This is a genomic window from Streptomyces sp. MUSC 14 (assembly GCF_001866675.1).
GTDB lineage: Bacteria > Actinomycetota > Actinomycetes > Streptomycetales > Streptomycetaceae > Streptomyces.
Genome location: NZ_MLYN01000019.1, coordinates 1 through 115,343, shown reverse-complemented (window position 1 = coordinate 115,343; position 115,343 = coordinate 1). Strand labels below are relative to the sequence as shown.

The following is a 115,343-nucleotide window of genomic DNA, read 5'->3' as shown; positions in this document are numbered from 1 at the left end:
CTGCTCAGCCGCCCCGCCGCCCAGCGGCAGTAGTCGTCGTACTCGACCCGCAGGGGATAGAAGTTCTCGCGGATGTAGAACGGGTACAGCCTGCCCTTCTCCTTCAGGTAGTTGAGGAAGGAGTACGGCGAGGTCGGGTCGGCGAGGGTGACCAGGTCCGACATGAACGGCGTCTGGAGGTGGGCGCCGTCCAGGAACATCCCGGAGTGCCACTCGAAGTCCGGCTTGGACTCCAGGAAGACGCCGTCCAGTTCGGCGATCGGCTCGGTCAGAGCGGCCAGACCGAGGTTGAAGGGGCCGAGCCCGACACCGACGAAGTCATGGATGCGGCGGGCTTCAGGAAGCGCGGTCAAGGGACTCTCCCAGGTACTGCTCGGCGTGGCCGGCGATCAGGTCGAGGACGGCGGCGATGTCGGCCGTGGTCGTCTCGGGGTTGAGCAGGGTGAACTTCAGGTAGTGGCGGCCGCCCACCTTGGTGCCCGCGACGACGGCGTCACCGGAGGCGAACAGGGCCTTGCGGGCGTAGAGGTTGGCGCGGTCGATCTCGGCCGGGTCGGTGACGGCGGCCGGGACGTAGCGGAAGACGAGGGTGGAGAGCGCGGGCGCGACGACGACGTCGAAACGGGGGTCGGCGGCCAGCAGCTCCCAGCCCTGCTCCGCCAGGTCGCAGACCTCGTCGAAGAGTTCGCCGATGCCGTCGGCGCCCATCACCCGCAGCGTCATCCACAGCTTGAGCGCGTCGAAACGGCGGGTGGTCTGCAGGGACTTGTCCACCTGGTTGGGTATGCGCTCCTGCACCATGCGGCGCGGGTTGAGGTACTCCGCGTGGTAGGTGGCGTGGCGCAGGGTGGCCGCGTCCCGCACCAGGAGGGCGGACGAACTCACCGGCTGGAAGAAGGACTTGTGGTAGTCCACGGTGACGGAGTCGGCACGCTCGATGCCGTCGATGCGGTCCCGGTGCTTGCGGGAGGCGAGCAGTCCGCAGCCGTAGGCCGCGTCGACGTGCAGCCAGGTGCCGAACTGCGCGCACAGCTCGGCTGTTTGGGGCAGCGGGTCGATGGAGCCGAAGTCGGTGGTGCCGGCGGTGGCGACGACGGCCATGGGGACGAGGCCGTCCCGCACGCAGCGCTCCAGCTCGCGGGCGAGGGCCACGGTCTGCATCCGCTTGTCGTGGTCGACGGGTATGGAGACCACCGCGTCCGGGCCGAGGCCCAGCAGTTTCGCGGACTTCTGCACGCTGAAGTGGCTGACCTCGGAGGCGAAGATCCGCAGCGTGGAGGCGGAGCCGGTCTTGGCCTCCTCGCGTGCCAGCAGCAGCGCCTGGAGGTTGGACTGGGTGCCGCCGGAGGTGAACACGCCGTCGGCGGCGGGGCCGAGGCCGATCCGCCGGGCCGTCCAGTCGATGAGCCTGCGCTCGATCAGGGTGCCGCCGGCCGACTGGTCCCAGGTGTCGAGGGAGGAGTTGACGGCGGAGAGCACGGCCTCGCCGAGCACCGCCGGGATGACGACCGGGCAGTTGAGGTGGGCGAGGTAGCGGGGGTGGTGGAAGTACACCGCGTCGCGCAGGTACACCTCCTCCAGCTCGTCCAGGACGGCGGTGGCGCTGCCGAGCGGGCGGTCCAGGTCGATGGCGTCGACGCGGGGGGCGAGGGCGTCCGCGGTGACGCCGGTGAACGGCCGGTCGGTGGTGGCGAGTTTGGCCGCCACCCGCTCGACTCCTTCGGTCACGGAGCTGCGGTAGTGCTCCGCGGTGAGGCCATTGAGCAGGTGCGAGCGCATGTGGGGGTCCTCCGAGGGGTGATCGAACTTAGGTAAGGCTAACCTAACTTCTTGAAATCGGGGCATGCCTCACCCGTGATCACTGTCACGGGCGGTGCGGGGTGGCGCGGTGCCTACTCGGCGGCCCGCAACTGCTCTTCGGTCATCCCCTGCCGCCAGTACCCGACGAAGGTCACCCGCCGCCGGTCGACCCCGCCCTCCCCGACGAAGTACCGCCGCAGCGCCTTGACATGACCGGACTCGCCCGCGAGCCACACGTACGTCCGCTCGCCGCAGGGGAGGGCCGCGGCCCGTACGGCGTCGACGGCCATGGGGGTCCCGTCGTGCCGTACGAGCCACGTGATCTCCGCGTCCGCCTCGGTGCGCACGTCCTGGATGTCACCGGCGTCCGGCACCTCCAGCCAGGCCCGGACGCGGGTGCCGGCCGGGAGGGATTCGAGGATCGCGGTCGCGGCGGGTACGGCGGTCCCGTCGCCCCACAGCACGACGAGGTCGGTGTCGGCGGGCGGCCGGAAGCGGATCGCGCGGTTGTCGGCGAGGACCGGGCCGAGCACCAGGGCCCGGTCGCCGGCGCGGGCGCGGGCGGCCCAGCGGGAGGCGGGGCCCGCCGGGGTGTGCAGGGCGAAGTCGATGTCGATCTCGTCGGGGTCCCGGCGCAGGGCCCGCAGGGTGTACGAGCGCATCACGGCCCGTACGTCGTCCGGCAGTTCACGCCAGGCCTGCCACCAGCTGTCCCCCAGATCCAGGGGTACGACGGGCTCCGGCTGGCCGGGATGCGGCAGGAAGAGGGAGAGGGACTGGTCCCGCCCCTCGGAGTGGAAAGCGTGCAGATCGCTCCCGCCGAAGGTGACACGGACGAGCGACGGCCCGAGCCGCCGGGTCCGTACGACGTGCAGGGCGAAGAAACGGAACGGGGCGGCTACGGCCGTCGTCATAAGGGGCTCCTCAGCTGACCTTCTTGGCCTTCTCCAGTGCCTCGGCGAGCGTGGTGAGCAGCGGCACGCACTTGTCGTAGGACAGGATCGGCTCGGGGGAACGGGAGATGACCTGGCCCGCCTTCACCGCGGGCAGCTTCTTCCAGGTCGGCTTGGTGATGGCGGCCGGCTGGAGCGCCGAGGAGCGGTCGTCCATCATGATGATGTCGGCCTGGTACTTGTCGACGTTCTCCCAGCTCAGCGACTCGAACCAGCCGCCGGTCGCCTTCTTCGCGCTCTCCGGCGGCTCGACGAAGTTCACGCCCAGGGTCTTGAAGTACTCCAGGTCGACGGAGAGGTGGGTGCCGGAGACGTAGAAGAGCGGGTCGCTCGCGGAGCCGGCCAGCACCTTGATGTCGGGCCTGGCCTTGGCGGCGGAGCGCAGCCGGGTCGCGGCGGCCTCGAACCGCTTCCTGGCGTCGGTCACCGTGGCGGCCTTCATGTCACCGCCGAGCGACGCGGCCAACTCCCACATGCGCTCGAGGGACTTGGTCAGCTGGCGGTCGTAGACGGAGACGGCGACGCTGGGGGCCAGCTGGGCGATCTTCTTCTTGGACTCCTCGGGGACGTACCAGAGGGTGCCGGCGCTGTCGAACGTCGTGGAGATCAGCACGTCGGGTGCGAGCGAGGCGTACTTCTCGATGTTGAACTGGCCCCAGGCGTTGCCGAGGACGGTCACCTTGCTGACGTCCATGTCGCCGGCCTGGACGTCGGCCTTGCCGTCCTTGGCCGTGGTCGGTCCGAAGACGCCCTTGACCTGGACGCCGTAGTCGTGGAGCGCGGCGCCGACGCCGGTGAACGCGACGATGTCCGCGGGGACCTTGTCCAGCTTCACGGTCGTGCCGCGGTCGTCCTTGAACGACCAGGGCCCGGACCTGCCTGCGGCCGTTCCCTTGCCGGAGCCACTGTCTTTCCCCTTGTCGCCCCCGCAGGCGGTGAGCGCGGCACCGAGTCCGATGGCGCCGCCCACGGCGAGGATTCCGCGGCGGGTGAGGTGGGTGGCACGGGCAAGGGGCATGGATACGACTGCTTTCGAACGGGGCGAGGCGCCCGCCGGACAGGTTCGAAGATAGGTTAGCCTAACCTCACTCGACGTCCAGGGGGTGGGGGCGCCTCGGCGGTGCGTCAGCAGCGGGATCGTTCGGTACGGCACTGCGGCGCGGGAAGGGTCCGGCCGTGGGGCCCCGCCTGTCCGTCACGGGGAGAAACGGACGGGCGGGCAGTTCGGCCGACGACGCCGGGCGCATCCTTCTTCAACGTCGGCGCGACAACGACATGTGGGCGCTTCCTGGAGGTGCGATGCACATCGGGGAGTCGTTGCCGGACTGCGCGATCCGGGAGACCCGCGAGGAGACCGGGTTCGACGTCGAAACCGTCGGCATCGTAGGCACGTACACCAACCCGCACCACGTCTTTGCCTACGACGACGGCGAGGTACGGCAGGCCCCGCGAAGTCGGCGCGCTCCCGATGGTCTCCGGCATCCGAAAGCGCGTGAACGACTGGTGCGACGGCAACATGCCCGCTGCCCGTTGGGCGTGCGGCGCGACACGACGGTTCTGCGTGGGCGGCTTCGGTCTCACTCGTGCCCTCAACCGGGCCCAGGGTGATGCGCGACGTCGGCCTTCAACGCCACCAGCACGTTCTGAAAGCCGACGCCGCGCGACGTCTCAGCTCACCTTGATGGTGACCTTCCACGGCGTGACGGCACGGGGGCACGTGTGCCCGGGGCCGGCGTGGCACTGCCGCACGGCGGTGATGGTGCTGGTGCCCGGGCCGTCCGCGTGGACGACCGCGTATGCGTCACCGGCCGGTGTCGTGCCGCTGACAGTCCGAGTCAGGCCGTGGGCGTCGCGGGTGCTCGGCATGCTCCACGTGTACGTCAGGCCCCGCTCGCGGGAGGCCTTCAGGCGGATCTCGGTGTCGTCACCGACCGACCGGGCCACGCTCTGGCCGTTGTCGGAGTCGGTGAGGACGAGACGGTCGGCCCGAGCGGAGTGCGGCGCGGCGGACGCGGCCGGGGTGACCAGCGTGGCGGTCACCATCAGTCCCAACGTCAATCCGGTCGCGTACTTCGTGGCTTTCACGGTTACCTCCAGGCAGATGACGGACGCGCTGATCAACGTCCCGCACGCCCGTCACGCAATGCCCTGCCCCGGGAGGACCACCTGATTCGCCGAACAGCACCCCCGTACCCCTCTTCAGCTCACCAGCCCCAACTCCCGTGCGATCAGCATCCGCTGGACCTCGCTCGTGCCCTCGCCGATCTCCAGGATCTTGGAGTCCCGCCACATACGGGCCACCGGGTACTCGTTCATGAAGCCGTAGCCGCCGTGGATCTGGGTCGCGTCGCGCGCGTTGTCCACCGCGACGGTGGAGGAGTAGAGCTTGGCCAGGGCCGCCTCCTTCTTGAAGGGCTCCCCGGCGACCAGGCGGCTCGCCGCGTCGCGCCAGGACAGGCGGGCCGTGTGGGCCTTCATCTCCATGTCGGCGATCTTGAACTGGATCGCCTGGTTGGCGCCGATCGGGCGGCCGAACGCCTCGCGCTCCTTCGCGTACTTCACCGACTCGTCCACACAGCCCTGCGCCAGGCCCGTCGCGAGCGCCGCGATGGCGATACGGCCCTCGTCCAGGATGCGCAGGAACTGGGCGTAGCCCCGGCCCTCCTCGCCCAGCAGGTTGGCCGCCGGGACGCGGACGTCCGAGAAGGACAGCTCACGGGTGTCCGAGGCGTTCCAGCCGACCTTCGAGTACGGCGCCGCCACCGTGAAGCCGGGGGTGCCGGACGGGACGATGATCGAGGAGATGAGGGGCTTGCCGTCCGGTTTGCGGCCCGTCACCGCCGTCACCGTCACCAAGGCCGTGATGTCCGTACCGGAGTTGGTGATGAAGCACTTCGTGCCGTTGATCACCCATTCGTTCGTGTCCGGGTCGAGGCGCGCCGTCGTCCGGGTCGCGCCCGCGTCGCTGCCGCCGTCCGGCTCCGTCAGGCCGAAGGCGCCCAGAGCCTCGCCCGCGCACAGCCGGGGGAGCCACTCGCGCTTCTGCTCCTCCGTGCCGAACAGGTGCAGCGGCATCGCGCCCAGCGAGACGCCCGCCTCCAGGGTGATGGCCACGGAGGAGTCGACCCGCGCCAACTCCTCCAGCGCGATGCCGAGGGCCAGGTAGTCGCCGCCCATGCCGCCGTACTCCTCCGGGAACGGCAGCCCGAACAGGCCCATGCGGCCCATCTCGCGGACGATCTCGTACGGGAACTCGTGCCGCTCGTAGAAGTCGCCGATCTTCGGCGCCACCACGTCGTGCGCGAACTCCTCGACCGTACGGCGGAGTTCCTCCAGCTCGGGGCTGAGACGGTGGTCCATGCTGATCACTGGTCCTTGTGGGAGAGAGCGCGGACGGTACGGGACGGGCTGGGCCGGCCCAGTTGTTCGGCCATCCACACGCTCGTGGCGGTGAGACGGCCGAGGTCGACCCCGGTCTCGATGCCGAGGCCGCGCAGCATCCAGACGAGGTCCTCGGTCGCGAGGTTGCCGGTGGCCGACTTGGCGTACGGGCAGCCGCCGAGCCCGCCGGCGGAGGCGTCGACCGTGGTCACCCCGTGCTCCAGGGCCGCGTAGGTGTTGGCGAGCGCCTGGCCGTAGGTGTCGTGGAAGTGCACGCCGATCGTGTTCGTCGGCACGCCCTCCTCGTTCAGCAGGGAGAGCAGTTCGAGGACATGGCCAGGGGTGGCCACGCCGATCGTGTCGCCGAGGCTCAGCTCGTCGCAGCCCATGTCCCTCAGGGCGGTGCAGACGCGGGCCACCTGGTGCAGCGGGACCGCTCCCTCCCACGGGTCGCCGAAGCACATGGACACATAGCCGCGTACGTGCACGCCCTCGTCCTTCGCCCGGCGCACCACCGGCGCGAACACGGCCAGCGACTCGTCCAGTGAGCGGTTGAGGTTGGCCTTCGCGAAGGACTCGGTGGCGCTCGCGAACACCGCGATCCGCTCGGCGCCGAGGGCCAGGGCCCGCTCCAGACCGCGCTGGTTGGGGACCAGCACCGGGAGCTCCACCCCCGGGACGTCCTTGACCAGCGGGAACAGCTGCTCGGCGTCGGCCAGTTGAGGCACCCACTTGGGGTGCACGAAGCTCGTCGCCTCGATCGTCGTCAGGCCCGCGTCGGCGAGCCGGCGGACGAACTCCGCCTTCACCTCGGTCGGCACGGCCGCCTTCTCGTTCTGCAGCCCGTCGCGCGCCCCGACCTCGTGGATCCGGACCCGCGCGGGCAGGTCGGTGGCCGGTACGACCATGGGCAGACCTTCGGCGGTCACTGCGCCACCTCCCCGTTCTCCTCGCGGTTCTCCTCGTGCGGTGCGATCACCGCGAGCACCTGGTCCATGGCGACCGTCGTGCCCGGCGTCACGTCCAGCTCGGCGACCGTGCCCGCGTGCGGGGCGGAGATGACGTGCTCCATCTTCATCGCCTCCACCACCAGCAGGCTCTGTCCGGCCGCGACCTCGTCGCCGACGGCGACCTTCACCACCGTCACCGTGCCCGGCATCGGGGCGGTCAGCGAGTCGGCGCCCGCGTGCGCGGCCCCGCTCAGGGACGCGGCGACCGGGTCGTGGTCGCGCACCTGCCAGGCGTCGCCGTCGCGCCCGACCCAGTCACCGGCCCGGTGGAAGGCGTGCCGGACGCCATCGAGGGTGACGGCGACCGTGTCGTCGGTGACCGTGGCCGTACCCCGGGGCGTGTACGCCACCGGGTCCTGCACTCTCAGATGGAAGACCGGCGGCTTCGGGGTGCCGCCCAGGCGCCAGCCGCTCGGCACCGAGAAGGGGTCGGTCCAGCCCTCGGCGCGGGGCTCCAGCGCTTGGGCACGCACGGCCGCCGCGGCCTCGTACACCTCCTCCGGCACCTGCGCGGGGACCAGTTCGTCCACCACCCGCTCGACGAGCCCCGTGTCCAGGTCGCCGGACACGACCGCGGGATGGGCCAGCAGCCGGCGCAGGAAGCCCGCGTTGGTCGGCACGCCCAGCGTGACCGTCCGCGCGAGGGCCGCCCGGAGCCGCGCCAGCGCCGTCGCGCGGTCGGGGCCGTGGGCGACGACCTTGGCCAGCATCGGGTCGTACAGGCTGCCCACCTCGGTGCCCTCGCTGAGCCCGGAGTCCGTGCGGACGCCGTCGCCCTGCGGTTCGTTCAGCAGCAGCACCGTGCCGCCGGAGGGGAGGAAGCCGCGGGCGGGGTCCTCGGCGCAGACACGGGCCTCGACCGCGTGGCCGGTCAGGGTGACGTCCGCCTGTGTGAAGCCGAGCCGCTCCCCGGCCGCCACCCGCAGCTGCCACTCCACCAGGTCGAGGCCGGTGACCAGTTCGGTGACCGGGTGCTCCACCTGGAGGCGGGTGTTCATCTCCATGAAGTAGTACGCGGCCGGATCGCCGCCCGGCACGATGAACTCCACCGTGCCCGCGCCCCGGTACCCGCAGGAGCGGGCCGCCTGCACGGCCGCCTCGCCCATCGACGCGCGCGTGGTCTCGTCGAGGAGCACGCTCGGCGCCTCCTCGACGACCTTCTGGTGCCGCCGCTGGAGCGAGCACTCGCGCTCGCCGAGGTGCACGACGTTCCCGTGGCCGTCGGCCAGCACCTGGATCTCGATGTGCCGGGGCCGGTCGACCCACCGCTCCACGAGCAGCGTGTCGTCACCGAAGGAGGCGCGGGCCTCGCGGCGGGCGGCGGCGATCTCCTCCTCCAGGACCGTCAGGTCCCGCACCAGGCGCATGCCCTTGCCGCCGCCGCCCGCGGACGGCTTCAGCAGCACGGGCGCGCCCAACGCGCGGGCGGCGTCGGCCAGTTCGGGATCACGGCCGCCGGGCACCACCGGCACCCCGGCGGCCTGCACCGTCTCCTTGGCGCGGATCTTGTCGCCCATGAGCGCGATCGCGTCCGCGGACGGGCCGATGAACACCAGCCCCGCCTCGTCGCACGCGCGCGCGAAGGCGGCGTTCTCGGCGAGGAAGCCGTACCCCGGGTGCACGGCCTGCGCGCCCGTGCGGGCGGCCGCCTCCAGCAGCCGCTCCGCCGACAGATAGCTCTCGGCCGCCGGCGCCGGGCCGATCCGTACCGCCGTGTCGGCCTCCCGGACATGCCGCGCGTCCGCGTCGGCGTCGGAGAAGACCGCCACCGAGCGCACGCCCAGCGAGCGGAGCGTACGGATGACGCGTACGGCGATCTCGCCCCGGTTGGCGACCAGCACTGTGTCGAACACGGTTCCCCTCCTCACATCCGGAAGACGCCGAACTGGGGGTCTCCCAGAGGCGCGTTGCCACAGGCCGTCAGCGCGAGACCGAGCACCTGACGGGTCTCCAGCGGGTCGATCACGCCGTCGTCCCAGAGGCGGGCGGTGGCGTAGTAGGCGTTGCCCTGGCGCTCGTACTGCGCTCGGATCGGCGCCTTGAAGGCGTCCTCGTCCTCGGCGGGCCACTGCTCGCCGCGCGCCTCCAGCTGGTCGCGCTTGACGGTCGCGAGGACGGAGGCGGCCTGCTCGCCGCCCATGACGGAGATCTTGGCGTTCGGCCACATCCACAGGAAGCGGGGGGAGTAGGCCCGGCCGCACATCGAGTAGTTGCCCGCGCCGTACGAACCGCCGACCACCACCGTCAGCTTCGGCACGCGCGTGCAGGCCACGGCCGTCACCATCTTGGCGCCGTGCTTGGCGATACCGCCCGCCTCGTAGTCCTTGCCGACCATGAACCCCGAGATGTTCTGGAGGAACACCAGGGGGATCCCGCGCTGGTCGCACAGCTCGATGAAGTGGGCGCCCTTCTGCGCGGACTCGGAGAAGAGGATGCCGTTGTTGGCGACGATCCCGACCGGATGGCCGTGGATGCGCGCGAAGCCGGTGACGAGCGTCTGCCCGAACTCGCTCTTGAACTCGGCGAACCGGGAGCCGTCCGTGATGCGCGCGATGATCTCGCGCACGTCGTAGGGGGTACGGGAGTCGACCGGGACCGCGCCGTACAGCCCGTAGGGGTCGGCCTTGGGCTCGACGACCGGGGTGACGTCCCAGGGCAGGGAGCGCCGGGCGGGCAGCGTGGCGACGATGTTCCGCACGATCCTGAGCGCGTGCGCGTCGTCCTCGGCGAGGTGGTCGGTGACGCCGGAGATCCGGGAGTGGACCTCGCCGCCGCCCAGCTCCTCGGCCGTGACGACCTCGCCGGTGGCGGCCTTCACCAGCGGGGGTCCGCCGAGGAAGATCGTCCCCTGGTCGCGGACGATCACCGCCTCGTCGCTCATCGCGGGGACGTACGCCCCGCCCGCCGTGCAGGACCCGAGGACGGCCGCGATCTGCGGGATCCCGGCCCCGGACATCCGTGCCTGGTTGTAGAAGATCCGCCCGAAGTGCTCGCGGTCCGGGAACACCTCGTCCTGCATCGGCAGGAAGGCGCCGCCGGAGTCCACGAGGTAGACGCACGGCAGCCGGTTGTCGAGGGCCACCTCCTGGGCGCGCAGGTGCTTCTTCACGGTCATCGGGTAGTAGGTGCCGCCCTTGACCGTGGCGTCGTTGGCGACGATCACGCACTCGCGCCCGCTGACCCGCCCGATCCCGGCGATCACGCCGGCGGCCGGGGCCGCGCCGTCGTACATCCCCTCGGCCGCGAGCGGGGCCAGCTCCAGGAACGGCGAGCCCGCGTCGAGCAGCGTGTCCACCCGGTCCCTGGGCAGCAGCTTGCCGCGCGCGGTGTGCCGGGCGCGGGCCTTCTCGCCGCCGCCGAGCGCCGCCGCGGCCAGCTTGCCGCGCAGCTCCTCGACGAGCGAGAGATGGGCTTGTTCATTGGCCCGCCAGGCCTCCGACGCGGGATCTGCCGCGCTCTGGAGCTCCGGTGCCTCCTGCATCCTGCGGTCCCCTCACCGGTGATCGAATCCGTGGATCACGTGTTAATGAGCGTTAACCATTTCCTTCAGGTTAACGACCGCTAACCTCGCTGTCTAGAATTACCTGCATGGTCACCAGAACCGACGCCCCCACCCGGCGCGAGCAGATCCTGAAGGAGGCCGCCCGGCTCTTCGCCGAGCGCGGTTTCCACGGCGTCGGGGTGGACGAGATAGGCGCCGCCGTCGGCATCAGCGGCCCCGGCCTGTACCGCCACTTCCCGGGCAAGGACGCGATGCTCGCCGAGCTGCTGGTGGGCATCAGCGGCCAGCTGCTGACGGGGGCCAAGCGGCGCCTCGCGGAGGCCGACGGGTCCACCGGTGCGCGGGCCGTCCTCGACTCGCTCATCGAGGGCCACATCGACTTCGCCCTGGACGACCGCCCGCTGATCACCCTGCACGACCGCGAGCTGGACCGGCTGCGCGACAGCGACCGCAAGCTGGTGCGCCAGCTCCAGCGGCAGTACGTCGAGCTGTGGGTGGAGGTGGTCCGCGAGGTGTACCCGGCGCTGACCGAGCCCGCCGCCCGCTCCGCCGTCCACTCGGTCTTCGGCCTGCTCAACTCCACCCCCCACCTCGGCCGCGCCGGCACCCTGCCCGGCCGCGGCACGACGGCCACCCTGCTGCACCGAATGGCCTGCGGGGCGTTCGAGGCGGCGGGCGTCGCCGAGGAGTGACGTGCATCTCTGGACGCGGTCGCCTACTGGCCGGTATCTTCGGGTCTGAGCAAGCGCTTAGACAGCCGATATGCCGAGGTACGTGGAGGTAACCGTGCGCCGTACGGTGTTCAACGAGGATCACGAGGCGTTCCGGGAGACCCTCCGCGCCTTCATCGAGGCCGAGGTCGTCCCGGTCTACGACGAGTGGTTCGCCGCGGGCCAGGCGCCGCGCGACTTCTACTACAAGCTCGCCGAGCTCGGTGTCTTCGGCATCCGCGTCGACGAGGAGTACGGCGGCGCCGGCATCGACTCGTACAAGTTCGAGGCCGTCCTGTACGAGGAGACCGCCCGCGCGGGTGTCTCCTTCGGCGGTTCCGGTGTGCACGTGCTGCTCGGCCTGCCCTACATCAAGCTGCTCGCCACCGACGAGCAGAAGAAGCGCTACCTGCCGAAGTTCGTCTCCGGCGAGGAGATGTGGGCCATCGCGATGACCGAGCCGGGCACCGGCTCCGACCTCGCGGGCATGAAGACCACCGCCAGGCTCAGCGAGGACGGCACCCACTACGTCCTCAACGGCGCCAAGACCTTCATCACCGGCGGTGTGCACGCCGACCGCATGATCGTCTGCGCCCGCACCTCCGCCCCGACCAAGGAGGACCGCCGGCACGGCATCTCCCTCTTCGTCGTGGACACGAAGGCGGAGGGGTACTCCGTCGGCCGCAAGCTCGACAAGCTGGGGCTGAAGACCTCGGACACCGCCGAGCTGGCCTTCGTCGACGTCAAGGTGCCCGTCGAGGACCTCCTCGGCGAGGAGAACAAGGGCTTCTACTACCTCGGCCACAACCTCGCCTCCGAGCGCTGGGGCATCGCCTTCGGCGCCTACGCGCAGGCCAAGGCCGCCGTGCGGTTCGCCAAGCAGTACGTCCAGGAGCGCGTCGTCTTCGGGCAGCCCGTCGCCGCCTTCCAGAACACCAAGTTCGAGCTGGCCGCCTGCCAGGCCGAGGTGGACGCCGCCGAGGCCGTCGCCGACCGCGCCACCGAGGCCCTCGACGCCGGCGAGCTGACCCCCGCCGAGGCCGCCTCCGCGAAGCTGTTCTGCACCGAGGTCGCCCACCGCGTGATCGACCGCTGCCTCCAGCTGCACGGCGGCTACGGCTTCATGAACGAGTACCCGATCGCCCGCCTGTACGCGGACAACCGCGTCAACCGCATCTACGGCGGCACCAGCGAGATCATGAAGTCCATCATCGCCAAGGACATGGGCCTGTAAGGGCCGTGCGACCGGGCGACCATGAGTGGCCGGTACAACTGACGCCATGAGCCAGGCACTTCAGGACCTCCTCGATCTGCTCGACCTGGAGCAGATCGAGGAGGACATCTTCCGCGGCCAGTCCCGCTCCGCCGTCGTACCCCGCGTCTTCGGCGGGCAGGTCGCGGCGCAGGCGCTGGTCGCCGCCGGGCGGACGGTCCCCGCGGACCGGCCCGCCCACTCCCTCCACGCGTACTTCCTGCGCCCGGGCGACCCCGGCGCGCCGATCGTCTACACCGTGGACCGCATCCGCGACGGCCGCTCCTTCACCACGCGCCGTGTCGTCGCCGTCCAGCACGGCAAGCCGATCTTCCACCTCTCCGCCTCCTTCCAGGTGGACGAGGAGGGGCTCGACCACCAGACGCCGATGCCGCCCGCCCCGGACCCGGCGACCCTGCCCACCTCCCAGGAGCGGCTGCGCGGCTACGGCCACCTCGACCCGGCCGTCGTCGAGAAGTTCATCGAGGCCCGGGAAGCGGTCGACCTGCGCTACGTCGAGGAGCCGCCGTACGGCCAGTTCGGCGCACCGCGCGAGCCGCACTCCCAGGTGTGGTTCCGCACCAACGGCAAGCTCGACGACGACCCGCTGCTCCATGTCGTCCTCGCCACCTACGTCTCCGACATGACCCTCCTCGACTCCGTGCTGCTCGCGCACGGCCGGGGCGGCTGGGCCGTCGGGGACGTCGTGGGCGCCTCCCTGGACCACGCGATGTGGTTCCACCGGCCCTTCCGCGCCGACGAGTGGCTGCTGTACGACCAGGAGTCGCCGTCCGCGCACGGCGGCCGGGGTCTCGGCCAGGCCCGGATCTACACGCAGGACGGGCAACTCGCCATCACCGTCATCCAGGAGGGCGTGGTCCGCGTCCCGCGTGCCTGATACGTCCCGAGATGCCGGATGGCGGACGGGCCACTACGCTCATTCAGTGAAGCCGCAGTACACGGCGTGACCGACCGGACACGATTCGTGCAAGCGGAACGTGTGATGCCGGAGGTCGCGGCCGTGTGGCCAACCTCTGCGGTGACACCTGAAGAGCGCGCCGTGCCTTCCCCCTCCGTGAGCGCGGCGCCCGACCATCCGACCCGTCCCTCTTCTCCCCTGGGAGGCGCGGCAGATGATGGAAACGAAAGGGTACAACCCATGCGAGCACAGCGCATCAAGCGTTATGTCGTGCTGTCCACCGCCGGCCTGATGCTGGCGGGCGGAGCCTCGATCGGCGCGGCCGGCACCGCTGCGGCGGCGCCCGAGGGCCACCGCGGCGGCCACCACCGGCACCACGAATGCGGCTGCGGCGGCGGCCACCACCGGCACGGCGGCCGTCACCACGGCGGACACCGCGGCCGCAACGGCGGTGGCGGCGACCGCAACGGCGGTGGCGACAACGGTCGCGGCGGTGACAACGGACGCGGTGGCGGCGACAACGGCCGTGACGGCGGCGGCGGTGGCGGCGGCCGCTGACCACTGACGCAGACAGCGCCTTCACTGTGCGGCTCCGCGCGCGAGGAGCCGCACAGTGCTGTTCTCCGGTGCTGTCAGTCCGTCAGAAGCCCTGATCCGGCCAGCAGATAGGCCGTCAGCGGGTCGTAGTGGCGCGGGCTCAGCACATGGTCGTCCAGCGGTACGACGGCCTGGAGGGTGCCCTCGGACTCGGCGAGGAACAACGCCGGGTCGTTGCAGTCGGCGTACCCGACGGAGTCGACACCGTGCTGCCCGGCGTACCCGGCCCACCCGTGGTCGGCGACGACGAGATCGGGCAGCGGACGCCCCTCGCGCTCAAGTCCCGTCAGAATGGCCCGCATCGGCTCCCCGGAGTGGGTGTGCCACAGCGTCGCCCCGTGCTCCAGCACCGCCACGTCCGCGAACTGCATGACGTACCCCTCGTCCGTCTGCAGCCCGTCGGGGATGACCACGATCTCGCAGCCTGCGGCGCGCAGCGCGGCGGCCGTGGCCCGGTGCACGTCCAGCAGGCCGCCCGGGTGACCGGTCGCGAACAGCACCCGCTGCCGCCCCTCGGCCGCCTTGCGCAGCCGCGCCGCCATCCGCTCCAGCCCGTCCACGGTCAGCTCGGGGTCGATGGTGTCCTGCCCGTACCGGTACTCGGGGTCGTCGTTGACACCCACCCGCTCGGCCATCACCGCGAGCACGTCCTGCTCGTCCGCCCAGCGCTCGCCCAGCTCCAGACCGAGCCAGTAGTGGCGGTCGCCGTTGGCCAGCTTGCGGTAGTGGGAGAGGTTGTTCTCGCGGGGCGTGGCGACGTCCCCCGCGATACGGGTCCTCACCAGGTGGTCGACGAGCTGGGTGCGGCTGGGTGTCCCGGATATCGGCATGCCTCCCATTGTGAGGCAGGGCGGGACGGGAGTCCCGGCCGTATCGGCTGCCGGACGGCCCGGGGGGGCGATTCCACGGACCTACCTCCTGGCGGAGGCCGACGACGCGTTCACCGGCACCGAGTCCCTGCGGCGGCGGGGTCACCGTGCCCCGGGTGCCGGACTGCGGCCACAACATCATGCTGGACAACCCGGAGGGGTTCGCGCGCGACCGCGGCCGCCCTGGCGTGAGTTCCTGCGCTAAGCGCTCCGCTGGAAGTGCCGCAACGTGCCGTCGGTCATCTGCGGGTCCGTCGTGGCTGGTCGCGCAGTTCCCCGCGCCCCTTCGGGGCGCCGCCGAACCGCACCGGACTTCGCCGAACCCGCTTAGCCCAGGTGCGTCGGCGCGAACATCCGCAGTACCGCCGGGAGGACGACCACCGACGGACCCGGAGTCGCCAGGGCCTTCGTCAGGTCCTCCGCCAGGGTCTGCGGGGTCGTACGGACGCCGGGTACGCCGAACGACTCCGCCAGGGCCACGTAGTCCGGCCGGGTCAGTTCCGTCGCCGTCGCCTGGCCGAAGGCGTCCGTCATGTACTCGCGCAGGATGCCGTAGCCGCCGTCGTCCACGATCAGCCAGGTGACCGGCAGGTCGTACTGGCGGGCCGTGGCCAGTTCCGCGATCGAGTACAGGGCGCCGCCGTCGCCCGAGACCGCCAGGACCGGGCGGGTCGGGTCGGCCGCCGCCGCGCCGAGGGCCGCGGGGAAGCCGTAGCCGAGGCCGCCGGCGCCCTGGGCCGAGTGCATCGTGTTGGGGCCCTGCGCGTCGAAGGCCGACCAGGCCCAGTAGGCCAGGATCGTCATGTCCCAGAACGACGGGGAGTCGGCGGGCAGGGCGCCGCGGACGGCCGCCAGTACCCGCTGTTCCAGACCGAGTTCCTGGGCCGCGATACGGGCGGCCACCCGGGCCAGCAGCTCCCGCACCCGCGTCGGCGCCGACGCGTCGTCGCGCTCCTCCACCGTCTCCAGCAGGGCCTGCAGGGCCAGGCGGGCGTCCGCGTGGATGCCGAGGGCCGGAACGTTGGACTCCAGCTTGCCGAGGTCGGCCTCGATCTGGATCACCCGGCCCCGGGGCCTGAACGTGTGGTAGTTCGAGGACAGTTCGCCGAGCCCCGAGCCCACGACCAGCAGGACGTCCGCGTCCTCCAGGAAGTCCGTCGTGTGCCGGTCCTCCAGCCAGGACTGGAGCGAGAGCGGGTGCTTCCAGGGGAACGCGCCCTTGCCGCCGAAGGTCGTCACGACCGGCGCGTCCAGCTTCTCGGCCAGCGCCCTCAGCTTGCCCGAGGCGTCCGCGCGCACCACCCCGCCGCCCGCGATGATCGCCGGGCGCCGCGCGTGCGACAGCAGGCCGGCGGCCACCGCCGTCAGTTCGGGGCGCGGGACCAGGTCGTCCGGCGTCGCGTCCATCGCCGTCACCACCGGCAGGGCGGTCGGTGCCAGCAGGACGTCCTGCGGGATCTCCACCCACACCGGGCCGTGCGGAGCCGTCAGCGCCGACTTCCAGGCCGCCGCGATCGCGGACGGGATCTGGGACTGCGTGCGGACCGTGTGGACGGACTTGACCACGCCCCGGAACGAGGCCGACTGGTCCGGGAGTTCGTGCAGATAGCCGTGGCGGCCGCCGCCCAGGCCGGCCGTCGGGATCTGGCTGCTGATCGCCAGGACGGGAGCCGAGGCCGCCGCCGCCTCCTGGAGCGCGGCGAGCGACGTCAGGGCGCCCGGCCCCGTCGAAAGCAGGAGCGGCGCGGCCTCGCCGGTGACACGGCCGTACGCGTCCGCCGCGAAGCCCGCGTTGTTCTCCACCCGCAGGCCCACGTACCGCAGCGACGAGCGGCGCAGCGCGTCGAACATGCCGAGCGCGTGCTGCCCGGGCAGGCCGAAGACCGTCGTCGCGCCGAGCCCGGACAGGGTCTCCACGACCAGGTCCCCGCCGCTTCGGCCGGGAGGGGGATTCAGCGCGGCCGCCGTCTGCCGATCGGTCGGGCGGAGTACCAGGTCGTGGTCGTGAGTCACTGCTCTCGGTCCCCTAGGAAGAATCAGGCGTTGCGGGCCGCCGCGATCTGGCGGCTCATGATGGTGGTCAGTTCGTAGGCCGTGTGGGAGGCCGCGACCGAGGTGATCTCGGCGTGGTCGTACGCCGGGGCCACCTCGACGACGTCCGCCGAGACCAGGTTGCACGACGCCAGGCCGCGCAGGATCTCCAGCAGCTCGCGCGAGGTCATGCCGCCCGCCTCCGGAGTGCCCGTGCCGGGGGCGTGGGCCGGGTCCAGGCAGTCGATGTCGATCGAGATGTACAGCGGGCGGTCGCCGATGCGCTGGCGCAGCTGGTCGGCGACCTCGTCGGCGCCGCGGCGGTAGACATCGGCGGACGTGACGATGCCGAAGCCCATCTTCTCGTCGTCCGTGAGGTCCTGCTTGCCGTACAGCGGGCCGCGCGTACCGACGTGGGACAGCGCCGAGGTGTCGAGGATGCCCTCCTCCACCGCGCGGCGGAACGGGGTGCCGTGCGTGTACTCGGCGCCGAAGTAGGTGTCCCAGGTGTCCAGGTGGGCGTCGAAGTGGAGCAGGGCCACCGGGCCGTGCTTCTTCGCCACCGACCGCAGCAGCGGCAGCGCGATGGTGTGGTCGCCGCCCAGCGTCATCAGTCGCGCGCCCGTGCCGAGGAGGTCGTCGGCCGCGGCCTCGATCGTCTCGACCGCCTCGTTGATGTTGAACGGGTTCACGGCGATGTCGCCGCCGTCCGCGACCTGGGCGAGCGCGAAGGGGGAGGCGTCCTGCGCCGGGTTGTACGGGCGCAGCAGCCGGGACGCCTCGCGGATGGCGTTGCCGCCGAAGCGGGCGCCCGGCCGGTACGAGACGCCGGAGTCGAACGGCACGCCCACGACGGCGACGTCGGCGGTGCCGACCTCGTCCAGGCGGGGCAGCCGGGCGAAGGTCGCGGGACCGGCGTAGCGCGGGACGCGGGAGGAGTCGACGGGGCCGCGGGGCGTCTCGTTGCTGCTCATGGTGAAATGCCTTCTTTCCTGCGCTTCGTCGCGCATGCACTGCTTGTCATACGACAGACGACTCTACTGGGGAGCCGCCGCTGCTGGTTCGGACGGGAGTTCGGGGGCGGACCGTCCCGCGAGGCGCTCGCGCCAGACGGCGAGGACGGCCGCGTCGGTGGGCCTGGTCGCCAGGGACACGACGACGTAGGCGGCGAGGGAGGAGAGCAGGCCGTAGTAGACGGGCTCGTTGGCGAGGATGCCGTACCCGGCCATCAGGCCGACGACCGCGAGGCCGCCGACGACCACCGAGGCCAGCGCGCCCTGCGCCGTGCCGCGCTTCCACAGCAGGCCGCCGAGGATGGGCACGAGCAGACCGGCGACGAGCAGGTTGTACGCCACGGTCAGCGCCTCGACCACGTCGTTCAGCGCGATCGCCGTGCCGATCGCCACCACGCCCATGATCAGGATGAAGGCGCGGTTGCCCCTGACCTCGTCGTGCTCCTCGGCGGAGGGCCTGACGGCGCCCTTCAGCCGCGCCCAGATGTCGTTGTTGGCGACCGTCGCGCAGGCGATCAGCGCGCCGGAGGACGTGGACATCACGGCGGCGAGGGCGGCGGCGAGCACCAATCCCCGCACGCCGACGGGGAGTTCGTCCTTGACGATGGTCGCGAAGGCGTCGTCCGGGCTGCCCAGCTTCGGGTACAGCACCTTGGCGGCCGTACCGATCACCGCACCGGCGAGGGCGTAGGCCAGACAGTAGGTGCCGGCGACCGTGCCGCCCCACCGGGCGGTCGTGTCGCTGCGGGCGGTGAACACCCGCTGCCAGATGTCCTGGCCGATCAGCATGCCGAACGTGTAGATCAGGACGTAGGTGAAGATCGTCTCGCCGCCGATGCCCAGCGGGTCGAAGTACGAGGTCGGCAGCTTTGCCTTCATCGCGCCGAAGCCGCCCGCCTTGACGACCGCGATGGGCAGCAGGAGCAGCAGCACGCCGATGGTCTTCACCACGAACTGGACCATGTCCGTCAGGGTGATCGACCACATGCCGCCGAGCGTGGAGTACGCGACCACGATCGTGCCGCCGATGACGATCGCGAGCGTCCGGTTCATGTCGAAGAGGACGTCGAAGATCGTGGCATAGGCGATCGTCGAGGTGACGGCCAGCATGAGGGTGTACGCCCACATGACGATGCCGGAGATCATGCCCGCCCGGCCGCCGTAGCGCAGGTCCAGCATCTCGGAGACGGTGTAGACCTTCAGGCGGGCGATGCGGGCGGAGAAGAAGACCGACAGCGCGAGCAGGCCGAGGCCGATGGTGAAGACCATCCAGGCGCCGGAGAGGCCGTACTGGTAGCCCAGTCCCACCCCGCCGATGGTGGACGCGCCGCCGAGGACGATCGCCGCCATGGTGCCGGAGTACATGGCCGGCCCGAGCCGGCGCCCCGCCACCAGGAACTCGCTCTTCGACCTGGCACGGCGCATGCCCCACCAGCCCATGGCCAGCATGCCGGCGAGATAGACGACGATCACTGTGTAGTCGACGGCCATGAGGCCCTCCTCCACTCGAAGTCGTACTGGGGGTCGCCGGCGGGTGACTCCCATCGACAGTAGGTGGCCGGAAAGCGACTGCGAAGTGTACGTTTCATCCATATGAACGGGGTGGGATGGAGGAAACGCACATCATGCCGGAGACGACCGCCCCAGCCGTCCCGCCGACCCCACCGGTCCCGCTCTCGGCCCTGCTCGCCCGCGAGGACCTGGGCCTGCGGCAGATCGCGGGCCCGGCGGATCCGTCGGCCGTGGTCCACTGGGCGCACACCTCGGAGATGGCCGACCCGTACCCGTATCTGCTGGGCGGCGAGCTGCTGCTGACGGCAGGGGTGCACGTCCCGGAGGCGGCGGGCTCGGGCACCTATTTCAACGACTACGTCGCCCGGATCGTCGAGGCGGGCGGCGCGGCCCTCGGCTTCGGCCTGGCGCCGGTGCACGACACGGTCCCGCGCGCGCTGGTCGCCGCCTGCGACCGGCACGGCCTCCCGCTCCTGGAGGTCCCGCCCCGGACCACGTTCTCCGGCGTGGCGCGGGCGGTGTGGCAGCTGATGGCGCAGGCCAGGCTGGCCGAGCTGCGGCGCGTCACCGAGGCGCAGCAGAGCCTCGCCTCCGCCGCCGCCCGCCCCGACCCGGTCCCCTCGGTGCTGCGCCAGCTGGCCCATCGGCTGACCGGCCACGCGGTGCTCCACGGCCCCGACGGCACGGCGGTCGCCGGCGCGGGCAGGGAGCCGGCGGCGGCGGTACGGCAGGCGCTGACGCACCTGGCGGAGGTGGTACGACCGGGCGGAACCGGCACCCCGGGCCCCACGTCGGCCACCGACACCCTGGGCGACACGCACCTGGCCGCCTACGCGCTGGGGACGGGTTTCGTCCTCGCCCTGGCGAGCACCCGGCGCGAGCCCGGCGACCACACCATCGCCTCCGTGGCCTCCGTGCTGCTGTCCCTGCTGACCGGTGAGCACCAGAGCGGCGCCGGTGCCGCCCGCTCCTCCGCCTTCGTCCGCCTGCTGCTCGGCGCGCGCCCGCAGGAGGTCGCGCCGCTGCTCGGGGAGAGCAGCTGGGTCGTCGTCCACGCCCGGCCGGAGGCACAACTCCCGGACGCCGTGGCCGCCTCGGCGCTCGGGGCGGCGCTGGGGTCGCCGCTGGTCGATCTCGCGCACGACGTCGTACGGGTGCTGGTGCCGGGCGGGCGGGAGCCGGCGGCGCAGCCCGGCTGGACGCTCGGGGTGAGCGCCGCCGTGACGCCGGACGCCTGGCCGGACGCCGACACCCAGGCGGCCCGCGCCCTGGCCCGGGCCCGCGCCACCCGCACCCCGCTGGTCCGGAACGGGACCCGGCCGGGCCTCGCGGACCTGCTGCCCCCCGCGGACGCCGCGTCCTACGCCCGCGCCCTCCTCGCCCCCCTCGCCGACCACCCGGCCCTCACCGAGACCCTGCGCAACTGGCTCGCCCTGCACGGCAGTTGGGACCGCACCGCGGTCGCCCTGGACGTCCACCGCAACACGGTCCGCCAACGCATCACCCGCTGCGCCACCCTGCTGGACACCGACCTGGACGACCCGGACGTCCGCATGGAGCTGTGGTTCGCGCTGCGGAACGGCTGACACGGCGCGGCGCGCCGAGGGGGCAAACCCCTTGGCGCGCCGCGCTGTTCGTGGACGGGAGTCTCTGCGTCAGCTCACGTCCGACGCGTCCAGGCGGTAGACCGTCGAGGTGTTGCTCTGCGAGGACGTACCCGACGTGGACTTGGACGAGGACTTGGCGGAGGACGTGGAGGAGCTCGCGTTCTTGCTGTACGCGCTCTCCTTCACCAGTGTGCCGTGCTTCTTCACCCAGGCCGTGACCTCGGAGGACACGCTGTTGGTGGCGCCGCCGGGGCCGCCGCCCATCATGCCGCCGCCGAGCTGGACGTAGTGCAGCTCGCCCTTCTTGACCAGCTCCTCCAGCTTGGCGACGGTCATCGCCTTGTCGGTGCCGGTGAAGCCCCACATGGAGATGACGGGCACCTTCGCGCTCAGCTCGATCGAGGCCGCGCTCTGCGAGTTGGAGACCGCGAGCAGCCAGGTGGCGCCGTCCCGGTGCTTCTTCAGGTAGGCGATGAGGTCGCTGTCCGCGCCGCCCATGCCGCCGCCCATGCCGCCCCGCATACGGCCGTTTCCGGTCGTACCCTCCGGGGCGCCACCGGCCTCGGCGCCAAGGCCGTTCGGGGGAGTGCCGCCCAGCTCGGCGTTGCCGCCGCCCGGCATGCCGCCGCCGGGCATCTCGCCGTTCGCCGAGCCGTCGGGGAAGCTGCCCCGTGCCTCCGTGTTCCGGCCGCCGCCCGGCATCTCGCCGCCGCCCGGGAAACCGCCCCGGCCGCGGCCCCCGCCCATGCCGCCGAAGCCGCTCCCCGTCGAGGGGCCGGCCGTCGGGTTCACGCCGTTCATGCCGCCGCCCGAGCTGGACGGCACCGACCAGGCGTACGCCGCCGGGCCCGCGAGCGCCGCGATCACGGCCGCCGTCACGGAGGCCGCCAGCAGCCGGGCGCGGCCCGCGGAGCGGGACAGGAGCAGGCCCACGATCGCCGCCGCCATCAGCACGCCCACCGTCGGCCACAGCCAGGTGTTCCAGCCGGACGCGCGGCGCAGCAGGACCACGGCCCAGACCGCCGTGGCCGCGAGAGCGGCCGGCAGGACCCACACCCAGCGCTTGTCGGCGCGGAAGGCGCGCAGCAGCAGTACGCCACCGCCGCCGCACAGCGCCGCGATGCCGGGCGCGAGGGCGGTCGTGTAGTACGGGTGCATCGTGCCCTCGGCGGTCGCGAAGGTGACGTAGTGCAGGACCGTCCAGCCGCCCCAGAGGACGAGCGCGGCCCGGGTGAGGTCGGTGCGCGGGGCGCGGCCGCGCAGGATCAGGCCCGAGACGAGGGCGATCAGCGCGAACGGGATCAGCCAGGAGATCTGGCCGCCGAGGATGTCGTTGAACATCCGGCCGAGGCCCGCGGAGCCGGAGAAGCCGCCTCCGCCGCCCCCGCCTCCGCCGCCGTTGCCCTCGCCGCCGAAGATCCGGCCGAGGCCGTTGTAGCCCATGATCAGGTTCCAGGCGGTGCCGTCCGTCGAACCGCCGATGTACGGCCGCTCGGAGGCGGGGACGAGCGAGACGGCGATCGCCCACCAGAAGCCGGCGACCGCGAGGACCACGCCCGCGATCAGCAGGTTCACGATCCGCTTCACGAGCGTCGGGCGTGCCGCGAGCAGGTAGACCGCGAGGACGGCGGGCAGCGCGATGTAGCCGGCCAGCATCTTCGTGTTGAAGGCGAGGCCGAAGCAGAGCGCCGAGCCGAGCAGCGGCAGCAGCCTGCCGGTGCGCGTGGCGCGGAGGGCGAGCGCCGCGCCGCCGACCATCAGCAGGACGAGGATCGTGTCGGGGTTGTTGTCCCGGTTGATCGCGACCGTGATCGGGGTCAGGGCCAGGACCAGTGCGGCCACGGCCGCCGCCGCGTGCCCGAACGTCCGCTTCACGGAGGAGTGCAGGATCCAGATCGCGCCGAGCCCGGCCGCGACCTCCGGCAGCATCATCTGCCAGGTGCCGAAGCCGAAGATCCGGCACGACAGGCTCATGACCATGTCGGCGAACGGCGGCTTGTCGACGGTGAGGAAGTTGCCCGCGTCGAGCGAGCCGAAGAACCAGGCCTTCCAGTTCTGGGTGCCGCTGTAGACGGCCGCGCTGTAGAAGCTGTTGAGGCTGGAGCCGGACAGGTTCCAGGTGTAGAGCACGGCCGCGAGCAGCATGATCGCGAGCAGCGCGGGCAGCGACCAGCGCGGCGCGCGCTCCGGACCGGTGTCCGGCGGGGTCGGCGTCGGCGACGGCGGACCCGGGGCCGCCGTCATGGCGTGGGGGAGGGGATCGGTGGCAGATGTCACCACTGCACCCTGCAGACCGGCGATGGGTACGCGCTGTGGCGTACCTGGGGGGAAGCTGTGGGTCTGTGGGTCGTTCGTCTATTCCGGGACTCGGCGGCGCCCCCTTCGGCGCTGCCGAGTCCGTGTTCGTTCCCGGCGCTCAGACGCGAGCGTCCTTCGCCAGGGCTACGAAGTCGGACCACGCGTGGGCGGGGAGGCTCAGTATCGGGCCGGTGGGGTTCTTGGTGTCGCGGACGGGGACCAGGCCGTGGGTGGCGGCGAGGTTGGTGGCGACCTCGATGCACTGGCCGCCGTTGCCGCTGTAGGAGGACGTGAACCAGCGGGGTGAGTCGGTCGTCACCGGGAATCCTTCCTTCAGGCGCTCAGAGCTGGGTGTCCTTCGCCAGGGCTATGAAGGCGGACCACGCGTGGGCGGGGAGGCTCAGTGCCGGGCCGTTGGGGTTCTTGGTGTCGCGGACGGGGACCAGGCCGTGGGTGGCGGCGAGGTTGGTGGCGACCTCTATGCAGGCGCCGCCGTTGCTGCTGTACGAGGACGTGAACCACTGCGGGGCTTCGGTCGTCACGGATTGCCCTTTCGTAACTGGCTGATCATGGCCACAGAGGCCGCTTGTGAGAGTGCTTCGGCCTGCAACTGATGGTAGGCCCGCAGCAGGGGCTGAACGAACCCGATATCCCGCTCCAGTCGTCCCTGTAGCACGGACTCGGCGTACGCCACATTGGACCGGTCGGGCAGCGTCAACAGGTGGACGGGGAGATCGAACGCCCGGCGCTCGCCGAGATCGTAGGGCGCCACCTGAAGGACTGTGGACGGCAGTTCGGCGAACGTGATCAATCGGTCCAGTTGGGCCGTCATGACCTCGGGGCCGCCCACGACTCGCCGTAGGCAGCCCTCGTCCAGGACCGCGTAGACCATGGGTGTCGGTGTGCGTTCCAGGGCTGACTGGCGCTCCGCGAGCTTCGACAGCCGTTCCTCTGCCTGGAATTCCGAGATGGCGCCTCGCCGTACTTCACCCGTGGTGACGGCGGCGGCGTACTCCGGGGTCTGGAGCAGTCCTGGAACGATGGTCAGCTCGAAGAGGCGGATCTCCGTCGCCTGGACCTCCTTTTCCACGAAGTCCGGGAACCCGTCCAGCAGTGCCGAATCCCGTACGGCCTCCCCTTGGCGGGCGAGGAGGCTGCCCGTGCCCAGCGCATCGTCAGCCTTCTTCGCGAAGCGACGAGTTGGAGACCGGCGGCCAACTTCGACGGCCGAGATATGGGTGCCCGAGTACCCCATCCGCAAGCCCAGCTCGTCCTGGGTCCAGCCGCGTTCGTCCCGCAGCCTGCGTAACCGATCACCGAACGCGTCGAGGGGTGACTTTTCGGGGTTCAACTCTTTTCGGTTCAACGACTACCTTCCAACTCCCTGTGCAAAACCCGCAAGTTGAAGACATCCTCACTGTAGGCCACGCTGAACTCGCCTGGTAGCCAAACCGCTACGGAGAGGAGTTCCCGTGTCCGAAGTGACCCGGAATCAGATGGCGGCCTTCCCCAAGTGCTACGGATCGCTTGAGGAGTTGCAGGAAGCCCTGACCGGCGCCGGTGTCTCCCTTCCCGGTCTCCGACTCGACCCGGCGTCCTTCGGCGACGGGGACGGGATCCCTCTCTTCGACCTCGGCCGCTGCAACATGACCAACGCGGCTCGACTGGTCGAAGCGCTCAGGAGGGGAGTGCCGGCGCCTGGAACGCCGACCACGATCCCCGCGCAAGGGAGTTGACGACATGCGTCACCGCATCGCCCGCCTCTTCACTTCGCCGCTGCTACGGCGGAACAAGCCGACCGGCCACGGAACCGGCCCTCGGCCCTCGCGGCCGCAACCGCAGCCCCAGCCGCCGCTCCCCGCCCGCGTGCCCGGCATCGGCATCGGGTCGTGCGGGATGCCGCCCGCTATGGAGGTGACCCGGTGAACGGCGGCACCACCGTACGCCTGCTGCCCTGGGCCGGGTCGGAGGGCAAGCCCTGCTACCTCGTGACCGACGGCACCGGGCCTCTCTCCAAGGTGGCCGACACCGTCGAGAGCGTGCAGCTCGGGATGGCGGCCGAACTGCTCAGTCATGCGACCGACTTGATGGCCGACCAGCGCACGACATCCGCCCAGCTGCGGTTCCTGCTCGCCCGGATGCGCGAGGCGTTGACCGACGTGCACCGGATCGCCGCCAGCCGGGGTGCCCGTCTCGCGGAGCGGAACTGAAGCCCTCCAGCATCAGGGCAGCAGGTCCGGGAAGTCCTTCCTGAGGGCCGCCAGCTGGGCGTCGTACCCCGCGATGAAATCCGGGCGGCGGTCGTCGCCGAGGGTGCCTGTGGGTGGAAGCGGTCCCCGCTCCAGTAGTTCGGGCAACGCGCGGAACACCGCCGCTGCCGCCTTCCAGCGCGCGTCGTCGCGCGTGCGGGCCCGCAGCAGGGCGTCGTACGGACTCGACTTCAGGTCGTTGATGCGCTGTTCCGGGAAGAACTTGCCCGTGAAGGCGTCCGCACCGGGCAGGGGCTCGCCCGGATCCGCGAGGGAGCGCAGCACCGCCACCGTCGCGAACAACCGTCCCCACCGTCTGACGTGACTCTCATTCACCGTCGGCATGGGCGGATCATTACCACCTTCCGAACTCTTCGAACTTCCTCGGTGCGGCCGGGTGTGCAACCGTCCGGCCGTCCCGGCGAGTCAACTGGGGCATGGACTCCCGAATACCCAGACGAACCGGCGCGCTCGCCGCCGTGCTCGGTGCCGCGCTGCTCATGCCCACCGCGGTCGCCGCCGCCCCGGCCGCCGCGGCCACGCCCGCCGTCAGCTGCACCTCCGCCAAGGCCGGCCTCGCCGCGAAGCTCCAGAAGGACATCACCACCGCCCTCGCGAACCGCAAGGGCACCGTCGCCCTCGGCGTGTACGACCGCAGCACCGGCACCACCTGCACCCTGCGCGCCACCAGCGCCTACGACTCGGCCAGCACCGTGAAGGTCACCGTGCTCGCGACGCTGCTGTGGGACGCCAAGAAGCACGACCGCTATCTGACGAGCACCGAGACGAAGCTCGCCACGGCCATGATCACCAAGTCGGACAACGCGGCGACCAGCACGCTGTGGAAGCAGCTGGGCCTGACAAAGATCAAGGGCTTCCTGTCCGCCGCCGGGATGACGAAGACCGTGCCGGGCACGGGCGGTTACTGGGGGCTGACCCAGGAGAACGTCACCGACGAACAGAAGCTGCTGGGTCTCGTCACCGCGAAGAACAGCGTGCTGAGCGACAACTCCCGCGCCTACCTCCTGAAGTTGATGGGCCAGGTCATCTCCTCGCAGCGCTGGGGCACCCCGGCCGGCGCCCCCGCCACGGTCGCGGTGCACGTCAAGAACGGCTGGCTGCAGCGCGCCACGCACGGCTGGCGGGTGCACAGCCTCGGCACCTTCAACGGCGCCGGCCACGACTACATGATGTCGGTCCTGACCCAGGACAACGCCACCATGGACTACGGCGTGACGACCATCCAGAACGTCGCCAGGGCCGTGCACAAGGATCTCGTGCCGACCAGCTCGACGACCGCCGTGTACACCCCGACGAGCACGCCGAGCGAGGCCTTCGTCGCGGTGCCGCCGCAGGGATGACGCAGGGCTGACGCTCCGGCAGGCGTCACCGGGCGGCCTCCCGCGGGACATCCGCTCGCCCTACGGTGACGGGCATGCGCCTGAGAACCGTACTCGCCACCCTCACCGCCGGCCTGGCGGCGGCCACCAGCCTGACCGCCGCCGGGCCCGCCGCCGCCAACGTGCCGTCCGCACACGCCTGTTCGCCGTCCGTCTCGATCGACCGCTTCTCCGACGCGCTCGACAAGACGACGTACGGCGGCACGTTCGTCGGCAACTTCTCCGCGCTGGCCGTGGACCGGGACGGCTCGCTGGCCGCGTTGGAAGATCGCTCCTCCCTCTTCGATCTCGACCCGACGACGCTGCGACCGAGGCGGGCCGTCCACCTCGCCGACGAGAAGGGCGCCGACCTCGACTCCGAGGGACTGGCCGTCGACGGTGACGGCACCCGGCTGATCACCTCCGAGACCGAGCCGTCCGTCCGCCGCTACTCCGCCGACGGCCGGATCCTCGACCGCCTCCCGGTCCCGTCCCCGCTGCTGGTCGCCCCCGCCGGCCGCGCCACGAGCAACCTGACCTTCGAGGGCCTGACCCTGCTGCCCGGCGGCCGTACCCTGCTCGCGTCCATGGAGTCCGCGATCTCGGGCGACTCCGCCGGCATCGTCCGCTTCCAGACCTGGCAGCGGACGAGGGGCGGCCACTTCCGCCTCGCGGCCCAGTACGGCTACCGCACCGACGCCGGCCTCGGCGTCCCCGAGGTCCAGGCCACCCCCGACGGCCGCCTCCTCGTCCTGGAGCGCGGCTTCACCTCCGGCGTCGGCAACACCGTCCGCCTCTACCTGGCCGACCCCCGCCACGCCTCGGACACGAGCGGCGTCGACAACCTCACCGGGCAGCCGTCCGTCCGCCTGATCAGGAAGACCCTGCTGACCGACATCGTCACCTGCCCGTCCCTCGGCGCCACGGCGAAGCAGCCCCAGCCCAATCCGCTGCTGGACAACATCGAAGGGATGGCCGTCACGGGCCGGGACCGCACCGGCCGCCTGAAGGTGGTGCTGGTCAGCGACGACAACGAGAACAAGGCTCAGACGACCCGGTTCTATTACCTGCGGGTACGAGCCTGACGCTGCCCTTCGTTCTGTTACGGAGGGATGAAATCCGCTCACCTGTGCGTTGGTGCCTTCCGGCAGACAAGACCGAAGGACCTACGGGAGGCACCGGCGTGGCAGCGCAACGGGGATGGGCGAGGCGCCTGGCGGCGTACGCCTGGCGGTATCCGAAGGACGTCGTCCTGGCCCTCGGCTCGTCCCTCGCCGGCATGGCGGTCATGGCCGTCGTCCCGCTGATCACCAAGGTGATCATCGACGACGTGATCGGGAACCACTCCCGCACCATGGCTCCCTGGGCCGGCGCCCTGGTCGGCGCCGCCCTGCTCGTCTACGCCTCCACCTACGTCCGCCGCTACTACGGCGGCCGCCTCGCCCTCGACGTCCAGCACGACCTGCGGACGGAGATGTACCGGACGATCACCCGGCTCGACGGACGGCGGCAGGACGAGCTGTCCACCGGGCAGGTGGTCGGGCGCGCGACCAGCGACCTCCAGCTGATCCAGGGCCTGCTCTTCATGCTCCCGATGACCATCGGGAACCTGCTGCTCTTCCTGATGTCCCTGGTGATCATGGCGTGGCTGTCGCTGCCGCTGACCCTGGTCGCCCTCGCCGTCGCGCCCGCTCTCGGCTGGATCGCCCGGCGCAGCCGCAGCAAGCTGCACCCCGCCACCTGGTACGCCCAGGCCCAGGCCGCCGCCGTCGCGGGCGTGGTCGACGGCGCCGTGAGCGGCGTGCGCGTGGTGAAGGGCTTCGGGCAGGAGGAGCAGGAGACCGGGAAGCTGCGGGAGGTCGGCCGCCGGCTCTTCGCCGGGCGGCTGCGCACCATACGGCTGAACAGCAGGTTCACCCCCGCCCTCCAGGCCGTACCGGCCCTCGGCCAGGTCGCCATGCTGGCCCTCGGCGGCTGGCTGGCGGTGCGCGGGCACATCACGCTCGGCACGTTCGTCGCCTTCTCCAGCTACCTCGCCCAGCTCGTCGGCCCGGTCCGCATGCTCGCGATGGTCCTCACCGTCGGCCAGCAGGCCCGCGCCGGCACCGAGCGCGTCCTGGAGCTGATCGACACCGAGCCGACCATGACGGACGGCACCAAGACCCTGCCCGCCGACGCGCCCGCGACCGTCGAGTTCGACGACGTGTCCTTCGGGTACGGCGGCGGCTCCCCGGTCCTCGACGGGCTCGGCTTCGAGATACGTTCCGGCGAGACCCTCGCCGTCGTCGGCTCCTCCGGCTCCGGAAAGTCCACCCTCTCGCTGCTCCTGCCGCGCTTCTACGACGTCACCCGCGGCGCCGTCCTGATCGGCGGCCACGACGTGCGCGAGCTGACCCTCGACTCGCTGCGGGCCGCGATCGGACTCGTCCCCGAGGACTCCTTCCTCTTCTCCGACACCGTCCGCGCCAACATCGCCTACGGCCGCCCGGACGCCACCCAGGAGGAGATCGAGGCCGCCGCCCGCGCCGCCCAGGCGGACCGTTTCATCGCCGAGCTCCCCGAGGGCTACGACACCACGGTCGGCGAGCAGGGCCTGACCCTGTCCGGCGGCCAGCGCCAGCGCGTCGCGCTCGCGCGCGCCCTGCTCACCGACCCGCGCCTGCTCGTCCTGGACGACGCCACCTCGGCCGTGGACGCCCGCGTCGAGCACGAGATCCACGAGGCCCTGGCGCACGTCATGCGGGGGCGCACCACGCTCCTCATCGCGCACCGCCGCTCCACCCTGAACCTCGCCGACCGCATCGCCGTCCTCGACGGCGGCCGGCTCGCCGACCTCGGCACGCACGAGGAGCTCCAGGAGCGGTCGCCGCTGTACCGCAGGCTGCTGACCGACCCCGACGAGCTCGGCGGCGTCTCCCCGGGCCACGCCCCGTCGGCCGGTCCCGCACCGGACACAAGCGTGCGTGAGGAGCTGGACGCCGAGTTCGACGCGGAGCGGGGCGTGACCCCCCGGCTGTGGACCGGCGACCGGGAGCCCAGGGATCCGGCGCTGTCCGGCACCCCCGCCACGCCCGAGCTGCTCGCCCAGGTCGAGGCGCTGCCCCCGGCCACCGACACCCCGGACGTCGACGAGGCGCGGGCGGTGCGCCGTGAGGACTCCTACGGGCTGCGCCGGCTGCTGCGCGGCTTCGGCGCGCCCCTGCTGGTCAGCCTGGGGCTGGTCGCCGTGGACGCGGGCGCGGGCCTGCTGCTGCCGGTGCTGATCCGGCACGGCATCGACGCGGGCGTGACGAAGTCGGCCCTCGGCGCGGTCTGGGCGGCCTCGCTGCTCGGCCTCGCGACCGTCCTGGTCCAGTGGGCCGCGCAGATCGGCGAGACCCGGATGACCGGCCGCACCGGCGAGCGCGTCCTGTACACGCTGCGGCTGAAGATCTTCGCCCAGCTCCAGCGGCTCGGGCTCGACTACTACGAGCGCGAGCTGACCGGCCGGATCATGACGCGCATGACGACCGACGTCGACGCGCTGTCGACGTTCCTGCAGACCGGCCTGGTCACGGCGTTCGTCTCGGTCGTCACCTTCTTCGGCATCATGCTCGTGCTGCTGCTGATCGACGTGCAGCTCGCGCTCGTCGTCTTCGCGACCCTGCCCCCGCTGATCGTCGCGACGGTCTTCTTCCGCCGGGCGAGCGTGAAGGCGTACGAACTCGCCCGCGAGCGTGTGTCGGTGGTCAACGCCGACCTCCAGGAGTCGGTCGCCGGGCTGCGGATCGTGCAGGCCTTCCGGCGCGAGCGGGACGGCGGGGCGCGGTTCGCAGGACGCAGCGACGACTACCGCCGCTCCCGGATCCGCGGCCAGTGGCTGATATCGGTCTACTTCCCGTTCGTGCAGCTGCTGTCCTCGGTCGCCTCGGCGTCCGTGCTGATCACGGGCGCGCACCGGGTGGAGGCGGCCACGCTGACGACGGGCGCCCTGGTCGCCTACCTGCTCTACATCGACCTGTTCTTCGCCCCCGTCCAGCAGCTGTCCCAGGTCTTCGACGGCTACCAGCAGGCCACGGTCTCACTCGGCCGCATCCAGGAGCTGCTGCGCGAACCGACGTCCACCGGGTCGGCCGACGAGCCGCTGGAGGTCCTCTCCCTGCGCGGCGAGATCGCCTTCGAGGACGTGCACTTCGCGTACGGCGGCGAGGAGGAGGCGCTGACCGGCATCGACCTGACGATCCCCGCCGGGCAGACCGTCGCCTTCGTCGGAGAGACGGGCGCGGGCAAGTCCACCCTGGTCAAGCTGGTCGCGCGGTTCTACGACCCGACCGGCGGCCGGGTCACCGCCGACGGCACGGATCTGCGCGCCCTCGACCTGACCTCGTACCGGCACCGGCTCGGGGTGGTCCCGCAGGAGGCGTACCTCTTCCCGGGCACGATCCGCGACGCGATCGCCTACGGCCGCCCCGACGCGGGCGACGCCGAGGTGGAGGCGGCGGCGCGGGCGGTCGGCGCGCACGAGATGATCGCCGGGCTGGAGGGCGGCTATCTGCACGACGTCGCCGAGCGCGGCCGCAATCTTTCGGCCGGCCAGCGCCAGCTGATCGCGCTCGCCCGCGCCGAGCTGGTCGACCCCGACGTACTGCTCCTGGACGAGGCCACGGCCGCGCTGGACCTCGCCACGGAGGCGCAGGTCAACCAGGCCACCGACCGGCTGGCGGGCCGTCGTACCGCCCGCCCGTCGCCCGACCACCACCCCTCAACGAGCGCTTACGCGCGCACCACCTTGATCGTCGCCCACCGGCTGACCACGGCGGCCCGCGCGGACCGGGTGGTGGTGATGGATCACGGCCGGGTCGCCGAGGACGGGACCCACGAGGAGCTGCTCGCCCGCGGCGGGCGGTACGCCGAGCTGTGGCGGACCTTCGTCGGCGGGGCGGAGCCGGAGGAGCCGGTCGCCGCGACCGCCTGACGCGCGCCGCTGACGGTCGTGCAACCGTCCGACATACTCACGCGTCCCGTACATCAGTACGGGCCGTCGGGGGAGGGTGACCGTGCCAGGGGGTGTGACGGGTGATACGGGGAGGAACAACTGTGGATATGGGTGGAATACGCCGACGCCTGGCGCTCGGGGCGGCCGTACTGGTGGGGTCCGGGACGCTCGCCCTGCTGGGGTCCGGCGTCGCCGAGGCGGCCCCGGCGAACACCTGCGCCGGTCGGGAGGTGCGGACCCTGTCGTTCAGCACGGGCGTCACGCACGTCTACAAACGCGACGGCTACATCTGCGCCATGACCGTCGCCAGACGCACCGGCGCCGTCCAGACGATGTCCGTGAGCGTGCAGGCCCGCGGCAACCGCCCGGTGACCGACAGCGGCGGCTACCGGTACGAGGCGGGCCCGATCACCGTGCACGCCGGCCACCGCTGTGTGTGGATCAAGGGCTCGGTGGGCTCGGGCTCGGTCGACTCGGGCTGGATCCTGTGCTGAGCGCGTCCCGCGGACGGCCGTAGCCGAAGGCTCACAGCCTGCGGGCACAGCCCACCGGCCGGTCCCCACCCAACTGCACGTACAGCACCGTCGACGGCGGGCATCCGGCCCGGGTCCGCGCCGCCACGGTGATCCGGTACTGCGGCGGGTGTGCGCCCCCGCCGTCGCACCGCGTCTCGCGGACCTGGCCGGTGCCGGAGGTGTAGACGCAGTCGCCGGGGATCGTGCGCGGGCCGCCTCCGCCGCCCGGGTCACCGGGGTGCGGGGGCTCCAGGGCGCGCATGCAGGCGTAGCCCTCGGTGCCGATGTGCAGCACGAAGTCGGTGGTCGGCGGGCACAGCGGGCCGCCGGCCGCGGCGCCCTCGTAGCGGGCGACGACCCGGGCCGCCGCCCGCTCGCCGGTGCACGGCACCTCGGTGACGTCGGTCGTACCGAAGGAACTGCACGCGCCCACCGCGAGGAACCCGGTGCCGTAGCCGCCGCTCGCGGTCGGGCGGGCGTCGCCCACCGGCGCGCCCGCCCCGCCCCGGCAGCCGGTCAGCAGCAGGCACGCCAGCAGCAGGCACGCCGGCTTCGAGGCACCTCTCCCGCGCATCGCATCCCCCCGGCGTCCCCGCCCAGCGTGGCCCGGGGCGCCGGTGCCACGCCAGACGGCGCGGGAGGGTTTCCGCCTGCCTGCGGTGGTACGCCCGATCCATCGGCGTACGCCTAGTACGTCAGCCCGTGCCCGATCGGGTACAGCACCTGCGCTGGATCGTCCGCCCGTTGCACCGGCACCGGCAGCTTCCCGCGCGGGGTCACCCGCCCGGCGATGACCCGCGCGGCCGCGCGCACCTCGACGTCGGTCCAGCCGTACGACGTCAAACAGGCCCTCACAGCGGGGAGTTGGGCCACGTCATGGGGGTTGCGGACGGCGAGGGCGGCCACCGGGCGGCCCGTGGCCAGCAGGCGCTCCACCAGCGTGCGCTGGGAGCTGTCCGCCGTCACGTCGTACGTCGCCACCACCACCGCGTCCGCGTCCCGGGCCGCCGTGACCGCCCGGGCGATCGCCGTGGCGGAGGGCGAGGTGCCGGTGGGCAGGGCCGCGGCGGTGAAGCCCAGTTCGGTGAGGGCGGCGGCCAGCACGCCGGTGGGCGGGCCGGTGGTGCCGGTGGGGGAGTCGGGGTCGGCGCCGACGACCAGGATCCGGGGTGCGGTGCGGGGCGCGAAGGGGAGGGTGCGGTCCTCGTTGACGAGCAGGGTCGTGGTGCGCTCGGCGATCCGGTCGGCCGCCGCCAGGTGCGCCTTCGTGCCCACCGTGCGTTCCACGCCCGCCCGGGAGCTGTACGGCGTGTCGAAGAGGCCGAGCCGGGACTTCAGGCGCAGGATGCGCAGGATCGATTCGTCCAGGCGGGACTCGGTCAGCTCGCCGTCCTGTACGGCCTTCAGCACGGCGTGCCAGGCCACGTCGATCGAGGGCGGGTTGAGCAGCTGGTCCACCCCGGCCTTCAGGGCGAGCACCGGCACCCGGTCGTCGCCGTACTTGGTGCGCACGCCCTGCATGCCGAGGGAGTCGGTGATCACCACGCCGTCGTAGCCGAGTTCGCCGCGCAGGATGCCGGTGAGGACCGGGCGGGAGAGGGTGGCCGGGTCGCCGGAGCCGTCCAGGGCCGGGAACTGGATGTGCGCGGTCATGACCGAGTCGATGCCGGCGGCGATCGCGGCCCGGAACGGCACGGCGTCCAGCTTCTCCCACAGGTCTCGGCTGTGGGTGATGACCGGGAAGCCGGTGTGGCTGTCGGTGGCGGTGTCGCCGTGCCCCGGGAAGTGCTTGGCGGTCGCCGCGACCCGGGACTCCTGATAGCCCTTCACCTCGGCGGCCACCAGCTCGCCCACCGCCGTCGGGTCGGCGCCGAAGGAGCGGACGCCGATGATCGGGTTGGCCGGGTTGACGTTGACGTCGGCGTCGGGCGAGTAGTCCTGGTTGACGCCCATCGCGCGCAGCTCGGCGCCGGAGATCCGGCCGAGGGTCCGCGCGTCGGACCGGGAGCCCCCCGCGCCGAGGGCCATCGCGCCCGGGAAGAGCGTGGCGGGCTTGCCGACCCGGCACACCGCGCCGTGCTCCTGGTCGGTGGCGATGAGCACCGGCAGCCCGCGCGCCTGGTCCAGGGAGGCCTTCTGGATGCCGTCGGACAGCTCCGCGATCTGCTGCGGATCACGGGTGTTGTGCGCCCAGGTGAAGTAGATGATGCCGCCCACGCGGTACGTCGCGATCAGCTCGGCGGCCGTGCGGACCCCCAGTTCCTTGAGGTTGGCATCGATGTCGGCCTGGTCCGGGGCGGTGGCGGAGTGGCCGTAGACCCGCATCACGAAGAGCTGGCCGACCTTCTCCTCCAGCGTCATCCGGGAGGTCAGGGCGCGCAGCCGGCGGTCGTCGGGCGGCGTGCCGGGGGCGGCGGCGCGGGCGGTGGCGGGCGGTGCGGTCAGCGCGGCGGTGAGGCCCGCCGTGGCGGCGAGGACGGCGCGTCGGGACGGTCTGCCGGTGTCGGACACGTGCGCTCCTTCCGGAGAGAACCTTCCGTCAAGGAACTGCACAGTAACCGGAAGAGGGGTCGTCACCGGCGCATTGACGTACGACGACCTCGACCGGGACGCGCCCCTAAGGGGCGCGGGGAACTGCGCGATCAACCACGATGAACCCGCGCCCGGCCGCCGTCGGTCAGTCCCGGGCCACCGGCCGCCTAAGCCGCCTCGTCGAGCAAGCGCAGCAAGTGCTTCCGTCCGGCACCGAGGATCCCCGGAAGCGGCGCAGCCGACTCGTACCACCGCTTCTCGTACTCCCAGCACAGCCACCCGTCCCAGCCGTGCCGGCAGAGCACGTCCACGCACTCGGTGAGCGGAAGCACTCCCGCGCCCAGCGGCAGCGGCGTCGTGTCGTCGGCCGACGCGATGTCCTTGACCTGCACGTATCCCAGGTGCGGGGCGAGGGCGGCGTACGACTCCACGGGCTGCTCGCCGCCCAGCCAGGTGTGCATGACGTCCCACAGCGCGCCGACGTGGCGGTGTCCGACGGGCCCCAGCACGCGGATCGCGGCGGCGCCGGTGCGATGGGAGTCATGGGTCTCCAGCAGGACGCGCACCCCGAGCGCGGCGGCGTCCTCGGCCACGGTGCCGAGCCGCCGCGCGGCGATCGCGTCGGACTCGGCGGCAGGCAGCTCCGGGTTGGCGCCGGGGAAGACCCGGACGAAGGGGGCGCCGATGTCGTGGGCGAGCCGCACCAGGGCGCGTACGGCCTCGACGACCGAGCCGTCCTCGCCGGGCGCGGCCACGCGCGCGTACCCGGCGACGCCCAGGATCTCGACGCCGGCCTCCTTGAACGCGGCGGCCACGTCCGCCCGTTGGGCCGCCGCGAGGCCCGGGTGCACCGGCTCCTCGGGATGGGCGCGCAGCTCGATGCCGTGGTAGCCGTGGGTGGTGGCGAGCGCCAGCACGTCCGGCAGCGGAAGACCGGGAACCCCGAGGGTGGAGAAGGCTAGCTTCATGGTCACGGACCCTACTCGTCACTCGGCCGACCGGTGCAGATCCAGGCGCCAGTCCTGGCCGGTCAGGTCCTTTCCGAAGGCGCGGTGCGGCTGTTCGGCGGTGAGCAGGAAGCCGTGGCGCCGGTACAGGCGCCGGGCGGCGCCGAGCACGTCGTTGGTCCACAGCACCAGGTCGCGGTAGCCGACCCCGCGCGCGAAGTCCACGACCGCGCCGACCAGCAGGTCCCCGATGCCGTGCCCCCGCGCCTCGGGCTCGACCAGCAGCAGTCGCAGCCGCGCGGTGCCCGGGGCGTCGTCCCGTACGCACATCACGCAGCCCACGGGCCGCCCGATCAGCTCGGCGATCCACACCCGCTCCAGATGCGGATCGTGGTCCTCGGCGAAGTCGGCCACGATCCGGGCCACCAGCCCCTCGTAGTCGGCGTTCCAGCCGTACTCGGCGGCGTACAGCGCGGCGTTGCGCTGCACGATCCAGCCGAGGTCACCGGCCCGGGGCTCGCGCAGCACGACCTCGGCCGGTCCCCGCGGGGCCGTGTCGCCGAGGGCCGTACGCAGGGCGCGCAGGGCCTCGGCGGCGCCCCGGCCGCTCGCGGTGAGGGCCACCCGCGTGCCGGCGGAGTCCCGCTCGGCCAGTCCGGCCCGCTCGACCGCGTCGAGGATCCGGATCAGGGCCAAGTACCCGTCCGCAAGCGCCAGTCGGGCCCGCAGACCGGCCTCGTCGGTGCCGTCGGCGTGCGCGAGTTCGGACAGCACCCGCTCGACGGCGCGGACGTCCTGGACGGTCATGGCCGGCTCCCGGTGGCTGGCGGTGGTTCCCAGTGGTTGAAGGATTCAAGTACGTTGATTTCCCTTGCCGGTTCCCCTCCTTCCCCGTGCGGCCTGCCTTTGACTTCCCCGCCCTCTCATCGTAGGTTTAATCACGAACGTCACTTATGTCCGTTTGGCATCGAAAGTGACGGATCCGTCGCAGATCGCCTTCGCGGGCGGCGGACCCCGCCCGGAGCTGCGCGCAGGCTCCGGAGCGTCAGGAGGACGGCCCGTCGGGGCCGTCGGAAGAAAAACCACACCCTCGGAGAGGGGTACATCATGCGCGCGCACACCACCCGTATCAAGAGAGTGGCCCTCGTGGTCTGCTCGGCACCGATCCTGGCCCTCGCGGCCGGAGCCGGAGTCGCCAGCGCAGCCACCAGCTCCGCACCGACCGCGGCCGTCGCGTACGACCACGGTGGCGGTGGCGGCGGCTGGGGTTGGGGCGACCACGGCGGCGGCGGTTGGGGCTGGGGCGACGGCGGCGGCTGGGGTTGGGGAGACCACGGCGGCGGCTGGGGCGACGGCGGAGGCTGGGGCGACGGCGGCGGTTGGGGCTGCTGACACCCACGGTGAACCAACCTGACACCCCCGACAGTGAAGGGTGGATCCGGGTGCCCGAGCAACGGGCACCCGGATCCCTGTGACCAGCCGGTTCCGCGGGACCGGCGGCCGTGAAGGCGGTGACCGGATGAGGATCGTCTGCGTGGGCGGAGGCCCGGCCGGGCTGTACTTCTCGATCTCGGCGAAGCTGCGGGACGCCGGGCACGAGATCACCGTGATCGAGCGCGACCCGCCCGAGGCCACCTACGGCTGGGGCGTCGTGTACTGGGACGACCTGCTGGACATCCTGCACGCCAACGACCCCGAGAGCGCCCGCGCGATCAGCGCCGGTTCGGTGCTCTGGCAGGCGCAGGAGATCCAGGTGTACGGCGGCGGGCACGACGGTACGGCGTACTTCGGGGGCTACGGCTACAGCATGGGCCGTGCCGCGCTGCTGCAGACGCTGACCCGGCGCGCACGCTCCCTCGGCGTGGACGTACGGCACGGGGAGCGCCTCGCCGACCCCGCCGACCTGCCCTCGGCCGACCTGATCGTGGCCGCCGACGGGGCGGGCAGCCGGATCCGGCAGAGCCGCGTGGCACGCTTCGGCACGAAGACGGAGACCGGCCGCAACCCCTACATCTGGCTCGGCACGGACCGGCAGTTCGACAGCTTCGTGTTCTGCTTCGAGAAGACCGAGGCGGGCTGGATCTGGTTCCACGCCTATCCGTCGATCCGGGGCATCAGCACCTGCATCGTGGAGTGCTCCCCGGAGACCTGGCAGGGCCTCGGCCTGGACTCCCTGGAGCCGGAGGAGGCCGTACCGCTGCTGGAGAAGATCTTCCACCGGGCGCTCGACGGCCACTCCCTGATCAGCCGGTCACGCGGCGCCCCGGCGCAGTGGCAGCGCTTCACGCACCTCCGCAACGAGACCTGGGTCGACGCCGCCGAGCCCCGGCGCCCCGTCGTCCTGGCCGGTGACGCCGCGCACACCACCCACTTCACGCTCGGCTCCGGCACCCGGCTGGCGATGATCGACGGGATCGTGCTGGCCCACAGCCTCGCGCACCACGCGGACCTGCGGGCGGCACTACGGGCGTACGACGAGCACCGCCGCGCGGAACTGCATCCCGTGCAGGCCGGCGCACGCTCCAGCATGGCCTGGTTCGAACGCCTCGACGACTACCTGGAGCGCGACCCGGTCTCCTTCGCCTACGCCATGGCCGTCCGCACCGGCCGCCAGTCCCCCTGGCGCTACCAGGCCCACCTGGCCAACCAGGTCCCGGCCCTGCGCAAGGCCCGCCTGGCCTACGACACGGGCCGCCGCTGGTACCGGGACCGTAGAAGAGGCGATACCCCGCTGCCCCTGCTGGGCCGCTCCCTCCCACCCGGGACACCCCCGAGGACCCCCTGACCACGGCCGACCACGGCCGCGATCCCGCCCGCTCCTCCGCCGGGGGCAAGCGGCACTCTCGTCGGCGGGGGCGGGAAGGTGCGGCACCGCTTCCGCTGCCGCTGCCCGGCCGCTCGCTCACACCCGGGGCGCCCCCGAGGACCCTGTCAATCAGCTTGCCGCGGAAGGTCGCGATCCCGCCGGGGACCGTTCCTCACGCCCGGGGTGCCCCCGAGGACCCCCTGATCATCAGCTCGCCGCGGATGGACGCGCTGTCGCCGGGGCGGTTCCTCGCGCCCCTGGCCCCGCCCCGGCAAGGGCGACGGCACCGCCGTCATTGGGGAAGAGAGGCCAATGCCGCTGCTGGGCCGTTCCTCACGCCCGGGGTGCCCGGAGGCCCCGTGACCGTTTCCTTTTCCGTCAGGGGCAAGCGGCACTCTCGTCGGCGGGGGCGGGAAGGTGCGGCACCGCTTCCGCTGCCGCTGCCAGGCGGCTCGCTCACGCCCGGGGTGCCCCCGAGGGCCCTGTCAATCAGCTTGCCGCGGAAGGTCGCGATCCCGCCGGGGACCGTTCCTCACGCCCGGGGTGCCCCCGAGGACCCCCTGACCATCAGCTCGCCGCGGACGGTCGCGATGTCGCCGGGGGGTGGTTCCTCCCGGCCCATGGCGATGCGGCCGGCCCTGGCGCCCGCGTCCGCCAGTGGCAGTCGCACCGTCGTCAGCGACGGCACCGCGTCGATGCTGAAGGGCAGGTCGTCGAAGCCGGCCACCGAGACGTCCTCCGGGATCCGCAGCCCCGACTCCCGCAGCGCCGCGCACGCGCCGAGCGCGACGGAGTCGTTCGCGGCGACGACCCCCGTCAGCCCCGGTTCCCGCCGCAGCAGCTCCAGCGTGGCCTCGTACCCGGACCGTCGGTCGTAACGGCCGTACACCGTCCAGCACGGATCCTCCTCGACCCCCGCCGCCGCCAGCGCCTCCCGGTGTCCCTCCAGCCGGTGCCGCGTCGTGGTCCGCTCCTCGGGTCCGGCGATGTAACCGAGCCGGCGATGCCCGAGCCCGAGCAGGTGCTCGGTCAGCCGGCGCGCGCCCCCGCGGTTGTCGAAGGTGAGGGCCACCGCCCCGGTGTCCGCTGCCTGCGGCCGCCCGCACAGCACCACACGCGTCCCGGCCTCCGTCAGCTTGCGCAGCTTCGCGGCGACCGCCGCCGCGTGCGGCGCGTCCTCCACGGCACCGCCGGTCAGCACCACGGCCGCCGCCCGCTGGCGCTGCAGCAGGGTCAGATACGTCAGTTCGCGCTCGGGCGACCCGCCCGTGTTGCACACGACCGCCAGCCGCTCACCGCCCGCCCGTCCCCCGCCCGTGCCCCCGATCTCGGCCTGGATCGCGGACGCCATGATCCCGAAGAAGGGGTCGGCGATGTCGTTCACCAGGATCCCGACCAGGTCGGAGGTGGCGGCGGCCAGCGAGCTCGCCGGGCCGTTGAGGACGTAGTCCAGCTCGTCCACCGCCCGGAGCACCCGCTCGCGTGTGGAGGCGGCCACCGGGTAGTTGCCGTTCAGTACGCGCGACACCGTCGCGGGGGAGACCTGGGCGCGGGCCGCCACATCCGCCAGGGTCACCGTCATGTCGTCGTCCTCCGGTCGTGCTTCGTGTCGTACGCCCTCGTAGACAGCCAGGTCATGCTCGTGGTTCCGAGCGGACGTCCAGCAGACCTTAAAGCCATCGACCCCGGATGTTCGCCCCCTCGAACAACTCGAAGGGGCAACGGTCTTGTACAGACCACTGTCCAGAGGCTAGCTTCAGTGAGCAGAAAGCGCTTGCTGCTAGTGGTGTGGAGGGGACTCACGTGACACGCAAGACGGTGCGCATCGCCATGAACGGCGTGACCGGACGCATGGGCTACCGCCAGCACCTCGTCCGGTCGATCCTCGCCCTGCGCGAACAGGGCGGCCTCGACCTGGGCGACGGCACCGTGCTGTGGCCGGAGCCGATCCTGCTCGGCCGCCGCGAGCACGCGCTCCGGGAGATCGCCGGGCGCCACGGGCTGGACGAGATCTCGACGGACGTCGACGCGGTGCTGGCGGATCCGTCGGTGGACGTCTACTTCGACTCCCAGGTCACCTCCGCCCGCGAGGAGTCGATCAAGAAGGCGATCGCCGCCGGGAAGCACGTGTACACCGAGAAGCCGACCGCCACCGGCCTGGCGGGCGCCCTCGCACTCGCCCGGCTCGCCCGCGACAAGGGCATCAAGCACGGCGTCGTCCAGGACAAGATCTTCCTGCCGGGCCTGCTCAAGCTGAAGCGCCTGATCGACGGCGGCTTCTTCGGCCGGATCCTGTCCGTCCGGGGCGAGTTCGGCTACTGGGTCTTCGAGGGCGACTGGCAGCCGGCCCAGCGCCCGTCCTGGAACTACCGCGCCGAGGACGGCGGCGGCATCGTCGTCGACATGTTCCCGCACTGGGAGTACGTCCTGCACGAGCTGTTCGGCCGCGTGACCTCCGTGCAGGCCCTCGCCACCACCCACATCCCGCAGCGCTGGGACGAGAACGGCAAGCCCTACGACGCGACGGCGGACGACGCCGCCTACGGCGTCTTCGAACTCGACGGCGGCGCGATCGCCCAGATCAACTCCTCCTGGGCGGTCCGGGTCAACCGCGACGAACTGGTCGAGTTCCAGGTCGACGGCACCGAGGGCTCGGCGGTCGCGGGCCTGCGCAACTGCCGTGTCCAGCACCGTGGTTCGACCCCCAAACCGGTCTGGAACCCCGACCTGCCCGCCACCGAGGTCTTCCGTGACCAGTGGCAGGAGGTGCCGGACAACGGGGACTTCGCCAACGGCTTCAGGGCCCAGTGGGAGCTGTTCCTCAAGCACGTCCACGCCGACGCGCCGTACCACTGGGACCTGCTGGCCGGCGCCCGGGGCGTACAGCTCGCCGAACTGGGCCTGAGGTCCTCCGCCGAGGGCCGCCGCCTCGACGTGCCGGAGATCTCGCTGTGACCATCCGACTCCCCTCCGCAGAAGGTGTGTTGCGGACGTACGAGCCCCGCACCGAACCGCTTCCCGTGTCTCCGGGCGCGCCCTTCACCTCCCGTACGGTCTTCTCGGCGGCGCACGTCGTCGCCGACCCGTACGCCGACGTCTCGCCCGACGCGCCGGCCGCCGTCGACTGGGACGCCACCCTCGCCTTCCGCCGACACCTGTGGTCGCACGGGCTCGGGGTGGCCGAGGCGATGGACACCGCCCAGCGCGGCATGGGCCTGGACTGGGCGGGCGCGGCCGAGCTGATCCGGCGCAGCGCCGCCGAGGCGAAGGCGGTGGGCGGCCGGATCGCCTGCGGGGTCGGCACCGACCAGATGGCCCGCGGGTCTCTCGTGGAGATCCGCGCGGCCTACGAGGAGCAGCTCGCGGTCGTGGCGGAGTCGGGCGCCCAGGCGATCCTGATGGCCTCGCGCGCCCTGGCCGCCGCGGCCCGCGGCCCGGACGACTACCTGGAGATCTACGGCCACCTGCTGCGCCAGTGTGCCGGGCCGGTGATCCTGCACTGGCTGGGCCCGATGTTCGACCCGGCGCTGGAGGGCTACTGGGGCTCGGCCGACCCGGACGCGGCGACCGACACGTTCCTGGAGGTCATCGCCGCGCACCCGGACAAGGTCGACGGCATCAAGGTGTCGCTCCTGGACGCGCGGCGCGAGATCGACCTGCGCCGCCGTCTCCCGCGCGGGGTCCGCTGCTACACCGGCGACGACTTCCACTACCCCGAGCTGATCGCGGGCGACGACCAGGGTTTCAGCCACGCCCTGCTCGGCATCTTCGACCCGCTGGGCCCGCTGGCGGCCCAGGCGGTCCGGGTCCTGGACACGGGGGACACGTCCGGCTTCCGGGCGCTGCTGGACCCGACGGTCGCCCTGTCCCGCCACCTCTTCCAGGCTCCCACCCGCTTCTACAAGACCGGTGTGGTCCTCCTCGCCTGGCTCGCGGGCCACCAGACGCACTTCACGATGGTCGGCGGCCTCCAGTCGGCCCGCTCCCTCCCGCACCTCGCCCGCGCCTACGAACTCGCCGACGGCCTCGGCCTGTTCCCGGACCCGAAGCTCGCCGAGGAGCGGATGAAGAAACTGCTGTCCCTGTACGGGGTGATCTCATGACGGCGTCGGCGGGCCTCTCGCGTTTCAGCATCAACCAGATGACGGTGAAACAGCTGTCATTGCCGGAACTCGCGGACGCCTGTGTCCGGTTGGGCGTGACCCAGGTGGGCCTGTGGCGCGAGCCGGTCCAGGAGTACGGCGTGGAGGCGACGGCGAAACTGATCGGTGCGGCGGGTCTGACGGTGACGACGCTGTGCCGGGGCGGCTTCCTCACGGCGACCGACCCGCGGGCCCGCACGGCGGCCCTGGCCGACAACCGCCGCGCCATCGACGAAGCGGCCACCCTCGGCACCGACACCCTGGTCCTGGTCTCCGGCGGCCTCCCGGCCGGAAGCAGGGACCTGTGGGCGGCGCGCGAGCGCGTCGCCGACGCCCTCGCCGAACTCGGACCGTACGCCGAGCGGCACGGCGTGCGCCTGGCCGTCGAACCGCTGCACCCGATGTACGCCGCCGACCGCTGCGTGGTGTCGACCCTGGCCCAGGCCCTGGACCTGGCCGAGCGCTTCCCCGCGCACCAGGTCGGGGTGACCGTGGACACGTACCACATCTGGTGGGACGACCAGGCGCCCGCGCAGATCGCGCGGGCGGGGGCGGGCGGCCGCATCCACACCTTCCAACTCGCTGACTGGATCACCCCGTTGCCGCAGGGCGTCCTCACCGGCCGGGGCCAGATCGGCGACGGCGCGATCGACCTGCGCGCGTGGCGGGGGTACGTGGAGGCGGCCGGCTACACCGGGCCGATCGAGGTCGAGCTCTTCAACGACGACCTGTGGGCCCGGGACGGGCGGGAGGTGCTGGCGGAGACGGCGCAGCGGTTCCGGGCCCTTCAGCACTGAGGGCGGTGCCGGCCCGGATCAGGAAAGGCGCAGATCGATCCAGGGAACGGTGTCCCCCGGCAGCAGGTACCGCTCGATCTCGGCGAACCCGTGCTTGTGCGCGAACCGCAGACCGTCCTCGTTGGAGGACAGGACGACCGTCTCGATCACCTCGGCGCCGCACTCCCGTGCCCGGGCGATGCCGCGCGCATACAGCTCCTCACCGAAGCCCCGCCCACGGTGAGGAGCGAGCACGCGCGCGATCACCGTGGCCGTCGGCGTGCCCTCCGCGGGAGGACGCACCGTGCTGCACCCCACGAGGACGTCGCCGAGGTACGCGACCTCCAGGTGGTTGCGCTGCGCGCGTTCCCGTATCTCCTCGATGGACAGGAGGTGCGCGGGGATGATCGCGTTGTGGACGTACTGCCAGTCCGCGAACGTGGCGTCGTCGTGCGGCTGCTGGATGCGAAGGTCGGTCATCGCAGCAGAAGACCCCGGGCACGCCTCGGACGTCAACTTCCCTAGTGCATTCCTATGGCTAATAGTATTTTCATATACGTGTGAATGGAATCTGTGAAAGAGCTGGGCGTTCCTGTGGAACGCCTTTCAATTTCTCTTCTTCGGGGAATTCTGGAACCGGCGAAACCGGGGTGTGTGTCTGTGTGATCGAGTCCGCCGGAAGGGCGGATGGAAAGCACGACAATTCGATTCAAGGAGTCCCCGTGAAGAAGATGCGTACCGCCGCGGTTTCCCTGGTGTCCGTCGCACTGGTCGTCGGCGGTGCCGCTGCCGCCACCGCGGCGCCGGGCCGTCCGGCCCCCAAGCCGGTCCTGACCCTCTCGGCGAGCGACACCCACGTGAAGTCCGGCGACAAGGTGCTGCTCTCCGGCCGTGCCGTCGGTCTGCGGGACGGCAGCAGGGTCACCCTGCAGGAGAAGCGCGGTGGCCGGTGGGTCACCCTGCCGGTGGCCACCACGGTGCACCACGGCACCTACCGCCTCACCGAGAAGGCGACCCACAAGGGTGCCCAGACGCTCCGCACCCAGGACGGCCGGACCGTTTCCAAGGCCGTGACGATCTCGGTCCGTTGATGAACGGATGAATTGAGCGGCTCGCCCGGTTGTCGGTCCGGGCGAGCCGCTCGCTGTTCAGTGGTGGAGGCGCCCGTGCTTCACGGCGGCGACGAAGTTCGCCCAGCCGTCGGTGGAGAAGAGGAGGGCGGGTCCGGGTATGACCTTGCTGTCGCGGACGGGGACGCAGGCGTGGCCGCGGGCGACTTCGAGGCAGTCACCTTGGTCGCCACCGCTGTAGCTGGACTTGTACCACCCGGTGATGTGCTCATTGCGGACCATGTGCGTGTTCCTCTGCTGCTGCCCTGACGACGGTCAGTGACTCCTGGCGCGACGATGCGTCGCTCAGGGCCAGTGCGTATGCCGACTGGCTTGCGCTCACCAGGGCCTGGTCATCGAGCAGTTGTCCGATCAGGAACGCTTCGGCATACGCCACGGGAGCGGAGTCTTCGAAGCTCATGAGCGTGAGCAGGCTCTGCATCAGCGCGTGTGCCCCTACGCGGTACGGCGGTACGTGCAGTCGTAACCGACCTGCCCCGGCCATGTCCGCGATCCTGTGCAGCTGTTCCGCCATGACCTGCGGTCCGCCGATACTGCGCCGGAGCAACGCCTCGTCGGGCACGCTCGTCGTGTGGCAGCACACGGCCGAGGTGCACTCCGACCCGGAACTGCCGGCCGCGTTGACCAGCCACCGCGAGGACGACTACGGCCCGGTGCCGGACCCGCGGGATGTCGTATGAGCGCGGGCCGAGGAGATCGTGCCGCGCCGCCGGCCGCGCAGGCGCGGGCGAGCAGCGGCGGACGGAAGTGACCGGCATCCTCGGGCCACGACCGCCGCTGAGCCTCCCCCGTGCGGCCGATGTGGAGGTCGTTGCTTAGCTGGGCGCATGGAACTGCGCCAACTTCGCTATTTCGTGGCGGTAGCCGAGGAACTGCACTTCGCCCGTGCCGCCGAGCGGCTGCTGATCGCTCAGTCGGCCGTCAGTCAGCAGGTGCGGCGGCTGGAGCGGGAGCTGGGGGCCGACCTCTTCGACCGGTCGCCGCGCCGGGTGCGGCTGACCGAGGCAGGGCAGCGGTTTCTGCCGGCGGCGCGCGAGGTGCTGGCCGCCGAGCGGCGGGCGCGCGCCGCGGTGGCCGACTACACCGCGGCGCGCGGCGAACGGCTGCGGGTGGGCACCAGTACGGGGATGGGGGACCGGCTGGACCAGGTGCTGGAGGCGCTGGCCGGCCTCGCCCCCGGGCTGCGGGTGGAGCTGGCCTCCGCCCCCACCGCCGTACGGCTGGAGCAGGTGGCCCGCGGGGAGCTGGACGCCGCGTTCGTGCGCGGGGTGGAGGAGGGGCCCGACGGGGTCCGGCTGGTCCCGGTGTGGCAGGACCGGCTTCTGGTGGTCCTCGGTGCGCGGCACGTCCTTGCGCGTCAATCGCGGGTGGAACTGGGTGAGTTGGCCGGACTGCCGTTGTATCTGACCGCGCGGCGCAACAATCCGCCGCTCGTCGACCTCGTCGTGGGCGCGTGCCGGGACGCCGGCTTCGAGCCCGTGGCCGGGCCGGCGGCGAGCTCGTTGCAGGACACCCTGGCGGCGCTGGGCGCGGGCAGCCCCGGCTGGAGCGTGGTGTACGCCTCGCACGCCGCGCAACTGGCCACCGGGCGGGTCGCCTTCCTGCCGGTGAGTGACCCCCTCGTCCTGCCGGCCGTGCTCGCCGTGCCCCGCACCGCACCCGCGGCCCGGGTCGCGTCCCTGCTGGAGGCCTGCCGGACGATCGGCGCGAGCGATCGCGAAACGTGAACGCTGCGTGCGCGAAGTGGCCCTGGGTGCGGCGCCCCGGATCGGGTGGACTGGGAGTCGAGGCAAGCACCGCCCACCGACTCCAGGAGCTGATCATGCCCGTCGTCACCGTCCAGCAGGGTCCCCGCAGCGTCGAGCTCAAGCGCGAGCTGGTTGCCCGCATCACGGATGCCTTCGTGGACGCCTACAAGATTCCCGCCGACACCGTCCAGGTGTGGATCAACGAGACCCCGGCCGACAGCTGGGGCTCGGCCGGCACGCTCACCGCCGACAAGTAGCCACCTGCCCGGCCGCACCACCGCCCCTGCCACGAGAGGAACCGACGCCGTCATGACCACCACCACCGACCGCACCGAGCCCGACGCGCCCAGGGGCGTGGTGCTGCGCTACTTCGAGGCGCTCGCCGCCGGGGACCAGGCGACCATCCGGAACAGCTGGGCCGAGGACGGCAGTTGCTGGTACGGCGGTGACCTGCCCATCTCCGGCACCTGGCAGGGCCGGGACCAGGTGATCGACGGCTTCCTGGCGACCGCCTTCGCCCACCTGGACCCCGACCGCGAGATCGGCCTGAAGGTCACCAACGTCTTCGGCGAGGGCGAGCAGGTGCTGGTCGAGTGGGACTCCTGGGCGACCGGCAGGACCGGCAGGGCCTACCACGAGCACAACATCGGCGTCTTCACCGTCCGCGCCGGGAAGATCGTCGACATGCGCGAGTACGCCGACACCCAGCACTGGGAGCGGGCACTCGTCGCCCCGTAGAAGCCCCGCGGAAGGCGGTGCCGCGGCGCTAGGCTTTACGATCACATGACCTACGATCGAGCCGAAGGCCTGCCGTGACACCGCCCCGCATCCGGGCCGCCGCCCTCCCCGTCGCCGCCCTCGCGCTGGGCGCCACCCTGACCGCCTGCGCCGACGACTGCCCGGACTACCGGACGGACTACTCGAACCACCGACCCCTGCGGGTCACCGGCTACCCCAGCACAGGAAGCCTGGAGACGGTCCAGAAGGTCGTCTGGCATCTCGCCGACGCGGACGCCGACGGCCTGGCCGCCCTGCACACCGAGGGCGGGGACGCGGGTCCGGCGGCCAGGGCCTGGATCAAGGCCTACGGCACGGCGGCCCGCGCCGGGGTGAGCGCCGACTTCCTCGACGAGGGGTCCGTACGCCAGGAGGTGGTCCTGCACTTCTCCGGCCTCCGCCGTACGCAGGAACTCACGGTGCGGACCGGGTCCGGCGGCTCCTGGGGGATCGTCCTGGACGATCCTGAGCCGCGCCGGGCATCCTGAGCACGCCCCCTGCGCACACCGCAGGTCAGAAGAACACCCCGCACCGCAGCAGCACGTTCGCGTACGGCCGCGCCTCCCCGGTGCGCACCACCAGCCGGGCGCCCGCCGAGCGTTCCTTCAGCCGCTCGTGCGGGACCAGTTCCAGGTCCCGGAAGTGGCCCTCCAGCAGCGCCCGGTTGGGGCCGCGCAGCTCGCGCGCGGCCGTCGCGCCCTCCACCACCAGCTCGGCCAGCAGCCCGTCCAGCACCTCCGCGAACGACGGGACCCCGGCCCGGAACGCCAGGTCCACCACGCGCGGCCCGGCCGGGATCGGCATACCGGCGTCGCACACCAGCACCCCGTCCCCGTGGCCCAACTCCGCGAGCGCCCCGGCGAGATGGCGGTTCAGGATCCCCGCCTTCTTCACAGGGCCTCGACCTCCCGCGCCGTCGGATACGACTCCTGCGCGCCCCGCTTCGTCACGGCCGCCGCGCCGACCCGGGCCGCGTAGCCCGCCGCCTCGGCCGGCGAGGACCCCGACCCCAGCCGCCAGGCCAGCGCGGCGGTGAAGGCGTCGCCCGCCCCCGTGGTGTCCACCGCGTCCACCTTCACCGACGGCACGCGGGTCACGCCGGAGGAGTCGCACACCAGCGCCCCCTCCGCGCCCAGCGTCACCACCACCGAGCGCGGGCCCCTGGCCAGCAGCAGCTTCGCCCAGTCCGCGGGCTCCTCGCTCACGCACGCGTCGCCGAGGAGCACCCGGGCCTCGTGCTCGTTGACGATCAGCGGGTCGCAGGCCGCCAGCACCTCCGCGGGAAGCGGGCGGGGCGGCGACGGGTTCAGTACGAAGCGGGCGTCCGGGGGCAGTTGCCGTACCACCTCCGTGACCGTCTCCAGCGGGACCTCCAGCTGTGCCGACACCACCCGCGAGGCGTGGAAGAGGCTGCCCGCCGCCCGGACGTCCCCCGGGGTGAGCCGGGCGTTGGCGCCCGGTGACACCACGATGCTGTTGTCCCCGGACGGGTCGACGGTGATCAGCGCCACGCCGGTCGGTGCCCCGCCCACCAGCACGCCGACCGTGTCGACGTCCGCCGCGCGCAGGGAGTCGAGCAGCAGCCGGCCGTGGCCGTCGTCGCCGACCCGCGCCAGCAGGGCCGTGTCCGCGCCGAGCCGGGCGGCGGCCACCGCCTGGTTGGCGCCCTTGCCGCCCGGGTGCACGGCCAGGTCGCCGCCGAGCACCGTCTCCCCGGCGGCGGGCCGCCGTTCGACGTCGATCACCAGGTCGGCGTTGGCCGATCCGACGACCAACAGGTCGTAGTCGTACATCAATTGACTCCCCTTGACTCCCCTGAGAGATGACCGGGCGTCCGCCGTCAGCCGTTGAACCCGGCCACGTTGTCCTTCGTGACCACCTTCACCGGCACCTTCACCGTCGGCTCCACCTTCCTGCCCTGTACGGCCTTCAGCGCGTTGTCGACGGCGATCCTTCCCAACTGGCTGGGCTGCTGGGCGACCGAGGCGTACAGCGTGCCGTCCTTCACCGACGTCAGCCCGTCCGGGGTGCCGTCGAAGCCGACCACCTGGACCGACTTTCCGGCCTTGGAGCCGAGCGCCTTGACCGCGCCGAGCGCCATCTCGTCGTTGGCGGCGATGACGCCCTGCACGTCCGGGTGGGCCTGGAGCAGGTTCGACATCACGTCGAGGCCCTTGGTGCGGTCGAAGTCGGCGGGCTGCTGGGCCAGCACCTGGATGCCGGGGTAGGCCTTCAGGCCGTTCGCGAAGCCCTGCGCCCGCTCGCGGGCCGCGGACGTACCCGCCTGGCCCTGGAGGATGACGATCTTCCCCTTGCCGCCGAGCTTCTCGGCGATCGTCTTCGCGGCCAGCTCACCGCCGGCCACGTTGTCGGAGGCGACCAGGGCGTCCACGTCGGCCTTGTTGACGCCGCGGTCCACGGCGACGACCGGGATCCCCGCCTTGTCGGCGGCCTGCACCGAGTTGCTCGCCGCGTCCGAGTCCACCGGGTTGACGATGATCGCGCCGAGGCCCGAACTGGTGAAGTTCTGGAGCTGGTTGGCCTGCTGGGAGGCGTCGTTCTGGGCGTCGGTGACGGTCAGGTCCACGCCCAGCCTCTTCGCCTCGGCCTGGGCACCGGCCCGGATCTGCACGAAGAAGGGGTTGTTGAGGGTGGACAGCGACAGGCCCATGCGCGGGTTCCCGGCGTCGGACGAACCCGTGTGCAGGAAGGAGGTCGCACCGACGATCGCCACGGTCACGACGGCCGCGAGTGCGTACGTCGCCGCCTGCCTGCCCTTGCCTCCGCCGGGACCGCCCGCCACCGGGCTCGCCCCGGCCTTGCGGCGCACGGTGTCCAGCAGCACCGCCAGCGCGATGACGACACCGATCACGACCTGCTGCCAGAACGCCGACACGGACAGCAGGTTGAGGCCGTTGCGCAGCACCGCGAGGATCAACGCGCCGATCAGCGTGCCGGACGCCTTGCCGGTGCCGCCCGCGAGCGAGGCACCGCCGATCACGACCGCGGCGATCGCGTCCAGCTCGTAGCCGTCGGCGGCCTGCGGCTGCGCCGAGGAGAGCCGGGAGGCCAGTACGACACCGGCGACGGCCGCGAACAGACCGGACAGCGCGTAGATCGCGAGCTTCTGCCTCGGCACCCGCAGACCGGAGAGCCGGGCCGCCTCCTCGTTGCCGCCGATGGCGTACATGGAGCGGCCGATGTACGTCCGCCCGAGGACCAGCGCCGCGACCAGCCCCATCACGACCATGACCAGCACCGGCACCGGCAGCCAGCCGCCGAGCGTGTCACCGAGGTGCGAGACCGAGCCGGGGAAGGCGATCGGCGAGCCCTGCGAGATGACGAGGGCGAGGCCACGCCCCACCGACAGCATCGCGAGCGTCGCGATGAACGGCGGCAGCTTGCCGTAGGCGATGAGGAAACCGTTCACCAGCCCGGCCACGACACCCGTGCCGAGCCCGAGGACGACGGCGAGCGCCACGGGCACCCCGTGCTGCGTCGCGCTCCAGGCCAGCACGGTCGCCGACAGCGCGGCCACGGAGCCGACCGACAGGTCGATGCCGGCCGAGACGATCACGAACGTCACACCGAAGGCGAGGATCGCCGTCACGGCCGCCTGCACACCGATGTTGAGCAGGTTGTCCGTCGTCAGGAAGTCCCCGGACAGCGCCGACAGGGCGATGACCAGGACGATCAGCGCGGTGAGCGCGCCGTTGTCGAGGAGCAGCCGGCGCAGGCCGCCGGTGGCGCCACCCGCGCCCGTCGTGCTCTTGAGCGTGTCAGTGGCCACGGCTGGCCTCCTTGTCGGTGTCCTTGTCGGTGGCGGGATGGGAGACGGCGAGCGCCATGACGGCGTCCTGCGTGGCGTCGGTGGCCCGCAGCTCGCCCGCGATCCGGCCCTGGGCCATGACCAGCACCCGGTCGCTCATGCCGAGCACCTCCGGCAGATCGCTGGAGATCATCAGTACGGCGGCCCCGGCCGCGGTCAGTTCGTTGATCAGCTGGTAGATCTCGACCTTGGCGCCGACGTCGATCCCGCGCGTCGGCTCGTCGAGGATCAGCACCCTGGTGTCGGCCAGCAGCCACTTGCCGATGACGACCTTCTGCTGGTTGCCGCCGGACAGGGTCCGCACGTGCTGCCCGAGGCCCGCCATCCGTACGCCCAGCTGCTCGGCGATCCGCCCGGCGGCGTCATGCTGCCCCTTGCGGTCGACGAATCCGCCCCGGGTGGCGGCCCGCATGGTGACGAGCCCGAGGTTCTCCTCGACCGAGGCGTCCAGCACGAGCCCCTGCCCCTTGCGGTCCTCGGGCACGAGCCCGATGCCGGCCGCCATGGCCGCGTTCACGTCGTGCCGCCTGAGCCGGTCGCCGCAGACCTTCACGACCCCGTCGTCGTACGGATCGGCCCCGAAAACGGCCCGTACGACCTCGGTCCGCCCGGCCCCGACGAGCCCGGCGATCCCGACGACCTCACCGGCGTGCACCTCGAAGCCGACGTCGTGGAACACCCCGTCCCGGGTGAGCCCCTCGACAGACAGCAACGGCGCTCCGCGTTCGGCCCGCTGCCGCGGGTACTGCTGCTCGATCGACCGCCCGACCATGAGCCGTACCAGCTCGTCCTCGGGCGTGGCGGCGGGCACCTCCCCGACGCTCCTGCCGTCCCGGATGACGGTGACCCGGTCGCCCAGGGCGGCGATCTCCTCCAGGTGATGGGTGATGAAGACGATCCCGACGCCGTCCTCGCGCAGCGAGCGCACGATGCCGAAGAGCTTCTCGACCTCCTCCGAGGTGAGCACGGCCGTCGGCTCGTCCATGATGAGCACGCGCGCGTCCAGGCTGAGCGCCTTGGCGATCTCGACCATCTGGAGCCGGGCGATGCCGAGTTCACGTACACGCGCGCGTGGCGGGACATCGACCCCCACGCGCGCGAGGAGCGCCTCGGCGTCCGCCTCCATCGTCTTCCGGTCGATCATCCCGAAGCGCCGCGGCTGGCGCCCCAGGAAGATGTTCTCGGCGACGGTGAGATCCGGCACCAGGTTGAACTCCTGGTAGATGGTGGCGATCCCCAGCCGCTCGGCGTCCTGCGCACCGTGGATACGCGTCTGACGGCCGTCGACGAGAATCCGTCCGCCGTCGGGCGTGTACGCCCCGGAGAGCATCTTGATCAGCGTGCTCTTGCCGGCGCCGTTCTCACCGAGCAGCACATGGACCTCGCCCCGGCGCAGGTCGAAGTCGACGCCGTCCAGCGCGACCACGCCGGGGAAGGTCTTGCGTATGCCCTCGATGCGCAGCAACTCGTCCGGGTCGCTCACGACGTGCTCCTGTTCGTCACGGGATTCCCTGCGGGGGGCTCGCCGCACGAGCGGCGCACGACGAGCCGGGCGGAGAGGGCGACGGACACGGCGGCCCGCCCCTCGATACGGTCGACGAGGGCCCGTACGGCGGCCCGTCCCAGCTCACCGGTCGGCTGGGCGATCGCGGTGACGGGCGGATCGGTGTGCACGAACCAGGGGATGTCGTCGAACGCGGCCAGCGCGATGTCGTCCGGCACGCGCAGCCCACGCGCGCGTACGGCGTCGAGGGCACCGAGCGCCATGAGGTTGTCGGCCGCGAAGACGACCTCCGGCGGCTCGGGCAGGTCCAGGAACCCCTCGGTGACCCGCCGCCCGCTCTCGGCCTGGAAGTCACCCTGGCCTGTGTAGGCGTCGGGAAGCGGAAGCCCGTACGCGGCGAGCGCTGCCCGGAAGGCCTCGACCCGCTCGCTGCCGGTCGTGGTGGCGGCGGGCCCGGCGATGATGGCGAGCCGCCGGTGCCCGAGTGCGTGCAGATGCGCCACGAGATCCCGTACGGCGTCCCGCCCGTCGGCCCGTACGACGGGCACGTCCACACCGGGGATCCACCGGTCCACGAACACCATGGGCGTCCCGGCGCGCACGGCGTCCAGCATGAGCGGGGACCCGCCGTCGGTGGGGGAGATCAGCAGCCCGTCGATCCGCCGGTCGAGCAGGTTGCGGACATGGTGGTCCTGGATCTCGGGCCGTTCGTCGGCGTTCCCGATGATCACGCTGTACCCGAGCGCCCGTGCCTCCTCCTCGACGGAGCGGGCCAGCTCGGTGAAGTACGGGTTCAGCACGTCGCTGATGACGAGCCCGAGGGTGTGGGTCTGGTCGGTCCGCAGGGAGCGGGCCACGGCGTTCGGCCGGTACCCCAGCGCCTCGACGGCGGCCAGCACGCGCATGCGTGCGTCCGCGCTGACCGACGGGTGCTCGTTCAGGACACGCGACACCGTGGCCACGGACACCCCGGCCGAGGCGGCGACATCCTTGATGCTCGCCAACGACGGCTCACCTCCTCGTGAGACTCGTGGACTCTTGTGCACGGCCGCTCGTGTAATCGATTCCACGCCGTGCCGCAGGAAGGATTGGAAACGATTACACGGGATTGGGCAAGAGGTTGAAGGTTGACCGAAACCTAATCGTGACCGGGGCTCGTGGCCGCCGCCGGAGGCGGCGACTGGCAGCTTCGGGCCACGCCGGGGGGCGGGAGCCGCCCCGGGACCGGCTCGTCGGCCGGGCTCGCGACCGGCCTCACGGCCCAAACGTTCCCATTGCCCCCTCGTGCCCCCCCTCGCGTACTTCTTGGCTCGGCTTTCGTCGATTCCGGGGGGTGAATGAGCGCTTTTCGAACTTGCTTTCGTGAGGCGGAATCCGTGTCGTTCGGTCCCGGGCGGTCGCGTGACTTCAGCAATCGGCGCCAGTCGGCTGGTGAAGTGACTGCGAGGCGATCCGTGGCCGCCCTTGGAAACCGGCAACCGCGTGAAGACCGCCTCGGCGCCCACTCGGGCCGAGGGTGCGGCGCGCACCCCGGCCGAGGGTACGTTGGCCGGATGCATATGCCAGATCACTGCCAACTCAACGACTCTGTAGGCTAGTTGGCGGAGTCCGGTGACGGATTCCCTGCCGGGGTGTCGCCGGAACCTGCACACCTCCACCGCAGGAATCTCACATTCCACAAGCGAATTGTTTTTCAGTGCGGCTCCGGTTTCTCATCCGTCTCTCGGGGATCAGCCACCCTCTCCGGGGAAATCCGAGAAAGTCAAAAACCCGCCACGCGTGCCCCTCGGCGTTTTCCGGACTTTGTCCCCGGGGTGAACCGCGAAACCGTTTCCGCATATCTACGATCGCAGGCTATGACCGAGACTCCACGGGACAACTCCGCCACCCGTGCCCGCTGGCAGACCTGCCTCAGGCTCGCCCGTGAACTCCTTCTCGTCGGACCGGACGGAAAGGACCTGAAACTCGAATACCTGCACACCCTGATAGACACGGGCCGCCTCGGCCCCACCGCCCACCCGCGCAAGAAGATCCTCGTCATCGGCGCCGGCATCACCGGTCTCGTCGCGGCCCGGCTGCTCAAGGACGCCGGGCACGACGTCACCGTCCTGGAGGCGAACGCCAACCGTGTCGGCGGACGCGTCAAGACCTTCCGTACGACCAGGCACCACCAGCCCTTCGCCGACCCGGCCCAGTACGCCGAGGCCGGTGCCATGCGGCTGCCCGACTTCCACCCGCTCGTCCTCGCCCTGGTCGACAAACTCGGGCTCGGGCGGCGGCAGTTCTACAACGTGGACATCGATCCGCACAGCGGAAGCGGACCCGAGGTGCCCGTCCCACCGGTGTCGTACACCTCGTTCACCGGACGGACCTGGACGTACGGCGACGACAGTCCGGACTTCCGGGAACCCGACAAGCGCGGCAACTCCTGGATCCGCGCCAACCGCGTCCAGGTGCGGCGCGCCGACTACGCCGCCGGTCCCGAGCGGATCAACGAGGGCTTCCACCTCACCGACGACGAGGTCCGCGCCCCCGTCGTGAAGATGGTCGACGACGCGCTGGAGAGCGTGCGCGACTACTACTCCGACATCGTCGACGGCAAGCGGGTCAACAAGCCCCTGGACGAGTGGATCGAGGGCTGGGCGCGGGTGATCCGCGACTTCGACGGCTACTCGATGGGCGCCTTCCTGCGCGACCGCGCCGGGCTCAGCGACGAGGCGATCGAGGCCCTCGGCACCCTGGAGAACATGTCGTCGCGGCTCCACCTCTCGTTCTTCCACAGCTTCCTGAGCCGCAGCGACATCAACCCCGGCGTGCGCTACTGGGAGATCCCCGGCGGCAGTTGGCGGCTGCCGCACGCCCTGCACCAGGGGCTGCGCGACGAGGTGCGGTTCGGCGAGCGGGTGATCCGCATCGAGTACCACGACCCCAGCCGCGACACCGACCCCGAGGGCACCGGGGCGGTCGGGCCCGACGGGTGGGGTGTCGCCGTACAGACGGTCGACGAGGACGATCCGAAGGAACCGCCGCGGCTGTGGACGGCGGACCTGGCGATCGTCACCATCCCGTTCTCCGCGCTGCGCTTCGTCGAGATCGTCCCCTCGATGTCGTACAAGAAGCGCCGCGCGATCATCGAGACCCACTACGACCAGGCCACCAAGGTGCTGCTCGAATTCAGCCACCGGTGGTGGGAGTTCACCGAGGACGACTGGCGCGACGCGCTGGAGGGCATCGCGCCCGGGCTGCACGCGTACTACCGGCGGGGCGAGGAGGCGGACGCCGATGCCGTGTCCGTCCCGACGCTCCCGGAGCCGGGGGCCGGGCTGCTCGGCGCCGCCGTCAAGGACAGCGGCGTCACCGAGGAGATGCGGCGGGCCGACAACAGCCTGCCGCTGCGCGGGCCCGCGGTCCGGCCCGCCACCCACTGCTTCGGCGGGGGCTCCGCCACCGACAACCCCAACCGGTTCCTGTACTACCCCTCGCACCCGGTCGAGGAGAGCATGGGCGGCGGAGTGGTCCTCGCCTCGTACTCCTGGTCCGACGACGCGGTCCGCTGGGACTCCATGCCGGACGCGGAGCGCTACGTCTACGCTCTGCGCAACCTCCAGGCCCTGCACGGCCGGCGCATCGAGGTGTTCTTCACCGGGCGGGGCGCCACCCAGAGCTGGGCGCGCGACCCGTACGCCTTCGGCGAGGCGGCCATCTACACCGCCCACCAGATGACCAGCTTCCACCTGGACGTCTCCCGGCCCGAGGGCCCGGTGCACTTCGCCGGCGAGCACACCTCCCTCAAGCACGCCTGGATCGAGGGCGCCCTGGAGAGCGCCGTGCGCGCGGCCCTCGCCGTGCACCAGGCCCCGCCGGTCACCACGCCGCGGGAGGGGGAGTCCGCGTGAACCAGAGCCTCCCCGTGAACGAGAGCTTCCCGGCCTGCACGGTGGCCCGCTATCTCGCCCTGCGGCTGGCCGAGTTGGGCATCACCCACCTGTTCGGCGTCCCCGGCAACCACCTCGGCCCGTTCCTGACGGCGCTGCGCGCGGAGGGCGACGTCGAGTGGGTCGGCACGCCGACGGAGGGCGGCGCGGGCCAGGCCGCCGACGCCTACGCGCGCGTGCACGGCGTGGGCGCGGCGGCGGTCACATACGGCGTCGGCGCGTTCAACCTCCTCAACGCGTGCGGCGGCGCGTACGTCGAGCAGGTGCCGCTCATCGCCGTCAACGCCTGCCCGCCGTACGAGCAGTGGCAGAACTACCGTGCCGTCGGCCTGCTCACCTCCCACATGAGCCCGCGCGCGGAGAGCAACCTGGACGTCTACCGGCAGGTCACCGTGGACGCGCAGGCCATCTCCAACCCCGGCCTCGCGCCCGCCCAGATCGACGCGGCGCTCACCGCGTGCCTCTCCGAGCGCAGGCCCGTCTACCTGGAGGTCATGGAGGACCTGTGGGACGAGCCCTGCCCCGAGCCCACGGAGCCGATCGTCCGTCGCGAACGGCCGTTCAGCGCGCGCAACCAGCCCATGCTGGAGAACGCCGTGCACGCGATCCTCACCCTGATCGAGGAGCACCCCGGCCCGGACGGCCGGCCCCGCCCGATCGTGTGGGCCGGTGAGGAGATCGACCGGTACCGGCTCGGCGGGCGGCTCACCGACCTGGTGGACGCCACCGGCGTGCCGTTCTGCACGACCGTCGGCGCCAAGGCCGTCGTGGACGAGGACCTGCCGCAGTTCCACGGCGTCTACAACGGCAGGGCCAGCCACCCGGACGTGTACGGCGTCTTCAAGGACTGGGCCACCTGCCGGATCGGGCTCGGCGCCTGGTCCACGTCGAAGAACCTGGGCGGCGAGCAGAGCGTCGGCACCGACTGGGTGATGGCGGCGCACGGCGGCGTCAGCGTCGGCACCTCCTACTTCCCCGACGTCCAGCTCGCCCATCTGCTGCCCGCCCTCCAGGACGCGCTGGTGAAGGAGTACGGCTCCGGGGGCCTCGCCTCCGACTACTACGCCGAGTCCTACAGCCACCGGGGAGCACCGGCCGGCCGGCCCGCGGGCCTGGCGCAGTACCGCGCCTCGCTGAGCCTGGACGGCGCCCGGTCCCGGGGCGGCGAACACCTCACGTACGACGGCCTGTTCGACCGGATCAACCACTTCCTGGGCGAGGAGACCCGGGAGGACTGGACGGTCGTCTCCGACGCCGCGTTCTCCCTCATCGGCTCGATGAACCTGGCCCTGCCCGCGGGCGGGTTCCTCTCCCAGATCAGCTGGCTGTCCATCGGCTGGTCGGTCGGCGCGGCCACGGGCGCCGCGCTCGCCCCCGAACGCGACGGCGCCCGCCCCATGGTGTTCGTCGGGGACGGCTCCTTCCAGGAGACCTGCCAGGAGATCTCCACCCACACCCGGCTCGGGCTGCCCTCGGTGGTGTTCGTCCTGGACAACGGGCACTTCTACGGCATCGAACAGATGCTGGTGAACCCCGCCTACTACGCCGGACACGCCACCACCGACCCGGACTTCTACAACGTCCTGCACCCCTGGCACTACGACCGCCTCGCGGCCGTCTTCGCCGGCGAGGACACCCCGGCGACCGGGGTCGCCATCGCCCACGCGGCGGAGCTGGACGCCCTGCTGGCCCGCCTCGCCGACCCGCACGACCCGGTCAACGCCGGGCCCCTCCTGGTCCGCGTCCGCCTGCACCGGCACGACTACCCGCGGGCGATGGCCTACAAGGTCCCGAAAACTTCCTGAAGGGGGAGAGAAATGGCTGATCTGAACGTCCTCATCGCCTTCGACGCGGCCACGATCGTCGAGCAGTACCCGAACGCGTCGAGGAACCCGGACGCACCGACCTACGTCGACCAGAGCCTCATCTACATGACGACGCGGCACGACCACATCGTCGGCACGTCGGGCGCCGAGCTGAACCTGCGCGCCGAGCCCGGGGACAGCATCAGGTGGCGGGAGACGACGCTGTCGCTGAGCAGCGACTACAAGGCGCTGCTGTACCGGTACGTCAGCAGCGACCGCGACCACACGCTCATCAGGACGCCGGAGATCGAGGTGGTCGACGGCGTCTTCCCGCTGCCGAAGGAGGGCAGCGAGGGCAGCCCGGACTTCGTGACGCAGAAGTACCAGGACCACTACTGGCGCACGACGGTCAAGAGCGTCGGCAAGGTCGTCTACCACTTCTCCTTCCAGATCCTGGACCGGCACCGGCAGTTGAAGGGCTACTTCCAGTGGGACCCCTTCATCACCATCGAGGACGCCTGACGGCCCGGCCGGGGGCGGTGGCCGTGCGCCGCCGCCCCCGGCCGTGAGCCGCCTCGGTCGTCAGCGCTCACCGGTACCGTCGGACCACGGCTCACCAGGCGGGGAATCAGACGACCGAGCGCCGGCTCGCCGTGCTCGAAGGCGTCCTGGAGCGGATCACATGGGTTTGACGACTCGGTGATCGGGCTGAAGGGCGGGAGCCGCTCCGGCTGTCAGAGGCGGCCGGTACCGTCGGATCATGTCCAGGCAAGAGTCAGACGCGGACCGCCGATCGGCGACCTTGGAAGGCGTGCTTGAGCGGATCACGTACGCCAACGAGGAGAACGGCTACACGGTCGCCCGGGTCGACACCGGCAGAGGCGGTGGCGACCTCCTCACGGTCGTCGGCGCGCTGCTCGGCGCCCAGGTCGGGGAGTCGCTGCGGATGGAGGGCCGCTGGGGCTCGCATCCCCAGTACGGCAAGCAGTTCCACGTCGAGAACTACACGACGGTCCTGCCGGCCACCGTCCAGGGCATCCGGCGCTACCTCGGGTCCGGCCTCGTCAAGGGGATCGGACCCGTCTTCGCCGACCGCATCACCCAGCACTTCGGACTCGACACGCTCCAGATCATCGAGGAGGAGCCGAAACGGCTCATCGAGGTCCCGGGGCTCGGCCCCAAGCGGACCAGGAAGATCGCCGACGCCTGGGAGGAGCAGAAGGCGATCAAGGAGGTCATGCTCTTCCTCCAGACCGTCGAGGTGTCCACCTCCATCGCCGTGCGGATCTACAAGAAGTACGGCGACGCGTCCATCTCCGTCGTCAAAAACCAGCCCTACCGGCTCGCCGCCGACGTCTGGGGCATCGGCTTCCTGACCGCCGACAAGATCGCCCAGTCCGTCGGCATCCCGCACGACAGCCCGGAGCGGGTGAAGGCCGGGTTGCAGTACGCGCTGTCCCAGTCCGCCGACCAGGGCCACTGCTTCCTGCCCGAGGAGCGGCTGATCGCCGACGCGGTCAAGCTGCTCCAGGTCGACACCGGGCTGGTCATCGAGTGCCTCGCCGAGCTGGCCGAGCCGGGGGAGGACGGCGAGGAGCCGGGGGTCGTACGGGAGAAGGTCCCGGGGCCCGAGGGAGACGCCGCGGACCCCGTCACGGCCGTCTACCTGGTCCCCTTCCACCGCGCCGAACTGTCCCTCGCCGCCCAGCTCCTGCGTCTGCTGCGCAGCGGGCAGGACCGCATGCCGGGCTTCCAGGACGTCGACTGGGCCAAGGCCCTCGGCTGGCTGAAGACGCGCACCGGAGCCGACCTCGCGCCCGAGCAGGAGGCCGCCGTCAAGCTCGCGCTCAGCGAGAAGGTCGCCGTGCTCACCGGCGGGCCCGGCTGCGGCAAGTCCTTCACCGTGCGTTCGATCGTGGAGCTGGCCCGGGCCAGACGGGCCAAGGTGCTGCTCGCCGCGCCGACCGGGCGGGCCGCCAAGCGCCTCGCCGAACTGACCGGCGCCGAGGCCTCCACCGTGCACCGGCTGCTGGAGCTGAAGCCCGGCGGGGACGCCGCCTACGACCGCGACCGGCCGCTGGACGCCGACCTGGTGGTGGTGGACGAGGCGTCCATGCTGGACCTGTTGCTCGCCAACAAGCTGGTCAAGGCCGTGCCCCCGGGCGCGCACCTCCTCTTCGTCGGGGACGTCGACCAGCTGCCGAGCGTCGGCGCCGGCGAGGTGCTGCGCGACCTGCTCGCCGACGGCAGCCCGGTCCCGGCCGTCCGCCTCACCCGGGTCTTCCGGCAGGCCCAGCAGTCCGGGGTCGTCACCAACGCGCACCGGATCAACGCCGGGCAGCATCCGCTCACCGACGGGCTGAAGGACTTCTTCCTCTTCGTCGAGGACGACACCGAGGAGACCGGCCGGCTCACCGTGGACGTGGCGGCGCGACGGATTCCGGCCAAGTTCGGGCTCGATCCGCGGCGGGACGTGCAGGTGCTCGCGCCGATGCACCGGGGGCCGGCCGGTGCCGGGGCCCTCAACGGACTGCTCCAGCAGGCCATCACGCCCGGCCGGCCCGACCTGCCCGAGAAGCGGTTCGGCGGCCGGGTCTTCCGCGTCGGGGACAAGGTCACCCAGATCAGGAACAATTACGAGAAAGGGAGGAACGGCGTCTTCAACGGCACCGTGGGTGTCGTCACCTCGCTCGATCCGGTCGACCAGAAGCTCATGGTACTGACCGACGAGGACGAGGAGGTGCCGTACGAATTCGACGAACTGGACGAACTGGCACATGCGTACGCGGTGACCATTCACCGCTCGCAGGGGAGTGAATATCCCGCCGTGGTGATTCCGGTCACGACCGGAGCGTGGATGATGCTCCAGCGGAACCTCCTGTACACGGCGGTGACACGGGCCAAGCGCCTCGTCGTCCTCGTCGGTTCACGCAAGGCGATCGGGCAGGCGGTGCGCACGGTCTCGGCCGGACGGCGGTGTACGGCCCTTGACTTCAGGCTCGACGCAGGTCATCACGGAAAATGATCGATCAAATGAGTCACGAAGGTCACAGAGCACTTCCAGATGCCGTTCAGAGGGGGCAGGATGGGCAAGTTGGCGGCACTGAGTGCCGCCAATGGGCCCAATGGTCGACCCCGAGTGCACTCTCCTGAGCCAAATGGGGGATGGTAGAGACAGTCAGGGCACCTCGAAGATGAGGCACTACGTCGGTGAGGGAAGACGTGAGCGACAACTCTGTAGTACTGCGGTACGGCGACGGCGAGTACACCTACCCGGTGGTCGACAGCACCGTCGGCGACAAGGGCTTCGACATCGGGAAGCTCCGCACCCAGACCGGTCTGGTGACTCTGGACAGCGGATACGGCAACACGGCCGCCTATAAATCCGCCGTCACCTACCTCGACGGCGAGGCGGGCATCCTCCGCTACCGCGGCTACCCCATCGAGCAGCTGGCCGAGCGCTCCACCTTCCTCGAGGTGGCGTACCTGCTGATCAACGGCGAGCTGCCGACCGTCGACGAGCTGACGACGTTCCAGAACGAGATCACGCGGCACACGCTGCTGCACGAGGACGTCAAGAACTTCTACAAGGGCTTCCCGCGGGACGCCCACCCGATGGCCATGCTGTCGTCGGTGGTCTCGGCGCTGTCCACCTTCTACCAGGACAGCCACAACCCGTTCGACGAGAAGCAGCGCAACCTCTCCACGATCCGGCTGCTCGCCAAGCTGCCGACGATCGCGGCGTACGCGTACAAGAAGTCGATCGGCCACCCCTTCGTCTACCCGCGCAACGACCTCAGCTACGTCGAGAACTTCCTGCGCATGACCTTCTCGGTCCCCGCGCAGGAGTACGACCTCGACCCGGTCGTCGTCGCCGCGCTGGACAAGCTGCTGATCCTGCACGCCGACCACGAGCAGAACTGCTCGACCTCCACGGTCCGCCTGGTCGGCTCCTCGCAGGCCAACATGTTCGCGTCGATCTCGGCCGGCATCAGCGCCCTGTGGGGCCCCCTGCACGGCGGCGCCAACCAGTCCGTGCTGGAGATGCTGGAGGACATCCAGGCCAACGGCGGCGACGTCGACTCCTTCATCCGCAAGGTGAAGAACAAGGAGGACGGCGTCCGGCTGATGGGCTTCGGCCACCGGGTCTACAAGAGCTTCGACCCGCGCGCCAAGATCATCAAGGCTGCCGCGCACGACGTCCTCTCCGCCCTCGGCAAGTCCGACGAGCTGCTGGACATCGCGCTGAAGCTGGAGGAGCACGCGCTCTCCGACGACTACTTCGTCTCGCGCAACCTCTACCCGAACGTCGACTTCTACACCGGTCTGATCTACCGGGCCATGGGCTTCCCGACCGAGATGTTCACGGTCCTGTTCGCCCTCGGCCGCCTGCCGGGCTGGATCGCCCAGTGGACCGAAATGATCAAGGAGCCGGGCTCTCGCATCGGCCGCCCGCGCCAGATCTACACGGGCGTGGTCGAGCGCGACTTCGTGCCGGTCGAGGCCCGCTGACACCTGCCGGTGGGGGCGCCGTTGGCGCCCCTGGTTGGTCCTGCCCGGCCTTGCCGGCGGCGCGTCTTCGGGGTGTGTCGGTCGGCGATGGCTCCGGACTCGGCCGGGGGGCCGGGGGTCGTCCTCCGGGTCGGCGCGGTCACGGGCGTGGTCGAGCGCGACTTCGTGCCGGTCGAGGCTCGCTGACACCTGCCGGTGGGGGCGCCGTTGGCGCCCCTGGTTGGTCCTGCCCGGCCTTGCCGGCGGCGCGTCTTCGGGGTGTGTCGGTCGGCGATGGCTCCGGACGACTCGGCCGGGGGTCGTCCCCGGGTCGGCGCGGCCACGGGTGGCGCCCCTGGTTGGCCGCTCGGCGGCGGCGCGTCTTCGGGACGCCGGCCGGCGATGGCTGACGCGGTCGGGCGGTGCTGAGGCACTGAGTGTCAGGGTCTGCCTCGGGGGCGGGCCCTGGGACGGTCGTACGGTGGCCGTACAGACGAATAAACGGAAGGCGCCCTGCGCCGGTCCCCCCACGGGCCGACGATCAGGGCGCCTTCCCATGTCCCGGTGCGGATTCCCCCCACGGGATCCGGCCGGGCGCTCGGAGGGACAGCGCCTGAATCGCTGTCTGGTGAGCAGAACGAGCAAAACTCGCCCCACTCCGGTGATGCGGTGCGATCTGCCGGGACAACGCACGTAGGGAGGGCCGCTCAAAGCTTCCCGTGTACGTGCCCCGGCAACGCACTTCTGAGGCAGTCCCCCAAGACAACCCCAGATGCCGACTGGCGCCCCCCAAGACGCCGAACCGACATCGCCAACTTAGACCTTCGAACCCCTTCGATGGTTACGTTCGCATCACTGTGATCTGCGTCTCTTGCATATGTCCTTTAGGTACGCAAGAGCCCCGATACGACGATCGGGGCCCAAGCGTAAGGAAGATGCGCGAGCCTTGTGAAGAGCTTATGTGGTGCGCGCGTCCGACTCCAGAGGGTCTTCCGCTTCGGTCTCAGCGGAATCGGCGCAGCCGCAGGCTGTTGGTCACCACGAACACCGAGGAGAAGGCCATCGCCGCGCCCGCGATCATCGGGTTCAGCAGCCCCGCGGCGGCCAGCGGCAGCGCGGCCACGTTGTAGCCGAAGGCCCACACCAGGTTCCCCTTGATCGTGGCCAGCGTCCGCCGGGACAGCCGTATCGCGTCCGCCGCCACGCGCAGGTCCCCGCGTACCAGTGTCAGATCGCTCGCCTCGATCGCCGCGTCCGTCCCGGTGCCCATCGCCAGCCCCAGATCGGCGGTGGCCAGCGCTGCCGCGTCGTTGACACCGTCGCCGACCATCGCCACCGCACGCCCCTCGTCCCGAAGCCGCCGTACGACGTCCACCTTGTCCTCGGGTAGCACCTCGGCGTACACGTGCGCCGCGTCGATGCCGACCGTCCGCGCGACCGCCTCGGCGACCGTCCGGTTGTCGCCGGTGAGCAGCACCGGCGTGAGCCCGAGGGCACGCAGCTCGCGGATCGCCTCCGCGCTGGTCTCCTTGACCGTGTCGGCGACGGCGAGGACCCCGCGGGCCCGCCCGTCCCAGCCGGCCACGACCGCCGTACGGCCCTGCTCCTCGGCCTCGCGGGCCGCCTGGACCAACGCGTGCGGAAGGACGTCGTACAGGCGCCCCACGGCCACCTCGCGGCCGGCCACGCGCCCGCGTACGCCTCGTCCCGGGACGTTCTCGAAGTGCTCGACCTCCGGCAGCGCTCCGACGCGTTCCTCGGCCCCCGCGGCGACCGCGCGCGCGACCGGGTGCTCGGAGGCGTGCTCCAGGGCGCCGGCCAGCCGCAGCAGCTCCTTCTCGTCCTCGCCGTCGACGACGTGGACCGCCTGGAGCGTCATCCGGCCGCTGGTGACCGTGCCCGTCTTGTCGAGGACGACCGTGTCGACGCGGCGCGTGGACTCCAGCACCTCGGGGCCCTTGATCAGGATGCCGAGCTGGGCGCCGCGGCCGGTGCCGACCATCAGCGCGGTCGGCGTGGCGAGGCCCAGCGCGCACGGGCAGGCGATGATCAGGACGGCGACGGCCGCGGTGAACGCGGCGACCGGGTCCCCGGTCAGGCCCAGCCAGACGCCGAACGTGGCGAGCGCGATGCCGATGACGACGGGCACGAACACGGCGGAGACCCGGTCGGCGAGCCGCTGCACCTCGGCCTTGCCGTTCTGCGCGTCCTCCACCAGCTTCGCCATGCGCGCGAGCTGGGTGTCCGCGCCGACCCGGCCGGCCTCGACGACCAGCCGCCCGCCCGCGTTGACCGTGGCCCCGGTGACCCGGTCGCCCGGCCCCACGTCCACCGGCACCGACTCGCCGGTCAGCATGGACGCGTCCACCGCGGAGACGCCCTCGACCACGGTGCCGTCGGTCGCGACCTTCTCGCCGGGCCGTACGACGAACCGGTCCCCGACCGACAGGGACGCCACGGCGATCCGGACCTCACGCCCGTCCCGCAGTACCGCCACGTCCTTGGCGCCCAGCTCCATCAGCGCGTGCAGGGCCGCGCCCGCCCGGCGCTTGGAGCGGGCCTCCAGACAGCGGCCGAGCAGGATCAGTGCGACGACCCCGGAGGCGACCTCCAGGTAGATGGTGGAGGCGCCGTCCATGCGCGAGATCGTGAGGCGGAACTCGTCGTGCATGCCGGGCATGCCCGCGTCGCCGAAGAACAGCGCCCACAGCGACCAGCCGAAGGCCGCCAGCGTGCCGACCGAGACCAGGGTGTCCATGGTGGCGGCGCCGTGCCGGAGGTTGGTCCAGGCGGCCCGGTGGAAGGGCAGGCCGCCCCAGACGACGACGGGCGCGGCGAGCGTGAGTGAGAGCCACTGCCAGTTGTCGAACTGGAGGGCCGGGACCATCGCGAGCAGCACGACGGGCAGCGCGAGCAGCGCGGAGACCAGTAGCCGCTGCCGGAGCGCGCCGGGTTCGGCGTCGTGCGCGGGAGGCTGCTCGGCCGTCGCCTCGGGCTGTGGCGGGGCGGGTTCCTCGGCGGTGTAGCCGGTCTTCTCCACGGTGGCGATCAGGTCGGCGATCGCGACGCCCTCGCCGAAGGAGATCCTCGCCTTCTCGGTGGCGTAGTTGACGGTGGCGCTGACGCCGTCCATCCGGTTGAGCTTCTTCTCCACGCGCGCGGCGCAGGAGGCGCAGGTCATACCGCCGATGAGCAGTTCGGTCTCGGCGGCCTCGGCGGGGGCCTCGGTTATCGCCGGGGTGTTGTCTGCACTGGTGGTGCTGGTCATGTCCGGACTCCAGACATCGGACCGGACCGTGCGGAGCCAGTATCAGCTGGTCGGTACGGCCCGGTCGGGGAATCGAGGGTGTGGCTCAGGCGCGCCCTGCCAGCTCGAAGCCGGCCTCGTCCACGGCCGCGCGCACGGCCTCGTCGTCCGGCTCGGACGCGGAGACGACGGTCACCTCGCCGGTCGACGCCACGGCCTTCACCGAAGTGACACCGGGGATCTCGGAGACCTCCGCGGCGATGGCGCCTTCGCAGTGGCCGCAGCTCATGCCCGTCACCTTGTAGACGGTGGTGACGGAACCCGGGGTGTCGGTGTGGGCGGTCATGTCGTTACTCCTCGTCGAGGCGTAGGGGGCCAGTGGGGTCCGCGAGGGCCACCGGGGCCGTGGGGGAACCTCCATGTTCCTCAGAGTATACCCCTAGGGGGTATTTCTCCAAGAGGTGTCCCGACGCGCCAGCGAGCGCGCCCAGCCGACCCCGGCCAGCGCCACCAGGGCCAGCCCGCCGACCGAGAACAGGGTGAACAGGTGCTCCTGTGCGGCGCTCGGGCGGGTGAGATACGCGTGCGTGAAGAGCGGGCGGTTCGCGTCGGCGCCGGTCAGCCGGGCCGTCGCCCGGATCGCGATGCCGTGCGTCGAGTCCCACAGGGTGTGCAGCAGGGAGGTGCCGAGGCAGGCGCCGAGGGCCGGCGCGGTGCGGCGGAACTGACCGTTCGGGCGGCGCCGGGACAGCAGGGCGGCGCCCGCGATCGCGGTCCACAGGCCGTGCCCGAGCGGCGTGAGCACCCCGCGCAGCATCTCCGTCTCCAGCAGCGTGCGCAGGGTCACGCCCTCGGCGGAGACGGCCGCGGCGAACGCGTAACCGGCGCTCTCCAGGGCCGCGAAGCCGAAGCCGACGGCCGCGCCGAGCACCAGCCCCGCGCGCGTGCCGCGGATACCGGGCTGCCCGCGCAGCGCGAACACCAGTGCCCCGAGCTTTGCGGCCTCCTCGATGAGGGCGGCGCCGAGGGACAGTCCGAAGGAGGGGTGCAGCAGATACGTCACCGTCAGCGAGGCGCCGAACACCCCGAGCGCGCCGCCGGCCAGAAAGCAGCCGAGGATCGCGCTGACACCCAGGTCGCGGCCGTGCCGCTCGTACGCCCACAGCACGAAGACGACCGGCACCAGAAAGCTGCCGAGCAGGATCAGCGTCGGCAGCGGCGTGCCGTCCCGGGTCTCGTACGTCACCCACGCCGCCAGCGCCCACAGGGCGAGCCCGCCGCCCAGGCAGCGCCGCCACAGACCCGCACGGATGCGGGGGTACGGCGGCGGGGGCTGCTGCGGGCCGGGGATGCGGGCCCTGGGGGTGCCGGGCGGCGGGGAGTGGGTCACGGGAGTCCCCTCGACTGCTGCTGGGCGATCTCTCCGCACTCTAGGCAGATGTGCCGGACGGCGCAGTCCGGGTGACTGCCGGGGTCACCCGGAGGCGGGCCCGGGGCCGCTCTGCCCGATCCGGTTGCCGACCAGCGGCTCCAGGTAGCGGGTGAGGACGCTCTTGATCTCCTGGACGTAGGCCGCGCGCTCGGGGCCCTCATGGGTCAGGACCAGCTCCAGGCCCGCTTTGTAGATGCCGAGGCAGACGTGCGCCGTGCGGGTGACGTCCGCCGGTGAGGCGTCCGGCGCGAGGGAGGCGAGCAGGCCTTCGGTGCGGCCGATCAGCGAGCTGTGCAGCTGGTCGTGCGCGTCGGCGATCCCGCCGGGCATGTCCGGGCCGTGCATCAGCGCGAAGAAGACCGGATGGTCGGTGTTGAACGCGATGAACCGGTCGACGGCGGACCCGACGGCCTGCTCCAGCGGGGTGGCGGGGTCGACCGGCGCCAGCGCCTCGCCGTAGGCGTCGCGCATCTCGTGCATGAGCCGGTCGCCCAGCTCGATCGCGATGGCCTCCTTGTTCGGGAAGAACTGGTAGAGCGTGCCCGGTGAGACCCCGGCCTCGCGCGCGATCGCGTTGGTGCTGGCGGCGGTGTAGCCGGTGGTGCAGAAGACCTGGGCGGCCGCTTCGAGCAGCTGGGCGATGCGGCGCTCGCCGCGGGCCTGCCGGCGGCGCGGCTGCTCCTTCTGTGTCTGCGGGTTGTCGGGCACGCGTTATCCCCAGATCTCCGAACGCGATTGACAAACGCGAGCGGCCACTCGCATTCTTGTGAAACGCGAGCGAGCTCTCGTGTTTGCCAGTTTACGGGCAATGACCGACTCATGCTGCCTGCCTGCGCGCCCATGAGCCAAGGTGAAGGGGACACCGCACGATGACCGAAGTCAACAGCCCACCCCGGCCCGGCGGCTGGACCCGGTTCGTCACCGCCCGCCCCCGTCTGTCGCTGCTCGTGGCCCTGGTGCTCACCGCGCTCGCGGTGGTGGCCGGCAGCGGGGTCGCGGACCGCCTCGGCAGCGGCGGCTGGGAGGATCCGGCCGCCGAGTCGTCGTACGCGACCAAGGCTCTGGAGCGCGCGTTCCCCGACTCGCAGCCGAACCTGCTCCTGCTGGTCGACGCCGGCCACGCCTCCGTCGACGCCCCGGCCGTCGCCGCCCAGGCCCGTGACCTGACGCGCCGGCTCGCCGCGGAGAAGGGGGTGACCGGCGTTGCCTCCTACTGGCAGGCCGCTCCCGCGCAGGCCCCTGCCCTGCGCGCCGAGGCCGGCCACGAGGCGCTGATCGCCGCCCGCATCACCGGCGACGAGAACGCGACGGCCAAGACCCTGGACCGGATAGCCCCGCACTACCGGGGCGCGCACGGACCGGTGCGGGTGAAGCTCGGCGGCATCGTCGCCGTGCGCCAGGAGATGCAGACCCTCATCAAGGAGGACCTGACCCGCGCCGAGCTGATCGCCCTGCCGATCACGCTGGTGCTGCTGGTGATGGTCTTCGGAAGCGCGGTCGCCGCACTGCTGCCGCTCGGCATCGGCATCGTCGCCATCCTCGGCACCAACGCCGTCCTGCGCGGTCTGACGACGTTCACCGACGTATCGGTCTTCGCGCTCAACCTGACGACGGCCCTCGGCCTCGGCCTGGCCGTCGACTACGCCCTGTTCATCGTCCGCCGCTACCGCGAGGAACTGTCCACGGGCGCCGACCCGTCGACCGCGGTCGCGACGACACTGCGCACGGCCGGGCGCACGGTGCTCTTCTCCGCCCTCACGGTCGCGGTCTCCCTCGCCGCCATGATGGTCTTCCCGCAGTACTTCCTGCGCTCCTTCGCCTACGCCGGCATCGCCGTGGTCCTGCTCGCCGCCGGCGCCGCCCTGATCCTGCTCCCGGCGGCCCTGGTCCTGCTCGGCCACCGGGTCAACTCCCTGGACCTGCGCCGCCTGTGGCGCCGCGGCCGCGAGCCGAAGACCGCCCAGGGTGCGGCCTGGGCGCGGGCGGCCGCCCTGGTGATGCGCCGCGCCCCGCTCTTCGCACTGGGCACGAGCGTCCTGCTGGTCGTCCTCGGACTCCCTTTCCTGGGCGTGAAGTTCGGCACCGCCGACGACCGTCAGCTGCCCGCGACCGCCGAGTCCCACGTGGTGCAGCAGCACCTCCGCGAGAGCTTCCCGGGCAGCCCCGGCGGCGGTCTGGAGATCCTCGCCGAGGGCAGGGCGGCCCCGGACCAGTACGCCGCCTACAAACAGCGGGTTGCCGCCCTGCCCGAAGTGGTCCGCGTCGACGGCCCGCTGGTCAAGGGCGACACCGCCTACTTCACGGTGCAGCCCCGGGGTGAGGCCGTGGACGACCCGGCCCAGCGCCTGGTGGGCGACCTACGGGCCCTGCACGCCCCCTTCGGCACGAAGGTGACCGGCACGGCGGCCGTCCTGGTCGACACCAAGCACGCGATAGCCGAGCGTCTGCCCTGGGCGGCCGGGTTCATCGCCGTCGTCACCCTGCTCCTGGTCTTCCTGCTGACGGGCAGCGTGCTGATACCGATCCAGGCGGTCGTCCTGAACGCGCTCAGCCTGACGGCGATGTTCGGCGCCGTGGTCTGGGTCTTCCAGGACGGCCATCTCTCCGGCCCGCTCGGCTTCACGAGCACCGGCTCCATCGAGACCACCCTGCCCGTGCTGATGTTCTGCGTGGCCTTCGGTCTCTCCATGGACTACGGCGTGTTCCTGCTGTCCCGCATCAAGGAGGAGTACGACCGCACCGGCGACCACGACGCTGCCGTACGGCACGGACTCCAGCGCACCGGTGGGCTGATCACCGCCGCGGCGGTCATCCTCGCCGTGGTGATGGTCGCGATCGGCACCTCCCGGGTGGCCAACACCAAGATGCTCGGCCTGGGCATCGCCCTGGCGGTGCTGATGGACGCGATGGTGGTGCGCAGCCTGCTGGTCCCGGCGATCATGCGGCTGACGGGCCGGGCGACCTGGTGGGCACCGGCGTGGCTGCGGCGGCTGCACGAGCGGTTCGGACTGAGCGAGGGCGAGCCGAAGGCGCCCCTCCAAGGGCCCGGGGCGGTACCGGCTGGCGGCGCTGCCGCGGAGCGCGACCGGCCCCAGCGCATCGTCACCGGTTGAGACGACCGGACTGTCTACTCTTCACGGAGGTTCCCGAAAGGACTGCCCATGCGAGCCGTCGTCTTCGAACGCAATGGTGCCCCCGCCGAGGTGCGCGAGCTGCCCGACCCCCGCCCGGCCCCCGACGGCGTGGTCGTCCGGGTCGAGGCCACCGGGCTGTGCCGCAGCGACTGGCACGGCTGGATGGGCCACGACCCCGACATCGAGCTGCCGCACGTGCCCGGGCACGAACTCGCCGGTGTCGTCGAGGCCGTCGGCTCCCGGGTGACCCGCCGGCGGCCCGGCGACCGGGTCACCGTGCCGTTCGTCTGTGCCTGCGGCACCTGCCCGGCCTGCGCGGCGGGCGACCAGCAGGTGTGCGAGCGGCAGACCCAGCCCGGCTTCCACCGCTGGGGCTCCTTCGCCCAGTACGTGGCGCTGGACCACGCCGACGTCAACCTGGTCGCGATCCCGGACGACATGGCGTACGCCACCGCCGCCGCCCTCGGCTGCCGCTTCGCCACCGCCTTCCGCGCGGTGGTGCAGCAGGGCCGGGTGGCGGCGGGGGAGTGGGTCGCGGTGCACGGCTGCGGCGGGGTCGGGCTGTCCGCCGTGATGATCGCGGCGGCCTCGGGGGCGCGGGTGATCGCCGTGGATGTGTCGCCGCAGGCGCTGGACCTGGCGCGGACGTTCGGTGCGGCGCGGTGCGTGGACGCCTCGCGCACCCCGGAGACGGCCGCGGCGGTCCGCGACCTGACCGGCGGCGGCGCCCACCTCTCCCTCGACGCCCTCGGCTCCCCGGCCACCTGTGCGGCGTCCGTGAACGGCCTGCGCCGGCGCGGCCGCCATGTCCAGGTCGGCCTGCTGCCCTCGGCCGACGGCACCACGCCCGTCCCGCTGGCCCGCGCCGTGGCCCTGGAGCTCGAACTGCTGGGCAGCCACGGCATGGCCGCCCACGCCTATCCCGCCATGCTGGAGCTGGTCGGATCCGGGGTGCTGCGCCCGGACCTGCTGGTGACGCGCACCATCCCGCTCGACGCGGCCCCGCAGGCCCTGGCCGCGATGGGTACGGCGCCGGGCGCGGGCGTGACGGTCATCGAGCCGTGGCGCTGACGGCGGCGCCCTCCCGCCCCACGGCAGCCGTCACCGTTTCGCCCGCCTCCGACTGGACGCGGTGCGGCCCCGGTCGTCCGGGGCCGCAGCTGACGATCGTCGGCCCGGTCAGTCGAACCGGCGGCCGCGGTTGCGGGGGCGGGAGGCGACCCAGGCACGGACCGTGTCCGCGTACCAGTAGGGCTTGCCGCGCTCCACGTGGTCGGGCGGGGGCAGCAGCCCGTGCTTGCGGTAGGACCGGACGGTGTCGGGCTGCACACTGATGTGCGCCGCGATCTCCTTGTAGGACCAGAGCCTGCGGTCGGTCATGAGTTGCACCTCCCTGCGCACACCGCGGCGGCGGCCGGGAAAGCCGTCGGGGGAGCCGGGCGCTGCGCTGGCGATCACCAAGCCTGCGACCGGTCAACGACACGGAGTGAGCAGCGGACAGCGCCTGTCGTCACGGTGTGACGCACAGCCGACGTACACGCGACACATGTGACACAAGAGGGGTGTTTGTGACGGAACTGCCGCAAGGGTGCCCTTCGAAGCATCGTCAGGGCCGCACGCCCCAGGAATCGGACGCCGATCCGATCCGGAGACGAGCCAGAGCTGGTCCGTATGTCTGGACAAAATATTGACAGGGTCGGTCTAGGAGGCTAGAAATCCGGGAAGAGCCGCGACGAGCCGGGAAAGAGCCGGGGCCGAGCCGTGACGAAGGGAAGCCGATGGCGTACGACCTGATTACCATGGGGCGGATCGGAGTGGACCTCTACCCGCTCCAGACCGGGGTCCCGCTCGCCCAGGTGTCGTCCTTCGGCAAGTTCCTCGGCGGCTCGGCGACGAACGTCGCGGTCGCCGCGGCCCGGCTCGGCCGGCGCACCGCCGTGATCACGCGTACCGGTGACGACCCGTTCGGCGCCTATCTGCACGAGGCGCTGCGCGGTTTCGGTGTCGACGACCGCTGGGTCACCCCGGTTCCGCACCTGCCGACCCCGGTCACCTTCTGCGAGGTCTTCCCGCCGGACGACTTCCCGCTCTACTTCTACCGGCAGCCCAAGGCGCCCGACCTGGAGATCGACGCCCACGACCTGGACCTCGACGCCATCCGCGACGCCGGGATCTTCTGGGTCACCGGCACCGGTCTGAGCGAGGAGCCGAGCCGTACGGCGACCCTCGCGGCGCTCGCCCACCGGGCGAAGTCCGGCACGACGGTGTTCGACCTCGACTGGCGCCCGATGTTCTGGAGCCGTCCCGACGAGGCCCGCCCCTTCTACGCCGAGGCACTGAGACACACGACCGTCGCCGTCGGCAACCTGGACGAGGTGGAGGTCGCGACAGGCGTGCGCGAGCCGTATGCGGCCGCCCGCGCGCTCCTCGCGGCCGGGGTCGAGATCGCCGTCGTCAAGCAGGGACCCAAGGGCGTCCTCGCGGTCGGCGCGAACGGCGACTCGGCCGAGGTGCCGCCGCTTCCGGTCACCGTCCTCAACGGACTCGGCGCCGGGGACGCGTTCGGCGGTTCCCTCTGCCACGGTCTCCTCGCGGGCCGGGACCTGGAGACGATCATGCGGCACGCCAACGCGGCCGGTGCCATCGTCGCCTCCCGGCTGGAGTGCTCCTCCGCGATGCCCACCCCGGACGAGGTGGCCGCCGCGCTCGACGCCGGAGCGGTGCTGTGAGGGCCGGCCGCGTCGCGGGCACCCACGCCGAGGGCGGTGACGGCGGGAGGGGCCCCCGTATGGACGGCTCCCGTGCCGACGGTTCGCGTACCGGCGACGGGAGAGGTCCGCGGGTCGACGTCGCCGAACTCGTCCGCGTGCGCACACGACACCCCGAGGCGATCGCCGAGGCCGCCGTCCGCCGGGCCCGCAGGCCCCTGCTGGCCGACCGCGGCAAGCTGATGATCGTCGCCGCCGACCACCCCGCCCGGGGCGCGCTCGGCGTCGGGGACCGGAGGCTCGCCATGGCCAACCGCGCCGACCTGCTGGAGCGGCTGTGCCTGGCGCTGAGCCGCCCCGGCGTCGACGGCGTCCTCGCCACCGCCGACATCCTGGACGACCTGCTGCTGCTCGGCGTCCTCGACCACAAGGTGGTCATGGGCTCGATGAACCGGGGCGGTCTGCAGGGCGCCCGCTTCGAGCTGGACGACCGCTTCACCGGGCACCGCCCCGAGGACATCCAGCGGCTCGGCTTCGACGCGGGCAAGCTGCTGCTGCGCATCGACTACGACGACCCCGGTTCGCTGACCACCCTGGAGTCCACGGCCAGGGCCATCGACGACATGGCCGCGCGCCGACTGCCCGTCTTCGTGGAGCCGTTCATCAGCCGCCGCACCCCCGAGGGGAAGCTGCGCAACGACCTGTCCGCCGAGGCCGTCACCCGGTCCATCGCCATCGCCTCCGGCCTCGGCGGCTCCTCCGCCTACACCTGGCTGAAGGTGCCCGTCACCGACGACCCCGACGACATGGCCCGGGTCATGGAGACCTCGACCCTGCCCGCCGTCCTGCTCGGCGGCGACATCGGCGACTCGCCCGAGAGCCGGCTCGCCGCCTACGAGAAGTGGCGCGGCGCGCTCCAACTCCCCACCGTGCGCGGCCTGGTGGTCGGCCGCTCGCTGCTGTACCCGGCGGACGGCGATGTGGCCGCCGCCGTGGACACCGCCGTAGGACTGCTGTGAGGACCGCATGAACAGCACCGACCTGCACCTGCCCGAGGGTGCGACCGCGAACGACCAGTACGTGGTCGACATCGACCCCGCGTCGGCCGGCTGGACGCACAGCAGCCTGCGGGTGGTCGCGCTGTCGCCGGGCGGTACGCATATGTTCACCGCCGGGGACAGCGAGTGGATCGTGCTTCCGCTGCAAGGCGGATGTACCGTACAAATTGAGACTGCGTCAACCGAGCGGCACGAGTTCCAACTCCTGGGCCGGGACAGCGTGTTCGCGAAGGCCTCCGACTTCGCGTACGTTCCCCGGGACGCCCGGGTCCAGATCGCCTCCGGCGCGGGAGGCCGCTTCGCCCTGGCAGGAGCGAAGTGCGAGCGACGACTCCCCGCCCGCTACGGCCCCGCGCCGGAGGTCCCCGTCGAGCAGCGCGGCAGCGGCAGTTGCGCCCGTCAGGTGCGCAACTTCGCCTCCGCCGACTCCTTCGACTGCGACAAGCTGATCTCCGTCGAGGTGATCACGCCGGGCGGCAACTGGTCCTCGTACCCGCCGCACAAGCACGACGAGCACCGGCCGGGCGAGGAGTCCGCGCTGGAGGAGATCTACTACTTCGAGATCGACGGCCCGAACGGCCTGGGCTATCAACGCGTGTCCCCCTCCCGCGAGGGCGGCTCCGACGTCCTCGCCGAGGTCCGCTCCGGCGACGCCGTCCTCGTCCCCGACGGCTGGCACGGGCCGTCGATCGCCCAGCCCGGCCATGACATGTACTACCTGAACGTCATGGCGGGCCCGGGCGCGACGCGGGAGTGGCGGATCTGCTTCCACCCCGATCACGTAGAGAGCACAGGGGGGTACCGATGAGCACGACCCGGCTGACCGTCGCCCAGGCGCTGGTCCGCTTCCTCGCCGCCCAGTACACCGAGCGCGACGGCGAGCGGCGCCGGCTGATCGGCGCGACCTGGGGCATCTTCGGGCACGGCAACGTCGCCGGGATCGGCCAGGCGCTGATCGAGTACCGCGACGCCATGCCCTACCACCAGGGCCGCAACGAGCAGTCCATGGTGCACGCGGCGGTCGGTTACGCCCGCCAGTCGAACCGGCTGTCCGCGCACGCGGTGACGACGTCGATCGGCCCCGGCGCCACCAACCTGGTCACCGGCGCCGCCCTCGCCACCGTCAACCACCTGCCGGTCCTCCTGCTGCCCGGCGACGTCTTCGCCACCCGCCCCGCCGATCCGGTCCTCCAGCAGCTGGAGGTGCCGTACGCGGGCGACGTCTCGGTCAACGACACCCTGCGCCCGGTGTCGAAGTACTTCGACCGCATCACCCGCCCGGAAGCCCTGATCCCGTCCGCACTGCAGGCCATGCGGGTGCTCACCGACCCGGTGGACACCGGCGCGGTCACCCTCGCCCTGCCGCAGGACGTGCAGGCGGAGGGCTACGACTGGCCCGAGGAGTTCTTCGCCGAGCGCGTGTGGACCGTACGCCGGCCGGGCGCGGACCCGGTCGAACTGGCCGAGGCGGTCACGGCGATCCGCGCGGCGCGGCGGCCCCTCGTCGTCGCGGGCGGCGGGGTCCACCACAGCCGCGCCGAGGAGGCCCTCGCGGAGTTCGCGTCGGCCACCGGCATACCGGTCGCCTCCACCCAGGCCGGCAAGGGCTCACTGCGCCACGACCACCCGCAGGACGTGGGCGGGGTCGGCCACACCGGCACCGCGACCGCCGACGAACTGGCCCGCACCGCCGACCTGGTGATCGGCGTCGGCACCCGGTACACCGACTTCACCACCGCCTCCGGCACCCTCTTCGCACACCCGGACGTCCGTTTCCTGAACCTCAACATCGCGCCCTACGACGGCCACAAGCTGGCCGCGCTGCCGCTGATCGCCGACGCACGCAGCGGCCTGGGCGAGCTGACCGAGGCCCTCCAGGTGCACGGCCACCGCGTCCAGGACTCCTACGTCACCGAGTACACCGAGGACAAGGAGCGCTGGGAGCAGCGCGTCGACGCCTGTTTCGAGGCCGACGAGATCGACGTACGGCCGACGCAGCCGCAGGTCATCGGCGCGCTGGACGCGCTGGTGGACGAGTCGGACATCATCATCAACGCGGCCGGCTCGCTCCCCGGCGATCTGCACAAGCTGTGGCGGGCGCGTTCGTACGACCAGTACCACCTGGAGTACGGCTACTCCTGCATGGGCTACGAGATCCCGGCCGCGATCGGCGTGAAGCTGGCCGCACCCGGGCGGAACGTGTGGGCGCTGGTCGGCGACGGCACGTATCTGATGATGCCGACGGAGATCGTGACGGCCGTGCAGGAGGGCGTCGCGATCAAGATCCTGCTGGTGCAGAACCACGGGTACGCCTCCATCGGCGGGCTGTCGGAGTCGGTGGGCGGCGAGCGGTTCGGCACCGCCTACCGGTTCCCGGCCGAGGAGGGGACGTTCACGGGCGCCCCGCTGCCCGTCGACCTCGCCGCCAACGCGGCCAGCCTGGGCATGCGGGTGTTGCGCGCGAAGACCGTCGAGGAGCTGCGCGCGGCGCTCGCCGAGGCGCGGGCCGCCGACACTCCCACATGTGTCTACGTCGAGACCGAAACGGCCGACACTGTGTCGGGCGCGCCTCCGGCGCAGGCCTGGTGGGATGTTCCTGTGGCCGAGACCGCGACCCGACCGTCGGCGGTCAAGGCCCGTGAGCTGTACGACCGGCACGTCTCGACCCGACGCCGCCATCTGTAAAAGGAGTTTCTGGGCATGACGAAGATCGTCAACCACTGGATCGGCGGCAAGACCGCCGAAGGCGCGTCGGGCACGTACGGGCCGGTCACCGACCCGGCGACCGGCGCGGTCACCACGAAGGTCGCGTTCGCGTCGGTCGACGAGGTGGACGCCGCCGTCGCCGCCGCGAAGGAGGCCTTCGTGACGTGGGGCCAGTCCTCGCTGGCCCGACGTACGGAGATCCTGTTCCGCTTCCGCGCGCTGCTGGACGCCAACCGGGACGCGATCGCGGAGCTGATCACCGCCGAGCACGGCAAGGTGCACTCCGACGCGCTCGGCGAGGTCGCGCGCGGTCTGGAGATCGTGGACCTGGCCTGCGGGATCAACGTGCAGCTGAAGGGCGAGCTGTCGACGCAGGTCGCCAGCCGGGTGGACGTCTCCTCGCTGCGCCAGCCGCTGGGCGTGGTCGCGGGCATCACGCCGTTCAACTTCCCGGCGATGGTCCCGATGTGGATGTTCCCGGTCGCCATCGCGTGCGGCAACACCTTCGTGCTCAAGCCGAGCGAGAAGGATCCGTCGGCGGCGGTCAAGCTCGCCGAGCTGCTCGCGGAGGCCGGTCTGCCGGACGGCGTCTTCAACGTCGTGCACGGTGACAAGGTGGCCGTGGACCGCCTGCTGGAGCACCCGGACGTGAAGGCGGTGTCGTTCGTCGGCTCGACCCCGATCGCCCGTCACATCCACACCACCGCCTCGGCCAACGGCAAGCGCGTGCAGGCGCTGGGCGGCGCGAAGAACCACATGCTGGTCCTGCCGGACGCCGACCTGGACGCGGCCGCCGACGCCGCCGTCTCGGCCGCCTACGGGTCCGCGGGCGAGCGCTGCATGGCGATCTCGGCCGTCGTCGCGGTCGGCGCGATCGGTGACACGCTGGTCGAGAAGATCCGCGAGCGCGCCGAGAAGATCAAGATCGGTCCGGGCAACGACCCGACGTCCGAGATGGGCCCGCTGATCACCGCCGCCCACCGCGACAAGGTGGCCTCCTACGTCTCGGGCGCGGCCGCGGAAGGCGCCGAGGTGGTCCTGGACGGCACCGGTTACACCGTCGAGGGCTTCGAGGACGGCCACTGGATCGGCCTCTCGCTGCTGGACCGGGTGCCGACGTCGGCGAAGGCCTACCAGGACGAGATCTTCGGCCCGGTGCTGTGCGTGCTGCGTGCGGAGACGTACGAGGAGGGCCTGGCCCTCATCAACGCCTCGCCGTTCGGCAACGGCACCGCGATCTTCACCCGGGACGGCGGCGCGGCCCGCCGCTTCCAGCTGGAGGCCGAGGCCGGCATGGTCGGCGTGAACGTCCCGATCCCGGTCCCCGTCGGCTACCACTCCTTCGGCGGCTGGAAGGACTCCCTCTTCGGCGACCACCACATCTACGGCAACGACGGCACGCACTTCTACACCCGCGGCAAGGTCGTCACCACCCGCTGGCCCGACCCGGCCGACGCCCCGGCGGGCGTGGACCTGGGCTTCCCGCGCAACCACTGAGCGACCGACAGGGCCGTCCGTATAGCGGACGGCCCTGTTTTTTTGTGCCCGGGCACTGCGATTCTCGTACCGGTGCAAGTGCCCGCCTATAGGGACCGTTACTGCGAGAACCGGCTTCAGGTCGCCTTTTTGCTGCGGATTCCGTAGGTGAACACCCATTGACGTGGCGGTTTTCGTCGGGGTTCCATTCAGCCGCCGGGAGCGGACCAGAGCACGTACGACCAGGCCCGCCGGAGGCGATAGCGCTCCCGACCTCACCCTCACTCGCACGAGTCGATCGGAACCGCCGTATGACCGACACGCTCCGCCCTGTCGACCCAGCCGTCATAGCCGCTTCTGACAGCCCTCAGAAACTCAAGCGGTCCATCGGCGTCGTCGGCGGCACCCTGCTCACGCTCTCGTGCGTCACCCCCGCCTCCACGCTCTTCGTCATCGTGCCCGACCTGTTCTCCAGCCTCGGCACCGCGACGGCCCTCTGTCTCGCCATCGGCGCCCTGCTCTGCATCCCCGTGGCCTTCTGCTACTCCGAGCTCGGCACCCTCATCCCCAGCGCCGGCGGCGAGTACGCCATCGTCTCCACGCTGGCCGGACGGCTGCTGGGCTGGCTGGCCTTCGTGATGTCCCTGCTCGTCGTGATGATCGTCCCTCCGGTCATCGCGATGGGCACCGCCGACTACCTCGCCCCGGTCGTCCACCTCGACCCGTCCCTCACCGGCGCCGGCGTGATGCTCGCGGCCACCCTCGCCGGCCTGCTGGACCTGCGCGCCAACGCCTGGATCACCGGCATCTTCCTGGTCCTGGAGGTCGTCGCCGCCGGCGTCGTCGCCCTCCTCGGCTTCACCCACTCCCACCGGGGCCTCGGCAGCCTCGGCTCGATGCAGATCGCCGGCGAGCACGCGCACGTGAACCCCGTGACCGCCATGATGGTCCTGTCCGGGCTCGCCATCGCCCTGTTCGCCACCCAGGGCTTCTCCACCGCGATCTACCTCTCCGAGGAACTGGAGCACCCGCGCCGCAACGTCGCCCGCACCGTCCTCGCCACGCTCGCCATCTCCAGCGTGGTCATCCTGGTGCCGGTCGTGGCGATCACCCTGGGCGCCGGTGACCTCACGTCCCTGACCGGCGGCGACATCAGCAGCATGGTCATCGCCTGGAGCAACTCCGCCGTCGGCACCTTCGTCAGCCTCTGCGTCGCCCTCGCGATCATCAACGCGGGCATCGTCATGGTCATCCAGAACTCCCGCGTGCTGTTCGCCTCCGCCCGCGACAAGGCCTGGCCCACGCCGGTCAACAACGCCCTCGCCAAGCTCGGCCGGTTCGGCTCCCCGTGGGTCGCCACCCTCGTCGTCGGCGTGCCGGGCGCCTTCCTCTGCTTCGTGAACCTGGACACGCTGTACGGCGTGACCGGCGTCGCCGTCACGGGCCTGTACCTGCTGGTCGCGATCGCCGCGCTGCTCGCCCGGCGCGGCGGGCACGCCAGCCGCACGGCCTGGCGGATGCCGCTGTGGCCCGCGATGCCGGTGCTGCTCATCGCGGTCCTCGTCTACATCCTCGTCGAGCAGGACCCCTCGTACCTGCTGTGGACCGGCGCCATCACCGCCGTCGCCACCCTCTACTGGGCCCTCTACCTCCGCCCGCGCCGCGACACCCGCTGGCTGGTCTCGATCCCGGAGGACGCCGAGGCCTGACGGCCGGCCGACGGAGCCGGCCGTGTGGCCCCGCGGTACCACGACCGGGGACCCCGCGTACCACGCCCGAAGTACGCCGGGCGGACCCGTACTCCCCTGGGAGGGGCCGGGGTTCAGCCCGGGGGAGCCGTCGGATGTCAGTGCGGGCCCGTACCGTTGAGGCATGGATCTTCGGGTGCCCTCGCTGCGAGGGCTGCTCAAGGGGCCGCGGCGGCTGATGGCCGCCGCGGCCGCCGTCGTGGTGCTGGCCGGCGCCGGCACCTGGACGGCCGCCGCCTCCGGCGGCCCGCCCCCGGTGCACCGCACCGACCGGATGATGGCGGTCGACGGCGTCCGCCTGGACACCTCCTTCTTCGCTCCGGCCGGCTCCGGCCGCCACCCGGCCGTCCTGCTGGGGCACGGCTTCGGCGGCAGCAAGGACGACATGCGCGGCCAGGCCGAGAACCTCGCCCGGGACGGGTACGCGGTCCTGACCTGGTCCGCGCGCGGCTTCGGCAGGTCGACCGGGAAGATCGGCCTCAACGACCCCCAGGCCGAGGTCGCCGACGTCTCCCGGCTCATCGACTGGCTCGCGCGCCAGCCCCAGGTCCAGCTCGACAAGCCGGGTGACCCGCGCGTGGGCCTCGCCGGCGGCTCCTACGGCGGCGCGATCTCCCTGCTCGCCGCCGGATACGACCACCGCGTGGACGCCATCGCCCCGGCCATCACGTACTGGAACCTCGCCGACGCCCTCTTCCCGAACGGCGTGTTCAAGAAGCTGTGGGCCGGCATCTTCTTCAACAGCGGCGGCGGCTGCGCCCACTTCGAACCCGAGCTGTGCCGGATGTACGACAGGGTCGCCGAGTCCGGCACCCCTGACCAGGCCGCCCGCACCCTGCTGGAGGAGCGCTCCCCGTCCGCCGTCGCCGCCCGCATCAAGGTGCCCACGCTGCTGCTGCAGGGCCAGACGGACTCCCTGTTCCCCCTCGGCCAGGCCGACGCCGCCGAGAAGGCGATCCGCGCCAACGGCGCCCCCGTGGACGTCGACTGGATCGCGGGCGGCCACGACGGCGGCGACATGGAGACCAGCCGGGTCCAGGCACGCGTGCGTGCGTGGTTCGACCGGTATCTGAAGGGCGACGAGAACACCGACACCGGCCCGGCCTTCCGCGTCACCCGCACCGGAGGCGTGAACTCGAACGACGGCACGGCCCAGCTGCGCGGCGCGACCGCGCCCGCCTACCCGGGCCTGCGCGACCACCTCCGGGCCGTCCCCCTGACCGGCGGCGCCCAGCGGATCGCCAACCCGGCCGGCGCCAGCCCGCCCGGCGTCTCCGCCCTGCCCGGCCTCGGCGGCGCCGGCGGCCTGTCCCAGCTCTCGGCGCTCGGCGTCGGCATCTCCCTCGACTTTCCCGGCCAGTACGCGAAGTTCGACTCCGCCCCGCTCACCCGCGACCTGCAGATCACCGGCACCCCGACCGCCACCGTCCACCTCACCTCCACCGGCGACGGCGCCGTCCTGTTCGGCAAGGTCTACGACGTCGGCCCCGGCGGCACCCAGCAGGTGCTGCCCAGCCAGCTCGTCGCGCCCTTCCGGGTGACCGGCGCCCAGGCGGGCAAGGACGTGACGATCACCCTCCCGGCGATCGACCACACGGTGCAGAAGGGCCACCGGCTCCGCCTGGTCCTCGCCTCCACCGACCTCGGCTACGCCTCCCCGGCCGCCCCCGCCACCTACACCGTCTCCCTCAAGAGCGCCCTGAGCGTGCCGACGGCCCCCGCCGTCCGCACCGCGGCCGCGCCGCTGCCCGCCTGGGTGTGGTGGCTGCCCGCGGCCGGTGCGGCCGTCGCGCTCGCCCTGCTGCTCACCGCCCGCCGCCGCACGACCGCCCCCGCGCCCGACCCCGAACTGGCCGAAGTCCCGCTCGTCATCATGGACTTGAGCAAGCGGTACGCCAAGTCCGCCGACCGGTACGCGGTGCGCGAACTGTCCTTCCGGGTGGAGCGCGGCCAGGTGCTCGGCCTGCTCGGCCCCAACGGCGCGGGCAAGACCACCACCCTGCGCATGCTGATGGGCCTGATCACCCCGGACGACGGGGAGATAAGGGTCTTCGGGCACGCCATCCGGCCCGGTGCGCCCGTGCTGTCCCGGGTCGGCGCCTTCGTGGAGGGCGCGGGCTTCCTGCCGCACCTGTCCGGCCGGGAGAACCTGGAGCTGTACTGGCGGGCCACCGGCCGGCCGCCCGCGGACGCCCACCTGGAGGAGGCGCTGGAGATCGCCGGGCTCGGCGACGCGCTCGCCCGCGCGGTGCGCACGTACTCCCAGGGCATGCGCCAGCGTCTCGCCATCGCCCAGGCCATGCTGGGCCTGCCCGACCTGCTCATCCTGGACGAACCCACCAACGGCCTCGACCCGCCGCAGATCCGCGAGATGCGCGAGGTGATGATCCGCTACGCGGCCGGCGGCCGCACGGTGATCGTCTCCAGTCATCTCCTCGCCGAGGTCGAGCAGTCCTGCACCCACCTGGTGGTGATGGACCGCGGCCGGCTCGTCCAGGCGGGCCCCGTGCACGAGATCGTCGGCTCCGGCGACACCCTGCTGGTCGGCACGGCCGTGCCGGTGCAGGAGCCGGTAGTGGAGAAGGTCGGCGCGCTGCCCGGCGTCGCCTCGGCCGTGCGCACCGACGACGGACTGCTGGTCAGGCTGGAGCCGGGCGGCACGGCCGAGCGGCTGGTCGTGGAACTGGTGCGCCTCGACGTGCCCGTGGCCTCGGTCGGCCCGCACCGCCGCCTCGAAGACGCCTTCCTGACCCTGATAGGAGGTTCCGCATGAGCACGCTCACCGAGGTCGCCTCCGGCTATCAGACCCGGCACACCCTGCCCCTGCGGGTCGAGCTGGTCCGCCAGCTCAAGCGGCGGCGCACCCTGGCCATGGGCGCGGTCCTCGCCCTGCTGCCGTTCGTGCTGCTGATCGCCTTCGCGATCGGCAGCCCGCACGACCGTGGTGGCCAGGTCACGCTGATGGACACGGCGACCGCCTCGGGCGCCAACTTCGCCGCGGTCAACCTGTTCGTCTCGGTGGGCTTCCTGCTGGTGATCCCGGTCGCCCTGTTCTGCGGGGACACGGTCGCCTCGGAGGCCGGGTGGTCCTCGCTGCGTTATCTGCTGGCCGCGCCCGTGCCCCGGGCCCGGCTGCTGTGGTCCAAGCTCGTCGTCGCGCTCGGGATGAGCCTCGCCGCGATGGTGCTGCTCCCGGTCGTCGCGCTCGCCGTCGGCACGGCGGCCTACGGCTGGGGCCCGCTGCGGATACCGACCGGCGGCGCCCTGGACAGCGGCACGGCGGCCCAGCGACTCCTGGTGGTCGTGGCGTACGTCTTCGTCTCCCAACTGGTCACCGCCGGGCTCGCGTTCTGGCTGTCCACCAAGACGGACGCCCCGCTCGGCGCGGTGGGCGGCGCGGTCGGCCTGACGATCGTCGGCAACGTCCTGGACGCCGTCACCGCCCTCGGCCACTGGCGCGACTTCCTGCCCGCGCACTGGCAGTTCGCCTGGGCCGACGCCGTCCAGCCGCACGCCGAGTGGTCCGGCATGATCCAGGGCGCCGCGGTCTCCGTCTCCTATGCCCTGGTGCTCTTCGCCCTGGCCTTCAGAGGCTTCGCCCGCAAGGACGTGGTTTCTTGATTCCTTTTTATGATCAATCGATTCGCCGACCAGATGTGAATCGCTCCGGGGGAGCCGGACAATGCGCGCTCCTTCACTGCAGAAATCTTCATGCGTATGGAGTAGCGCTTCGCTTTTGATGGGCCGTGGACTGCTATGTTCTGCGTCTGTCGGATCAGAGGTAACTCCAAGTGAGGTGAGCATGAAGAAGGCAGTTTTCACAACTGCGGCGTTGGCGATCGGCGCAAGTCTCGTGGGTGGCTCCGCCGTCGCGGCGACGGGCACCGCCAAGGCGCCTGCCCACGAAGCCGGCCCGCTCGGTCTCATGTCCCAGACCGAGGTGGCTCCGGCGATCGTGCCCGCGGCCGATACCGTGATGCGGGTGGCCAAGCAGGGCAGCCTCACCAAGGGCAGTGCGTTCGACGAGAACCAGTCGGGGACGGTCACCGGTACGAACAAGGCGGCGAGGGTTTCCGGTGTATACCTGGACGGGATGGGGCGCGACAGCGGCAAGAAGCCCGCAATTCCGGTGAAGAACCCGGTCGGAACCGGATCCGTTCAGCTCCATCCCCTGAATGCGCCGACCAGCGCCGGGATCGGTAGCCTGCTCAGCCAGGGGTGACGTGTAAACCGTCGGGAGTCGGTGCAGTGAAATCCGCCGGAATTCTGACACTCTGATCCGGCTCTCGTCAGCCGGAGACCGACATCGCAGTGCCGCGGACGGATCGGCCTGGTGGCCACCCCGGCACGATTCACATCCGGCTCCTCGGGGCATTGACCAGAGTCTGGAGCCGGACCAGCAGCTCCGCGCTCGCCCGGTGCCCGATGTCGTGCCCGGGATACGCCTTAAGCCTGTCCGGCCCACTGGACTTCTCATATCCAGTGGGCCGGACGCATGTCGGCGACCGCTCCTGCCTTTGTGCGGCACTCGGTAAGCGGGGCACGGCATCGTTCCGCCATCCGATGGAATCCGTCCGGTATGGCCGGTGTCCGCGTGACTTTCCGCCGCATATTTCGGTTTCTTGCCATGTAAGCGCGGGTTACCGTGAATCCAGGAAGGAACCGAGTTGACCAGGAAGTTCGCGGTCGTCACTGCACTGGCCCTTAGCGCTCTCTGCGGCAGCGCGGGCGTTGCCTCCGCCTCGAACACGACCAACGTCACTGGCGGTGACGGCTTTTCGGAGTCTCCGGTCGTCGTGAACGCCCCCCAGCAGGGCGTGGTCGTCGTCAACGGCGCCCTCGTCGACGGCCGCTGCATCGCACCGTGGTCCAACGGTGCCGTTCTCGGCGGAGTCGTTCCGCCGAACTCGCACTACGCGGCCTGTGACACCGCTGCTGTCAACCAGTCGCAGAACGCTCCGTACGCGGGCGGCCTGCTCTTCTGATCTCCCGCTCCGAGCAATTCGGGGCAGGCGAACCCTCCCAGAACGCAGTCCGGAAAGGACATCTCATGCGTAACAAGGTTACGGCCATCTCCGCCCTCGCCGCAGGTGTCGTCCTGGCGGCCGCGGGCACCGCCGCAGCCGACAACTGCACGACTGTCACCGGCGGCAACGGCTTCTCGTCGTCCCCGGTCGTCGTGAACGCCCCCCAGCAGGGCGCCATCGTCTCCAACGGCACGCTTGTCGACCTCCGCTGCGTCGCCCCGTGGTCCAACGGTGCCGTTCTCGGCGGCGTCGCCGCGCCGAACTCGCACTACGCCGCATGCAACACGGCCAACGTCAACCAGGCGCAGCACGCGCCGTACGCCGGCGGCCTGCTGTTCTGACCCCTTCGCGCTCCGACCCCTGAGCGGGGCGGGGATGTCAGCAGATGTCCCCGCCCAACCCATCCCCCTCCCACAACCGAAAGGCGCATCTCATGCGTAACAAGGTTACGGCCCTCTCCGCGCTCGCCGCGGGCCTCGTCCTGGCCGCCGCCGGTACCGCTGCTGCCGACAGCAGCACGACCGTCACCGGTGGCAACGGCTTCTCGGAGTCTCCGGTCGTCGTCAACTCCCCTCAGCAGGGGCTTGTCGTTTCCAACGGTTCGCTGATCGACGGTCGCTGCATCGCGCCGTGGTCCAACGGTGCCGTGCTCGGTGGCGTGGTCGCGCCGAACTCGCACTACGCCGCGTGCAACACGGCCCCGGTCGACCAGTCGCAGTGGGCGCCCTACACCGGCGGCCTGCTGTTCTGAGCAGTTCTCAAGCACCTGGCGGCCTGCCGAATTCCGGCGGGCCGCCAGCTGTTTTCGCCCTGAACCGTTCGGCGGTGTGTGTCCTTGTGACGCGGTGCACGGCAGTCGTGGCGGCCGGGGCGTGACATGAAGAGAGCCGTACGGGCCAGGAGACTGTGACATCTCTCCTGGCCCGTACGGCTCTGTCGCATCAAGCAACCCGGCCGGATCATCGCCGAATTGACTCCGGCACCGGATCTGCGTCAGCCGGGCGCCACGTCGTTACTTGACGACCGGAAGCTTGGCCGGAAGCTGGGCGGGCGGCTTGCCGTCGAGAGGGTTCGGCAGGGTGCCGCCGAAGACGGGTGTCTTGACGATGCCCGACTGCTTCACGCCCTCCGCCGCGGTCCTGACGTCGTTGGTGACGGCGCCCGTCGGCATCTCGGCTGCGTTGGGAAGAGCGCGGGTCACCGTCTTCCCGTCCTCCAGAATGCCCTGCGCCGGCACGTCCGCGGCGACAGCGGGCGCCGCAGCGCCTGCGATGGCCAGGGTGCCGATCATGAGGGCCGCAGCCTTCAGCTTCTTCATTGTGTTCCTTTCGTCCGCAGCTCGGGAGCTCGGGTCGCGCTTCTGCTGGGCTAAACGAGAGAGATACGCCGCGGGAAACTCCACTGGCTGCAAGTTCCTGGAACTCATACATCCCGAATGACCTCGCGAATAACGTCATCGGATTATCCGCGTACGGGACTCCGGCACGCTGGTCAGGCGGTCACGTCGAGCGGTTCCGAGCGGGGCGTCGTATGCCTTCCGTCGGTGACGGCGATCGTGTAGCGGTGGTGTGTGCCGCGAGGGACGGAATCCGTGTACGTCATGGCCGGCCGGTCCCATTCGGTCGACCGCCGCTTCGGCGAGGCCACGAGAACACCGTCGCGGTAGATCCGGTACGTCAGTTCCGCGTCGTCCCTGTCCCATGCGGCACGCCAGGCGAGCGTGACCTTTCCGGCGCGCGTACGCCCGCCGGTGAGCCCGGGCGCCGCTTGCGGGGCCGTGTCGCCGGGACCGGTCCCGAAGCGCGTCAGACCCTGCTGGGGCCTGCCGTTGACCGTGGTGAACTCGCCGCCCGCCCACAGGATGCTGCCGGCCATCACCAGCGTCCGGGGGCCGACTCCCTCCCCGATGCCGTCATCGGTGTCGGGGAACCAGTGCAGGATGGTCTTGTCACCGATCGACTGGGCCAGGAAATGCCGTCGGGGTCCGTCGGGGAAGCCCCCGCGGGTGAGGCCGCAGTAGTGGGCGTGGGATGCGCTGTAGAGGATGTCCTTGTAGACGACGACATCCTGGGTGGCGCCCAGGCAGGTGTCCTTCCAGATCATCCTGCCGTCGGCGAGCCGGCCCGCGATACGGCCGTCGAAGATGCCCGTCCCCTCGCCCTCGGCTCCCAGGTAGAAGCGGTCGCCGTTGCGGGTCAGCGACGTCACCGCGGATCGTTCCGGCAGCCAGTCGGGGAAGGACTTCACCGTCGCACCCGTCGTGGGATTCAGGGAGACCAGTGCCTGTTCCGGCTTGCCGTTGACGTTGTGGAACGCTCCGCCGACGAGCAGCTGTCCCCGGTCGGGCGCGGCCAGAACGGCCCGGACCGGCTCGTCGATGTCCGCCTTGAACGGCAGCAGCGTGCCGCTGCGGCTGAACGCCGCGACGCGCTTTCTCTCCTGGCCGTCGACGACCGTGAAGTCACCGCCCAGGTACACGGTCGTGCCGGTGGTCTCGATGGCTCGTACGGGCGCCGCCACAGCGGGGCGGAAGTCCCTGCGCAGCGAGCAGCCGGCCGTGTCGAGCGCGACCGCACTGGCGACTCCGGCGCCGTCGACCTTGCCGAACGATCCGCCGACATACAGTACTTTGCCGTCGCGTGAGGCCTTCAGCGCCCGTACCGTCCCGGCGCCTTCCGTGAAGGAGTGGGCGCACGGCAGCAGTTTGCCGGTCACCGCGTCGAAGGCCGCGAAGTTCTTCCGGGCAACCTGCTTCTGGCCGGGCTTCGCGCCGGGCGGGCGGACGCTGTCGAAGGTGCCGCCGACGTACACGACACCGCGTGCGTACTCGACCGACCAGACGATGCCGTCCGTCTGCCAGGTCGCCAACGGGGCCGCAGTCAAGGTTGTTTCGTGCGCCTGTGCGCCGAAAGCGGACGTGAGCGAAGCGGCCGCGAGGAGGACCACCGCGGAAGCCGTGGTGGTGGTCTTGGCCGTGCTTTTACTTGGTCGCATGGAATTGGAAAGTAGACACCCGGTGGCGGATATCGCGACGCCGCGACGGCGCGCTCCGCCCTTCAGGCCTCGCGGAAGCTCGAATGGCCTAGGAAAAGGAGTCGTAACCCGCGACGGCATGCTGTTCGTGGGAACGTCGGGCGAGATCAGGTACCCGAGTTCTGGTACCCAGGCAATGAGGAGGAGTGCTCGTCATGCGAGTAGCTGCCCGAACAAGGACGCAGTCACGGCGGTTGGGTTGGGGAGCGGGGCTCGTCGGCGCCGGTCTGACCGCGACCGCGGCATTCGGCATCGCTGTCGGCTCCGTGTCGGCCCAGGCCGTCCCCCGAGCGGCGCAGCCGTGCACGGCGTGCAAGGCGACGCCCGCCCCCACGTCCGGGTGTTCGGCGTGCCAGACCAAGCCGCCCACGTCCGGGTGTTCGGTGTGCCAGACGAAGCCGCCCACGTCCGGGTGCGGGTGCCAGACGACGCCGCCTCCTCCGCCGCCGGTCTGCCCCTCGGGCTCGACCGCGGTCAGCGTGACCAATCCCATGACCGAGTCCGTGGCGATCCCCGGCGACGGAAGCTTCCAGCTCACCGTCTCCAGCGCCACCCAGGGACAGGTGTTCAGCTTCAACATCCCCAGCAGCGCTCACCGCTCCGTCGTGCGGGTCACCGCCACGGGCGGCACCGCCGGCTCCACCGTGGTCAACTACGACAGCACGACGGGCTTCCCCGACGGCGTTGCCGCCGCCGGTCCGCTGCACGCCCCGGTCAACTCGACCGGCAAGTACGCGAACCTCAGCCGTGTCGACTTCTGCGTCAAGCCGACCAAGTACAACTGAGGAACACGCAGCTGAGCGGGCCGGGGACAGCCCGGGCCCGCTCAGGGCCGAGGAGGGGTCGGGCCGGGGGTCACCACCGGGGCGCCGGGTGTCGCCCGGGGGGTCGTGCCGTCGGCGGGCTCGGTGTCGATGCAGTCGATGAACTGGACGAAGTGAGCGGGGCCGGTGGCGTCGGTGACGGCGAAGTCGGTCCGCGAGTGGCTCCGGAGCAGGCACATGTCGTAGCGGACGACGGTCGGCAGGATCTCCTCCTTGCGGGCCGTCCGGTACTCGTGGCGGCCCACGAGCTGGCAGGAGTCGTAGCGGATCAGGGGTCCCCGCGGGCCCACCGTGTAGCGGTGCGGGCGGACTTCGGCGGAGAAGTCCTTGAAGGCGATCCCGGTGTCGTCGCAGTCGTTGAAGTGGACCGTTCCGCTGCTCCACACGCAGTCGATGATCCTGACGTCCGGGTCACGCACCTCGAATCGGATGTCCTGGGCGTGGAAACGCTGTACCGAGTCGTGGTGCCGGCTGACCGGGAATCGGAAGAAGGTGCTGGTGGTGCCGTACTCCGGGGTGTTCTTGGGGCGCTTGCCGGTGATGATGTACGAGCCGCCGCGGCAGTCGATGGATCCGCCGTAGGGGAACTCCAGGAAGTTGCCCCACTCGTATTCGACCTTCATGTCGGTGAACCAGTAGTTCAAGAACTGGTCCTGGACGTTGGGGCTGGCCTGTTTGCGGCCCGCGAGCCCCGAGTACAGAAACGCCTTCCGGTAGCTGCCGGCGACCGTGCAGGCTTCCCAGCGCATTTCCGAGTTGGTGTCCGTGCCGTCGAGGGCCAGACCGTACTCCCATTCCCCGAGCCACTCGCATTCCGAGAACCGGTAGTCCTGGGCCTGGCCGGTGGAATAGGAACTGAAGAAGGACGCGCCCGGTGTGGCCGAGCGGAACTGCATGCGTTCGAAGGACAGGTTCGACCAGCTGTCCTCATTGCGGCACAGAAAGGAGCCCGGGCCGGTGCCCGGACGGAAGACCAGGGTGGTCATGTTCTTGCCCGCCCCGGTGAAGCGCAGCCCGTTGGCGGGCCGCGGCGGGGCCACGCCGTTCAGCAGCGCATGCGGTCGGGTGATGAGGAAGTCCCCGGCGGGAATCTCGATCACCAGGCGGCCCACCCCGTCCCGGACATGGGAGGCGGCGAGCGCATAAGCGGATTCGAACGCCTCTGTGTCGTCGGTGTATCCATCGCCCACGGCACCGAGATCGGTTACATTGATCGCGGACGTACGCCCCGGGGCCGCATTTTTGGCGGACGCGCTGTTGGCGGGCAGGGCCGCTGCGAACAGCAGTGACGTTCCGCCGCGCAGAATATTCCGACGGTTGCGTGAGATCTCGCCACCCGGTTCTGACATGGTTGCCTTCTTTTCTCAAGTGGTTGTGTCACCAAGGAGGGTGATGGCCGAGTTCGCGGAGACGCTGAGGCAACTCTCGACGGCACAGAAACCGGCGAAGGGAGTGTCGGTCTACAGTCGGTTCGTCAATCGCCCGGCCGGCCGCCTCATGGCCGCGCTGGCCTTCAGGATCGGTGCGACTCCCAATCAGCTGACGCTCCTCGGTGCCTTGTTCACTTTTCCGGCCCTGGCGGCGGTGGCCCTGCTGCGGCCCGCGCCGGTGGTGTCGGTCTGTGTCGGCGTGGCCCTTGCCCTGGGCTTCGTCCTGGACGCGGCAGACGGTCAGCTCGCGCGGATCCAGTGCTCTGCGAGCCTGTCGGGTGAATGGCTGGACCATGTGCTGGACTGCGTCAGGATCGTCACGCTGCACTCGGTCGTCCTGGTGGCGTTCTACCGTTTCTTCGTGCTGCCCAGTCCGCTCTTGCTGCTGGCCCCTCTGGTGTTCCAGTCCGCGGCGGTGGTGATCTTTTTCGGCGGCATTCTCACGCAGAAGCTCAAGGGGGGAAGAGCGGTGGCGGGAACGGACAGAGGCTCTGCCTCGGTGCTGGGGCCCGTGCTGCTCCTGCCGGTCGACTACGGCACGACCTGTATCAGCTTTCTCTTTCTCGGCAGTCCGGCCATGTTCCTAGTTCTGTACTGCGGGCTGCTGCTGGCTCATGTCCTGTTCCTCTTCGCCTTCTTGGTGAAGTGGTACCGGGAACTGCATCAGTTCCAGCGCCCCGCGCAGCAGTGTGCTTGAGGTGTGGACCGTATAGGGGAAGTAGACGACGTCGACACCCACGTCCGCGAAGCGGCGTTCGAGGTTCTTCCATGTGGGTGTGCCCTTCCAGTCGTCTCCCTTGAAGACGACGTGAAAACCGACCTGCCGCCAGGTCCGCAGTTTGTCCTCGTGGGTCTCCACCACGACATCGTCGACGTGGCGCATGCTGCGGACGATCTCCAGGCGCTCGGCCAGCGGGATCACCGGCCGTCTGCCCTTGAGGCGCCCGGCCAGTTCGTCGGACACCACCCCGGCCACCAGGCGGTCACAGCGTCGGCGCGCCTGACGCAGGATGTTGAGGTGCCCGATGTGGAACAGGTCCCAGACGCCGGGCGCGTAGCCGATGAGTGTCGCTTCCACGGGTCAGCCTCCGGTCGTCGGGCCGGCGGGTGCGGGCACCGTCACGGACAGGGAGGGCGATCGGTGGGAGGTGCGGGTGCCGGTGACGGTCACGTCGATGGCGTACCGGTGGCGCGTACCGGCGGGCACGGAGTCGGTGTAGCTCATCTGCGGAAGGTTCCAGGACGTGGAGGAGGCGGTCTGCCGGGAGACGAGCTTGCCGTCCCGGTAGAGCCGGTAGGTCAGGGCGGCGGTGTTGCGGTCCCATGACGCGCGCCAGCCGATGGTGACCTTCCCCGGGTTCGCGGCCAGCAGCGCCGGGGTGGGCGTCTGCGGCAGGCTGGTGGGGGTTCCGGTGCCGAAGCGGGTGAGTCCCTGCTGCGGCCGGTCGTTGACCTGGGTGAACTCGCCACCCACCCAGAGGACGCCCCGGGCCATGGTCAGGGCGCGCGGGCCGACTCCCTCCCCGAGCCCGCCGTCGGTGTCGGGGAACCAGTGCAGGATGTGCCGGTCCGTGGCCGACTGGGCCAGGAGAGTGTGGCGCACGCCCAGTTCGGGAAAGCCGCCGGGGGTCTGCGAGCAGTCGTGCGCGTGGGAGGCGCTGTAGAGGACGCCGTTGTAGGGCAGGACGGCCTGGGTGGCGCCGAGACAGGTGTCCTTCCACGTCATCGTGCCGTCCTTGAGCCGGGCCGAGATACGTCCGTCGAAGACGCCGCCCCCGGTTCCTTCGGCGCCGATGTAGAAGTGGGAGCCGTCCTGTGCGATCGACTTGACCACCGAAGCGGCCGGCAGCCAGTCGGGATAGGTGTGGCGCGTCGCCCCGGAGGTGATGTCCAGCGCGGCCAGGGCGTGGACCGGCCGGCTGTTGACCGACGCGAAGTCACCGCCGACCAGGATCTCGCGTTGTGCGGGCACGGCCGACAGGGCACGGACCGGCAGGTCGACGTCGGCCTTGAAGGGCAGCAGCGAACCGCCGTGGGTGAAGGCGGCGACGCGCTTCCTGCTCCGGCCGTCCACCGTGTCGAAGTCACCGCCCAGGTACACCCCGCGGTCGGTCGTGTCGATGGCCCGCACGGTTGCGTTCACCGCGGGCCGGAAGTCCTTGCGCAGGGTGCAGTCGGCCGTGTTGACGGCCACGGCGTTCGCCACCCCCGTGGACCCGACGCGGCCGAAGGAGCCGCCCACGTACAGCACCCGCCCGTCGGGGGAGGGCTTCATGGCCCGTACCGTGCCGGTCGTGTACGGGCCGGCACCGGAGGTGAAGGACAGGGCGCAGGGCAGCAGCTTGCCGGTCGCGGCGTCGAACGCGGCGAAGTTGTGCCGCTGGACCTGCCGGGTGCCCGCCGCGGCACCGGGCGGCCGGACCGTGTCGAAGGAGCCCGCGGCGTAGACGACACCGCGGGCGTAGGCCAGGGACCAGACGATGCCGTCCGTCTGCCAGGTGGCCAGTGGATCCGCGCTGAACGTTGCCGGTGCATGGCCCGCGGCTGCGGCGGCGGGAGCGCTGAGCAGAGCGCCTGCGCAGATGAGGGCAGCGGCAGCCGGGCCCGTGGCGGCCTTCTTACGGAGCTGACGCAAGGGGCACCTCGAAGGAGAAGGGGGCGGGCAGGACGAGGGCGCCGTTGCGGACGGTGCCGGCTCACGCGGTGCGACGGCGCAGCACCTGGGCCAGCTCGCTCACACCCAGAGGCGTGCGATATCGCCACAAAAAAGTACCAAATGCCGACATTCCGAAAGTCAGACTGAGTGCGAGTCCTGACGGAGTGTCACCCGACAGGACGCGCACGGCTGCCAGCACCACCGAGACGGCCAGGCCGATACCGAGGGCGCTCGTGTACCCGGCGGCCACGGTGGTGAAGCCGAGCCGCAGCCGGACCAGCAGAGCGGCCGAGAGGTTCTCCACGACGATGGCCGCGCCCCAGGAGACGGCCGCGCCGAGGATGCCCCACCGGGGCACGGCGAGCACGCCCACGGTGAGCTGCACCGCGAACGCCGCGGCCGTACAGGCCAGATGCCACGAGCTCTTGCCGGCCATGAGCAGCACGGTCTGCGCGTTGCCGACCGCGACATTGACCATGGCGGCGGCACACAGGATGACCAGGGCGGGTGCCCCTTTGGTGAACTCCGGCCCGAAGACGGCGAGGACGGTGCGGGGAAAGCCGGCGATGAGGACGAACGGGGGCCAGGAGAAGAGGACGATCCAGCAGGTCGAGGTGCGGTGCAGCTGGTGGGCTTCGGCGACCTCGCCGAGGGCGAGCAGCCGGCTGAGCTGGGGCGCGACGGGCAGGCGGACGGCGAGCTGGAGGAGGGTGCCCGCGGTGACGACGCGGCCGATGGCGGTGTAGATGCCCGCTTCGGCGTCGGTGGCCAGCGCCGACAGCAGGATGACCCCCACCCAGACCGCGCTGATGTCGAAGACGGAGGAGATCGCGCGGGGTGCGGAGAAGGCCCAGAACGCCCGCCAGGAGACGGGTTCTTCACCGCGTGGGGCCGTCGTGGTGCGATGGTGGGTCCGGCAGCGGCGCAGGCCCAGCCACGCGGCTGCGAGACCGGCCAGCGCCGGCAGCAGCCAGGCCGCGGCCAGGGGCATCACACGGGGGGCCCAGTAGGCCACCGGCACCGCGATCAGCACCCGGAGCACGGGCTTGCCGATCTGCTCCACTGCGACGAACGGCACCACGGTGCCGTATCCCTGGGTGGCGCCGAGCAGGAGCAGGCTGACGGTGGCGGCGGGCAGGAGCAGGGCGAAGGACCGGATCAGGGCGACCGCGTCGGCGCGGGGCAGGTGCGGCAGGAGCGTCGTGGCCACCGCGGGGCACAGCAGCAGCACCGCGCCGGTCGCGGTGGCGGCTGCCGCCGCCGGGAGCACCGCCATGCGCAGCAGGGAGCCCACCGAGCGGCCGCCGTTGAGAGCGAGATCCCCGGGGATGAAGCGGACGAGCCCGGTGTCGGCGCCGAGCTTGCAGACGTTGCTGGCGATGGTGAACACGGCGACGCCCGTGAAGATCGCTCCGGCCCCCTGGGCTCCGGCCGCCCGGGTGACCAGGCCGACCAGGAGGAAGGCGAACACGGCGTTCGTGGCGGAACCCACCGCGCCCCACACACCGCCGCGTGCGGCGGCGGCGACCGTACTGCGGGCGGTGGCCCCGGTGGTGGGAGCGACCGCCCCGGGCGCCGTCATCCCCTGGAGGCCGTGAGTGTGTCGTGCTGCCCCGCAGGCTGTGTGCCCGGCAGCGCGCTCTCGGTCCGGGAACCGGGCTTCACCCGGCGGAGCACGGCGGATCCGCCCCGCGCGCGTCCGGCGTCGACCACGGCGCCCAGCAGCCGTACGCCGGAGCAACTGATCAGCTCGCCCGTCTGCCTGAGGTCGTCCCGCAGGGTGTCACGTCCGGTGACCACCACGACACCGTCGACGTGCTGGGCCGCCGCCAGCGCGTGCGGGTGTTCCAGCAGGGGCCTGCCGGCGATGACCGTGGTGGGTGGGCAGGTGCCGGACGCCGCCTGGTCCGTCGCCCGGGACGCGTCGGTGTGCGGCGACCGGCCGGCTTCGCCACCGGGGCACAGGGCGAACCGCCCCGCGGAGCCCGCGTCGACGAGGACGCCGCCCTCGGGCAGGGAGGTCCCCGGCGCGGTGCGCTCTTCCGCCGGCACCAGCGGCAGGCGGGCCGCGAGACCGGGCGCGCCGTGGCCGGCGTCCACGAGCACGACCTCCCGTCCGCACTCCGCGAAGGCCGCGGCCAGGTTCGCGGCGACCTCCCCGGCGCTGTCGTCGGCCCGTGGCGCCACGACGAGGAGACGACCGCCGCCCGAGAGCCCGGTGCGGAAGGCCACAGACCGGTAGGCCTGCACCCGGGCGCCGTCCGTACGGCCGACGGTCAGCAGCGCGTCGTCCGCGCCGGGACCGGGAGGCAGGCTGCCCAGCACGGGCGCGCCCAGGGCGGCCTGGACCTCGCGGGCCGACCGCACCCGGCTGTCGAGGGCCGAGCACAGCCAGGCCAGCAGGACGCCCAGGACGGCACCGCCGGCCAGACCGAGGACGGCGAGCGTGCTCGCCCCGGGACCCGCGGGCCGGGCGGGCGCCGCGCCCCCGCGGACGATGTCGCCACCGCTGGTGTCACGGGAGTTGATCTCGGAAACGCGTTTGCGCAGGCTGCCGATCTCGCTCTGTACGGCGGAGGCGTCCGCGCTGTTGTCCGAGTACTTCGCCGTCTGCCGGCTCAGCGCGGCGATCTGTGTTCTCATGCCGTCGACGGCCCGCTGCACCGCCGCGTCGTTGCGGCTGCTGCGGTCGGCGAGATAGGCCTCGGCGAAGGCGTCGGCGCCGCGCGCCGCGCGCTGGGGGTCGTTCGCGGTGAACTCGAAGCGGAGCACCTGGGACTTGGCCGGGTTGGTGACCCGGAGATGGTCCTGCAGGGAGGTGACCCGGCTGTCGGGCTGTCCCAGGGTTCGCGCCGCACGGACGGCGACGGCCGCGCCGGCGGCGATCTGCTGCTCCGTGGTCATGCTGATCTGGTTGTCGACGGGGACGTTGACGGTGTCGAAGGGGTCGGCGCCGGCGCGGACCAGAACCTCACTGGTGGAGCTGTAGGTGCCGGCGTCGTACAGCGCCATGGCCAGCCCGCCGAGCAGCCCCAGGGCGACCCCCAGGGCCATCGCCACCCGGTGGCGAAGGAGCAGTCGCAGTTGGTCACGGAGCTGGTCCGGTTCGCCGAAACGGTCGTCGAAGGGGACGGGACCGGTCACAGGTGGCCTCCTGGGTGAGGAAGTGAGGCGTGCGGGACGGGGGCGGACAGGGCCGCCGGTGAGGTGAGTTCGGACGCCTGGCGCCTCGACGTGCTGATGAGCAGCGGGACGGTCATCATCAGCAGCATCGGGCCCGTGATGCCGAGCAGGCTTCCGCGCAGAAACATCAACTGGTAGAAGGCGAAGGCGGGGACCAGCAGAGCCGCCAGGGTGCCGGGCCGGTCCCGCAGGCGTTCCCGGGCGTCGTCCATACGGCGCCCCGCCGCGCCCAGCAGGCAGAACACGAGGGCCACGGCGGCCGGGCCGGCCCACAGATAGCTCTCGATCCACAGGGGCGCCGACAGGTTGAGGAAGTCGTAACCCGCGTACCGCGCCAGCGCGATACCGGTGTCGTCGGGTTTGTCCGGCCACACCGAGCGCGGCACCATGAAGAGGAGCGGGCCGAGTGCGGACCGGGGGGAAACCCCTTTTTCCCGCGCGTAGTCGAGGCCGGTCTGCACCTGCTGGAAGGCGTCGTAGTCGCCCTTGGCGGTGAACTGCTCGGCCATCGACACGACGGCGACCGTCTGCCGGTCGTCGTAGCGGAAGTAGTCGCTGTAGGGGAAGACGACGAGCACCGTGGCGAGTACGGCGCCGGCGACCGCGCGCGAGGCCCGGGGCCGGCACAGCCGGTCCGCGTTGAACAGCAGCGTCAGCAGGACCGTGCCGGCCCAGAACCTCGGTTTGCTGATGGGGTTGTTGACGACGATGTTCACGGCGACGAGCAGGGGCAGCAGCAGCCATCGCAGGCCGCGCAGCAGGCGGTCGCCGTCCGGCAGGCGCGGGAGGCGCAGCAGGCCCAGCAGGCCCCAGAAGGCGGGCACGGACAGCGACCAGCTTCGCATGGGCTGCAGGAAGGAGTCCGACGCGTCGTTCAGGGCGCCGGTCTCGTGAACGGCCTGGCGGCTGGTGAAGTAGGCCATGACTCCGCCCGGTTGGCCGGGAATCAGCAGCACCGCGAGCGCCAGCGCGAGTCCGCACAGCACCAGGACGCGCCAGGGCGCGAGGCGGCGGGCGAGCAGCCGTTCCGGCGTGCCGGGCCGGGCGGCACGGCGGGCCGCGCCTCGGGCGGCGAGGGCCGTTCCGGCGCTGTAGGCGAGCAGCCCCAGCTCGACGACCGCCACGGCCGTGAAGGAGGTTTCCTCGCCGGCCCGGTAGGGCCAGGGGTAGGTGTCCGAGGTGAGCTGTGCCAGGGGGGCCAGGCCGAACCAGATGTAGGAGAACGTCCAGAAGCCGAAGGCGACGAGCCGGACCCTGGCCGCGGTCAGCACGCGGGTGAGGGCGCCCCCGGTGTGCGCCACGACCACGCCCTGCAGCAGCAGGGCCGTCGGCACGGGCCCGTGGTGCGGCCGGAGCACCAGCACCGGCAGCATGACGATCAGCACCACGGCCCAGACGCAGACCCCGGGCACACCGCGGGCGCGCGCGTCCCGCACCGGGACACCGGGGATTCCTGCGGGCGGCGGGGGCGGCGAGTACGGCGGGTACGGCGAGTGCTTCGGCGGAAACCTCACCGGCAGATGTATAGCGGCCTCTATACCGCATATCGCATCAGGCGCGCCAATGCGGAGCAAATCAGACAAACCTTAATACTCTGGGCATCTCGCATTCCCCTTCACCCGAGGAGCTGTCCATGAACAAGCAGGTCGACGCCGTCGTTGCCGGGGGCGGGGGATTCATCGGCGGGCACCTGGTGGGCGCCCTGCTGGCCCAGGGTCTGACGGTCCGCTCCATCGACGTCAAGCCCTGGCGTGAGTGGTACCAGGTCCACGAGGACGCCGAGAACCTGATCGCGGACCTCTCGCTCCTGGACGGCGCGCGCGACGGGGTCCGAGGCGCTCGGCGCGTGTACATGCTGGCCGCGGACATGGGGGGCATGGGCTTCATCGAGAACAACAAGGCCGCGTGCATGATGTCGGTGCTCACCAGCACCCACATGGTGCGGGCCGCGCGCGAGGCCGGCGTGGAGCGGTACTTCTACTCCTCCTCCGCCTGCGTCTACGCCGCCGGCAAGCAGACCGACCCGAAGGTCACCGCCCTCAAGGAGGAGGACGCCTATCCGGCACAGCCGGAGGACGGCTACGGCTGGGAGAAACTCTTCTCCGAGCGCATGTGCCGGCACTACGCGGAGGACTACGGGTTCGCCACCCGCGTCGCCCGCTACCACAACGTCTACGGCCCGCACGGCACGTGGACCGGCGGCCGGGAGAAGGCCCCGGCCGCGGTGTGCCGCAAGGTGGCCGAGGCCGTGCTCTCCGGGAACCACCGGATCGAGATCTGGGGCGACGGCCTGCAGACGCGTTCCTTCATGTACATCGACGACTGCCTCACGGGCACACAGATGATCACGGAGGGGGACAGCGGAGTACCGGTCAACCTCGGCTCCTCCGAGCTCGTGACGATCAATCAGCTGGTCGGCCTGGTCGAACAGATCGCGGGCATCCGCTGCGAACGCAGCTACCGGTACGACGCTCCGCAGGGCGTACGCGGCCGCAACTCCGACAACACCCTGATCCGCGAGATCTACGGCTGGGAGCCGTCGACCCCGCTGGTGGACGGCCTGGAGAAGACCTACGCCTGGGTCTACGACCAGGTGAAGCGTTCCCAGGGCTGAGGCCCCGGTGCGAGGACACCACGAGCCGATGCGGATCTTCGTTCACGACTACAGCGGTCACCCCTTCCAGGCCCAGCTCAGCAGGGAGCTGGCCCGCCGCGGTCACGCGGTGGTCCACTCGACCTGTACGGCCTACCGCAGCGGCAAGGGTGATCTTGAGTCGGACGTCCCCGGCCTGCGCTTCGTCACCATCGGGGACCGCACGGTGCTGAAGAAGCAGGCCTATGTGCGCCGGCTCTTCCAGGAGAGCCGGCTGGGCATCGAGCTCACCCGGCAGGTGCGGCGGGCGAAGCCCGACGTGGCGCTGCTGTCCAACATGCCGATTCCCACGCTCGTCGTGACCGCGGCAGTGCTGAAGCGGCTCGGCATCCCCTGGGTGCTGTGGCACCAGGACGTCACCGCCGTCGCGCTCAAGAGCTTCGCCGCGGCGGAGGTCGCCGACGCGATGGGCATCGCCGCGAAGGTCTTCGGTGCCGGCGAGAAGTGGGCGGCACGTCAGGCCTCGGCCATCGTGGTGATCGCCGACTCCTTCGTCGAGGTGCACCGGCAGTGGGGCACTGCCGACAAGGTGACCGTCATCCCCAACTGGGCACCGCTGGACGAGATCGTTCCCGTGGCCCGGGCCAATGCCTGGTCGGACGAGCAGAACCTGAGCGGCGTGAAAACCCTCCTGTACGCCGGCACGCTGGGCCTGAAGCACAGCCCCGTGCTGTTGGTGCAGCTGGTGGAGCGGCTGCGGCGGCGGGGCGAGCGCGTGCGTCTCGTGGTCGTCAACGAGGGCCCCGCCGTGCCCGTCCTCGAACGGGCCGCCGCCGTCCACGGGGTCGAGGTCACGCTGCTGCCCTTCCAGCCCTACCGGCGGCTGCCCGAGGTACTGGGCACCGGTGACGTCCTGGTCGTTCTCCTCGAAGGCGACGCCGGGATGTTCTCGGTCCCGTCGAAGACCCTGTCGTACCTGTGCGCCGGGCGCCCGGTGCTCGGTCTGATGCCTGCCGAGAACCTGGCCGCTCAGCTGCTTCACCAGGCGGGCTCGGCGGTCTTCCCGCCGGCGGAGTCGTCACTTGAGGACGCCGCCGGCTGGGTCCAGGAGGTCCTGTCCGACCCGGAGTACGCCGCGTTGCTGGGCAAGCGGAGCCGCGTCCTGGCCGAGCGGGAGTTCGCCCTGGAGGGCTCCGCCTCCCGCTTCGAGGACATCCTCACGGCGGTGACCGGCGCTCCGGCGCCCTGAGCACCCGGCTGAGACCCCCGCCGGGCGCCCGGCGGGGGTCTCACCCTCACCTGTGCCGTGCGCGATCCCGGTAGAGGCGCTCCAGCCGGTCCACCACCGCGCGGATGGAGAAGACCTCCCTGATCGCCCGGCGCCCGGCGTCGGCCAGCCGACTGCGCAGAGCGTCGTCGCCGAGCAGCCGGCTCACCGCCTCGGCCAGGGCCTCCGGGCTCTCGTCGGTGATCAGCGCCGCCTGCCTGCTCGCCAGTTCCTCCGCGATGCCGCAGCTGTCCGTGCACACCACCGGGGTTCCTTCGGCCAGTGCTTCCAGAACCGTCATGCCGAACGGCTCGTTCACGCTGGGCAGGACGTAGACGGTGGCCCGGCGATAGGCCTCCAGCGCCGCGGAGTGTTCCAGCGCGCCGCCGTAGTGGACCACGTCGGTCAGCCCGCGGTCGGCGATGAGCTGGTTCACCTGCCGCAGCGATCCCTCGTCCGTTCCGTGCAGGGTGAAGCGCGCCTCCGGGAACTCCTTGTGGACGAGGGCGGCCATCTCCACGAATGCCTCGGGCCGTTTGCGCGGGTGGAGCCGGGCGAGGAAGAGCACGTGCTGGCCGCCGCGCGGCTGCTCGTCCGGCACCTGGCGGGGCGGGGGCATGCCGTTGCCCAGCATCACCAGAGGCGGAGCCTTGGGGCTCAGTACCGCGGTCAGGGCCCGCCGCTCCTCCTCGGTGAGCACGAGGCAGCAGCGTGCCCGCCGGAGCAAGGGGACGTAGACGCCGTCGAAGACACGCGCGGCGATGCCGGTACGGGGCTCCACCATGCCGTGTGTCTGGACGACGAAGTCGGTGCGCCGCAGCCGGGCGACGAGGAGGGCGGCCAAGGACACGAGGTCCCTGCCCGCGTGCAGGTGAACGGCGTCGGCGCGCCCCATGGCATGCCAGAGGTCCCGCAGCAGCAAGGGGTGCATGAGGCCGAGATATCCCTGGCCCGGGACGACGGTCCAGGCCGGGCGGGAGACGAACGGGATGGCGCCGACGCGCCGGGGAGCCTGCGCCCGGCCCCGCCACAACGCCACCAGCTCCACGTCGTGACCCCGTGCGGCCATCTCCTGGAGCTGGGTGACCGCCACGCTCGGCGGGCCTCCGAAGGCCGCGCCTTCGCTGACGAGCGTGACGACCTGGACCACTCTCATGGCCTGATTCCTCTCAATGGTTCGGACGGAGACGTCCCCCTCGGGGTACCGCCGGGCGTGAGGACCAGGCCCGGGGCGAGGTCCTGGTGCGCCACGGCGCCGGCGCCCACCACGGCGCCCCGGCCGATGGTGACGCCGCGCAGTACGACCGCCCGGGCCGCGACCCAACTGCCCGGCTGCAGACGGATGGGGCCGTTGTCGAACTCGAACGTGGCGGAGTGACGGAGATGGCTGCCCGTGCACAGCAGCGCGCTCTGCGAGACGCAGCAGTCGCTGCCGATCGTGACAGGTTCGAGGTTGAGGATCCAGGCACACTCGCCGATCCACACGTCGTCGCCGACGTCCAGCTTCCACGGCCAGTGCACCCGCACCCCGTGCCGGATCAGCACCCGCTCTCCGATGCGGGCGCCGAAGGCGCGCAGCAGCACCGGACGCCAGCGGGCCGGGAACCACCACTTGACGAAGACGAGGTGGAGGACCGCGAACCAGGCCGCCTGCACGAGCAGGGGCCGCCCCTTGTCGTATCCGGCACCGGTGAAGCCGCGCAGCGACCACGTGGCTCGGACTGTGCGCTGTGGCATGACGCTGTGCCTTTCCCGGAGGGCCACGACGGGCCGGAGCAAGCGGTGTGATCAGTAGGCGCCCTGGCCGTTCAGTACCGCGCGCACGGTGCGGGCCATCACGGTGACGTCTCCCGCCAGGGACCAGTTGTCGATGTAGCGCAGATCGAGCGCGACCGTCTCGTTCCAGGAGAGGTTCGCCCGTCCGCTCACCTGCCACAGTCCCGTCAGACCCGGTTTGACGGTGAGCCGGCGCCTCTCCACCAGGTTGTACTTGTCGACCTCTTCGGGCAGCGGGGGGCGCGGTCCGACCAGGGACATGTGGCCGAGCAGGACGTTGAGCAGCTGGGGCAGCTCGTCGAGCGAGTAGCGGCGCAGGAAGCGTCCGACGGGCGTGACCCGTGGGTCACGGCGCATCTTGAACATGTGCCCGTCGTTCTCGTTCGCCTCTTCCAGCTGGCTCCTGAGCCGGTCGGCACCCACCACCATCGTGCGGAACTTCAGCATGGAGAAGTGCCTGTTGTGCCGGCCCACACGGGTCTGCCGGTAGAGGGCGGGGCCGCGTGAGCCGAGCCGCACCGACAGCCCCACAAGGAGGAACAGGGGGGAAAGGAGGACGATCAGCAGCAGCGCACCCACACGGTCCACGGCGGCCTTGAACAGCGCCGGAACGTCGTGACGCAAGGGCGGCGCGACGATCTGCAGCATCGTCAGTCCGGCGGCGGAGGCGGCCCGGAGACGACGCCGGGCGACGTCGACGACGCCGGGGAGCACGATGAGCGGGCACCCCCGGTCGTGCAGCGCCCAGGACAGCCGGCGCAGTCGCTCGCCGGACATGGGGCGGCTCACCGCCACGAAGGTCACGTCGGCGGCCAGTTCGTCCACGGCGCCCAGTACGGCCGCCGCGTCCGTCTCCGGTGTCCCGGGCGCTTCGCCGGCCAGCCGTACGCATACGGCGACGCCGGAGGAGACCGGGTCCTCGCCCACCGCGCAGGCGCCGACGACGACGTATCCGTGGTCGGTGCGCTGGGCGAGCTGCGCGACCACGGCGTCGACCAGAGGGCCCTCACCGACGACGAGGACGCGGCGCAGTGCGCGCGCGTCCCGCCAGGCGGACCGCAGATGACGGCGGATCACCTCCTGACAGGCCGCGGTGAGGACCAGCGCGGGCAGGAGCGCGGTGAAGGCCTCGATGGGGACGCTGTTCAGTCCGCACAGCACGCGGAGCGTGGCCAGGGCGCCGACCAGCACCAGCCAGTCCCTCAGGACGTCCCGCAGACCGGCCCCGTCGGCCCAGACTCCGGACGCGTAGCGCTTTCCCGCCAGCCCGATCAGCGGCCACAACACGGCGGCGGCGGCAGCCAGGCGCAGCGGGTGCGGCTCCCGGACGTGGATGATCGCCGCCGCGACCGGCAGCGCCGCGCCGGCCAGATCCACGCAGACGGAGAGCGGGCGGTACCAGCGAGCGCGCGTGCCCTCGCGGTGAACAGTTCTGCGGGGCGGGGAGAAGGACGCCTGCCCGGACATCGCGTTGGTGGACCGGCCCATGGCTCTCCTTAGCAGCCTCAGTCGCTCATCGGCCACTACTTATATCAGTCAAACTACATAAAACTATGTCTTTCCGTACACTGATCCGCTTTGTGGTTGCCCGTGATGACACGTAGCGGTAATAGGGCGCAAAAGCGTAATGAACAGATGTAATGCGTATAGTGCGGGCACGGTCGGGAACAGTGCGCTGGCGGTCGCAGCGAAACCCGGGAGGACAGAAGGATGCCGGTATTTGCCGTGCTCGCCCACACCGAGCCCGGGCTGTTCGCCCGCCTGGTCGAGAGGCTGGCGCCCCACCCCGTGGTCGTCCATGTGGACGCCCGGTCGCGCGGTGACGACTTCACGGGGGTGCCTCGCACCACGTGCGTCCGCGAGCGGGTCGCCGTCCGGTGGGGAGGTTTCTCGGTCGTCCGCGCGATGCTGGCCCTGTACCGTACGGCGCTGGAGTTCGCGCAACCGTCCGATCACATCGTCCTGCTGTCCGGGCAGTGCTATCCCGCCCGGCCGGTGGCCGCATTCGCCGACTACCTCGCTACGGCCCCGTTCCGGCAGCACTGCCGGACGGCACCGCTGCTCGACGGCGCGGCTGCCGAGGGCCGGGTCCTCAAGCGGTGGTGTTTCGACGCTCTTCCCATCGGACCGGGCCCGTCCTACCTTGCCCGCGCCATGCTGCGGAGGGGGATCTCGGAGTTGACCCCTCGACGCAGCCCTTCGGTGTTCGGCGACATCGAGCCGGTGTCGGGGAGCCAGTGGACGGCGCTGACCGCCGACTGCGTCGCGGACCTGCTGGGCAAGGCCGAGGACCCGCGCTGGGAGAACCTGTTCCGTACGACGCTCGCACCGGACGAGATGTTCTTTCACACGCTTCTGTGGAACAGCGGCCGGCGGGCCGAGGTGGAGGATCCGGTACTCCGGCCGAGGGCCGGCCGCATCACCTCCGACCTGAGCAACTTCCACTACGTGGACCGCATGCTCAGGGGCACCAGGACACTCGCCGACCTTCCGGCGATCGAAGCCTCCGGGATGTACTTCGTCCGGAAGGTCGCCTCGGCGCAGTCGGCGGAACTGCTCGACGCCCTCGACGGGCGAACGTGACCTGAAGGGGAAGCGGCGGGTGCCGGACGCGAGGCGTCCGGCACCCGGTCGACTACTTCTGGGACGTGCCCCGGCGGCCCCGCCGGTACAGGGCGGTTCCGGCGGCCAGCAGAGCCCCGCTGGCGGCCAGGGCCGCGAGGGTCCCGTCCGTTCCGGTGTGAGCCATCTCGGGGGGCTCGTGCGCCGGCGGCGGGGTCTCGTGGTGTTGTGCCGGCGGGGTGCTGGGCGGCTGCGGTGGCTCGGGCGGCGTCGGTGTGGGCTCGTCGTCGCCGTAGTTTCCGTAGGAGGGCTGCTGGTTCGGTCCGTCGTCGCCGTAGCTTCCCTGGGAGGGCTGCTGGTTCGGGTCGTCGTCCCCGTAGCTTCCCTGGGAAGGCCCGTTGCCCGGGTCGTCGTCGCCGTGGCCTCCGCGGGCGGGCGGGTTGCCCGGGTCGTCGTCGCGGTGGTCTCCGCGGGCGGGCGGGTTGCCCGGTTCGTCGTCGCGGTGGCCTCCGGAGGAGAACCGGTGACTCGACTCCGTCCTGTGGGTGGAGGAGACGCGGCTGGGGGAATCGTCGGTGGGCTGGGCCGGGGCCGAGAACTCCCCCGTCATCCTGCGCGCCATCTGCGTCGCGCCTTCCGCGCGCTCGATGGCCCGCAAGGCGCTCGCCCCACCCGGGAAGTCCCACGCACCCGTGTTTCCGGCCGAAGCGAACGAGTCGGCCCCTGGCACCGACGGACCGGAGTCCGCGAATGCCCATGAGCCGCACAGAGTCAGGGTGCTTGTCGCGGCGGCCGCCACGATCAATCCCTTGCTCAGGGTCTGTCGCACTCTCTTGTCTTTTCTCTCGGAAGGATTTCCGCGCGGTCGTCGCAGGGGCGTATGTCAATCGGATATGCCGCCCGTTCACACGTGCCACGACGTGCAGACTGTGAACGAAATACGGAGGGAGAGGAAACTCGGATGCGTGAAACGCCGGGGAATTCACCCGATCGCCGGTCACGGCAACGGCGCCTCCAGCCGCAGCGCGGCCGCCGCCGGCGACGGCACCCGCGGCGCAGCGCCCCGCAGCCGGCGCCGTACGCCGCGCACCAGCGTGCCCGCCGTGAACGTCGCGCCGTGCACGAAGCGCATCGACGGGCCGAAGCCCGCGGCCGTGATCAGACCGGCCAGGAACAGCCCGGGGTACGACGACTCGAACTCCGGCCCCACCTCCGGCGCCCCGTCCGCACCCGTCGCCAGCAGCGCCCGCAGCTCGGGGGTGACCAGCCGCAGCCGGTCCCGGGTGGCCCGGAACCCGGTCGCCGCGATGACATGCCCGGTGTGCAGGGACTGTGCCCGGGCGCCGGCACCCGCGAGCTCCAGGCGCAGCCCGTCCGGCACTTCACGGGCCGTCACGATCTCCCGGCCGAGCAGCACCTCCACCCGGCGTTCCACCCGCTCGCGGACCCACCACGCACCCGCCGGACCGAGCGCGTCGGCCGCGATCCGGGTCCGGGTCCGCTCCGGCAGCCGCCGGTACAGGCCGGGCCGCTCGGCGTAGAACCAGTTGCGCCAGCCGGGGCCGAGGCCGCTGTGCGGTGCGCGGGCCGAACGCCACCAGGGGCGCTCCCAGGGCGGCGGCACGTCGTTCCAGCGCAGCCGGTCCGCGCGGGCCAGGACCCGTACCCGGGTGCCCTGTTCGGCGAGGAGCGCGGCGGTCTCCAGGGCGGCCTGGCCGCCGCCGACGACGGTGACGTCCCGGCCACGGAAGCGGTCGAGGCCGGCGTGGTGGCTGCTGTGCGAGACCAGCGCCCGGGGCAGACGGCGCAGGGGCTCCGGGATCTCGGTGAACGGCAGCACGCCCACGGCCAGCGCGACGGTCCGCGCGGTGAGCGTCTCGCCGTCCTCGGTGACGGCCTCGAAGCCGCCCGCACACGGCGCCAGCCGGGTCACGGTCCGCTCGTCGACCGGGGGTACGGCGTTCCGCGCGAACCACAGCCCGTACTCGGCGAAGACGTCCAGCGGGAGCGGCTCGGCGTGCCGGGCGGCCAGGCCCCGCAAGGTACAGAAGACGTCGAGCCGCCAACGCCCTTCCGGATCGGAGAGGTTGGAGGCCCAGGGCTCGGACTTGAGGAACATGCCGCGGGGCATGTGGTCGCGCCAGGACGCCATGGGCCGGCCGAGCACACCAACGCTCAGCCCGGCCGCCGCGGCGTGCGACGCGATGGACAGCCCGTACGGGCCGGCGCCCACCACCAGCAGGTCGTACATCAGCAACTGCTCGCTTTCTCGTCCTCACGGGAGTCGTCCGTGAGACCGGTGATCCGGGTGATGCCGGTGAGGTCGGTGATGCCAGGGGCACCCGCCTGGTACACGAGGCGCGGTGCGGTGGTCGATGCGGTCGCCGGTGCGCCTGCCTGCGGGGAGGGGGTGCGGGGGCGCAGGCGGCAGGTGACCGGGCCGGCGAGGCGGCCGGCGGCGCGCCGGCTCCACAGCGTCCACATCGCCCGGCCCGGCGCCGGGTCGTCCGCCGCGTGCCAGGCCAGCTCCCGGCCCGCCGGCGCGGGCCGCAGCGCGGTCAGCGGGGCGTAGTTCTCCACCACGAACCGCCGCCCGGCGAGCGGCACGCCCGCCGGCAGCGGACGGTGCGTCAGATCCAGGTGCAGGGCGCGTACGACATCCAGGCCGGCGCTGTCGGTGAACAGCCGGAACTGGGCGCCGGGGCGCGGGTTGAAGTCCAGCAGGTGGTACCGGCCGGTGCTGCCGCAGCGACGGAAGTCCAGGTCGAAGATGCCCCGGTAGCCCAGTTCGCGGGTGAGCCGCTCGGCCAGCGCCGTGATCTGCGGGTTGGGCGTCCACTGGCCGACCGCGGTCAGACCCGCGCCGCGCGGCCAGGCCAGGTGCTTGCGGCCGGGGCCGCCCGCGCGGACGGCGCCGGTGCGGTCGGCGTACCCGTGGCAGAACCAGTCGCGGTCCGGGCCCGGCGGCAGGAACGTCTGGAGCAGCAGCGTGCTGCCCGCCTCGGCGCTGCGCAGGAACAGCTCCCGGGCCTCGCGCGCCGAGCGCACCAGCACGGTCGAGCGCAGCCCGCTGCCGGCCGGCACCAGCCAGGGCCGGCTCCACTTGGCCACCAGCGGCAGCCCCAGCCGCCACGCGGCCGCCGCCGCGTCCTCGGCGCTGTCCGGGACCAGGGTCACCGGGTGCGGGACGTCGGCGGCGGCGCACAGTTCGGCCAGCTCCGCCTTGTCGGCGACGCGTTCGGGCAGCGCGCCGGGCTGCTGCGGCAGCAGATAGGCGGGCGCCAGCTCCTCGCGCAGCCGGCCGGCCGCGATGGCGCTCGCGTCGTCCAGCGGGATCAGCACCGCCGGGCGCGCCACGTGGGCCGCGACCCGGAGCAGGGTGGCGGCGATGTCGCCGGGGGAGGCGCCGGGCCGCGGCGGCGGATGCAGCCGGCGTACGAAACGCGAGGCGCGGACGGGGCTTCGGGTGGCATCGGCGACGACATGCACCTCCACGCCGGCCCTGCCGAGCGAGCGCACGGCGCCCAGGGTGCCGTGATGAAAGGGATTCCGGTCGATCCGCAGCAGGACCGCGGGGACCTGGACGTCCAGGAGTGACACGGGTTCTGTTCCTTCTCCTCGATTCGCCCGTGCGGGGGGCCCGGGCAACCTGAAAGCCGTAACCGCACTGGCGGAACTCGTACCGATATGACTGTGTGTCAGTAACAGGGAACGCAGCCGGACGGAAAGCGACCGAGTGCGGAAAGGAGCGGGCATGGGCGCACAGCGGAGCGGTGCCAGGACCCGGCGGTCGACAGTGGTCGCGGTCGCGGCCGTCGTGTCGGCCGCCCTGGCGGTCGGCCCCGGTTTCGCCGTGACTCCGGCCGCACCGCCCCCGGACCCCCCGGCCCCGGTGACACCGACGACACCGACTGCACCGGCCACTGCGACCACACCAGCTACACCAGCTACACCGGCCACTCCTGCGACACCGGCCACGCCGGCTCCCACGCCCACCAAGGCCGCCGTGCCGCCGTTCGGGGCGTTCCTCGACTCGGGGCCGCTCGGGGTCGCGCGGATGGCCTTGCTGAGTCACTGGCTGGGCGGGACCGAGCTGAAGGTCGCCCACACGTATCTCCCCGGCGAGCGCTGGAGCGACATCGAGGGGGCGCCCGGCTTCCTGGACGTGTGGGCGCGCTGGCGGCGCGACAAGGCCGACCGCACGCTCGTCCTCAACGTGCCGATGCAGCAGCACAACGAGGACCACGTCTCCGACGCCGGAGTGGGCTGGCTGCTGCGGCAGGGCGCGGCCGGCGCGTTCGACGAGCACTTCCGGACCCTGGCCGAGCGGCTGGTGAAGCTGAGGGTGCCGGACACGGTGATCGTGCTCGGCTGGGAGATGAACGGCGCCACCTACACCCACCGCTGCGGACCGGACCCGGAGAGCTGGAAGGCGTACTGGAACAGGATCGTCACCACCATGCGGGCCGTGCCGGGGCAGAAGTTCCGGTTCGACTTCACGCCGAGCCGAGGCCGGGACGCGGTGCCCTGGACCGAGTGCTACCCGGGGGACCGAACGGTCGACATCATCGGAATGGACTCGTACGACCAGCCGACCGGGGAATCCTTCGACGAACAGGTGAAAGAGCCCTACGGCCTGCAACAGCACGTGGATTTCGCGAAGTCCCACGGCAAACCCATCTCCTACCCGGAATGGGGACTCTTCCGCAACGGCGACAACGCCACATACATGAAACGCATGCTCGACTGGATGGACGAGCACAAGCCGCTCTACAACACGCTGACCGACTACTGCCCGCACGGCGTGTGGCAGTGCTCGGCCAACCCCCTGTCGTCCCGGATCTACCGCAGCGCCCTCTACGACCTTCCCGTCCAGCAGGTCCCCGCGACACCCGCGCCCGCGACGACTCCCGCCGCCACCCCGACTCCGGCTGCCACCGTGCCCCTGGGCGCGAAGCCGGTCGCCGCCGCCGAGCCCCCGGACGGCTGCTCGCCGGTGGATCTCGGCGAGTGGGTCGAGCACTGGCTCGGCGGCAAGCTCTGCGTCCGCTTCGACTGGTGGTCGGGGGACCGTTAGCACCGACGGCGTTCCCTCCACCAGTGCAGCACCTCTTTGCCCCGCTGCCGGGCCGCCGCCTCGGCCAGCGCGGCCGTCAGCAGCGGGGCGGTGGTGCGGCGGGCCAGCAGGAGGCGGCGGTTGGCGACCGGTTCGGGCCGCCAGTGGTGCTTGTACGGCTCGTCGCCGCGCAGCAGGCTCAGCGCGCCCCGCCCGGCCGCCTGCCCCGTGCAGGCGTCCAGCAGCATCACCGCGAGGTCCGCCTTGCGTGCGCGCAGGCCCGGATGGGCGCCGTAGAGATAGCCGCCGGCGAGGCTGCGCGAGAGCAGGGTCAGGTCGACGGCCAGGACCTCGCCGTCGATCCGGAACTCGGTGACCGCCGCGCTGCCCGAGCGGACCATCGGGCCGACCGCACGCTCCAGGTGGGCGCGGAAGCGCGGCTGGAGGTGCTCGGACGTCACCTTGCGTCCCTGCCACTGGAGCCGGTGCAGCTCCAGCAGGCGGCCGAGGGCCGCGGCCACCTCGTGCGGGCCGACCACCCGCCGCTCCACGCCCAGCGCGTCCAGCTTGCGCAGCTTGGCCCGCACCCGCTGCTGGGCCTTGTTCGACGGCAGCCGGGCCACCAGGCTGTCCATGGGTACGGCGGGCAGCTCCAGGCACAGGGAGTCGGGCACCGTGCGGCGCGGTCCGGGCCAGCGGTCGTGGATCCGCTCCAGGGCCGCGCCCGGGCGCACCTCGCGGAAGTCGACCAGCGCCGTACGGGCCGCGCCCGCGAGGGCCCTGGTGAGCGCGAGCGCCGCGGGTCCGTCGTCGGCGTCGTCCAGCAGGACGTCCGTGTAGTCGGAGATCGCCCCGCCGAGCGGCACCAGCGCGGGCAGCGGCCGGCGGACCAGCATCAGCGGCGCGGCGGCCAGCAGTTCGCCGCCGGAGCGCACCAGCAGCAGCCGCAGGCGCCCGCGGCGGCCGTACGACAGCCACCACGAGTGCAGCCAGGCGTGGCTCTGGAACGGGGTCGCGGTGGCGCACCGCCCGTACAGCCGCTCCCAGGCCGGCGCCAGCGCGGCGAACCCGGCCTCGTCGGTGACGAGTTCGGTGACGAGGCCGGGCACGAGACCGGGTACGAGGCCGGTGGCGGGCCCGGGGGCGGGTTCGCCTGCGCCGACGGTGGTGTGCGCGGTGGTGCGCCCCGGCTCCGTGGCCGTCACCGGGCGCCGTGCGCGTCGGCGGCGACGGCCGGGCCGGGCACCGCGGCCGGGCGGGCGGCCTCCTCCTCGGACTCCTCGGGCCGGCGCCGGGGCCGCACCAGCAGCGCGAGGGCGCCGAGCAGCCCGCCCGCGCTCGCCCCGACCAGCCCGGTCACCGTGGCGGAGGCCGAGGACCGCGAGGTCGGCTTGATCGCGCGGGAGAACTGGAGGAGGCCGACATGCGTGTCCTCCTTGGCCTCGTCGGCGTGTTTCGTGAGCGCGCGGGCCACCGCGTTGGCCATGTCGGCGGCGACGGCCGGGTGGGCGGAGGTCGCGGAGATCGACACCATCGGGGCGTCCGGCGAGGTCTCGGCGCGCACGCTGTCGCGCAGGGTCCGCACCGGCACCCGGGCCCACACCTGCGCGTCGGCGAGCACCGCGACCTGGGTGGCGACCCGGCCGTACGCCTGCGCGAAGCCGAGGGCGGAGGCGGTGTCGGACCGGTCGGCGGGGACGGCGATGACGTAGCTGGTCGCCGTGTACGTCGGGGTCTTCAGCTCGCCGTACGCGCCGCCGAGCAGCCCGCCCGCGAGGACCCCGGCCGCCACCAGCGACCAGGACGGGAGCCTGCGGAGGCGGGAGGGACGGGCGGGTTGTTGGGTGTCGGTCATGAGGGGTCTGCTCCCTGCTGGACAGAAACGTGAACGGGGGTGACGGGGGCGTCCGGGCTGCGGAGAGGCGCCTGGAGGGGGATGTGCGGGGCCGCGAGCGCCGCGGCGTAGACGTCCATGAGCCGGGCGGCGCTGCGGGTGATGCAGTAGTGGCGGGCCGCCTCGGGGGCGGTGCGCGGGCCGGGACCGGCCGCGCGGACCTCGGCGAGGGCCCGGGCGTACGCGCCGGCGTCGCACGGGACGCGCAGCGCGCCCGGGGCGGCGTCGAGCGGCAGGTCCTGAAGGGCCGGGCAGGAGGTGTAGCGCACCGGCAGCCCGGCCGCGAGCGCCTCCACGACCGCGAGCCCGAACGCCTCCTCGGCCGACGGCGCGGCGAGCACGTCCATCGCCGAGGCCAGCGCGGGCAGGTCCGGGCCGTCGCCGCACATGCCGGACGGGACGTCGTCCGTGTACGGCCGCTCGCCCGCGAACAGCACCCGCCCGGCGAGCCCCGCCTCCCACGCCGCCCGTCGCAGCGCACCCTCCTGCGGACCGCCGCCGACGAGCAACAGCCTGCAGTCGTCCGGCAGTCGGCCCAGCGCCCGGATCAGGACGTCGAAGCGTTTGCCGGGGGCGAGCCGGCCGACGGCGCCGACGACGAACGCGTCGGCGGGCAGTCCCAGCCGCTCGCGGGTGCGCCGCCGGGCCGCCGGGTCGTAGGCGAACCGGGCCAGGTCGATGCCGTTGGGCACGACCGCGACGCGCGGCGCGGGCACGCCCCAGCGGGTCAGCCGCTCGGCCACCGTGGGGGACACGGCGACCGTGGCCCGGCCGAGCCGCTCGCCCAGCAGATACAGCCCGCGCACCGCCGCGGTGAGCGGCCTGCCCTCCATCTGGGAGTCGCCGAGGGAGTGCTCGGTGGCGACGACCGCGCGGACCCCGGCGGCCCGGGCGGCGATCCGGCCGTACAGGCAGGCCCGGTAGAGGTGGGTGTGCACGAGGTCGTAGCGGCCGCGCCGGATGACCCGGGCCAGCCTCGGCAGCGCGGCCAGATCGCGGTTGCCGGTCATGCCGAGGTGGGTCACCCGCACCCCGTCGGCCGCGAGCCCGGCGGCCACCGGACCGGGGTTGGTCAGCGTCACCACGTCGCAGTCGACCGGCAGATGCCGCAGCAGCAGCCGCAGTTGCTGCTCGGCGCCGCCGACGCCGAGCCCCGTGATGATGTGCAGCGCCCTCATCGCAGCCCCGCCACGGGACGGCGGCGCAGCCGGTGCAGCCGGTACTTCAGGAGCAGGCGTACGGCGCTGTCGTTCTGCCCGACGTGCACGCGCGGCAGGACGTGCGGGCCGCTCAGCCCGCCGGGGTCGATGGCGCAGGCGTAGCCGTACCCGGCCGCGCGGACGGCCGCGACGGCGCGCCGGTCGACCGTGCCGTACGGATAGCAGAAGCCGGTGACCTCGGTGCCGGTCAGGTCCGCCACCAGGGCGCGGCTCTCGGCGGTCTCGTCCCGCAGCTGTGCGTCGTCGGCACGGGTGAGGTCCCGGTGGGTCAGGCCGTGCGAGCCGATCTCCACACCCGCGTCGGCGGCCCGCCGGACGCCGGCGGCGGTCAACAGGCGCTTGCGCGGGCCGAGCGGGTCCCAGGTGTTGACGCCGCCGAGCCGGCCGGGCAGCACGAACAGGGTGGCCGTGCAGTCCCAACGGGCCAGCACGGGAAGGGCGTTGTCGAGGAAGTCGGCGTACCCGTCGTCGAAGGTGAGGGCCACCAGATACCGGCCCTCGCCGCGCGACCGGGCGGCGAGCAGCTCGCTGACGGACACCCCGCGCAGCCCCTGCCGGCGCAGCCAGCGCAGCTGCCGCTCCAGCCGGTCGGGGCTGACCGTGATGCGGTACGGGTCGTCGGAACAGTCGCCGACCGAGTGGTACATGGCGATCCAGGGGACCGGGCCGGGTCTGGTGCGGTGGAGCGGCGGCGCCGTCTCAGTGCAGGAGGGCATGGGCGAGCCTCCGGGTCTGGGTGCGTACGGTACGGAGCGCGGTGGCGCAGGCCCGGTCGCCCAGGGCCCGGCCGAGCAGGACGAACACGACGGCCGCGGTGACGCCGCCGGCGGTGAGCCCGGCGAGCGGCGACCCCGGCAGCCGGGCGACGAAGGCCCCGGCCAGGGCGGCGACCCCGGCCGCCCGCAGCGGCCGGCTGAGCTCGCGCAGTACGCCCGGGGTCCGGACGGGCACGCTGCGGGCGCGCATCCCGGCGAGCAGCAGGACGGCGGTGACGGTGATGCCGGTGGCGTTGGCGGCGGCGATCCCGGTGACGCCCCAGGCGGCGACCGTCAAGGCGGCGATCCAGGACGTCACGACGATCCCGGCGCCCATCGCGGCGAGCGGGTACCAGGTGGCGCGGCCCGCCGAGAAGTAGGAGCGGACCAGGACGCCGGTGAGCGTCTGGCCGAGCAGCCCGAGCGCGTAGACCCGCATCACCTCCGCGGTCGCGGCGGTGTCCTGGGCGGTGAACGCACCGCGCTGGAAGAGGAGTTGGATCAGTTGCGGCGCACAGGCCGTCACCGTGGCGGCGCCGAGCAGCACCAGGGTCGCGGCCATCGCGAGATCCCGCTCCACCCGGGCCCTGGCCCGCTCGGTGTCGCCCTCGGCCAGCGCCCGCGCGACCACCGGGAAGGTGACCGTGCACAGCATCAGCGACAGCGACATCGGGATCTGCGCGACCTTCTGGGCGTAGTTGAGGTGCGAGATCGCCCCGGCGGGCAGGCTGGAGGCGAAGTACCGCTCGATCAGCACCTGCGACTGCCGGCACAGCGCGAACAGCAGGACGGTCGCCATCAGGGGCGCGGCGAGCGCACCGGGCCCGTCCGGCTCCTTCACGGCCGCGTCCGCCACGGCCGTCCTCCGCCTCAACTCCCGTACGAGGAACGGCAGTTGTAGGAGAACCATCAGCAGACCGCCCGCCGCGACCCCGAACGCGGCCGAGCGCACGCCCCAGTGGCCGCCGAGCGCGTACATCGACGTGACGATGCCGAGGTTGTAGGCGATGTAGATCGCGGCCGGGGCGAGGAAGCGGCGGTGGGCGCGCAGGGCCGCGCTGGCGTAACCGGCGAGGCCGAAGCTGAGCACGCAGGTCGCGGTGAGCCGGGTGCAGTCCACGGCGATCCCCGGATCGGGCAGGCCGGGCGCGAGCACCGCCACGAACTGCGGGGCGGCCAGCGCGAGCAGACCGCCGGCCGCCGCGAACGCCAGCGCCAGGCGCGGCAGCGTCCCGGCGACCAGCGAGCGCACCGGATCCCCGGGCACCCCCTGCGCCCGCCGGGCCAGCGCCCTGCTGAACGCCGGGATCAGCGCGAACGCCAGCCCGTCCTCGATGAGCAGCGTGGCCGCGAACTCCGGCACGGTCCAGGCCACCAGGAACGCGTCGGTGTCCTGCCCGGCCCCGAACAACCGCGCCAGCGACTGATCCCGGACCAGCCCGAGCAACGCCGCCGCGACGGAGAGGAACGCGGTGACCAGTGCGGCCCGCGCGAGAAACCGCCGGGTGGGCGGGGCGTGATCGTCACCGGGTTCCCGCGGAGCCTCGTCGGGCGGGGGCGGGGG

The 115,343-nt window shown here is 71.8% G+C and carries 100 protein-coding genes and 2 pseudogenes (1 of these 102 running past the window's edge); 47 read left to right on the top strand and 55 right to left on the bottom strand.

Annotated elements, in window-relative coordinates:
* The 4 genes from BIV25_RS11540 to BIV25_RS11525 all read right to left on the bottom strand — a co-directional run.
* Positions 1–353, bottom strand: partial view of a lysine N(6)-hydroxylase/L-ornithine N(5)-oxygenase family protein gene (locus BIV25_RS11540; protein WP_071372146.1) — the 5' portion only. The gene continues 946 nt to the left of window position 1, outside the view; 353 of the gene's 1,299 nt are visible here — the first part of the coding sequence; its start codon is at positions 351–353; its stop codon lies beyond the left edge, outside the window.
* Complete coding sequence (gene desA, locus BIV25_RS11535) at positions 337–1,779, bottom strand: lysine decarboxylase DesA (RefSeq protein WP_071372145.1); 1,443 nt, start codon at positions 1,777–1,779, stop codon at positions 337–339. The genes BIV25_RS11540 and desA overlap by 17 nt, the downstream gene beginning before the upstream one ends.
* A 113-nt stretch (positions 1,780–1,892) precedes the next feature.
* Positions 1,893–2,714, bottom strand: coding sequence for a siderophore-interacting protein (locus BIV25_RS11530; RefSeq protein ID WP_071372144.1), 822 nt, complete (start codon positions 2,712–2,714; stop codon positions 1,893–1,895).
* Positions 2,715–2,724: 10 nt separating this feature from the next.
* Positions 2,725–3,771, bottom strand: coding sequence for an ABC transporter substrate-binding protein (locus tag BIV25_RS11525; protein WP_071372143.1), 1,047 nt, complete (start codon positions 3,769–3,771; stop codon positions 2,725–2,727).
* Between the two features lie 158 nt (positions 3,772–3,929).
* On the opposite strand from BIV25_RS11525, the pseudogene BIV25_RS46790 reads away from it, so the two are divergent.
* A pseudogene (locus BIV25_RS46790) lies at positions 3,930–4,275 on the top strand (NUDIX domain-containing protein); the annotation flags it as partial.
* Positions 4,276–4,421: 146 nt separating this feature from the next.
* Here BIV25_RS46790 and BIV25_RS50945 read toward each other — a convergent pair.
* From BIV25_RS50945 to BIV25_RS11500, 5 genes are all read right to left on the bottom strand, one after another.
* Entirely contained in the window at positions 4,422–4,838 is a 417-nt protein-coding gene (locus tag BIV25_RS50945) for a hypothetical protein (protein WP_177235238.1), read from the bottom strand.
* A 114-nt stretch (positions 4,839–4,952) separates the two neighbouring features.
* The gene (locus tag BIV25_RS11515; protein WP_071372302.1) at positions 4,953–6,113 is read right to left on the bottom strand and encodes an acyl-CoA dehydrogenase family protein; all 1,161 of its coding nucleotides are present in this window, start codon (positions 6,111–6,113) and stop codon (positions 4,953–4,955) included.
* A gap of 5 nt (positions 6,114–6,118) precedes the next feature.
* Positions 6,119–7,063 (bottom strand): hydroxymethylglutaryl-CoA lyase, encoded by a 945-nt coding sequence (locus BIV25_RS11510; RefSeq protein ID WP_071372141.1) that lies wholly within the window; start codon positions 7,061–7,063, stop codon positions 6,119–6,121.
* Positions 7,060–8,997, bottom strand: coding sequence for a biotin carboxylase N-terminal domain-containing protein (locus BIV25_RS11505; protein WP_071372140.1), 1,938 nt, complete (start codon positions 8,995–8,997; stop codon positions 7,060–7,062). Before BIV25_RS11505 ends, BIV25_RS11510 begins: the two co-directional genes overlap by 4 nt.
* An 11-nt stretch (positions 8,998–9,008) precedes the next feature.
* A complete protein-coding gene (locus tag BIV25_RS11500; protein WP_071372139.1) occupies positions 9,009–10,625 on the bottom strand; it encodes a carboxyl transferase domain-containing protein in 1,617 nt (538 codons plus the stop codon).
* A gap of 107 nt (positions 10,626–10,732) precedes the next feature.
* Here BIV25_RS11500 and BIV25_RS11495 point away from each other — a divergent pair, with 107 nt between their 5' ends.
* The 4 genes from BIV25_RS11495 (at position 10,733) to BIV25_RS50940 (ending at position 14,085) form a co-directional block, all read left to right on the top strand.
* Positions 10,733–11,338: a TetR/AcrR family transcriptional regulator gene (locus tag BIV25_RS11495; protein ID WP_071372138.1), complete on the top strand. Its 606-nt coding sequence runs from the start codon at positions 10,733–10,735 to the stop codon at positions 11,336–11,338.
* A gap of 94 nt (positions 11,339–11,432) precedes the next feature.
* Positions 11,433–12,590 carry an acyl-CoA dehydrogenase family protein gene (locus BIV25_RS11490; RefSeq protein ID WP_071372137.1) on the top strand — a complete coding sequence of 386 codons (1,158 nt, stop codon included), beginning with the start codon at positions 11,433–11,435 and terminating at the stop codon, positions 12,588–12,590.
* Between the two features lie 46 nt (positions 12,591–12,636).
* Positions 12,637–13,506 (top strand): acyl-CoA thioesterase II, encoded by an 870-nt coding sequence (gene tesB / locus BIV25_RS11485; protein ID WP_071372136.1) that lies wholly within the window; start codon positions 12,637–12,639, stop codon positions 13,504–13,506.
* A 261-nt stretch (positions 13,507–13,767) separates the two neighbouring features.
* The gene (locus tag BIV25_RS50940; protein WP_071372135.1) at positions 13,768–14,085 is read left to right on the top strand and encodes a hypothetical protein; all 318 of its coding nucleotides are present in this window, start codon (positions 13,768–13,770) and stop codon (positions 14,083–14,085) included.
* A gap of 74 nt (positions 14,086–14,159) precedes the next feature.
* Here the strand turns inward: BIV25_RS50940 and BIV25_RS11475 are convergent, their stop codons facing one another.
* The 4 genes from BIV25_RS11475 to BIV25_RS11460 all read right to left on the bottom strand — a co-directional run bounded on the left by BIV25_RS11475 (position 14,160) and on the right by BIV25_RS11460 (position 19,528).
* Positions 14,160–14,954, bottom strand: coding sequence for a phosphatase (locus BIV25_RS11475; protein ID WP_071372134.1), 795 nt, complete (start codon positions 14,952–14,954; stop codon positions 14,160–14,162).
* 366 nt (positions 14,955–15,320) lie between these two features.
* A complete protein-coding gene (locus BIV25_RS11470) occupies positions 15,321–17,006 on the bottom strand; it encodes a thiamine pyrophosphate-binding protein (RefSeq protein ID WP_071372133.1) in 1,686 nt (561 codons plus the stop codon).
* A 23-nt stretch (positions 17,007–17,029) separates the two neighbouring features.
* Positions 17,030–17,998, bottom strand: a complete 969-nt coding sequence (gene speB, locus BIV25_RS11465) for an agmatinase (RefSeq protein WP_071372132.1) — start codon at positions 17,996–17,998, stop codon at positions 17,030–17,032.
* 63 nt (positions 17,999–18,061) lie between these two features.
* Positions 18,062–19,528, bottom strand: coding sequence for a sodium:solute symporter (locus BIV25_RS11460; RefSeq protein WP_071372131.1), 1,467 nt, complete (start codon positions 19,526–19,528; stop codon positions 18,062–18,064).
* A 116-nt stretch (positions 19,529–19,644) separates the two neighbouring features.
* Between BIV25_RS11460 and BIV25_RS11455 the strand changes: the two genes are divergently transcribed.
* Positions 19,645–21,135, top strand: a complete 1,491-nt coding sequence (locus BIV25_RS11455) for a PucR family transcriptional regulator (RefSeq protein ID WP_071372130.1) — start codon at positions 19,645–19,647, stop codon at positions 21,133–21,135.
* Positions 21,136–21,204: 69 nt separating this feature from the next.
* Here BIV25_RS11455 and BIV25_RS11450 read toward each other — a convergent pair whose 3' ends face one another.
* The 4 genes from BIV25_RS11450 to BIV25_RS11435 form a co-directional block, all read right to left on the bottom strand.
* A complete protein-coding gene (locus BIV25_RS11450) occupies positions 21,205–23,433 on the bottom strand; it encodes a glycosyltransferase family 39 protein (protein ID WP_071372129.1) in 2,229 nt (742 codons plus the stop codon).
* Between the two features lie 139 nt (positions 23,434–23,572).
* Complete coding sequence (locus BIV25_RS11445; RefSeq protein ID WP_071372128.1) at positions 23,573–23,773, bottom strand: DUF397 domain-containing protein; 201 nt, start codon at positions 23,771–23,773, stop codon at positions 23,573–23,575.
* Between the two features lie 22 nt (positions 23,774–23,795).
* Complete coding sequence (locus tag BIV25_RS11440) at positions 23,796–23,996, bottom strand: DUF397 domain-containing protein (protein ID WP_071372127.1); 201 nt, start codon at positions 23,994–23,996, stop codon at positions 23,796–23,798.
* Positions 23,993–24,820 (bottom strand): helix-turn-helix transcriptional regulator, encoded by an 828-nt coding sequence (locus tag BIV25_RS11435; RefSeq protein WP_071372126.1) that lies wholly within the window; start codon positions 24,818–24,820, stop codon positions 23,993–23,995. Before BIV25_RS11435 ends, BIV25_RS11440 begins: the two co-directional genes overlap by 4 nt.
* 106 nt (positions 24,821–24,926) lie before the next feature.
* Here BIV25_RS11435 and BIV25_RS11430 point away from each other — a divergent pair, with 106 nt between their 5' ends.
* A complete protein-coding gene (locus BIV25_RS11430; protein ID WP_256255756.1) occupies positions 24,927–25,190 on the top strand; it encodes a hypothetical protein in 264 nt (87 codons plus the stop codon).
* A 186-nt stretch (positions 25,191–25,376) separates the two neighbouring features.
* Positions 25,377–25,664, top strand: a complete 288-nt coding sequence (locus BIV25_RS11425; protein ID WP_071372125.1) for a hypothetical protein — start codon at positions 25,377–25,379, stop codon at positions 25,662–25,664.
* 12 nt (positions 25,665–25,676) lie between these two features.
* Here the strand turns inward: BIV25_RS11425 and BIV25_RS11420 are convergent, their stop codons facing one another.
* Positions 25,677–26,006 (bottom strand): hypothetical protein, encoded by a 330-nt coding sequence (locus BIV25_RS11420; RefSeq protein ID WP_071372124.1) that lies wholly within the window; start codon positions 26,004–26,006, stop codon positions 25,677–25,679.
* 134 nt (positions 26,007–26,140) lie between these two features.
* On the opposite strand from BIV25_RS11420, the gene BIV25_RS11415 reads away from it, so the two are divergent.
* The 4 genes from BIV25_RS11415 to BIV25_RS11400 all read left to right on the top strand — a co-directional run bounded on the left by BIV25_RS11415 (position 26,141) and on the right by BIV25_RS11400 (position 32,551).
* Positions 26,141–27,064, top strand: a complete 924-nt coding sequence (locus BIV25_RS11415) for a serine hydrolase (protein WP_071372123.1) — start codon at positions 26,141–26,143, stop codon at positions 27,062–27,064.
* A 74-nt stretch (positions 27,065–27,138) separates the two neighbouring features.
* Positions 27,139–28,167 carry an esterase-like activity of phytase family protein gene (locus tag BIV25_RS11410; protein WP_071372122.1) on the top strand — a complete coding sequence of 343 codons (1,029 nt, stop codon included), beginning with the start codon at positions 27,139–27,141 and terminating at the stop codon, positions 28,165–28,167.
* Between the two features lie 98 nt (positions 28,168–28,265).
* Complete coding sequence (locus BIV25_RS11405) at positions 28,266–32,036, top strand: ABC transporter ATP-binding protein (RefSeq protein WP_071372121.1); 3,771 nt, start codon at positions 28,266–28,268, stop codon at positions 32,034–32,036.
* A gap of 122 nt (positions 32,037–32,158) precedes the next feature.
* A complete protein-coding gene (locus tag BIV25_RS11400) occupies positions 32,159–32,551 on the top strand; it encodes a hypothetical protein (RefSeq protein WP_071372120.1) in 393 nt (130 codons plus the stop codon).
* A gap of 31 nt (positions 32,552–32,582) precedes the next feature.
* On the opposite strand, the gene BIV25_RS11395 is transcribed toward BIV25_RS11400, so the two are convergent.
* The 4 genes from BIV25_RS11395 to BIV25_RS11380 all read right to left on the bottom strand — a co-directional run bounded on the left by BIV25_RS11395 (position 32,583) and on the right by BIV25_RS11380 (position 36,858).
* Positions 32,583–33,146: a hypothetical protein gene (locus tag BIV25_RS11395; RefSeq protein WP_071372119.1), complete on the bottom strand. Its 564-nt coding sequence runs from the start codon at positions 33,144–33,146 to the stop codon at positions 32,583–32,585.
* Between the two features lie 113 nt (positions 33,147–33,259).
* Positions 33,260–35,083 (bottom strand): glycoside hydrolase family 3 protein, encoded by a 1,824-nt coding sequence (locus BIV25_RS11390; protein WP_371273013.1) that lies wholly within the window; start codon positions 35,081–35,083, stop codon positions 33,260–33,262.
* Positions 35,084–35,271: 188 nt separating this feature from the next.
* Positions 35,272–36,072: a sugar phosphate isomerase/epimerase gene (locus BIV25_RS11385; protein WP_071372300.1), complete on the bottom strand. Its 801-nt coding sequence runs from the start codon at positions 36,070–36,072 to the stop codon at positions 35,272–35,274.
* Between the two features lie 18 nt (positions 36,073–36,090).
* Positions 36,091–36,858 carry a GNAT family N-acetyltransferase gene (locus BIV25_RS11380; protein ID WP_071372117.1) on the bottom strand — a complete coding sequence of 256 codons (768 nt, stop codon included), beginning with the start codon at positions 36,856–36,858 and terminating at the stop codon, positions 36,091–36,093.
* 300 nt (positions 36,859–37,158) lie between these two features.
* Here BIV25_RS11380 and BIV25_RS11375 point away from each other — a divergent pair, with 300 nt between their 5' ends.
* On the top strand, positions 37,159–37,443 hold the full coding sequence (locus tag BIV25_RS11375) for a hypothetical protein (protein WP_071372116.1): 285 nt from the start codon (positions 37,159–37,161) through the stop codon (positions 37,441–37,443).
* Between the two features lie 142 nt (positions 37,444–37,585).
* Complete coding sequence (locus tag BIV25_RS11370) at positions 37,586–38,836, top strand: FAD-dependent monooxygenase (RefSeq protein ID WP_218158456.1); 1,251 nt, start codon at positions 37,586–37,588, stop codon at positions 38,834–38,836.
* 553 nt (positions 38,837–39,389) lie between these two features.
* Here BIV25_RS11370 and BIV25_RS11365 read toward each other — a convergent pair.
* A complete protein-coding gene (locus BIV25_RS11365) occupies positions 39,390–40,439 on the bottom strand; it encodes a LacI family DNA-binding transcriptional regulator (RefSeq protein WP_071372115.1) in 1,050 nt (349 codons plus the stop codon).
* A gap of 221 nt (positions 40,440–40,660) precedes the next feature.
* Between BIV25_RS11365 and BIV25_RS11360 the strand changes: the two genes are divergently transcribed.
* Genes BIV25_RS11360 through BIV25_RS11350 form a run of 3 tightly spaced genes read left to right on the top strand, consistent with a single transcriptional unit; the run spans position 40,661 to position 43,796 of the window.
* Complete coding sequence (locus tag BIV25_RS11360) at positions 40,661–41,812, top strand: Gfo/Idh/MocA family protein (RefSeq protein ID WP_071372114.1); 1,152 nt, start codon at positions 40,661–40,663, stop codon at positions 41,810–41,812.
* Complete coding sequence (locus BIV25_RS11355; protein WP_071372113.1) at positions 41,809–42,960, top strand: dihydrodipicolinate synthase family protein; 1,152 nt, start codon at positions 41,809–41,811, stop codon at positions 42,958–42,960. The genes BIV25_RS11360 and BIV25_RS11355 overlap by 4 nt, the downstream gene beginning before the upstream one ends.
* Positions 42,957–43,796, top strand: a complete 840-nt coding sequence (locus BIV25_RS11350) for a sugar phosphate isomerase/epimerase (RefSeq protein WP_071372112.1) — start codon at positions 42,957–42,959, stop codon at positions 43,794–43,796. The genes BIV25_RS11355 and BIV25_RS11350 overlap by 4 nt, the downstream gene beginning before the upstream one ends.
* Positions 43,797–43,814: 18 nt before the next feature.
* On the opposite strand, the gene BIV25_RS11345 is transcribed toward BIV25_RS11350, so the two are convergent.
* Positions 43,815–44,255, bottom strand: coding sequence for a GNAT family N-acetyltransferase (locus tag BIV25_RS11345; RefSeq protein ID WP_071372111.1), 441 nt, complete (start codon positions 44,253–44,255; stop codon positions 43,815–43,817).
* Positions 44,256–44,506: 251 nt separating this feature from the next.
* Between BIV25_RS11345 and BIV25_RS11340 the strand changes: the two genes are divergently transcribed.
* A complete protein-coding gene (locus tag BIV25_RS11340) occupies positions 44,507–44,866 on the top strand; it encodes a hypothetical protein (protein WP_071372298.1) in 360 nt (119 codons plus the stop codon).
* 57 nt (positions 44,867–44,923) lie between these two features.
* Here the strand turns inward: BIV25_RS11340 and BIV25_RS11335 are convergent, their stop codons facing one another.
* Both BIV25_RS11335 and BIV25_RS11330 read right to left on the bottom strand, forming a co-directional pair.
* Positions 44,924–45,127: a DUF397 domain-containing protein gene (locus BIV25_RS11335; protein WP_071372110.1), complete on the bottom strand. Its 204-nt coding sequence runs from the start codon at positions 45,125–45,127 to the stop codon at positions 44,924–44,926.
* Positions 45,114–45,461, bottom strand: a pseudogene (locus BIV25_RS11330) (Scr1 family TA system antitoxin-like transcriptional regulator); the annotation flags it as partial. The gene BIV25_RS11335 and the pseudogene BIV25_RS11330, both read right to left, overlap by 14 nt.
* Positions 45,462–45,732: 271 nt before the next feature.
* Between BIV25_RS11330 and BIV25_RS11325 the strand changes: the two are divergent.
* The 4 genes from BIV25_RS11325 (at position 45,733) to BIV25_RS11310 (ending at position 47,918) form a co-directional block, all read left to right on the top strand.
* Positions 45,733–46,632 (top strand): LysR family transcriptional regulator, encoded by a 900-nt coding sequence (locus BIV25_RS11325; RefSeq protein ID WP_071372108.1) that lies wholly within the window; start codon positions 45,733–45,735, stop codon positions 46,630–46,632.
* Between the two features lie 95 nt (positions 46,633–46,727).
* Entirely contained in the window at positions 46,728–46,910 is a 183-nt protein-coding gene (dmpI, locus tag BIV25_RS11320) for a 4-oxalocrotonate tautomerase DmpI (protein WP_071372107.1), read from the top strand.
* 52 nt (positions 46,911–46,962) lie between these two features.
* Entirely contained in the window at positions 46,963–47,391 is a 429-nt protein-coding gene (locus BIV25_RS11315; protein ID WP_071372106.1) for a nuclear transport factor 2 family protein, read from the top strand.
* 74 nt (positions 47,392–47,465) lie between these two features.
* Positions 47,466–47,918, top strand: coding sequence for a hypothetical protein (locus BIV25_RS11310; RefSeq protein ID WP_071372105.1), 453 nt, complete (start codon positions 47,466–47,468; stop codon positions 47,916–47,918).
* 25 nt (positions 47,919–47,943) lie between these two features.
* On the opposite strand, the gene rbsD is transcribed toward BIV25_RS11310, so the two are convergent.
* From rbsD to BIV25_RS11285, 5 genes are read right to left on the bottom strand one after another with little or no spacing between them, the layout of a single operon-like run.
* Positions 47,944–48,324 carry a D-ribose pyranase gene (gene rbsD / locus BIV25_RS11305; protein WP_071372104.1) on the bottom strand — a complete coding sequence of 127 codons (381 nt, stop codon included), beginning with the start codon at positions 48,322–48,324 and terminating at the stop codon, positions 47,944–47,946.
* A complete protein-coding gene (locus BIV25_RS11300) occupies positions 48,321–49,223 on the bottom strand; it encodes a ribokinase (RefSeq protein ID WP_071372103.1) in 903 nt (300 codons plus the stop codon). Before BIV25_RS11300 ends, rbsD begins: the two co-directional genes overlap by 4 nt.
* 47 nt (positions 49,224–49,270) lie before the next feature.
* On the bottom strand, positions 49,271–51,220 hold the full coding sequence (locus BIV25_RS11295; protein WP_071372102.1) for a substrate-binding domain-containing protein: 1,950 nt from the start codon (positions 51,218–51,220) through the stop codon (positions 49,271–49,273).
* Positions 51,210–52,742, bottom strand: a complete 1,533-nt coding sequence (locus BIV25_RS11290) for a sugar ABC transporter ATP-binding protein (RefSeq protein ID WP_071372101.1) — start codon at positions 52,740–52,742, stop codon at positions 51,210–51,212. The genes BIV25_RS11295 and BIV25_RS11290 overlap by 11 nt, the downstream gene beginning before the upstream one ends.
* Complete coding sequence (locus tag BIV25_RS11285) at positions 52,739–53,767, bottom strand: LacI family DNA-binding transcriptional regulator (RefSeq protein ID WP_071372100.1); 1,029 nt, start codon at positions 53,765–53,767, stop codon at positions 52,739–52,741. The genes BIV25_RS11290 and BIV25_RS11285 overlap by 4 nt, the downstream gene beginning before the upstream one ends.
* An 852-nt stretch (positions 53,768–54,619) precedes the next feature.
* Here BIV25_RS11285 and BIV25_RS11280 point away from each other — a divergent pair.
* From BIV25_RS11280 to BIV25_RS11260, 5 genes are all read left to right on the top strand, one after another.
* The gene (locus BIV25_RS11280; protein ID WP_071372099.1) at positions 54,620–56,659 is read left to right on the top strand and encodes an FAD-dependent oxidoreductase; all 2,040 of its coding nucleotides are present in this window, start codon (positions 54,620–54,622) and stop codon (positions 56,657–56,659) included.
* The gene (locus BIV25_RS11275; protein ID WP_371273012.1) at positions 56,656–58,503 is read left to right on the top strand and encodes an alpha-keto acid decarboxylase family protein; all 1,848 of its coding nucleotides are present in this window, start codon (positions 56,656–56,658) and stop codon (positions 58,501–58,503) included. Before BIV25_RS11280 ends, BIV25_RS11275 begins: the two co-directional genes overlap by 4 nt.
* A 12-nt stretch (positions 58,504–58,515) precedes the next feature.
* A complete protein-coding gene (locus BIV25_RS11270; protein WP_071372098.1) occupies positions 58,516–59,025 on the top strand; it encodes an inclusion body family protein in 510 nt (169 codons plus the stop codon).
* A gap of 238 nt (positions 59,026–59,263) precedes the next feature.
* Positions 59,264–61,528 carry an ATP-dependent RecD-like DNA helicase gene (locus tag BIV25_RS11265; protein WP_071372097.1) on the top strand — a complete coding sequence of 755 codons (2,265 nt, stop codon included), beginning with the start codon at positions 59,264–59,266 and terminating at the stop codon, positions 61,526–61,528.
* 197 nt (positions 61,529–61,725) lie between these two features.
* Positions 61,726–63,015, top strand: coding sequence for a citrate synthase (locus tag BIV25_RS11260; protein ID WP_071372096.1), 1,290 nt, complete (start codon positions 61,726–61,728; stop codon positions 63,013–63,015).
* A 982-nt stretch (positions 63,016–63,997) separates the two neighbouring features.
* Here the strand turns inward: BIV25_RS11260 and BIV25_RS11255 are convergent.
* The 4 genes from BIV25_RS11255 to BIV25_RS11240 form a co-directional block, all read right to left on the bottom strand.
* Entirely contained in the window at positions 63,998–66,262 is a 2,265-nt protein-coding gene (locus BIV25_RS11255; protein WP_071372095.1) for a cation-translocating P-type ATPase, read from the bottom strand.
* Between the two features lie 85 nt (positions 66,263–66,347).
* Positions 66,348–66,587 (bottom strand): heavy-metal-associated domain-containing protein, encoded by a 240-nt coding sequence (locus tag BIV25_RS11250; RefSeq protein WP_071372094.1) that lies wholly within the window; start codon positions 66,585–66,587, stop codon positions 66,348–66,350.
* Between the two features lie 93 nt (positions 66,588–66,680).
* Complete coding sequence (locus BIV25_RS11245; RefSeq protein WP_071372093.1) at positions 66,681–67,631, bottom strand: PrsW family intramembrane metalloprotease; 951 nt, start codon at positions 67,629–67,631, stop codon at positions 66,681–66,683.
* 84 nt (positions 67,632–67,715) lie between these two features.
* Positions 67,716–68,381 carry a TetR/AcrR family transcriptional regulator gene (locus BIV25_RS11240; RefSeq protein ID WP_071372092.1) on the bottom strand — a complete coding sequence of 222 codons (666 nt, stop codon included), beginning with the start codon at positions 68,379–68,381 and terminating at the stop codon, positions 67,716–67,718.
* Positions 68,382–68,542: 161 nt separating this feature from the next.
* On the opposite strand from BIV25_RS11240, the gene BIV25_RS11235 reads away from it, so the two are divergent.
* Positions 68,543–70,786 (top strand): MMPL family transporter, encoded by a 2,244-nt coding sequence (locus BIV25_RS11235; RefSeq protein ID WP_079176578.1) that lies wholly within the window; start codon positions 68,543–68,545, stop codon positions 70,784–70,786.
* Between the two features lie 48 nt (positions 70,787–70,834).
* Positions 70,835–71,878, top strand: coding sequence for a zinc-dependent alcohol dehydrogenase family protein (locus tag BIV25_RS11230; RefSeq protein ID WP_071372091.1), 1,044 nt, complete (start codon positions 70,835–70,837; stop codon positions 71,876–71,878).
* 108 nt (positions 71,879–71,986) lie between these two features.
* On the opposite strand, the gene BIV25_RS11225 is transcribed toward BIV25_RS11230, so the two are convergent.
* Positions 71,987–72,187: an AlpA family transcriptional regulator gene (locus tag BIV25_RS11225; protein ID WP_071372090.1), complete on the bottom strand. Its 201-nt coding sequence runs from the start codon at positions 72,185–72,187 to the stop codon at positions 71,987–71,989.
* Between the two features lie 398 nt (positions 72,188–72,585).
* Here BIV25_RS11225 and iolC point away from each other — a divergent pair, with 398 nt between their 5' ends.
* The 12 genes from iolC (at position 72,586) to BIV25_RS11165 (ending at position 86,281) form a co-directional block, all read left to right on the top strand.
* Positions 72,586–73,536, top strand: coding sequence for a 5-dehydro-2-deoxygluconokinase (gene iolC, locus BIV25_RS11220; protein WP_071372089.1), 951 nt, complete (start codon positions 72,586–72,588; stop codon positions 73,534–73,536).
* Positions 73,537–73,595: 59 nt separating this feature from the next.
* Complete coding sequence (locus BIV25_RS11215) at positions 73,596–74,534, top strand: deoxyribose-phosphate aldolase (protein WP_071372088.1); 939 nt, start codon at positions 73,596–73,598, stop codon at positions 74,532–74,534.
* Positions 74,535–74,541: 7 nt separating this feature from the next.
* The gene (iolB, locus tag BIV25_RS11210) at positions 74,542–75,381 is read left to right on the top strand and encodes a 5-deoxy-glucuronate isomerase (RefSeq protein WP_071372087.1); all 840 of its coding nucleotides are present in this window, start codon (positions 74,542–74,544) and stop codon (positions 75,379–75,381) included.
* Positions 75,378–77,258, top strand: a complete 1,881-nt coding sequence (gene iolD / locus BIV25_RS11205; RefSeq protein WP_071372086.1) for a 3D-(3,5/4)-trihydroxycyclohexane-1,2-dione acylhydrolase (decyclizing) — start codon at positions 75,378–75,380, stop codon at positions 77,256–77,258. Before iolB ends, iolD begins: the two co-directional genes overlap by 4 nt.
* Positions 77,259–77,273: 15 nt before the next feature.
* The gene (mmsA, locus tag BIV25_RS11200) at positions 77,274–78,776 is read left to right on the top strand and encodes a CoA-acylating methylmalonate-semialdehyde dehydrogenase (protein WP_071372085.1); all 1,503 of its coding nucleotides are present in this window, start codon (positions 77,274–77,276) and stop codon (positions 78,774–78,776) included.
* 290 nt (positions 78,777–79,066) lie between these two features.
* A complete protein-coding gene (locus BIV25_RS11195) occupies positions 79,067–80,464 on the top strand; it encodes an APC family permease (protein WP_071372084.1) in 1,398 nt (465 codons plus the stop codon).
* 163 nt (positions 80,465–80,627) lie between these two features.
* Positions 80,628–83,276: a CocE/NonD family hydrolase gene (locus tag BIV25_RS11190; RefSeq protein ID WP_071372083.1), complete on the top strand. Its 2,649-nt coding sequence runs from the start codon at positions 80,628–80,630 to the stop codon at positions 83,274–83,276.
* On the top strand, positions 83,273–84,124 hold the full coding sequence (locus BIV25_RS11185; RefSeq protein WP_071372082.1) for an ABC transporter permease: 852 nt from the start codon (positions 83,273–83,275) through the stop codon (positions 84,122–84,124). The genes BIV25_RS11190 and BIV25_RS11185 overlap by 4 nt, the downstream gene beginning before the upstream one ends.
* Positions 84,125–84,305: 181 nt before the next feature.
* Entirely contained in the window at positions 84,306–84,725 is a 420-nt protein-coding gene (locus BIV25_RS11180; protein WP_256255752.1) for a hypothetical protein, read from the top strand.
* Between the two features lie 445 nt (positions 84,726–85,170).
* A complete protein-coding gene (locus BIV25_RS11175) occupies positions 85,171–85,488 on the top strand; it encodes a hypothetical protein (protein ID WP_071372081.1) in 318 nt (105 codons plus the stop codon).
* Between the two features lie 65 nt (positions 85,489–85,553).
* Positions 85,554–85,871 (top strand): hypothetical protein, encoded by a 318-nt coding sequence (locus tag BIV25_RS11170; RefSeq protein ID WP_071372080.1) that lies wholly within the window; start codon positions 85,554–85,556, stop codon positions 85,869–85,871.
* A gap of 92 nt (positions 85,872–85,963) precedes the next feature.
* On the top strand, positions 85,964–86,281 hold the full coding sequence (locus BIV25_RS11165; RefSeq protein ID WP_071372079.1) for a hypothetical protein: 318 nt from the start codon (positions 85,964–85,966) through the stop codon (positions 86,279–86,281).
* A 261-nt stretch (positions 86,282–86,542) separates the two neighbouring features.
* Here the strand turns inward: BIV25_RS11165 and BIV25_RS11160 are convergent, their stop codons facing one another.
* On the bottom strand, positions 86,543–86,848 hold the full coding sequence (locus BIV25_RS11160; protein WP_071372078.1) for a hypothetical protein: 306 nt from the start codon (positions 86,846–86,848) through the stop codon (positions 86,543–86,545).
* Positions 86,849–87,021: 173 nt separating this feature from the next.
* Positions 87,022–88,413 carry a fibronectin type III domain-containing protein gene (locus BIV25_RS11155; RefSeq protein ID WP_256255751.1) on the bottom strand — a complete coding sequence of 464 codons (1,392 nt, stop codon included), beginning with the start codon at positions 88,411–88,413 and terminating at the stop codon, positions 87,022–87,024.
* Between the two features lie 629 nt (positions 88,414–89,042).
* Between BIV25_RS11155 and BIV25_RS11150 the strand changes: the two genes are divergently transcribed.
* Positions 89,043–89,348, top strand: a complete 306-nt coding sequence (locus BIV25_RS11150; protein WP_143076616.1) for a hypothetical protein — start codon at positions 89,043–89,045, stop codon at positions 89,346–89,348.
* A gap of 41 nt (positions 89,349–89,389) precedes the next feature.
* Here BIV25_RS11150 and BIV25_RS11145 read toward each other — a convergent pair whose 3' ends face one another.
* A complete protein-coding gene (locus BIV25_RS11145; protein ID WP_177235239.1) occupies positions 89,390–90,736 on the bottom strand; it encodes a glycosyl hydrolase family 28-related protein in 1,347 nt (448 codons plus the stop codon).
* Positions 90,737–90,779: 43 nt separating this feature from the next.
* On the opposite strand from BIV25_RS11145, the gene BIV25_RS11140 reads away from it, so the two are divergent.
* Entirely contained in the window at positions 90,780–91,514 is a 735-nt protein-coding gene (locus BIV25_RS11140) for a CDP-alcohol phosphatidyltransferase family protein (RefSeq protein WP_071372075.1), read from the top strand.
* On the opposite strand, the gene BIV25_RS46785 is transcribed toward BIV25_RS11140, so the two are convergent.
* From BIV25_RS46785 to BIV25_RS11120, 5 genes are all read right to left on the bottom strand, one after another.
* Positions 91,401–91,895: an adenylyltransferase/cytidyltransferase family protein gene (locus BIV25_RS46785; RefSeq protein ID WP_256255750.1), complete on the bottom strand. Its 495-nt coding sequence runs from the start codon at positions 91,893–91,895 to the stop codon at positions 91,401–91,403. The two genes, BIV25_RS11140 and BIV25_RS46785, sit on opposite strands and share 114 nt — an antisense overlap.
* A gap of 3 nt (positions 91,896–91,898) precedes the next feature.
* A complete protein-coding gene (locus BIV25_RS11135) occupies positions 91,899–93,452 on the bottom strand; it encodes a hypothetical protein (RefSeq protein ID WP_071372074.1) in 1,554 nt (517 codons plus the stop codon).
* Positions 93,453–93,513: 61 nt separating this feature from the next.
* Positions 93,514–95,055: a lipopolysaccharide biosynthesis protein gene (locus tag BIV25_RS11130; RefSeq protein WP_071372073.1), complete on the bottom strand. Its 1,542-nt coding sequence runs from the start codon at positions 95,053–95,055 to the stop codon at positions 93,514–93,516.
* Positions 95,052–96,617: a hypothetical protein gene (locus tag BIV25_RS11125; RefSeq protein WP_071372072.1), complete on the bottom strand. Its 1,566-nt coding sequence runs from the start codon at positions 96,615–96,617 to the stop codon at positions 95,052–95,054. Before BIV25_RS11125 ends, BIV25_RS11130 begins: the two co-directional genes overlap by 4 nt.
* Entirely contained in the window at positions 96,614–98,170 is a 1,557-nt protein-coding gene (locus BIV25_RS11120) for a hypothetical protein (RefSeq protein WP_256255749.1), read from the bottom strand. The genes BIV25_RS11125 and BIV25_RS11120 overlap by 4 nt, the downstream gene beginning before the upstream one ends.
* A 119-nt stretch (positions 98,171–98,289) precedes the next feature.
* On the opposite strand from BIV25_RS11120, the gene BIV25_RS11115 reads away from it, so the two are divergent.
* Positions 98,290–99,270 (top strand): NAD-dependent epimerase/dehydratase family protein, encoded by a 981-nt coding sequence (locus BIV25_RS11115; protein ID WP_071372071.1) that lies wholly within the window; start codon positions 98,290–98,292, stop codon positions 99,268–99,270.
* A gap of 28 nt (positions 99,271–99,298) precedes the next feature.
* The gene (locus tag BIV25_RS11110; RefSeq protein WP_071372070.1) at positions 99,299–100,498 is read left to right on the top strand and encodes a glycosyltransferase family 4 protein; all 1,200 of its coding nucleotides are present in this window, start codon (positions 99,299–99,301) and stop codon (positions 100,496–100,498) included.
* 46 nt (positions 100,499–100,544) lie between these two features.
* Here the strand turns inward: BIV25_RS11110 and BIV25_RS11105 are convergent, their stop codons facing one another.
* Genes BIV25_RS11105 through BIV25_RS11095 form a run of 3 tightly spaced genes read right to left on the bottom strand, consistent with a single transcriptional unit; the run spans position 100,545 to position 103,669 of the window.
* Entirely contained in the window at positions 100,545–101,672 is a 1,128-nt protein-coding gene (locus BIV25_RS11105; RefSeq protein WP_071372069.1) for a glycosyltransferase, read from the bottom strand.
* Entirely contained in the window at positions 101,669–102,253 is a 585-nt protein-coding gene (locus BIV25_RS11100; protein ID WP_071372068.1) for a putative colanic acid biosynthesis acetyltransferase, read from the bottom strand. The genes BIV25_RS11105 and BIV25_RS11100 overlap by 4 nt, the downstream gene beginning before the upstream one ends.
* A gap of 51 nt (positions 102,254–102,304) precedes the next feature.
* Complete coding sequence (locus BIV25_RS11095; RefSeq protein WP_071372294.1) at positions 102,305–103,669, bottom strand: sugar transferase; 1,365 nt, start codon at positions 103,667–103,669, stop codon at positions 102,305–102,307.
* 333 nt (positions 103,670–104,002) lie between these two features.
* On the opposite strand from BIV25_RS11095, the gene BIV25_RS11090 reads away from it, so the two are divergent.
* Positions 104,003–104,875: a beta-1,6-N-acetylglucosaminyltransferase gene (locus BIV25_RS11090; protein WP_079176577.1), complete on the top strand. Its 873-nt coding sequence runs from the start codon at positions 104,003–104,005 to the stop codon at positions 104,873–104,875.
* A gap of 52 nt (positions 104,876–104,927) precedes the next feature.
* Here BIV25_RS11090 and BIV25_RS11085 read toward each other — a convergent pair whose 3' ends face one another.
* From BIV25_RS11085 to BIV25_RS11075, 3 genes are all read right to left on the bottom strand, one after another.
* Entirely contained in the window at positions 104,928–105,476 is a 549-nt protein-coding gene (locus BIV25_RS11085; protein WP_071372066.1) for a hypothetical protein, read from the bottom strand.
* A gap of 375 nt (positions 105,477–105,851) precedes the next feature.
* Entirely contained in the window at positions 105,852–107,105 is a 1,254-nt protein-coding gene (locus tag BIV25_RS11080; protein WP_071372065.1) for an FAD-dependent oxidoreductase, read from the bottom strand.
* Complete coding sequence (locus BIV25_RS11075) at positions 107,105–108,454, bottom strand: ATP-grasp domain-containing protein (protein ID WP_071372064.1); 1,350 nt, start codon at positions 108,452–108,454, stop codon at positions 107,105–107,107. Before BIV25_RS11075 ends, BIV25_RS11080 begins: the two co-directional genes overlap by 1 nt.
* A gap of 154 nt (positions 108,455–108,608) precedes the next feature.
* Between BIV25_RS11075 and BIV25_RS11070 the strand changes: the two genes are divergently transcribed.
* A complete protein-coding gene (locus tag BIV25_RS11070; RefSeq protein WP_071372063.1) occupies positions 108,609–109,931 on the top strand; it encodes a glycoside hydrolase family 26 protein in 1,323 nt (440 codons plus the stop codon).
* Here the strand turns inward: BIV25_RS11070 and BIV25_RS11065 are convergent.
* From BIV25_RS11065 to murJ, 5 genes are all read right to left on the bottom strand, one after another.
* Positions 109,928–111,019 carry a GNAT family N-acetyltransferase gene (locus tag BIV25_RS11065; RefSeq protein ID WP_071372293.1) on the bottom strand — a complete coding sequence of 364 codons (1,092 nt, stop codon included), beginning with the start codon at positions 111,017–111,019 and terminating at the stop codon, positions 109,928–109,930. The two genes, BIV25_RS11070 and BIV25_RS11065, sit on opposite strands and share 4 nt — an antisense overlap.
* Positions 111,020–111,111: 92 nt before the next feature.
* Positions 111,112–111,765, bottom strand: a complete 654-nt coding sequence (locus BIV25_RS11060) for a lipopolysaccharide biosynthesis protein (protein ID WP_071372062.1) — start codon at positions 111,763–111,765, stop codon at positions 111,112–111,114.
* A complete protein-coding gene (locus tag BIV25_RS11055) occupies positions 111,762–112,982 on the bottom strand; it encodes a glycosyltransferase (protein WP_071372061.1) in 1,221 nt (406 codons plus the stop codon). The genes BIV25_RS11060 and BIV25_RS11055 overlap by 4 nt, the downstream gene beginning before the upstream one ends.
* Positions 112,979–113,740 carry a polysaccharide deacetylase family protein gene (locus BIV25_RS11050; RefSeq protein ID WP_256255748.1) on the bottom strand — a complete coding sequence of 254 codons (762 nt, stop codon included), beginning with the start codon at positions 113,738–113,740 and terminating at the stop codon, positions 112,979–112,981. Before BIV25_RS11050 ends, BIV25_RS11055 begins: the two co-directional genes overlap by 4 nt.
* Positions 113,724–115,343 (bottom strand): murein biosynthesis integral membrane protein MurJ (murJ, locus tag BIV25_RS11045; RefSeq protein WP_071372060.1); only part of this gene is annotated, 1,620 nt, incomplete at its 5' end. The genes BIV25_RS11050 and murJ, both read right to left, overlap by 17 nt.

Coding starts and splice junctions, on each gene's coding strand:
- BIV25_RS11110 (WP_071372070.1), top strand. CDS start 99,299: ATGCGGATCTTCGTTCACGACTACAGCGGTCACCCCTTCCAGGCCCAG.
- BIV25_RS11340 (WP_071372298.1), top strand. CDS start 44,507: ATGCGTACCGCCGCGGTTTCCCTGGTGTCCGTCGCACTGGTCGTCGGC.
- BIV25_RS11230 (WP_071372091.1), top strand. CDS start 70,835: ATGCGAGCCGTCGTCTTCGAACGCAATGGTGCCCCCGCCGAGGTGCGC.
- BIV25_RS11105 (WP_071372069.1), bottom strand. CDS start 101,672: ATGAGAGTGGTCCAGGTCGTCACGCTCGTCAGCGAAGGCGCGGCCTTC.
- BIV25_RS11270 (WP_071372098.1), top strand. CDS start 58,516: ATGGCTGATCTGAACGTCCTCATCGCCTTCGACGCGGCCACGATCGTC.
- BIV25_RS11380 (WP_071372117.1), bottom strand. CDS start 36,858: ATGACCGTCCAGGACGTCCGCGCCGTCGAGCGGGTGCTGTCCGAACTC.
- BIV25_RS11475 (WP_071372134.1), bottom strand. CDS start 14,954: ATGCCGATATCCGGGACACCCAGCCGCACCCAGCTCGTCGACCACCTG.
- BIV25_RS11255 (WP_071372095.1), bottom strand. CDS start 66,262: ATGACCAGCACCACCAGTGCAGACAACACCCCGGCGATAACCGAGGCC.
- iolB (WP_071372087.1), top strand. CDS start 74,542: ATGAACAGCACCGACCTGCACCTGCCCGAGGGTGCGACCGCGAACGAC.
- BIV25_RS11530 (WP_071372144.1), bottom strand. CDS start 2,714: ATGACGACGGCCGTAGCCGCCCCGTTCCGTTTCTTCGCCCTGCACGTC.
- BIV25_RS11385 (WP_071372300.1), bottom strand. CDS start 36,072: ATGAAGCTAGCCTTCTCCACCCTCGGGGTTCCCGGTCTTCCGCTGCCG.
- BIV25_RS11140 (WP_071372075.1), top strand. CDS start 90,780: ATGGCCGAGTTCGCGGAGACGCTGAGGCAACTCTCGACGGCACAGAAA.
- BIV25_RS11350 (WP_071372112.1), top strand. CDS start 42,957: ATGACGGCGTCGGCGGGCCTCTCGCGTTTCAGCATCAACCAGATGACG.
- BIV25_RS11375 (WP_071372116.1), top strand. CDS start 37,159: ATGCGCGCGCACACCACCCGTATCAAGAGAGTGGCCCTCGTGGTCTGC.
- BIV25_RS11225 (WP_071372090.1), bottom strand. CDS start 72,187: ATGACCGACCGCAGGCTCTGGTCCTACAAGGAGATCGCGGCGCACATC.
- BIV25_RS11395 (WP_071372119.1), bottom strand. CDS start 33,146: ATGCGCGGGAGAGGTGCCTCGAAGCCGGCGTGCCTGCTGCTGGCGTGC.
- BIV25_RS11525 (WP_071372143.1), bottom strand. CDS start 3,771: ATGCCCCTTGCCCGTGCCACCCACCTCACCCGCCGCGGAATCCTCGCC.
- BIV25_RS11250 (WP_071372094.1), bottom strand. CDS start 66,587: ATGACCGCCCACACCGACACCCCGGGTTCCGTCACCACCGTCTACAAG.
- BIV25_RS11215 (WP_071372088.1), top strand. CDS start 73,596: ATGGACGGCTCCCGTGCCGACGGTTCGCGTACCGGCGACGGGAGAGGT.
- BIV25_RS11160 (WP_071372078.1), bottom strand. CDS start 86,848: ATGAAGAAGCTGAAGGCTGCGGCCCTCATGATCGGCACCCTGGCCATC.
- BIV25_RS11495 (WP_071372138.1), top strand. CDS start 10,733: ATGGTCACCAGAACCGACGCCCCCACCCGGCGCGAGCAGATCCTGAAG.
- tesB (WP_071372136.1), top strand. CDS start 12,637: ATGAGCCAGGCACTTCAGGACCTCCTCGATCTGCTCGACCTGGAGCAG.
- BIV25_RS11070 (WP_071372063.1), top strand. CDS start 108,609: ATGGGCGCACAGCGGAGCGGTGCCAGGACCCGGCGGTCGACAGTGGTC.
- BIV25_RS11455 (WP_071372130.1), top strand. CDS start 19,645: ATGGAGGAAACGCACATCATGCCGGAGACGACCGCCCCAGCCGTCCCG.
- dmpI (WP_071372107.1), top strand. CDS start 46,728: ATGCCCGTCGTCACCGTCCAGCAGGGTCCCCGCAGCGTCGAGCTCAAG.
- BIV25_RS11050 (WP_256255748.1), bottom strand. CDS start 113,740: ATGCCCTCCTGCACTGAGACGGCGCCGCCGCTCCACCGCACCAGACCC.
- BIV25_RS11460 (WP_071372131.1), bottom strand. CDS start 19,528: ATGGCCGTCGACTACACAGTGATCGTCGTCTATCTCGCCGGCATGCTG.
- BIV25_RS11195 (WP_071372084.1), top strand. CDS start 79,067: ATGACCGACACGCTCCGCCCTGTCGACCCAGCCGTCATAGCCGCTTCT.
- BIV25_RS11145 (WP_177235239.1), bottom strand. CDS start 90,736: ATGTCAGAACCGGGTGGCGAGATCTCACGCAACCGTCGGAATATTCTG.
- desA (WP_071372145.1), bottom strand. CDS start 1,779: ATGCGCTCGCACCTGCTCAATGGCCTCACCGCGGAGCACTACCGCAGC.
- BIV25_RS11085 (WP_071372066.1), bottom strand. CDS start 105,476: ATGGCGCGCAGGATGACGGGGGAGTTCTCGGCCCCGGCCCAGCCCACC.
- BIV25_RS11185 (WP_071372082.1), top strand. CDS start 83,273: ATGAGCACGCTCACCGAGGTCGCCTCCGGCTATCAGACCCGGCACACC.
- BIV25_RS11315 (WP_071372106.1), top strand. CDS start 46,963: ATGACCACCACCACCGACCGCACCGAGCCCGACGCGCCCAGGGGCGTG.
- BIV25_RS11410 (WP_071372122.1), top strand. CDS start 27,139: ATGCGCCTGAGAACCGTACTCGCCACCCTCACCGCCGGCCTGGCGGCG.
- BIV25_RS11060 (WP_071372062.1), bottom strand. CDS start 111,765: ATGACCGACACCCAACAACCCGCCCGTCCCTCCCGCCTCCGCAGGCTC.
- speB (WP_071372132.1), bottom strand. CDS start 17,998: ATGAGCAGCAACGAGACGCCCCGCGGCCCCGTCGACTCCTCCCGCGTC.
- BIV25_RS11080 (WP_071372065.1), bottom strand. CDS start 107,105: ATGTACGACCTGCTGGTGGTGGGCGCCGGCCCGTACGGGCTGTCCATC.
- BIV25_RS11265 (WP_071372097.1), top strand. CDS start 59,264: ATGTCCAGGCAAGAGTCAGACGCGGACCGCCGATCGGCGACCTTGGAA.
- BIV25_RS11180 (WP_256255752.1), top strand. CDS start 84,306: ATGAAGAAGGCAGTTTTCACAACTGCGGCGTTGGCGATCGGCGCAAGT.
- BIV25_RS11335 (WP_071372110.1), bottom strand. CDS start 45,127: ATGGTCCGCAATGAGCACATCACCGGGTGGTACAAGTCCAGCTACAGC.
- iolD (WP_071372086.1), top strand. CDS start 75,378: ATGAGCACGACCCGGCTGACCGTCGCCCAGGCGCTGGTCCGCTTCCTC.
- BIV25_RS11365 (WP_071372115.1), bottom strand. CDS start 40,439: ATGACGGTGACCCTGGCGGATGTGGCGGCCCGCGCCCAGGTCTCCCCC.
- BIV25_RS11130 (WP_071372073.1), bottom strand. CDS start 95,055: ATGACGGCGCCCGGGGCGGTCGCTCCCACCACCGGGGCCACCGCCCGC.
- BIV25_RS11415 (WP_071372123.1), top strand. CDS start 26,141: ATGGACTCCCGAATACCCAGACGAACCGGCGCGCTCGCCGCCGTGCTC.
- BIV25_RS11170 (WP_071372080.1), top strand. CDS start 85,554: ATGCGTAACAAGGTTACGGCCATCTCCGCCCTCGCCGCAGGTGTCGTC.
- BIV25_RS11100 (WP_071372068.1), bottom strand. CDS start 102,253: ATGCCACAGCGCACAGTCCGAGCCACGTGGTCGCTGCGCGGCTTCACC.
- BIV25_RS11500 (WP_071372139.1), bottom strand. CDS start 10,625: ATGCAGGAGGCACCGGAGCTCCAGAGCGCGGCAGATCCCGCGTCGGAG.
- BIV25_RS11235 (WP_079176578.1), top strand. CDS start 68,543: ATGACCGAAGTCAACAGCCCACCCCGGCCCGGCGGCTGGACCCGGTTC.
- mmsA (WP_071372085.1), top strand. CDS start 77,274: ATGACGAAGATCGTCAACCACTGGATCGGCGGCAAGACCGCCGAAGGC.
- iolC (WP_071372089.1), top strand. CDS start 72,586: ATGGCGTACGACCTGATTACCATGGGGCGGATCGGAGTGGACCTCTAC.
- BIV25_RS11515 (WP_071372302.1), bottom strand. CDS start 6,113: ATGGACCACCGTCTCAGCCCCGAGCTGGAGGAACTCCGCCGTACGGTC.
- BIV25_RS11325 (WP_071372108.1), top strand. CDS start 45,733: ATGGAACTGCGCCAACTTCGCTATTTCGTGGCGGTAGCCGAGGAACTG.
- BIV25_RS11165 (WP_071372079.1), top strand. CDS start 85,964: ATGCGTAACAAGGTTACGGCCCTCTCCGCGCTCGCCGCGGGCCTCGTC.
- BIV25_RS11300 (WP_071372103.1), bottom strand. CDS start 49,223: ATGTACGACTACGACCTGTTGGTCGTCGGATCGGCCAACGCCGACCTG.
- BIV25_RS11190 (WP_071372083.1), top strand. CDS start 80,628: ATGGATCTTCGGGTGCCCTCGCTGCGAGGGCTGCTCAAGGGGCCGCGG.
- BIV25_RS11055 (WP_071372061.1), bottom strand. CDS start 112,982: ATGAGGGCGCTGCACATCATCACGGGGCTCGGCGTCGGCGGCGCCGAG.
- BIV25_RS11345 (WP_071372111.1), bottom strand. CDS start 44,255: ATGACCGACCTTCGCATCCAGCAGCCGCACGACGACGCCACGTTCGCG.
- BIV25_RS50940 (WP_071372135.1), top strand. CDS start 13,768: ATGCGAGCACAGCGCATCAAGCGTTATGTCGTGCTGTCCACCGCCGGC.
- BIV25_RS11280 (WP_071372099.1), top strand. CDS start 54,620: ATGACCGAGACTCCACGGGACAACTCCGCCACCCGTGCCCGCTGGCAG.
- BIV25_RS11090 (WP_079176577.1), top strand. CDS start 104,003: ATGCCGGTATTTGCCGTGCTCGCCCACACCGAGCCCGGGCTGTTCGCC.
- BIV25_RS11115 (WP_071372071.1), top strand. CDS start 98,290: ATGAACAAGCAGGTCGACGCCGTCGTTGCCGGGGGCGGGGGATTCATC.